The sequence below is a fragment of the Brevundimonas sp. GW821-FHT12E07 genome (assembly GCF_058807035.1).
The window spans coordinates 1-83,525 of sequence record NZ_JBXAQH010000006.1 but is presented as its reverse complement, the minus strand read 5'-3'; the positions used below and the strand labels follow the sequence as shown (position 1 = coordinate 83,525).

Sequence of the window (83,525 nt, the reverse complement as noted above, 5' to 3'; positions counted from 1 at the left end):
GCTGAGCGCCGCCGCCCCCGCCCCGGCTTCTGCCCCGGCCAAGCCCGCCGCTCCCGCCCCGACCCCGGCTCCGGCCGCTCCGGTCGCCGCGGCACCCACGCCGGCTCCGACCCCGGCGCCCGCGCCGCGTCCGGCGCCTCCGGCCCGTCCGGTGGTCAATTTCGGCCAGCGCGTGCCCAAGGCCCAGCCCGCCCGCGCCCCGATCGACCGTCCGGCCTTCGGCGCCCGCTCGGCGCGTGAAGAAGCCATGGGCGGCGGCGAGAAGTCCTATACCGACCGTCCGACGACGTCGGCCCGTCCCGGCGGCGCCCCGGCCAAGCCGGCCGAGCCCGTCCGCTATTCGGCCCTGAACCCGCGTCCGGCTCCCGGCGCCGCCCGTCCCGGCGGTCCGCGCACCGGCCCCGGCGGTCGTCCGGCCCCGAACCAGCCCCCGGCCCAGGCCGAGGTCGCCCGTCCCAGCCGCGCCCCGGGCGTCGGCTTCGGTCGTCCGGCCAAGCCCGAGGACGATCGCGACAAGCGTTTCTCGGACGCCGGCAAGGCCGTCAGCCGTACGCGCGGCGAGCCCAAGCGCCGCGAAGGCCGCCTGACCATCCAGTCGGTCGCCGGCGACGGCGACACGGCCGAGCGGATGCGTTCGCTGGCCTCCGTGCGCCGCGCTCGCGAACGCGAGAAGGAAAAGCGCAAGGGCGGCTCCACCGATGCGCCGAAGACCGCGCGTGAAGTGGTCATCCCCGACGTCATCACCGTGCAGGAACTGTCCAACCGGATGGCCGTGCGCGGCGTCGACATCATCAAATTCCTGATGCGTCAGGGCCTGATGATGAAGATCAACGACGTCATCGATACCGATACCGCCGAACTGGTGGCCGACGAGTTCGGCATGACCGTCAAGCGCGTTTCGGAATCCGACGTCGAAACGGGCTTCCTGTCCGACGCCATCGACGACGAGGCGACCACGCCGCGCGCGCCGGTCGTGGCCATCATGGGCCACGTCGACCACGGCAAGACCTCGCTGCTCGACGCCTTGCGCACCACCGACGTGGCCGCGGGCGAAGCCGGCGGCATCACCCAGCACATCGGCGCCTATCAGGTGCGGACCAAGGACGGCCAGAAGGTCACCTTCCTCGACACCCCGGGCCACGCGGCGTTCAGCGCCATGCGGACCCGCGGCGCCAATGTCACCGACATCGTGGTGCTGGTCGTGGCCGCCGACGACGGCGTCATGCCGCAGACGATCGAAAGCATCCAGCACGCCAAGGCGGCCGGGGCTCCGATCATCGTGGCGGTCAACAAGATCGACAAGCCGGACGCCAACTCGCAGAAGGTCGTCAACGAGCTGCTGCAGTACGAAGTCATCTCGGAAGCCCTGGGCGGCGACACCCAGATCGTCGAGGTCTCGGCCAAGGCCAAGACCAACCTCGACGGCCTGATCGACGCCATCCTGCTGCAGGCCGAGGTCATGGACCTCAAGGCCGATCCGGAACGCTCGGCCGAAGGCGTGGTCATCGAGGCCAAGCTGGACAAGGGTCGCGGCCCGGTCGCCACCGTCCTGGTCAAGCGCGGCACCCTGAAGCGCGGCGACATCGTCGTCGCCGGCTCCGCCTGGGGCAAGGTCCGCGCCCTGCTCGACGAGCGCAACGCCCAGCTGACCGAGGCCGGTCCGTCCGTTCCGGTCGAGATCCTGGGTCTGGACGAGGCCCCGTCGCCCGGCGAACCGCTGGCCGTCGTGGAATCCGAGGCCCGCGCCCGCGAGCTGACCGAGTACCGCGCCCGCGTGAAGCGCGAAAAGGCGACCGGCGGCATCAACCAGGTCTCGCTGGCCGACATGATGTCCAAGCTGGGCTCCAAGAAGATCAACGAGCTGCCGGTCCTCATCAAGTCCGACGTCCAGGGTTCGGGCGAAGCCATCCAGGGCTCGCTCGAGAAGATGGGCAACGACGAGGTCCGCGCCCGCGTGGTCTTCTCCGGCGCCGGCGGTATCACCGAAAGCGACGTCACCCTGGCCAAGTCGGCCGGGGCCCCGATCCTCGGCTTCAACGTCCGCGCCTCGAAACAGGCGCGCGACCTGGCCGACCGTGAGGGCGTCGAGATCCGCTACTATTCGATCATCTACGACCTGCTCGACGATATGAAGGGCGTGCTCTCGGGCATGCTGGCGCCGCTGCAACGGGAAACCTTCCTGGGCAACGCCGCCGTGCTTCAGGTCTTCGACATCTCCAAGACCGGCAAGATCGCCGGTTGCCGGGTGTCCGAAGGCGTGGTCCGCAAGGGCGCCAAGGTCCGGATCATCCGCGACGACGTCGTGGTTCTGGAACTGGGCACCCTGCAGACGCTCAAGCGCTTCAAGGACGAGGTCAACGAGGTCCCGTCGGGCCAGGAGTGCGGCATGCACTTCCAGGGCTTCCAGGACATCAAGGTCGGCGACTACATCGAGTGCTTCACCGTCGAAGAGATCAAGCGGTCTCTCTAAGCGGGGGTCGCCTGGCGCCCGCGCTAACGCTCACGACGCGGTCGTTCGCTGCTTGAGCGCGGCGAAGGTCTGCTAAAAGAATGGCCCGCCGTTCCGAAAGGGGCGGCGGGCTTTTGCCAAGCTTCCGCCGCATAGTCCCGGGATGAAGCCGTCATGTCTCCTCGTCTGACCGCCCACCTGTTCGCAGTGATCGCCGCCGTCCTTGGGGTGTCCGCCTTCGCCGGCCCTGCCGCCGCCGGGACAAGCTATCTGGCCTACAACCCGTCCGATCGGATCACCACGGCCCTGACCCGTGGGGTGACGCTGGAGGTGCATCGCGGCCTGTTCGGCGCGGTGGCCATTCGCCGGATCATCTCGACCACCTCGCGCGGCTCGGCCGATATTCGTCGCGGCGGCCCTGATCAGGCCCGGCGCGCCCTGCCGGAGTATGCGGGCGAGACCACCGTCTACACCATTCCCTCTGACGGCGACGGCCGTCCCCTGGCCCGCGCCCTGTGCCCCGGAGCGGAGGAGACCTATCTGGTCGTCGGCCTGGTCCGGGCGGTGCGGCCGCTGAAGATGCATGCGGTCGGCCGCTGGGCCGACGGCCAGTATCGCCATTGCGTCGAGCTGTCCTACGACTATCGCGGCGAATGGGCCCTGCCGCCGCGCAGCGGCTTCGGCGGGGGCGACAACCCCCTGCCCGAGCGGCCGTAACGCCATGGGGATCCGGGGGGCTCTTCTTGCAGGCGTGATAGGGACGCTCGCCGCCCTGTGGACCTGGACCGCGCCGGGCGATCCGGCGTTGTGGCCGAAAGCGAGCGGGGAGGAGGGCGTGCCCCTCTATCTGCTCGACAACGGCTTCCACACCGACATGGTCGCCCCGCGCGCGGCGCTCATGGCCCGACCGGGGCCTCTTGCCGATGCGATCGCGACGCTCGGTCCCGGCGACTGGATTCTGATCGGCTGGGGCGACGCCAAATTCTATGTCGATCAGAGCCCGATCCAGTCGCGCCTGCCGGACGGCGCCCGCGCCTTCTTCCATCCGGGCAATCCGTCCGTTCTGATGCTGCGGCCCGAGACCGTCGCGCCCGAACAGGCCTTCCTGCCCGAGGGCCGCCGCCGTCTGGTGCTGTCTCAGGCCGGGTTCGAGGCCATGGACCGCCGCATCGAGGCCAGCCTCGACCTCTCGACCGGCCGTCCGCGCGTCGCCGCAACCCGCCCCGGCGACCCGGTCCGCTTCTTCGCCAGCCGCGAGACCTTCTCGATCCTGCACCTGTGCAATCACTGGGCGGGCGAGGTCCTGAACGCCGCCGGCCTGCCGATCCGCCCGGTCCAGACCCTCCTCTCGTCCGAGATCGGGCGTACCGCCGACCGGGCTTCCGGCTCCGCTTTACAGACGACTTCAACCGTCGCCAGATAGGCGGATGAACCGCCTCCTCTCCGTTGTTGTCCTGTCCCTTCTGACCGCGATGGCCGGCTGCAAACGGCCGGAAAAGGCCGTCGAGGCGCTGCCCGCCCCTGCGCCGGTCGCAGCCGCACCGGAGATCACCGAAGATCTGGACGCAAGGACGCTGGAAGGGTTGGCGTTCAAGGCGGCCTGGGGCGCGCCGCCGCCCGTGCGACGCCTCATGCCGGGCGCTTCGCGCAGCGGCGCGGAGGTGATCTATGCTGACGGCAAACTGGTGTCCCTCGGCGGCGACCGGTTCGCCTTCGTATCGCAGGGCAAGCTCAGCGACGCCGCCCATGTCGACGCGGGCGCCCTCTCCATTCACTATCTCAAACGGACAGACACCGGCTTCGAACGCCTCGGCGCATGGCCGGAGTTCAGGGTAGACGGGACCTTCGGCGCACCGCCGGAGTGGACGCTGCGAACCGATCTGACACCGGCGCCGGCCCTGCTCACCGAAGCCGGAGGCGTCTGGCAGGGCTATGCCTGCTCCTGGTCGGGTCTGATCGAACTGACGCCGGACAAGCCTGTTGTGCGTGTCGAGAGCTTCCCTGTCGCCTATGACGACAGCGGCGCCAGGATGGACGAGAAGGACGCCAGGGCCATGCAGGCCACGGTCCTGCCCGGAGACAAGGGCCGCAGTTTCGTCGTCCGCTACGCGGGCGATCGCAAGGCCGACGTAACCTACGCCCTGTCCGGCGACCGCTATGCGCCGACGACCAGGCCCGATCTGCTGACCTGCTGAAAACTGGACTTTGGAGTCCGAGGGGCCTAGACCGCCCGACTTCCCTTTTCGAAGGGCGCTTTCAGGCCGGGTCCGATCCCCGGCGAGCGACGAAGGATCCCCGCCATGAGCAACCGCAAGCCCAAATTCCAGAACGCCGGACCGACCCAGCGTCAGTTGCGCGCGGGCGAACTGGTCCGTCACGCCCTGGTCGAGATCCTGCGCGAGGAGGAGATCCACGACGAGGCGCTCAAGGAGGTGTCGATCACCGTCACCGAGGTGCGGCTGTCGCCGGACCTGAAACACGCGACCTGTTTCGTTGAGCCCTTGGGCGCGGGCGTCGATACGGCGCCGACCGCCGGGCACGAGAGCGAAATCATCAAGGCGCTGAACGCCCACGCCAAATTCCTGCGCGGTCAGCTGGGCCGGCATCTGGACATGAAGTTCACGCCCGACCTACGCTTCCGCCACGACGAAAGCTTCGACGCCGCCAGCCGCATCGACCGGCTGTTCGACGACCCCCGCGTCCGCGCCGACCTGCAGGCCCGTCACGACGAGGACGAGGAAGACTGATGCGGGGCTCAGGCCCCTTTTCAGGCCCGCTTTCAGGCCGTCAGGCCGAACTCGCCGACCAGAAATGCGTACCAGTCAGGCATGGCCGTCCTCAGCCGCTCGCGCGTGGACGGCGGTCGCGCCGCCCGGCCCCAAAGCGCGACCGAGCCGGTCATGGCGAAGAACTCATTGATGTTCGACAGCATATAGGCCTGCGCCGGCCAGTCGCCGCTGCGCTTCGCCTGATCAAAGGCGGCGACCAGATGCGGGTTGTCGCGCGCGCCGGCCAGCCGCCTCGCCTGATACACGTGCAGCAGCTCATGCAGCAGGACCGGGTTCTCGGGCGGCGACACCTCGTCGTTCAGGGTCAGGCCGTTGCGGTCGACGCGGCCGGGCATGTTGAGCGTCGGATCGACGGTCAGGCGCACGGTGCGGAACCAGGCCTTGATATCCTCTCGGATGTTCAGGCTCTCGACCAGATCGATCTGCTGGCGGATCCAGATCGCGACCGCCCCCCGGCGTTCCGGCCCCATGGCGCTCATGTCCACGGTGAAGCCGCGATGCTCGAAGACCTCTTCATCCCGCGCCCCGGTTCGGGCGAAGGCGGGCGCGGCGATCAGGGCCGTCAGGCCGGCGGCCAGCAGGCGGCGGGTCATCATCATCACGCGCGCTCCGGCGTCTCAATCCATTCCTCTTATACGGAGATCGGCTGATGGGCCGTCGCAAGAAGGGCGAGGTCGTCAACGGCTGGGTCTGCCTGGATAAACCCTTCGAGATGGGCTCGACCGACGCCGTGTCGAAGATTCGCCGGCTGTTCAACGCCCAGAAGGCGGGGCACGCCGGGACGCTGGACCCGCTGGCCTCGGGCATACTGCCGATCGCGCTCGGCGAGGCGACCAAGACCGTGCCCTTCATGATGGAGGCGCAGAAGGTCTATCGCTTCACCGTCCACTGGGGGATTTCGACCGACAGTATCGACCGTGAGGGCGAGATCATCGGCCGCTCGGACGTTCGTCCGTCGCTGGAGGCGGTCAAGGCGGCCCTGCCGGCCTTCGTCGGCGAGATCGACCAGACCCCGCCGCGCTTCTCCGCCATCAAGGTCGACGGCCAGCGCGCCTATGATCTGGCCCGCGACGGCGCCGAGTTCGAACTGGCCAGCCGCAAGGTGGTGATCCACGAGGCCGAGGTCACCGACATGCCGGACGGCGATCACACAGAGATCACCATCCGCACCGGCAAGGGCGTCTATGTCCGTTCGCTGGCGCGCGATCTGGCCCAGGCCCTGGGCGCCGAGGGGCATGTCTCGGCCCTGAGGCGCGAGCGTGTGGGGCCGTTTTCGGTCGAGAACGCCGTCACACTGGATTTCCTGACCGATCTGGTGCATAGGGACGCCGCCTTTGAAGGCCTGCTGCCCGTAGCGACCGCCCTGGACGACATCCCGGAGTTGGCCATTACGGAACAGGACGCCTTCTCGCTTCGTCAGGGACGACCGATCGTTCTGCTCCCCCGACAGGTCGAAACGCTCAAGAGCCGCCTTCGGGACGGCGACCGAACCGTTTCAGCCTTTCACGGACAGACCCTCGTCGCTCTCGGTCAGTTGCGGGCCGGCCGGCTAGAACCCGACCGCGTTTTCAATCTCTCCTGAACACGGTTCAGGGGCTCCAACCGGAGAACTCTCGATGTCGATCACTGCTGAACGCAAGAACGAAGTCATCGCCGACAACGCCCGCTCCGCCGGCGACACCGGCTCGGCCGAGGTTCAGGTCGCGATCCTGTCGGAACGCATCGCCAACCTCACCGAACACTTCAAGACCCACAAGAAGGACAACCACTCGCGCCGCGGCCTGCTCAAGATGGTCTCGCAGCGTCGTCGCCTTCTTGACCACCTCGTCAAGGTCGACAAGGCGCGTTACACCGCCCTGATCACCAAGCTGAACCTGCGTCGCTAAGGCGCGGAACACGGATCGAGATTCGAGGCGCGGGCCATGTCCGCGCCTCTTTCCGTAACTAACCACCGGCGCGCCGCCGGACGTACGGCGCAGACGCGAGGGCTAGAGACTAGTCCTCAATTTCCCGGACCCATCGCGATGTCGCGATCGATCCCCTGGACCGAAGGACTGAACACCCGACGCTCCGCCCCACTGATGGGACCCCGGCCGGAATACGCCGCCCGGGATACGAAAGACGAAACATGTTCGATATCAAACGCAAGACGATCGACTGGGCCGGCCGCCCGCTGACCCTGGAAACGGGCCGCATCGCCCGCCAGGCCGACGGCGCCGTTCTGGCCACCTACGGTGAGACCGTCGTCCTCGCCACCGTCGTCTACGGTCGCGCGCCCAAGCCGGGCCTGGACTTCTTCCCGCTGACCGTGAACTACCAGGAAAAGACCTTCGCCGCCGGCAAGATCCCGGGTGGCTACTTCAAGCGTGAAGGCCGTCCGACCGAGAAGGAGACGCTCGTCTCCCGCCTGATCGACCGTCCGATCCGCCCGCTGTTCGTCAAGGGCTTCAAGAACGAGACCCAGGTCGTCGTCACCGTCCTGCAGCACGATCTGGAAAACGATCCCGACGTCCTGGCCATGGTCGCCACCTCGGCCGCCCTGACCATCTCGGGCGTGCCGTTCATGGGTCCGATCGCGGCCGCCCGCGTCGGTTACATCGACGGTGAGCTGGTCCTGAACCCGACCATCGACCAACTGCCCGACTCGCAGCTGGACCTCGTCGTCGCGGGCACCGCCGACGCCCTGATGATGGTGGAATCGGAAGCCAAGGAACTGTCGGAAGACACCTTCCTGGAAGCCCTGATGTTCGCCCAGCGCGGCATGCAGCCGGTCATCGAAGCGATCATCGAACTGGCCGAACACGCCGCCAAGGAGCCCTTCGACTTCCAGGCCGAAGACCACTCGGACGTCGTCACCGCGATCCAGTCGCTGGTCGGCGACGACATCAAGGCCGCCTACACCCACACCGCCAAGCATGACCGCCACAACGCGGTCGGCGCCGCCAAGAAGAAGGCCGCCGAGGCCCTGGTGAAGACCGAAGAGAAGCCGGACGGCGTCGAATCGGCCAAGTTCGCCACCGCCTTCAAGGAATGCGAAGCCCACGTCCTGCGTCGCGACATCATCGACAACGGTCACCGCGTCGACGGCCGCGCCCTCGACAAGGTCCGCTCGATCGTCTCGGAAGTCGGCGTCTTCCCGCGCACCCACGGCTCGGCCCTGTTCACCCGCGGTGAAACCCAGGCCATCGTCGTCGCCACCCTCGGCACCGGCGAAGACGAGCAGTACATCGACGCCCTGACCGGGACGTACAAAGAGAAGTTCCTGCTGCACTACAACTTCCCTCCCTACTCGGTCGGTGAAACCGGTCGTATGGGCGGCGCGGGTCGTCGTGAAATCGGTCACGGCAAGCTGGCCTGGCGGGCGATCCGTCCGATGCTGCCGTCGGCGGAAGACTTCCCCTACACCATCCGTCTGGTCTCCGAGATCACCGAGTCCAACGGCTCGTCCTCGATGGCCACGGTCTGCGGTTCGTCGCTGGCCCTGATGGACGCCGGCGTGCCTCTGAAGAAGCCCGTCTCGGGCATCGCCATGGGCCTGATCCTGGAGCCGTCGGGCGAGTTCGCCATCCTGTCGGACATCCTGGGTGACGAAGATCACCTCGGCGACATGGACTTCAAGGTCGCCGGCACCCGTGACGGCATCACCTCGCTGCAGATGGATATCAAGGTCGCCGGCATCACCGAAGAGATCATGAAGAAGGCCATCGCCCAGGCTTCGGCCGGCCGCCTTCACATCCTCGACGAGATGGACAAGGCCATTGACGGCGCCCGCACCGAGCTCGGTGAGTTCGCGCCCAAGATCGAATCCATCAAGGTCCCGGTCGACAAGATCCGCGACGTCATCGGCACCGGCGGCAAGATCATCCGCGAGATCGTCGAAAAGACCGGCGCCAAGGTCAACATCGAGGACGACGGCACCGTCAAGATCGCCGCCTCGGACCAGGAAAAGATCGACGCCGCCAAGAACTGGATCCAGTCGATCGTGTCGGAACCGGAAGTCGGCACCATCTACTCCGGCAAGGTCGTGAAGGTCGTCGACTTCGGCGCCTTCGTGAACTTCTTCGGCGCCAAGGACGGTCTGGTCCACGTGTCGCAGATCGCCCTGGAACGCGTCGCCAACCCGGCCGACGTCCTGTCCGAGGGCCAGGAGGTCAAGGTCAAGTTCCTGGGCTTCGACGATCGCGGCAAAACCAAGCTGTCGATGAAGGTCGTCGATCAGGAAACCGGTGAAGACATCACCGACAAGATCAACGCCGAACGCGCCGAGCGCGGTGAAGCCCCGCTGACCGAAGACACCGGCGGCGGCAAGAAGCGCGAAGGCGGCGGCGAAGGCCGCGGTCGTCGCCCGCGTCGCGACTAGTCGCACGCAGCACTGCCGAACTGATCGAGGCCCCGCTGGAAACAGCGGGGCCTTTGTCGTTTCGGGAACGGGCGGCTATGGCTGGGCGATGGCCCCCAAAGCGATCCCCGCAGAAAAGCCCGACGAGGCCGACTACAGCCGCAGCATGGGCGGCAAGGCGCTGGGCGCGCGGCTGCGGCGGCTGTCCGAGCGTCTCGACGGCGACGGCACGCGAATCTACGCCGCCCGGGGTCTGGTCTTCGAACAGCGCTGGTTCGGGGTCCTGAACCAGATGGTGCTCAAGGGGGCGACGACCGTGGGCGAGATCGCTGCCACCATGCGCATCACCCATGTCTCGGTCAGCCAGGCCTGCCGCTCGCTGGAGAAGGCCGGGATCATCGCCTCGGCGCCCGATCCGTCCGACGCCCGTCGCCGTCTCCTGTCCCTGACCTCGGAGGGCTCGGCCCTCGTCGAGCGGATGTGGCCCCTGTGGCAGGCCTTCAACGCAGCCGCCGCCGAGATCAATGAAGAGGCCGGCGATGTGGTCGCGGCGCTCGACCGGCTCGACGATGCCCTGGCCCGCAAGTCCCTGTTCGACCGGATCAGCGAACGGATCGGCGACCTTCGTCCCGAGACCGATTGACGAATTAGGTAGCTGCCTACATATCTTCGTCCTCACCACACATGGGAGACGGACCGATGAGCTTCATGACCGACCGCCGGACGGTTCTCACGGGCGCCGTCGCCTTGGCCTGCGCGCCCCGCTTCGCTGCTGCGCAAGCCGTCCAGACCACTGAAGACGCCGTCGCCCGCCTCTATCGCAGCGCGACGGTCATCAACGGCAATCTGGTCGCGCCGTTCGACGACGCCGCGCCGCTGGCCGCCGCCGACGCCGCACAGGTGCGCGCCTCGGGCCTGACGGCGTTCAAGATGACCATCGGCGGCCCCGCTGGCGGCTACGCCGAGGTCAATGAGGACATCGCCGCCTTCGACAAGGCCATCGCCCTGAGCCCCGACGTCTATATGAAGATTGCCCGGGTCGAGGATTTCGCCGAGGCCAAGCGTACCAACCGGGTCGGTGTCATCTTCTCCTTTGAGGCCGCCGACATGCTGGACGGCAAGATCGACAACATCGACCATTTCAGCGGTCTGGGCGTGCGGGTCATGCAGCTCAGCTACAACACTGTCTCTCCCTTCGCCTCGGGCGTGATGGCGGCCCAGCCGTCGGCGGGGCTGACGTCTCTGGGCCGCGAGGCCGTGGCCCGGATGAACGCGGTCGGCGTCACCCTCGACCTCAGCCATGCCGACGAGGCCTCGACCCTCGCCGCGACGGCCGCCTCGACCCGGCCGGTGGCCATCACCCATGCCGGCTGCGCGGCCGTCCACGCCCACCCGCGCAACAAGTCCGACGCCGTGCTGCGCGCCGTCGCGGACAAGGGCGGCGTGGTCGGCATCTATGAGCTCAGCTACCTGTCCGAGGGGCCGGAGCAGCAGTCGCTGGACGTCTATCTGGCCCATATGCTGCACGCGCTCGACGTCTGCGGTGAGGACCATGTCGGCATCGGTTCGGACGCCATCCTGACCCCCTTCGACACCTCACCGGAGAGCATGGAGCAGTGGAACGCCTCCATCGCCGCGCGCAAGGCCGCCGGGGTCGCCGCCCCGGGCGAGGGCCGTCCCCCCTTCGTCGAAGGCCTGAACCGCCCCGATCGGGCCGAGGTCATCGCCCGAGCCCTGCTGCAGCGAGGCCAGCCGGTGCGGGTCGTGGAGAAGATCCTCGGGACCAATTTCCAGCGGGTGTTCGCCGAGACCTGGCGGGTCTGAAAACACAGCAAGGTTTGCACTGGACAGGATGTCGCAGGCCTTCCAGGGTTCGGCCATGACCTCTCCCGAGCCCCAGACCTTCTCGCCGCTGGAAAAGCGGGTGACGCTGATCGCCCTGATGATCGTCTTCCTGCTGTCGGCGCTAGACCAGACCATCGTCTCCACGGCCATGCCCAGGATCGTGGCCCAGCTGTCGGGCCTGGACCTCTATCCCTGGGTGACCACGGCCTATCTGCTGGCGTCCACGGTCATGGTGCCGATCTACGGCAAGCTGTCGGACATCTATGGGCGTAAGCCGATCCTCGTCATCGGCATCAGCCTGTTCATGGCGGGATCGATGCTGTGCGGCCTGTCGGGCGAGTTCGGCGCCCTGCCGCTGCTGGGCGGGGGCATGACCCAGCTGATCGTCTTCCGGGCGATCCAGGGTCTGGGCGGCGCCGCCCTGATCACCTCGGCCTTCGCCGTCATCGCCGACCTCTATCCGCCGCGCGAGCGGGCCAAGCTGGGCGGGCTGTTCGGCTCGACCTTCGGTCTGGCCAGCGTCATCGGCCCGCTGATCGGCGGCTTCTTCACCGACCTGCCGACGGCCCATCTGCTCGGCTATGACATCGCCGGCTGGCGCTGGGTCTTCTACATCAACCTGCCGCTGGCGGGTCTGGCCCTGTTCATGATCCTGGTCGAGATGCCGCGCCTGACGCACCGGACGGGGGGCAAGATCGACTTCGCCGGCGCCGCCCTGCTGCTGACCACCTTCGTGCCCCTGCTGCTGGCCCTGAGCTGGGGCGGAACGGCGGGCTGGAGCGCGCCGCATATCCTGGGCCTCTTCGCCCTGGCGGCCGTGTCCCTGGTGGCCTTCCTGATCGTCGAGAGCCGGGTCACCAATCCGGTCATCTCGCTGAGCCTGTTCCGCAACCGCACCTTCGCCACGGCCAACCTCTCGGCCTTCCTGATGTTCATGGCCTTCATGGGGATGGTGTCCTTCCTGCCCCTCTATATGCAGCTGGGTCTCGGCCTCCCAGCGACGACCAGCGGTCTGGCCATGATGCCCCTGACGGTCGGACTGATCCTGGCGGCGACGGCCTCGGGCTTCCTCGTCAACAAACTGGGTCGCTACAAGCTGGTGATGATCTTCGGCGCCGCCCTGACGTCGCTGGCGGCCTTCCTGCTGTCCCAGACGCCGTCCGACGCGACCCTGTTCGACCTGATGTGGCGGGTGACCCTGCTGGGTCTCGGCCTCGGCCCCGCCCAGAGCGTTTTCAACCTGGCCTCCCAGAACGCCGTGCCGCGCGAGCAGCTCGGCGTGGCGACCAGCGCCGGACAGTTCTTCCGCCAAGTGGGCTCGACCGTCGGGGTGGCCGTGTTCGGCGCGGTCCTGACCCACAATCTGGCGGCGCCCCTGAGCCACCGCACGAACGCCGAGCCGACAGCACAGGTCCGGACGCTGTCGCTGGCCGATCTGGAAAAGCTGGCGCTTTCCTCCCGGGTTCAGGCCCAGCCGGGCGCCCCGACCGCCGCCGCCGTCGATCCGGCGGTGCGCGAGACGGTCACCGGGGCCATCCTCGGCGTCATCTTCGCCGGCTTTGTCGTCTGTCTGCTGGGTCTGATGGCGACTCTGCTGGTGCCTGACCTGCCGCTGGCGGCCCGGCCAAAGCCCGTCGACGGCCACACCTTGGGAGAGGCCCCCGGAGAGCCGCCGGCTGACCCTGCCTAGCTGACCCGGCTCAGGGGATCAGGCCGCGCACTCGGCCGGTTTGGTCTCGCCGGGACCGTACATGGCGCAGGAGCGGTCGATCTCGCCCTGGATGGCGGCGCATTCGTTCTGCGCATTGCACGGCGGATGGGTCGCGGGGCTGACGGCGATGCAGCGCTGGACCAGTTTCTCGGAGGCGGCCGCCCCGATGTCCTCGGCGCAGCTCTTGACCGGCGTCGGCGGGACCGGATCGGTGATCGTGGCCTCGGCTTCTTCCTGGGGCGGGGCATCCTCGGGCATGACGGGCGTCTGGGCCGGGGCCGAGACGGCGTCAGCCGTCTTTTCCGGGGAGGGCTGGCCGCAGGCCGACAGCAGGGGCGTGGCCAGCAGCAGGGCCGCCGACATCATCGCCAGAGAAGCCAGTCCACGCATCGGCACGCCTCCACAGTCATTCGAAGATCAGGGAACGGCGCGGACGATGCATCGATCCGCGCCGCTCGGCTAGCCCCTTCGAAAACCCGTGTTTCGGATTCCGGAATCCCTCGTGGGATCAGGCCTTGAGGGCCGCCTCCAGCGCCGCCTTCTGCTTCACGAACAGCTCGGCGCAGCCGATCTCGGCCAGCTGGAACAGACGGTCGAATTCGGCGCGGGAGAAGCCGCGCTTCTCGCCCGTAGCCTGGATTTCGACGATCGTGCCCGTACCAGTCAGGACGAAGTTTGAATCCGCCTCGGCGTTGGAATCCTCTTCGTAGTCGAGGTCCAGCACCGGCTCGTTCTCGAACACGCCGCACGACACGGCCGCGACCTGATCGAGGATCGGATTGGTCTTCAGCACGCCTTCCGACACCAGATGGCCGAGCGCCGTGGCCATCGCCACCCAGGCGCCGGTGATGGAGGCGGTGCGGGTGCCGCCGTCGGCCTGGATGACGTCGCAGTCGATGACCACCTGACGCTCGCCCAGAGCCTTCAGATCGACCACGGCGCGCAGCGAGCGGCCGATCAGGCGCTGGATTTCCTGGGTGCGGCCCGACTGCTTGCCGGCGGCGGCCTCGCGGCGGCCGCGCGTGTGGGTGGCGCGCGGCAGCATGCCGTATTCGGCCGTGACCCAGCCCTGGCCGGTGTTGCGCATCCAGCCGGGCACCTTGTCCTCGACCGAGGCCAGGCACAGCACCTTGGTATGGCCGAAGGTGACCAGGCAGGAGCCCTCGGCATAGCGGTTGACCCCGGTCTCCAGCGTCACGGCGCGGAGTTGCTCAGGGGTACGGTCGGAAGGGCGCATCGGAGGTCCTAGTCAGTGAAGGCTCGGCTGCTTATCCTGAAACCGTGAGCCTGTATGCCCCCAACCCGCTTCCGTTCGGAACGGCCCCTCTCGGGACCGGCGCCGGGCTGTCTGCGCTGGACCAGCGCGCGCGCGACATCTTCCGCCGCATCGTCGAGACCTATCTGGAGAACGGCGAGCCGGTGGGGTCGCGGACCCTGTCGCAGCGCGGCGTCTCTCTGTCGCCCGCCTCCATCCGCAACACCATGCAGGACCTGACCATGGCGGGGCTGCTGGCGGCGCCCCACACCTCGGCCGGGCGGATCCCGACCCATGCGGGCCTCAGGCTGTTCGTCGACGGCTTCCTCGAAATCGGCGACATCGGTCAGGAGGAGCGGCGCGAGATCGACGCGCGTCTGGCGGGGAAGGGCAGGGGCTTCGAAGAAGCCCTCGACGCGGCCTCGTCCCTGCTGTCCGGCCTCGCGGGCGGGGCAGGCATCGTCGCCTCTCCGGTGTCGGACGCGGGGGTGAAGCATGTGGAGTTCGTCGCCCTGGGCCACGATCAGGCGCTGGCGGTGCTGGTCGGGGACGACGGCACGGTCGAGAACCGGCTGATGCCCCTGTCGGCGGGGGTGACCCCCTCGACGCTGCAGGAGGCGTCCAACTTCCTCAACGCCCGGCTCCGGGGGCGGCCGCTGGCCGAGGCGCGCACCGAGATGCGGACAGAGCTGGACGCGGCCCGGCGTCAGCTGGACGCCACCGCCGCGCGTCTGGTCGAGGACGGTCTGGCGGCCTGGTCGGGCGGTCCGGACCGGGAGCGGTCCCTGATCGTGCGCGGCCGCGCCAACCTGCTGCAGAACCGCGAGACGGCCGCCGATCTGGAGATGGTGCGCGTCCTGTTCGACGATCTGGAGCAGAAGGAACAGCTGATCGGCCTGCTCGACGGGGTCTCGGCGGCGCAGGGCGTGCGCATTTTCATCGGCGCGGAAACGCGGTTGTTTTCACTTTCGGGTTCCGCCGTGATCGCGGCGCCCTATATGAACGGCCGACAGCGGGTTCTGGGCGCCATCGGCGTGATCGGACCCGCGCGACTGAACTACGCCCGCATCATTCCGTTGGTGGACTACACCGCCCGGGTGCTGGGGCGAATGCTGGACGGACAGGACACTTGAGCGACACGAACCAAAACCCCACCCAGGAAGAACTCGACGCCATCGAACGCGAAGAGGACGAAGGCGGCCCGGTCTCCGACGCCAACGACAGCCTGGCTCCGCTGGACCAGATCATCGCCGAGCGCGACGAGTGGAAGGACCGCGCCCTGCGCGCCGCCGCCGAGCAGGACAATCTGCGCCGCCGCACTGAGAACCAGCTGAACGACGCCCGCGCCTTCGCCATCCAGCGCTTCGCCAAGGACCTGCTGGGCGTCGCCGACAATCTGTCGCGCGCCCTCCAGGCAGCTCCGAAGGACGCCGACGGCGCCGCGGCCGGTCTGGTCACGGGTCTGGAGCTGACCGAGAAGTCGCTGCTGGGCGCCTTCGAATCCAACGGCCTGAAGCGCGTCGCGCCCGCCGCGGGTGAAGCCTTCGACCCGCACCTGCATCAGGCGATGATGGAACAGCCGTCGGAAACCGTTCCGGGCGGTTCGGTCATCCAGACCATGCAGGCCGGCTATGAGCTGTTTGGCCGCACCGTGCGCCCGGCCATGGTCGTGGTCGCCGCCAAGGGCTCGGGCCCCAAGGCCGCCGCCTCCGGCGCCTATGGCGAGGCCCCCGCGGCCAATGGCGGCGCCTTCGACGGCAAGGCCTGATTTTTGGGGCGCTATGTTCGCGACGCGGTCGCTCACGACTTGAGCGCCGCCGTATCAGGCGAACCCGCTTACGCTCGTGGTTGAAAAGGTTAAGGTCGGGGCATGTCCCTGACCGAGACCTCGACCGGCCGGCCGCGCGCCTTTTCCGATGTGATCGAGGCCCTGGCTCGTCGCCCGGGCGAGCGGCTGGCGCTCGGCGAACTGGTCGACGCCTTCGGCGACCGGGCCTTCGGGGCGGTGATGCTGTTGTTCGGCGTCCTGAACCTGATGCCCTGGCCGCCCGGCGGCACCACGATCACCGGCGCGCCCCTGCTCTTCCTGTCGATGGAGTTGGCCTGGGGGCGTGAGGCCCTGTGGCTGCCGGGCTGGATGGAGCGGGCGACGGTCAGTCGCGCGACCTTCCGCAAGCTCAGCGACCGCTTCATGCGCGCCATCCGCTTCACCGAACATCTGTCGCGGCCGCGCCTGCGCTTTCTGACCTCGCGCTTCGGTCAGGGCCTGATCGGCCTGGCCTGCGTCTTCCTGTCGGCGGTGCTGGTCCTGCCGATCTTCGGGGGCAACCTGATCCCGGCCGTCGCCATCACCTTCTTCTCGCTGGGGGTGATGCAGCGCGACGGTCTGGCGGTGCTGCTGGGCTGGATCGTGACCGGGATCACGATCGTCGTCCTCTTCCTCGCCTGGAAGATCATCGTCGCCGGCTTCGAGCACAGCTGGGAATGGGTGTCAGGTCTGTTCTGACCTCACTCGGGCCGCTCCAGCCCACGAGGCTTCTCGCTCAAGCAGCGAGGCCTCGCAGGCCGGGCGTTAGCGCTCTCTAGGAAGCGAGAGCCGCCTCGGAAGCCACGATGCGGCTGGCGGCGTGGACGACGGCGGCGATGCGCAGGGCCGTCTGGATCTGGGCGGCGGGAACGGCGTGCTTCTTCAGTTCGCCCTCGTGGGCGTCCAGGCAGGCGCCGCAGCCGTTGATGGCCGAGACGGCGGTCGACCACAGCTCGAAGTCAATCTTGTCCACGCCCGGATTGCCCAGGACGTTCATGCGCAGCCGGGCGGGGATGGTCTGGTACTCGGGGTTATGCATCAGGTGCAGGGCCCGGTAGTAGATGTTGTTCATGCCCATGATGGCGGCGGCCGATTTGGCGGCGTTCATGGCTTCCGGCGACAGGTGTTCGGCGGCCGCGACCTCGATGGCCTTGACGACCGGGGCGACGCCGATGGCGTGGGCCGAGGCGAGGAAGGTCCCCCACTTCTGCTGGTCGTTGAGCACGGTCTCGGAGGCGAGCGAGCCCAGGTTCAGGGAAATGTCCTTGGCGTAGGCGGGGATCAGGTCGCGGACGGCGTCGATCGACATGGTTTTTTCCTTCGGAAAAGGGGCGGCTAACGCTCGCGACGCGGTCGCTCGCTGCTTGAGCCGCAAGGCTTAGGTGGGGGCCGGGGAGCGCGCACTCAAGCCGCGCATGCCAGTCCTCGGGTAAGAAAAAGGCGGCGACGGAGAACCGACGCCGCCTCTTCATTCAGTCAGACCTGTCCGCTTACGCGGCCAGGGTCTCACCGCCGGCAGGGCGGTTGCAGGCGCACAGTTCGTCGGTCTGCAGGGCGTCGACGACGCGCAGGGTGTCGTCCGGCGCACGGCCGACGTTCAGGTTGGTGACATAGACGTGTTGGACGACGTTGTGCGGGTCGACGACGAAGGTCGCGCGCAGGGCCACGCCTTCTTCCTCGTTCAGGACGCCCAAGGCGCGGGCGAACTTGCCGCCGTTGTCGGCGAACTGCCACATCGGCAGCTTGTTCAGGTCGGCGTGCTCACGGCGCCAGCCGAGCTTGGAGTGCTCGTTATCGGTCGAACCGCCCAGGACGACGGTGTCGCGGTCCGCGAAGTCCTTGTTCAGCTTGGCGAAGGCGGTGATTTCGGTCGGGCAGACGAAGGTGAAGTCCTTCGGATAGAAGAAGATGACCTTCCACTTGCCCTCGAACGAGGTCTCGGTGAGGGTTTCGAACGCCGAAACGCCGCCTTCCTCGTGGGCGTTGAAGCCCGGCTTCACGCCGATGATCTTGAAGTTAGGCAGGGTTTCGCCGACGCCGAGCATGAGCAGTCTCCAGTAGGTTTGAAATGGACCGGCGGAGGGGAGGCCTCCGTCGCTGGAGCTCAAATGGTCTTTCGCAGCTGCGAAGTCAAATCGATCATTTCGCGCATGCGAATAAGATGAAGCTATACCGAAATGCCGCTTCCAAAGAAGACGGTTTTATAGATTTCCCAACTACCAATCACAAAGTTTATCGATTTTCCCTGCGTTCAGTGTGGGCATAGGGTCCCGTCCTCACCGACGATGGAGGACGTCATGGACGGCGAAAAGACCCCCACCCCGCTCAATGATCCGAAGAAGGAGCCCGCCGCCCTGCGTTCGCTTCTGGGTCGCACCAACCGCGACTGGTGGCCCAATCAGCTGACGATGGACATCCTGCATCAGCAGGGCAAGTCGGGCGACCCGATGGGCGACGACTTCGACTACGCCAAGGCCTTCAAGTCGCTGGACTATGCGGCGGTGAAGCGTGACCTGACCGCCCTGATGACCGACAGCCAGCCCTGGTGGCCGGCGGACTACGGCCACTACGGCCCCTTCTTCATCCGCATGGCCTGGCACTCGGCCGGCACCTATCGCACGGGCGACGGGCGCGGCGGCGCGGGCGCGGGCCAGCAGCGCTTCGCCCCGCTCAACTCCTGGCCGGACAACGGCAACCTCGACAAGGCGCGTCGCCTGCTCTGGCCGATCAAGCAGAAATACGGCTCGAAGCTCAGCTGGGCCGACCTGATGATCCTGGCCGGCAATGTCGCCATCGAATCCATGGGCGGGCCGGTGTTCGGCTTCGGCGGCGGCCGCGCCGACGTCTGGGAGCCCGAAAAGGACGTCTACTGGGGCACCGAAGAGAACTGGGTCGGCGACGAGGCCAACCAGACCCGCATCCGTCCCGATGACGGCGCGGCGCTCGAGGCGCCCTTGGCCGCCATCCAGATGGGTCTGATCTATGTGAACCCCGAAGGTCCGGGAGGCGTGCCGGAGGCCCTGCAGTCGGCCCGCGACATCCGCGAGACCTTCGCCCGCATGGGGATGAACGACGAGGAGACGGCGGCCCTGACCGCGGGCGGCCACACCTTCGGCAAGGCCCACGGCGCCGGCGACGCCTCCAAGGTCGGGGCCAGCCCCGAGGGCGCCGACATCGCCCAGCAGGGCATGGGCTGGCAGTCGGGCCATGAGAGCGGCATCGGCGACCACACCATCACCTCGGGCATCGAGGGCGCCTGGACCCCTACGCCCATCACATGGGACATGACCTATTTCGACATGCTGCTGGACCACGACTACGAGCTGGTCCGCTCGCCCGCAGGGGCCAAACAGTGGCAACCGGTCGGCAACCCGGAAGAGACCCTGGCTCCGGCCGCCCACACGCCGGGCAAGAAGGTCCCGACGATGATGACCACCGCCGACATGGCCTTCAAGGTCGACCCGGCCTACCGCGTCATCATGGAGAAATTCCGCAGCGACCCCGCCTATTTCGGCGACCAGTTCGCCCGCGCCTGGTTCAAGCTGTGCCATCGCGACATGGGGCCCAAGGCCCGCTACCTCGGCCCGGAAGTCCCCGCCGAGGACCTGATCTGGCAGGATCCGATCCCGGCCGCGACGGGGGCGGCGCTCTCCGCCGCCGACGTCTCGGCCCTGAAGGGCAAGATCGCCGCGTCCGGCCTCTCGGTCGCCGAACTGGTCTCCACCGCCTGGGCCTCGGCCGCGACCTACCGCGGTTCCGATCATCGCGGCGGCGCCAACGGCGGGCGTCTGCGCCTGTCGCCGCAGAAGGACTGGGCGGTCAACGAGCCCGCGAAACTGGCCAAGGTTCTCAAGGTCTATGAGGACATCAAGGCCGGGGCCGGAAACGTCTCCATCGCCGACCTGATTGTGCTTGGCGGCTCCGTCGGCATCGAACAGGCGGCCAGGGCGGCGGGCCATGCAGTGGAGGTCCCCTTCACCCCGGGCCGCACCGACGCGACCCAGGACGAGACCGACGTCGAGGGCTTTGCCGTCCTCGAACCGCGCGCCGACGGCTTCCGCAACTATCTACAGGTGCGGTTCAGCGTCCCGACCGAGGAACTGCTCGTCGACCGGGCCCAGCTGCTGGGTCTGACGGCGCCGCAGATGACCGTCCTCGTCGGCGGCCTGCGCGTGCTCGGCGCCAATGTCGGCGGGTCGAAGGACGGGGTCTTCACCGATCGCCCCGGCCAGCTGACCAACGACTTCTTCGTCAACCTGCTGGACATGAAGACCGGCTGGAAGAAGGTCGACGGCGAGGGCGACGAGACCTTCGTCGGCACCGACCGGATCACCGACGAACAGCTGTGGACGGCGACGCGCACCGATCTGGTGTTCGGCTCCAACTCCCAGCTGCGCGCCCTGTCGGAGGTCTATGCCGCGTCGGATGCGGGCGAGAAGTTCGTCAAGGACTTCATCGCCGCCTGGGTCCAGGTGATGAACGCCGACCGCTTCGACCTGTGGCGCGCCGATCTGGATCGGGCGGCGTAAGGCAGGCTGAGGAAGACACCGGATGTCTCCGCCGTGGCGCAGGTCGCGGCGGAGATTTTCCGCGTCTCTGGAAGTCGCACCATCGGTTACGCCGATTGATTTTGCTTCGGCGATAGGGAGCGCCTATGTCGGCTCCATGCTCCCCACCCTGCGCCAGCTCCAGTATCTGAAACTCTTGGCCGAGCATGCCTCGTTCAGCCGCGCGGCCGAGGCGGCTCACGTCAGTCAGCCGGCCCTGTCGGCGGGAGTGCAGGAGCTCGAGAAGATCCTCGGCGCTCCTGTGGTCGAACGCACCCGCGGCAATGTCCAGCTGACGGCCGTCGGCGCCGAGGCGGTCAGGCGCGCCGAGGATGTGCTGGCCCGCACAGAGGATCTGGTCGAGGCCGCCCGCAGCGCCGGTCGCCCGCTGTCGGGCCGCTTCCGTCTGGGCGTCATTCCGACCGTCGCCCCCTTCCTCCTGCCTGCCACCCTGCCGGGGCTGAAGGCCGCCTATCCGGGCCTGCGCCTTTTCATCCGTGAAGACCTGACCCCGCGCCTGATCGCCGGACTGAAGGCGGGGCAGCTCGACGCCGCCGTCATCGCCCTGCCCTATGACGCTCCAGGCATCGAACACGCTCGCATCGGCGACGACGAAATTCTCGCCGCCGCTCCCGCCGACCACGTTCTGGCCGCGCCGGGCGCCATTCAGTCGGGGGCGCTGAAGGGCGAGGACCTGATCCTGCTGGAAGACGGCCACTGCCTGCGCGACCAGGCGCTGGCCGCCTTCGACATCGAAGCGCCCAAGGGCGACGACGTCTTCGCCGCCACCAGCCTGCATACCCTGGTCCAGATGGTCGGCTCGGGTCTGGGCGTGTCCTTCCTGCCCCAGATGGCCATCAAGGCGGGTCTGGCCGATACGCCGTCGGTGGTGGTGCGCCACATACAGCCCCGCGCCGGCGCCCTGGCCCCCAGTCGCGAGATCGTCGTCGCCTGGCGCGCGGGCTCCAGCCGCGCCGCCGAGGCCCGCCTGCTGGCCGAGGCGATGCAGCAGGACTGATCAGCCGGCCTGAACGGCGACCCAATCGAACACGGCGCCGGGGGCCTGACGCGAAACCCAGCGGTAGCCGGTCTGGTCCCAACGGACGATGCGCGGGTTCAGATTGTCTAGGACGTAGTCGCCGTCGCTGGCGGCCATGACCAGAACGGCGTGGCTTTCGCCGCGCGGAGTCTGGACGATGGCGACCGACAGGGCTTCCGGGGACACGCCCGAGGCGATCAGTTCGCGGCGCTTGGTCAGGACATAGTCCTCGCAGTCGCCGCGAGCGGCGCCGGCCGACGGCGCTTCGCTCCAGTAGTCGTTACGGCCGTACTGGGCCTGGTCGGGGGTGTAGGCGATACGGGTGTTGGCGCGCGCGTTGACGCCGTTGACCTGACGCCAGGCGTCGGCCGTCATGTCCAGACGCTCCGGCGTGCGCGAAGCCATAATCGGCTCGGCGGTGCGGGGGGCGCTGTCATCCAGGCTGTCGCCAGAGACGGATTCGTTGATCGACTGATATTCCAGCTCGGCCTGACTGGCGGCCTGACGGGCCGTCTGGGCGCGCCAGCTGCGAACGGCAGCCTCACCGTCGCCGCCGAAGCCGTTCGACCAGTACAGGTTGGAAGCTTCGCGCTGGATCTGGGCGTCATCGGCTGCGCCCTGACCGGCGGTGCGGCATTCCGACGGTTGGCGACGGCAGAAATCCAGGAAGCCGGCGGGGGCGGCGACCGGGCGGCCGATCGTCTGGACGCGGGGCGTTTCGGCAGCGGCGGCGCCGGCGGCGAAGGACAGTACGGCAGCCAGAACGGGGGCGGCGAAGGCGGCGAAAGCGAAGGTCTTTTGCATGGCGCGGTCCGGGGGGAGAGACGTCAGTGGGCGGCCGCTCGGGCCGTGTTGATCGCGCTCTTAGAAGGGCTCCCGGAGGCCTGTCCGCCTAACTTAAGTGAGCCGAAATTTGCCGCTAAATGCCCGTTGTGACTGGGTTTTTTACAATCCGGGCCGAACTGTAACGGACCGAAAAATCGCACCGACGCCGGCTTCGGCCAAAAGCCCGAAAAATAGGCTTCATCGATATTTTCTGGTGCTTACAAAGGCTCGCCTTATGGCCGTCGGTGTTACATTCCGAGCTGCCGCCGCTGGCTGAAAAATCGCTGAACCGGCGGTTTCTGTGGCGGAGAAGTCACGATTTCTGACCCGCTCCCGAACCGGGCCGATCATCCCGGCCGGATTTCCGGGGCGGGAAACTTTCCCGAAGCGCGGCGTTATCGGCGTTCGATCTCGCGCTTTCGGAGAAGCCCGGATGTCCCGCCTTCCTCTTTCCCTTTCGGTCGCTGTTCTGGCTGGCCTCTCCCTGTCCGCCTGTGTGGGCATGTCCCGATCCGCGCCCGTGACGGCGCTGGATCCGGCGGCGGCCGCAGGCATGCGGGTCTCGGAGATTCGCCTGACCACCGACGACAAGGTCACGGTGCGTCCCGAGTTCGCGGGCATCTTCCGAGACCGGGTGCAGACCAAGCTCGATGGCTGCGCGACCGGAGGCCGGCCTTTGCGTCTTGAAGCCTCGATCAGCCGCCTTGATCGCGCCAATCCGGCTCAGGTCCTTTTGATCGGGGGGGCCAATGTCCTGCGCGGCCATGCGCGTCTGGTCGATCCCGCCAATGGCCGGGTCGTCGCGGAATACGACATCGGCCGCACCATCGTGGGCGGCAGGCTGGGCGTGTTCCAGATGGCCGAGAGCGAGGAGCAGCTGTCCGACGCCTTCGGATCCGAGCTCTGCGATCAGGCCTTCAAGGCCCGCTGAGCCCTCAGCGCAGGATTGAGCCGGGCAGGGCCAGGACCACGATGGCACAAAACAGGCTGGTCATGCCCAGCAGGAAGATGCGGTCGGCCCAGACCTCCAGCCGCGCGCTGAAGCGGCTGACGCCCAGCGAAAGATAGGACAGGAAACAGGCCGTCAGGAAACAGACCGCACCGACCCATGCGATCTCGTCGGCGAACGACTGGGCCGACCGGTCGGTCAGATGCAGGCCGGCGATGATCAGCAGGGTGATGCCCAGCAGATTGGACGAGACGTTCAGGATGTGCGGCGAGCGGTTCATCGCGATCTTCACTGAAACCCGTTTGCGGCGGAGTCCGGGCCGGTTCGTTTCAGCCGGGAATGACGGCGGTCGTATAGGGCGACAGCGTGCGCCAGCCGAGGGTGCGGTACAGGGCCTGACCCTCTTCGGTCGCCACCAGAGCGCCTTTCCCCAGCGACCCGGTCGCCGCCTCCAGGGCCCGCATGATCCGCCCGCCCAGACCGCGCCTCTGGTGCTCCGGCTCGACCATGATCCGGTCATAGACAACCCGATCGTCGACGATCACCGCCCGGCCGCATCCGGCCTCGGCGCCCGAGGGCGCGCGGACGGTGCAGAACACGACCGGGCCGCCTGGCCGGATGTCGGGACCGATCTCGATCCGATAGCCGTCATCGGAGGCGGATGCGCCCGTCATCACCCCGTCCAGCGTCATCAGGAAGCCCGGCGGGCGTAGCGTCCAGCGAGCGGGCAGCAGGGGGCGGACCGTCGCCTCATCGGCGCAGACCTTCAGAAAGACGTCCGGCTCCGTGATCGCCGCCGCGCGCCGGGCCAGGGCCTCGCCCGTCCCGGCGAACACGTATCGTCGCAGCTGGCCCTCGGCCCCGACCTCGATCCGCCAGCCGCCGTCGTCCCACTGGGGCGGCTCGACGCCCCGCGTCAGGGCCCAGCCCCGGGTCCAGAGAGCAAGAAGGTCGGAATCGGCGCTCATTCGGTCACCATCGCGGTTCGCGGGCAGGGCGGCAACGCTTCCGTCCGCGCGGCGTTCTTTGACCTCGCAATCGCGGCCCCGTGATGAACGGGGCTTCATCGGGGCGCCGGAATATGGTCAGGCTTGGGTCATATCGACGTCGCCCGGGATAGCCAGACTGGCGTCCATCGAAAACCATCCCGAACGGGAGGAAGAACTGACCATGACCGTTTCTCGTCGCGCATTTGCTTTCGGAACCGCCGCCCTTGCGGGTCTCGCCGCCCTGCCGGCCGCCGCGCAATCGGGGCTGTCCGCCGAAGATCGCGCCACGCTCCAGACCGCCCAGTCCTATCTGCAGAACCTGACTTCGGCCCAGGGGACCTTCGTCGAGACCGGCCCCAACGGCCAGCAGCGCCGTGGCCGCTTCTATTTGCAGCGGCCGGGCAAGATGCGTTTCGAATACACCGACCCCGCCGGCCTGCTGGTCGTCTCGGACGGCTATAACGTCAAACGCTACGATCCCCGGCTCGAGGTCTTCCGTCAGGTGCCGCTGGGGGCCACGCCCCTGTCGACCTTCCTCGCCCGCAATGTCCGTCTGGATCAGGGCGTGCGCATCGACCGGGTGACCCGGATGCCTTCGGGCGCCTTCGCCATCACCGCTCGCGACGGCTCGCGCCCCAATGACGGATCGGTGATTCTGGCCTTCGCCGGAAGCCCGCTCCGGTTGCAGGAATGGACCATCACCGATGCGCAAGGCGGCCGGACCCGCACCCAGCTGACCACCCTGCAGCCGGCCTCTGGCCTCGCCGCCAGCCTGTTCCAGCTGCGCGACCCCACGCGCCGCCCCGGCCGGAACTAGGCCGCAACTGACACGCGAGCATGACGGTTGAGAGGGTAGGCGGATGATTCGCGGATCGTGGTTCGACCGCAACGGCAAAGCTTCATAGTTTAGTGTTTGACCTTTTTTGTGAGGCGTGACACTTTGAGCACAGAGCGACGGCGGTCGCTCTTCCGCGTCGGACGTCATCCCCTCCCGATAGCGGCGTGTGAGAGAGAAAAACTTCAGCGCCCGGTACGCTCGTACCGGGCGTTTTTTCTTTGTTTCCAAGGGCGCTAACGCTCGCGACGCGGTCGCTCGCTGCTTGAGCGCGACAAGGGGCGGCATCGCGAGAAGAATGGCGCGTCGGGTTTAGCTTGAGTGTGCGCTGCCGCCCGCTAGAAGCGCCCCATGACCCTGCGCATCGCTACCTGGAACATCAACTCCGTCCGCCTCCGCATCGATCAGGTGGCCCGGTTCGTCGCCGAGAGCGGGACCGACGTCCTGTGCCTGCAGGAGATCAAATGTCTGGAGGACCAGTTCCCGCGTAACGCCTTCGCCGAGATGGGCATGCCGTATCTGCGCATCGCGGGTCAGAAGGGCTGGCACGGCGTGGCCATCGCCAGCCGCCGCCCGATCACTGACGCGCCCCAGCTCGATATCTGCCGCAACAAGCACGCCCGCGTCGTCTCGGCGGTGGTCGAGGGCGTCGAGATCCAGAATTTCTACATCCCCGCCGGCGGCGACCTGCCGGACCGCGAGCTGAACGAGAAATTCGATCACAAGATGGATTATTACGAGCGACTGACGGCCGAGATGGCGTCGCGCGATCGCTCCAAACCCCTGCTGTTGGCCGGGGACTTCAACATCGCGCCCAACGAGTTCGACGTCTGGAACCACCGCTATATGTCCAAGGTGGTCAGCCATACGCCGGGCGAGGTCGAGACCCTGTACCGGCTCCAGAATGCGGGAGGGTTCAACGACGTGGTCCGTGACGCCTTCCCCGAGCCGCAGAAGCTGGCCAGCTGGTGGAGCTATCGCGCCCAGGATTTCCGCAAGTCCAACCGCGGCCTGCGCCTCGACCACCTGTGGACCTCGCCCGGCCTGACGCCGAAGGTGATCCCGGGCAGCGCCAAGATCCACGACACCGTCCGTGAGTGGGAGCAGCCTTCCGACCACTGCCCGATCACGGTCGATCTGGACGTCTAGCCGATCGGCCTTACGGCTGCAGCCGGTATCCGCCCGCGTCGGTCAGCAGCAGCCGCGCCGCGCCGGGCTCGGGCTCGATCTTCTGGCGCAGGCGATAGATGTGGGTTTCCAGGGTGTGGGTCGTGACCCCGGCGTTATAGCCCCAGACCTCGGTCAGCAGCTCCTCGCGCGACACCGGCTTGGCTCCGGCGCGATAGAGATACTTGAGGATATTGGTCTCTTTTTCCGTCAGCCGGATCTTCTTGCCCTTGTCGTCGACCAGCATCTTGCCGGCCGGGCGGAAGGAATAGGGGCCGATGGCGAAGACGGCGTCTTCCGACTGTTCGTGGCTGCGCAGGTGGGCGCGGATGCGGGCCAGCAGCACGGCGAAGCGGAAGGGCTTGGTGACATAGTCATTGGCCCCGGCGTCGAGGCCCAGCACCGTGTCGGCGTCGGAATCCTGGGCCGTCAGCATGATGACCGGGGTGGCGACCCCGTCCTTGCGCAGCAGGCGGCAGGCCTCGCGGCCGTCCATGTCGGGCAGGTCGACGTCCAGCAGGATCAGGTCGGCGCGCAGTTCACGGCCCAGCCGGATGCCTTCGGTGGCCGTCGCGGCCTGGACCGTGCGGAACTCTTCATGGAGCGCCAGCTGCTCGGCCAGGGCCTCGCGCAGGTCGTCGTCGTCGTCGATGATCAGCAGGGTCTTGGGCGTGGGCATGTCGATAACAATGGCGAGGCTTGGGTGAATCGCCAAGGGCGACGGGGAAAATGAAGTCGATTCAGGCGATAGAGGGCGTCTCGAAAGAGTTTCGTTCCCCGAAAAGCGCCGTTCCGACCCGCACGTGGGTGGCGCCGAAGCGAATCGCCGTCTCGAAGTCGCCGCTCATTCCCATCGACAGGACCTTCAGGCCGTTGCGTTCGGCGATCTTCGACAGCAGGGCGAAATGCAGGCCGGGCGCTTCGTCGGCGGGCGGGATGGCCATCAGCCCTTCGATCTTCAGCCCATAGGTTTCACGCGCCAGGGCGATGAAGGCGTCAGCCTCCCTCGGCAGGATCCCGGCCTTCTGGGGTTCGGCGCCGGTATTGACCTGGACCAGCGTCCGCGGGCTGCGGCCCTGACGCTGGATCTGGTCGGCCAGGGCCCGGGCCAGCTTCTCGCGGTCCAGGGTCTCGATGACGTCGAAGAAGGCGACGGCGTCGGCGGCCTTGTTCGACTGCAGGGGGCCGATCAGCCGCAGTTCGAGGTCGGGCAGGGACCGGCTGCGCTCGGTCCAGCGGCTTTCGGCCTCCTGCACCCGGTTCTCGCCGAAGACGCGCTGGCTCGTGGCGAGGATGGCGTCGATGGCTTCGGGCGGCTGGGTCTTGGAAACGGCGGTCAGGATGACGGAGGCCGGGCCGCGGCCGACGGATCGGGCGACCTCGGCGATCCGGGCCCGCACCGCCGCGACGCGCTCGGCCACAGTAGACTGGGGCGGCAAAGCGGGGGATGACGACGGCATGGACGGCTCCGGAACCCTGTCGAACGAGGCGCGCATCCTGTGGGATGCAGCCCGGGGTCTAGCCCGGGAGACGGCGTCTGTCAGCGCGCCCCTGCTCTTCTTCACCGATCCGGAGCGGACGCCCGAGCCTTGGCGGACGGCCGAACGGCTCCCGATCGGAGCGGGCGTGGTCTATCGCCATTTCGGCGCGGCCGACGCCGAGCCTGTGGCGCGGCGGTTGAGGGCCATCGCGACCGAACGCGGCCTGATCCTGCTGATCGGTCTGGACGCCGATCTGGCCGAGACGGTCGGCGCCGACGGCGTCCATCTGCCGCAGCGGGCTCTGGGGCAGGCGGAGGTCTTGCGGGCGCGACGGCCCGACTGGTGGTTGACCGGAGCTGTGCATGCCGTGGACGCGGCGATCCCGGGCGCACTGGATGCGGTGGTGCTGTCGCCGATCTTTCCAGCGGGCGGCGCTTCGGCGATCAAGCCGCCGTTGGGCGTCGAGGCGCTGAAGGCCGTGGCGGCGCGGCGGCCGGTCTACGCCCTCGGCGGGATCCATGCGACGACCGTCGGCGCCCTGACAGGCTCGGGCGCGTGCGGCATCGCGGGCGTGGACGCCATTCAGAGCGCCTTCGCGGCCTGAAGCTTTAGAACTTGAAGATGGATTCCAGCCGGATGCGCGGCTGCGAGCGGCTGTCCGACTCGGGAGCGCGGGCGGGGTCCTGCTCGGGGCGGGCCACGCTGGCGGCGGCGCCGACGCTGAGGCGCGGCGTGACGCTGTAATAGGCGCCGGCCTCGACATCACCCCACTGGGTCTCGCGACCGACGGGCTGGTTGAGGTTGAAATTCAGGCCCCAGCGGCCGGTGTCGTACCAGCGCAGGCCACGGCGTGGGGCAGGCGGGTTGCCGCGTTGGGCGGCTTGAGCGGCCTGGGCCTCGGCGAGGGAAACGGCGGGCGCATGGGTCCGCGAACCGGCCGATTGGGCCGACGCCGTACCGGCCAGTCCCATCAGGGCCGCCGCGCTCAGAAGTCCTGCGAAGATCGCGCCGAACCGCATTTCCTACCCTTCAGACCCGGCTGAACCGGATCATCAAACCCTGAACCGGCGTTTTCGCCGTGAACCCGACGATTAGACATCGTGGGTCCGCCCGGTCAACGCAACGTGGTCGCCTCATCCGGGTTCCGCCGACTCTATTTGGCCCCTGTGGCGCTAGCGTCACGGGAATGGGGCGGAAACGGACGGACCTGTTTCACACCGGGACGAGCCGTTGAAACCGGCGGCGCGGGATGTCGGCTTTCGATACTGCAAAGATCACGGCGGTCTTCGCCTTGTCATCGCCCCTTTTGGGCGTGTTATAGAGCGTCGCAGCGGCCTCGACCCCCAATTCAACGGCGGTCAGAGCTGTCGCGCCCGCACGACATCTGTTCGCCCGTGGGTCGACGTCCAATCTGAACGGAGAATTCCTCGATGGCCCCCAATAAAGCGATGGCCAAGTCCATGGCACGCGGCGCCGTATTCGCCGCCATCGCGTCCGGCCTGCTGCTGTCCGCCTGTGGCGGCGTCAAGGTGCCCTTCACGGGCGGCCCCAAGCCCGCCAAGGCCAATACCCAGACCGGGATCGGCGTGAACGCCTATCTGTGGCGCGCGACGCTCGACACCCTCAGCTTCATGCCGCTGCTGACCGCCGATCCGTGGGGCGGCGTGGTCAATTATGACTGGTACATCAATCCGCAGACCCCGAACGAGCGCTTCAAGGCCACGGTCTTCATCCTCGACACCCGTCTGCGCGCCGACGCCCTGAACGTGACCGTGACCAAGGAAGTCAAGGACGCCTCGGGCGGTTGGACTGCCGCCCCCGTCGCCGCCCAGACCGAGACTGACCTGGAAAACGCGATCCTGACCAAGGCGCGCCAGCTCAACCTCGCCAACGCAAACTGATCGCGTAGCGATCAGTTTGCTTATTTAAGGGGCGCTATCGCTCGCGACGCGGTCGCTTGCTGCTTGAGCGCGCTCCGGACTGCTTTCGCCCTTCGCGTCGTTTCGGCGCGGAGGGCGTCTCTATTTTCCTTGGGCGTCGCCGCCCTTCGGGCTAATCCGGCGCGAGGGGCGTTTCACGCCTCGCCGTCTCTTCAGGATGCCCGTGGCCCGTTACGAACCGAAAACCGCCGAACCCCGCCAGCAGCAGCGCTGGTCGGATGCGAACGCCTTCGTCACGAAGGATACGGGGCGGGCGAAATACTATGTGCTCGAGATGTTCCCCTATCCGTCGGGCAACATCCACATGGGCCATGCGCGCAACTATGTGATGGGCGACGTGGTCGCGCGTCACAAGCGGGCGCAAGGCTTCGATGTCCTGCACCCCATGGGCTGGGACGCCTTCGGCATGCCGGCCGAGAACGCCGCCATGGAGCGCGGCATCCATCCCAAGGGCTGGACCTATTCCAACATCGCCACCATGCGCGAGCAGCTGAAGATGCTGGGCCTGTCGCTGGACTGGTCGCGCGAGTTCGCGACCTGCGACCCGGAATACTACGGCAAGCAGCAGGCCTGGTTCCTGGAGCTGTTCAAACGCGGCCTGGTCTATCGCAAGGACGCGGTGGTCAACTGGGACCCGGTCGACAACACTGTTCTGGCCAATGAGCAGGTCATTGATGGCCGCGGCTGGCGCTCGGGCGCCCTGGTCGAGAAGCGCAAGCTGAACCAGTGGTTCCTGCGCATCACCGACTACGCCGACGAGCTGATCGAAGGACTGAAGACGCTGGAAGGCCGCTGGCCCGACAAGGTCCGACTGATGCAGGAGAACTGGATCGGCAAATCCAAGGGCGCGACCCTGTGGTGGCCGATCGTCGAGGCGCCCGCCTTCCTGGAGTCGCAGCCTGAAGGCCAACCCAGCCACGACCGCGATCCGATCGAGGTCTACACCACCCGCCCCGACACCCTGTTCGGCGCCAGCTTCCTGGCCCTGTCGGCCGATCACCCGCTGACGAAGGCCATCGCCGAACATCGTCCGGACGTCGCCGACTTCATCAAGGCCTGCGCCCAGACGGGCACCTCGGAAGCCGATATCGAGAAGGCCGAGAAGCTGGGCGTGGATCTGGGCGTGCGTGTCCGCCATCCCTTCGACCCGGACAAGACCGTGCCCGTCTGGGCCGCCAATTTCGTCCTGTCGACCTATGGCTCGGGCGCCATCTTCGGCTGTCCCGCCCATGATCAGCGCGACCTGGACTTCGCCCGCAAATACGACCTGCCGGTGGTTCCGGTGGTCAAACCGGACGATGTCGAGACGATCGAGATCGGAACCGAGGCCTATGTCGGCCCGGGCCGCATCTTCAACTCGGACTTCCTGAACGGTCTGGACGTCGAGGCCGCCAAGGCCGCCGCCATCGCCCGGGTCGAGGAACAGGATCAGGGCCGGGCCGAGACCATCTATCGCCTGCGCGACTGGGGCGTCAGCCGCCAGCGCTACTGGGGCTGCCCGATCCCGGTCATCCATTGCCCGTCCTGCGGCGTCCAGCCGGTCCCGGCCGACCAGCTGCCGGTGGTCCTGCCCGACGACGTCACCTTCGACGTGCCCGGCAACCCGCTGGCCCGCCACCCGACCTGGAGGCACGTCAAATGCCCGTCCTGCCATCAGGACGCGACGCGCGAGACCGACACCTTGGACACCTTCGTGGACTCCAGCTGGTATTTCGCCCGCTTCACCGATCCGACGGCCGACGCCCCGATCGACAAGGCCGCCGCCGACCGCTGGCTGGCCGTCGACCAGTATATCGGCGGGGTCGAGCATGCGGTGCTGCACCTGCTCTACGCCCGCTTCATCACCCGCGCCCTGTCTGACGTCGGCATGCTGTCGGTGAAGGAGCCGTTCGCCGGCCTGTTCACGCAAGGGATGGTGGTCCACGAGACCTACAAGTCCCAGAACGGCAACTGGCTGGCGCCCGATCAGGTCGAAAAGCGCGACGGCCAGTGGGTTGATCGTGAACTGGGCCAGCCGGTCATCGTCGGCGACGTCGAGAAGATGTCGAAGTCAAAGAAGAACGTCGTCGCTCCGGCCGAGATTCTGGAATCCCACGGCGTCGACGCCGGCCGCCTGTTCGTCCTGTCGGACTCGCCGCCCGAGCGAGATGTGCAATGGACCCCCGGCGGCGTCGAGGGCGCCAGCCGCTTCGTCCAGCGCGTCTGGGCCGAGTTCGACGGCTATGACGCCTCCGTCGCCGGCGACGAGGCCACCAACGCCGCCCTGATCCGTGAGACCCACAAGGCCGTCAAGGCCGTGTCGGACGGGGTCGAGGGCTTCCGCTTCAACTCGGCCATCGCCAAGCTCTACGCCTTCCTGGCCACTGTGCGTGACGCCAGGGGCGCGGGCGGCGAGGCCAAACGTCAGGCCCTGTCGGCCCTGGCCCGCCTGATCGCCCCCTTCACCCCCCACCTGGCCGAGGAGTGCTGGTCGCGGCTGGGTGAAGAGGGAATGGTGCTGGACGCCCCTTGGCCCGTCTACGATCCGGCTCTTGCCGCCGACGACGAGGTGGTGCTGCCGATCCAGATCTCGGGCAAGCGTCGCAGCGAGATCACCGCCCCGCGCGGCGCCGCGAGCGTCGACGTCGAGGCCGCCGCCCTCGCCAACCCCGCCATTCAGGCCTATCTCTCGGCCAACGGGGTTTCGGTGAAGAAGGTGATCGTGGTCCAGGATCGCATCGTCAATCTGGTGGTCGGCTGATGGCGCGCGCCGTCCTTCTGGCCGTGATCGCGCTCGCCGGCGCCGCCCTGTCCGGGTGCGGCTTCACCCCCATGTACGCCTCGGGCGGATCGTCGACGATGAGCCGGATCGCGGTCATGGCCGAGGACAACCGTCTGGGCTACCGGCTGCGCGAGCAGCTGGAAGACGCCCTGGCCTGGGATCGGGGCGCCCAGCCGCCGCTGTATCGCCTGACCACGGTGACCGAACAGGCGCGCCGCCCGCTCGGCCGCCGGATCGACGACACCGCCACCCGTTATGAGCTGACGGTTCGGGTCGCCTGGACCCTGACGCCGACGGCGGGAGGCACGCCCCTGACCGGGTCCGAGACCTCGACCTCGACCTATGCCGCCGCCGACCAGCCCTATGCCGCCATCGCCGCCCAGCAGGACGGCGAGGACCGGGCCGCCGCTGAACTGGCCCGGCTGATCCGGATCGACATCCTGCGGGCCCTGTCGGACCAGTAAGCGGTCATGATCCTCGCCAAACGCCCGGACATCGACCGCTTCCTCGCCAAGCCCGAGCCGGGCATCCGGGCGGTGGTCATCCATGGCAAGGATCGCTCTGGGGTCGCCGAACGGGCCCAGGTCCTGTGCAAGGCCATCACCCCCGACCTGAACGACCCCTTCAACGTCACTGTCCTGACCGACAGCGACATCGACGGCGACGAGGCGCGTCTGGAAGAGGCCCTGACGGCGCTGAGTATGATCGGCGGCCGCCGCCTGATCCGCGTCAAGCTGGGGGGTGAAAAGGCCTCGGTCGACAAGATGCTGGCGGCGGCGCTCAAAACCCACTCCGACGGCGGCTTCAATCCCGACGCCATGCTGGTCGTCGAAGCCGGGGCGCTCGGCCGTGACTCGGCCCTGCGCAAGGCCGCCGAGACGGCCAAGGGCGCGGCGGGCATCACCTGCTACGAGGATGAGACCGGCGACGTGGCCCGGATGACGCGCGAGGCCCTGGCCGCCGACAAGGTCGGCCTGACCTCGGATGCGCTGGACCGGTTCGTCAGCCGCCTGCCGCGCGAACGCGGCCTGATGCGGCAGGAGATCGAGCGGCTGGCTCTCTATATCGGCCCCGGCTCGGGCCGGACCATCGATGTGGACGAGCTGGAAGGCCATCTGGGCGTCGAGCCCGACGCTTCGCTTCAGGACGCCGCGCTTCAGGCCTTCGGCGGCCGTCCCGCCCCGTCGCAGGCCGGTCTCAGACGTGCCCTGGCCGAGGGCGAGAGCGCCGTCATGGCCGTGCGTCAGGCCTCGATCCATCTCGGAAAGCTGCGCCGTATCAATGTGCTGCAGGGCGCGGGCGCCGGGGCCAAGGAGGCCGCCAAGGCCGCCGGGGTCTTCTGGAAACAGGAGGCCGAGATGCTGCGTCAGGCCCGCTCCTGGCGGCTGGAGGACCTCGATCAGGTCCAGGACAGTGTCAATGTCGCCGATGTCGCCACCAAGACCACGGGCATGCCCGAGGGCCTGATCGCCGAGCGGCTGCTGCTGGAAATCGCCGCCCGCGCGAGACGACTGGGTCTTTAGACTCTAGTCGAGCTGACGGGCTTCCTCGGTCAGCATGATCGGCACGCCGTCGCGGATCGGAAACGCCAGCTTCGCCGACTTCGACACCAGCTCATTGGCGTCACGGTCATAGGTCAGGACGCCGCGCGTCACCGGACAGACCAGCACCTCCAGCAGGCGGGGATCGACCGAGGTCGGGGTGTTGAAAGCGTCGGACATGGGCGGGCTCGGTCGGTGGTTGGGGCAGGCGTGCGTGATCTATGCCTTCGGTTTCGCGCCGTCACGCATTGATTTCCACGCGCCGATGAGCGGCTGACGCAGGCGAAACTGCTGGTGAGCCGATCACGTCCGCCCTAAGGCTACCGGTGTCATTTAGGGGCTGAAGCCATGCGTTGTCTCCTGAGCCTGCCGGTCATGATCCTTGTCGGCCTGATGTGGCTGGCTCCGTCCGCGACCCCGTCAGCGGCCAGGGCAGAGGACGCCGGGTCTCCGGCGGCCCAGACTCCGGCCAGACAGCGGCTGTTCGTCCTGACCGATATCGGCGGCGATCCTGACGATCGGGAATCGATGGTCCGGTTGATGACCTACGCCAACCAGTTCGACATTGAGGGTCTTGTCGCGACCAGGAACAGCAGTGGGCTGTTTCCGGACCTGATCACCGGGATCATCGCCGGCTACGGTCGGGTGCGCGACAACCTCCTTCTTCACGAGCCGGGATATCCGACCGCCGCAGCGCTGGACGCGGTGGTCGCGCAGGGGCCGGTGATTGATGGCGAGGCCGGCGTGGGGGGCGGCTTTGATTCGTCCGGCTCCGAGCTGCTGATCAAGGCGGTCGACCGTCAGGACGACCGTCCGCTCTGGGTGACGGTCTGGGGCGGCCCGAGCGTTCTGGCGCAGGCGCTCTGGAAGGTTCGGGCGACGCGTTCCCCCGAGGAACTGGCCCGGTTCGTCAGCAAGCTGCGCGTCTATGCCATATCGGACCAGGACGACAGCGGCCCCTGGATAAGGCGTGAGTTTCCGGATCTCTTCTACATCGTCAGTCCCGGTGCGACCTTTCACAAGTCGACCTGGATCGGGATCAGCGGTGACCGCTTCCACGGCCGTTTCGCCGGTGGCGACTATTCTCTCGTGACCAACGAATGGATCGACCGGAATATTCGGGGCAGAGGGCCGCTGTCGGACCTCTATCCCAACTGGAAGTTCCAGATGGAAGGCGACACCCCGTCCTTTCTGTTCCTGCTGGATAACGGCCTGAACGCGCCCGACCACCCGGACTGGGGTGGCTGGGGCGGACGCTACGAGCTCTACACGCCCCACCGGCAAAAATGGTTTCTGGCGGACGAGACACGGCCCATCTGGACGGATGCGACAGACGAGGTGCTTGGCCGCGACGGCGAATGGCACGACGACCAGTATGCGACCGTCTGGCGCTGGCGTGAGGCGTTCCAGAACGATTTCGCCGCACGGATGGACTGGACGATCAAATCCTATGCGCAGGCGAACCATCCGCCTGTCCCCCGCCTGGGCATGCCCGATCATATTCAGGCCCGACCGGGCGACCGCGTGGCGCTGAGCGCGACGGGATCGTCGGATCCCGATGGCGACGCCTTGTCCTATTCATGGTTCGTCTATGAGGAGCCGGGCACGCGAAGCATGTCAAACAACGTCTCCGGCGTGAAGCAGGAGGTTCAGGATGCAGACCAGCCGCTGGCCTCCCTGCTGGTCAAGACCAGCCGCGTTGTTCCTCCTGGCACGGGCACCATCCACGTCATCCTGGCGGTGACGGATCATGGCGCCCCGCGGCTGACGCGCTATCGGCGGGTCATCATTGACGTGGTGTCCAACGCGACGGCCCGCTGACTTTCGGAACGTCTGTCCCTACTGCATCGAGCTCGGCGTCTCGCCGTCGCCGGGCTCGGCGGCGTCGATCTGCATCAGGGCGGTCAGGGTCAGGCAGCGGTCGTCGAGCGTGGGGGATTCCAGCAGGGCCTGTTTTTCGGCCGGCTCGAAGGGCAGGGCCATGGCCAGGCTGTTGATCAGGGCCTCCTGGGGCGCGGCCTCGGCGGTGTCCCAGTCGATCTCCAGCTCGCGCCGCTCCAGATAGGCCTTGAGCGCGGTCAGGAAGGCGTCGCGGTCGAAGGGCTCGCCTGTCGGCACGGTCAGGTCGCTCTCGAACGGGGCGAAGGCGGCGCGGATCTGGCGATAGGGGGTCTGGCTGGGCAGTTCGGTCGTGACCCGGAAGCGGCAGACCCCGGTCAAGGTGATCAGATAGCGGCCGTCAGAGGTCTCGGCGAAGCTGGTGATGCGGCCTGCGCAGCCGACGGCGGTCAGGCTGGGCAGGCTGGCCGGGCCGCCCGAGGGCTGGATCAGGCCGATGACCCGGTCGCCCGCCATGGCGTCGTCGACCATGTTCAGATAGCGCGGCTCGAAGATGTTGAGCGGCAGCTGCCCGCGCGGCAGCAGGATCGCCCCGGGCAGGGGAAACACCGGGATGACCTGGGGCAGGTCCGCGGCCTTCACATAGCCCTGGGGCATCCGGCGTTCTTTCGGCTTACGCGAACAGGATCGAGGACAGGCGGCGGCGGCCGTCGCGGGCGACTTCGCTGGTCGCCCCGGCGGCTTCGAACACGGTCAGAAGCTGTTTGCGGGCGGCCTGTTCGTTCCACTCGCGGTCGGCGGCGACGATGGCCAGCAGGCTGTCGACCGCGCCCTTCAGATCGCCGGAAGCCGCCTGGGCCAAAGCGAGGTCGAAACGGGCCTGGTGGTCGGCCGGATCGGCGGCGACGGCGGCCTTGAGGGCGTCGGTCTCGCCGGCTGGCGCGCTGGAGGCCAGGGCCAACTGCGCGCGCACCCCGACGACGGCCGGTTCAGTCGAGTTGGCGGGGGCCATGGCGATGGTCTGGGCCGCCTGTTCGGCGTCGCCCTCGCCCAGATACGCCCGCGCCATGCCGGCGATGGCCTTCTGGTTCTCGGGCTCGATGGTCAGGGCGTGGGCGAAGGCCTGGGCCGCGCCGCCGAAGTCCGACAGGGTCAGGGATTCCTCGCCCAGCGACAGCAGCTGTTCGACGTCGGCGTTGACGCCCTCGCCGCCGGTCAGCTTGTCGATGAAGGCCTTGATCTGGCTTTCGGGCACGGCGCCCTGGAAGCCGTCGACCGGCTGGCCGTTGACGAAGGCGTAGACGGTCGGGATCGACTGGACCCGCAGCTGGCCCGCATAGGCCGGGTTCTTGTCGACGTCGATCTTGACCAGTTTCACCGCGCCCCCGGCGGCGCGCACGGCTTTTTCCAGCGCCGGGGTCAGGGTCCGGCACGGACCGCACCAGGTCGCCCAGAAATCGACGATCACCGGCCGCGAGCGCGAGGCCTCGATGACGTCGGTCATGAAGCCGGCGTCGGAGCCCTCGACGATCACATCGCCGTGACCGTTGGTCTCTGAATTCGCTTTCGGGTCGGCGAAGGTCATCAAAAGCCTGCTTTATCTGGAGTCGGGAATAACGCGGGGAGGCGTCAAATGGTCCCCGGAGGCGACAAACTCAAGGATTTCTCCCGCCGGAGGGTGTCACTCTCCTGCAACGCGAAAAATATCCGTGGTTTTCCTCTTATTGGGTGCAAGCCAAACCGCTCTGCTTCATGCTTCATTAAGGTCTGGGTGACTGGGGAGACATCAATCGTGAAATCAGTTCTGATCCTGGCGCTGGGCGCCACCACTCTCGCGGCGGCCGGCTCGGCCTTCGCGGGTGACAAAGAAGCCGCCGGTTATGCCACGGCGTCGGCCAACACGTCCACGATCATCGAGGGCGAACGTTGGGGCGGCGGCGCGAACATGACCGCCGTCAATCCTAACTGCGAATGCTCGGTCCCGACCGTCAGCGTTCCCTTCTACACCGTGCGTCCGCCCGCACCGCCGATCCGCGTCCGCGCGCCCGGCATGCGCATCTCGTCCGCTCCGGTGTTCGCGCCGTCGCCGGCGATCTACATCCAGGGCCCGCCGATCTACGTCGACGCCCCGCCGGTCCAGGTCGCGCCCGCCCAGGTTTACCTGGAAGCGCCCGACGTCCACGTCCGCCCGTCGGAAGTGTCCGTCGCTCCGCCGGAAATCCACTTCACGCCCGCTGGCCCGGATCATCCGGACGAGCACTGCTGCGACGTCGCTTCGCCGCCGTCGGCTTCCAACAACCTGCCGCCGCCCCCGATGGGCGCCGTGGACGGTGGCCCCGCCACCTATCCGGCCGCTCCGGCCCCGACCTCGGGCGGCTATGCCGCTCCGGCCGGTGGTTACCCCGCTCCTGCCGTCGGCAGCAGCTCGGGCTACTCGCAAGAGCCCGGCGAGCGCGGCTGATAAGACCTCGACCTTCGGGTCAGGTTACGAAACTGGAGCGGTCCGTCGAAAGGCGGGCCGCTCTTTTCGTTTTGGGGCGATGTGTCGGCGGAAAGTCCCTGGTCCCTGGTCCCTAGTCCCTCTGACCTCAGATCAGCGCGATGCTTTCCGCGATCGCCAGGGCGGCGGCGCGGGGATCGGCGGCGGCGCTGATCGGGCGGCCGACCACCAGATGGGTGGCGCCGTCCCTCAGGGCGCGGTCCGGAGTGGCGGCGCGGGCCTGGTCGTCCATCGACGCCCCGACCGGGCGGACGCCGGGGGTGACGATCAGGAAGTCGGGGCGACCGGCGGCGACGGCGATTTCGCGCACGCGGGCGGCCTCGTGCGGGCTGGCCACCACCCCTGCGATGCCGCTGTCCAGCGCCTGACGCACCCGATGCTCGACCAGCAGGGCCGGCGACAGGCTGTGGTCGTCGGCGATCAGGTCTTCGGCGTCCAGACTGGTCAGGACGGTGACGCCCAGCACCTTCAGGTCCGACCCGGCGACGCCGCGCGCCGCCGCGGCCATGACCTGCGGCCGGGCGTGGACGGTCAGGAGGTCGCAACCGGCCCCGGCCAGCACCGCAGCGGCCTTCTCCACCGTCGCGCCGATGTCGTGCAGCTTCCAGTCCAGAAACACCTTGCGCCCCTCGGCCTTGAGCTCGCGCGCCAGCCCCATTCCGTCCGAGGCGAACAGCTGCAGCCCGATCTTGTAGAAGCCGACGGCGTCCTCGATCCGGTCGATCAGGGCGCGGGCCTCGGCCGTCGTCGGGGTGTCCAGGGCGCAGATCAGTCGGGGATCGGGCGCGCGGTTGGGGTTCAGCGCGGTTTCCGGTGCGTTCGGGTCAAGCAGGGTCATCGACGGACTCGCGTTTCGCGGCTAGACCGGACGCAGAGGTGCGTCGGGCGGGGCCGGCGGCGGATTTGGGCTGAGAAACAGGCATGGACGCGCTTGATCTGGGGGTCAACCTGTTCGTGGCCCTGTTCGCCCTGGTCGACCCCATCGGCAACATCCCGATTTTCGCGGCGGCGACCGCCGGGGCCAACACCCGTCAGCGTCTGTCGGTCTCGGCCCTGATCTGTGTCTTCATCGCCCTCTTCCTCGCCTTCTTCTTCTTCACGGGCCTCGGGCTGCTGCAGTTCTTCGGCATCTCGCTGGCGGCCTTCCGTATCGCGGGCGGCATCCTGCTGCTGCTGCTGGGTCTCGACATGACCCGCGAGGACTTCCTGACCATGTTCGCCGACAAGGACGCCCTGGCCGACGCCAAGGATGTGCGCGGCTATGCCCGGCGCCGGTTCCAGAGGCTGATCGTGCCCTTCGCCATGCCCCTGCTGATCGGCCCGGGCGCCATCTCGACCATCATCATCCAGGCCGGCGAGGCCCAGAAGCTGGGGCCGACCGGCACGGTCGCCGGTCTCGTCGCCATCGGGGCGGCGGCTCTGGCCACCTTCGTCACCTTCGCCCTGACCGGACCCCTAAGCCGAATTCTCGGCGAGATCGGGATGGCGATCATCGTGCGGGTGCTGGGCCTGATCCTCTGCGCCCTGGCCATCCAGTTCATTCTGGCGGGTCTCGGGGAGGCCATTCCGGGCATGTTCGCGGGCTCTGTGACCTCGCCCTACCCCAGCGGACACTGAAGAAAAACGCCGGTTTCGTCCGGAATCGGACGTTATAACCAAGGTCGGCCTTTATTGTGCGCCGCACATAGGCCTAGCGTGAGTGAAGTACGCAAACAGGCTTTTGGTTCCGGAAATGCTCGGCGAGGTCGTCACCTTTCTTCATCGCAATGCGCGGGTCGTCATTCTGGCGCTCCCGGTGGCGATGATCTGCGCGGGCGCTGCGCTCGCGGAGAGCCTGCACCACATTCACTGATCGGGCGCTGATCGGGCGATCAGATCCGTTTCAGGCGTTTGGCGTGTCCGCCGATGATCTTCAGCGCGAGACCGTCGGGCAGCAGCTTCGGGATCGCCGCCAGAAGATTGTTCCGCCAGCCCGGAACCACGCGCGGCCGGTTGGCCTCCACCGCCGCATAGCCGACCCGGGCGACATGGTCCGCGGTCTGCCACATCCAGGCCGGATAGGCTGAGGACACCTCCTCGCGGCTGCCGTTGACGTCGTGGAACTCGGTCAGGGTATAGCCGGGGCACAGGGCGGTGACGTGCACTCCAGTCCCGGCCAACTCCAGATGCAGTCCGGCAGAAGCCTTGATCAGGAAGCTCTTGATCGGCCCGTACAGGGTGTCTCCGCCCGTCGCCGGCATCAGCCCCGCCAGAGACGCCACGTTCAGCACCCGACCGAACCCACGCTCGACCATGCCGGGCAGCAGCAGCCGGCTCAGGGCGATCGGGGCGGTCAGCATGACGTCGATCATGGCGGCATGCTGATCAGGGCTGGTCGAGAGGAAGCCCGTCGTGCGGCTGAAGCCCGCGTTGTTGATCAGGCCGTCGACGGTCAAGCCGCGCTGTTCCAGGGTCGCGGCCAGCCGGTGCGGGGCGTCCGGATCGGCCAGATCCGCGGTCAGGACGGTGGCCGTCACGCCATGATCGACGGTCAGTTCACGCGCGAGGGCTTCAAGCGGGACCGCGCGCCGGGCCACCAGGATCACGTCCCAGCCCTTTTCCGCATAGACCCGGGCCAGGGCCGCCCCGATGCCGGCCGAGGCGCCGGTGACCAGAACCGTCCGCTTCACGGGCCGCTCAGGCCGCGACGGGGCAGGATGCGTGGGGCGCGAAGGCGGCGAGGGACTCAGGCGCCTCGGCCAGCAGATCGGCGATGGTGATCCGGCTCAGGGCCTCATGGGCGGCGCTGTCGGCGGCGGTCAGGGCGCGGGCGACCTGACGCGGAATATGTTCGCTGACCGGACAGCCCTTGGCCCCCTGAGGCGTCGAGCCCAGATGGGCGCAGCCGTTGACGGCGCGCAGCACCTGATCCAGCCGGATGTCCTCGGGCCGGCGCAACAGCCAGCTGCCGCCGGACGCGCCGGGACGGGTGGCGATCAGCCCGGCCTTGGCCAGAAGGGCGGTCACGCGGCGGATCACCACCGGATTGGTCGGGATCGAGGCGGCCAGGATCGCGCTGGGCATGGCGCGCGCCGCATCATACGCGTCCTTGTGGGCCAGATAGGCCAGGGCGTGGGCGGCGACGGGAAAGCGTTGGCTGTCTGACATTTTGGCTCTGTTCCAGCCCCCAAGGTAAGCGTTCCGGGGCGGATTCACAAATCGGAGGCCTGGATCGGGAGAACACGGTGCAACTGAAACCGGTGTCGCACGATTGAACCGGGCGCGGAATGAGCCTACAGGCGCTCCGCTTTGATGGGCGCGCCGATCGCGCAGCCCGGAGGATATTCATGGCTGGGGATGCTCCCCGAGGCGACGGCGCTCCCCCCGCTCCGCCCACCTCGAACACTGAAATGACCGGCGCGGCCGGTGCGTCCGCCGTGTCTGCGAACGGGGCGCCCGCCGCCCACGGCCACGGCCACGCCGGCTTCTGGGGTCTGACCATCGGCGCCATCGGCGTCGTCTTCGGCGACATCGGCACCAGCCCGCTCTACGCCCTGCGCGAAGCCATCGCCCATGCCCAGTCGGGCGTCGGCGGCGATCTGGCCATCGTCGGCGTGGTCTCGCTGGCCTTCTGGGCCCTGATGATCGTGGTGACGTTCAAATACGTCATCTTCCTGATGCGCGCCGACAACAAGGGCGAGGGCGGGACCCTGGCCCTGATGGCCCTGGCCCAGCACGCCGTCGGACGGCGAAGCGCCTGGATCTTCATCCTCGGCGTCTGCGGCGCGGCCCTGTTCTACGGCGACGGCATCATCACGCCCGCCATCTCGGTGCTTTCGGCCATCGAGGGCGTGAAGGACGCGCCGGGCGTGGGGACCTCGCTCGATCCCTTCATCGTTCCGATCGCCGCCGCCATCCTCGTCGGCCTGTTCCTCGTCCAGTCGCGCGGCACCGCCGGTCTGGCCAAATTCTACGGCCCGATCACCGCCATCTGGTTCCTCAGCCTCGGCGTCATCGGCCTGATTCATATCTTCGACGACCCCAGCATCCTGCGCGCCCTGTCGCCTCACTACGGCGTCATGCTGCTGCTGGACGACGGCTTCCTCGGCTTCATCATCCTGGGCTCGGTCTTCCTGGCCGTGACCGGGGCCGAGGCCCTCTATGCCGACATGGGGCACTTCGGAAAGGCGCCGATCCGCGCCGGCTGGCTCTGCTTCGTCCTGCCCTGCCTGACGCTGAACTATCTGGGGCAGGGCGCGATGATCCTGTCGCACCCGGGCGCCGCCGATAACCCCTTCTGGGCCATGGTGCCCGAGCTGGCCTACTGGCCGATGCTGGGTCTGGCGACCGTCGCCACCGTCATCGCCTCACAGGCCGTGATCACCGGCGCCTTCTCGGTGACCCAGCAGGCCGTCCAGCTGGGCCTTTTGCCGCGCATCGACATCCGCTTCACGTCCGAGACCCAGGCCGGCCAGATCTTCGTGCCCGCCGTGAACACCTTCCTGATGGTCGGGGTCCTGACCCTTCTGGTGGTCTTCCAGAGCTCGCATAACCTGACGGCGGCCTACGGCGTCGCTGTCACCGGCGTCATGCTGATCAACACCCTGATGAGCTTCCCGGTCATCACCAAGAAGTGGGGCTGGTCGATCTGGGCGACGCTCGCCTGCCTGATCCCGTTCGGCTTCATCGACACCGTCTTCCTGACCTCGAACCTGCTCAAGATCCCCGACGGCGCCTGGCTGCCGCTGGTGCTGGGCGCGGTCCTGATCCTGATCATGTGGACCTGGACGCGCGGCTCGCAGATCCTGACCGCCAAGGCCAAGAAGGACAGCCTCCCGCTCACCGACCTGATCGAGATGCTGCGGGCCCGCCCGCCGCACCGTGCTCCCGGCACCGCCATCTTCCTGACCTCTGACCCGGACGTCGCCCCCGTCGCCCTGATGCACAATCTCAAGCACAACAAGGTGCTGCACGAGAAGAACGTCATCCTGACGGTGCGGACCACCGACCGGCCGCGCGTGCCGGATTCGGAGCGAGTCCTGATGGAGCCCATCAACGAGGACTTCAAGAAGATCACCCTGAGCTACGGCTTCATGGAGAGCCCCGTGGTGCCGCGCGCGCTCGGCCTGTGCCGCAAACAGGGGCTGAAGTTCGACATCATGTCGACCAGCTTCTTCCTCGGCCGCCGCTCGGTCATCCCCTCGGCAAGCCAGGGCATGCCCCTGTGGCAGGACAAGCTGTACATCTTCCTGATGCGTAACGCCGCCAACCCGACGGACTTCTTCCACATCCCGCCCGGACGCGTGGTCGAACTCGGCACGCAGGTGTCGGTTTGAGCGGGGGCACTCCCAAGGGGAAAGACTCCGGCGCGCGCGGTCGTCGCCTCGCCGACAAGGCGCGCGGTCCGCGTCGTGAGCCCAAGCCGCAGGTCCAGACCGCGCCCGACGATTCCGTCGACATCGGCGTCGAGGCGCGCGTCGCCGCCGGCGTCCTGCTCAACGCCGCCCTGGTCCGCCGCGGCGGTCTGGACGAGGCCCTGGCCCTGCCCGCCGTCACGGCCCTGCCGGGCCCCGACCGCGCCTTCGCCCGCGCCGTGGCCATGGCCGCCCTGCGCCGTCTGGGCGAGATCGACCAGATTCTCGACCGTCGCCTGCAGAAGCGCCCGCCCGAGGCGGTCCGCACCCTGATGCGCATTTCCCTGGCCCAGACCCTGGTGCTGGAGACCCCGGCCTTTGCGGCAGTCTCGACGGCGGTGAAACTGGCCGAGCGCGATCCCAAGACCCGGCCCTACAAGAACCTCGTCAACGCCGTCCTGCGCGGCATCGACCGCGAAGGTCCCGGCCTGACCACGGCGGAATCCAACCTGCCCGAGTGGATCGCCGCCCGCTGGAAACAGATCTATGGCGAACAGGCCCTGATCGGCCTGGCGCTGGCCGCCCGCGAGGAACCGCCGACCGACCTCAGCCTCAAGCCCGGTCAGGACGCCGCCGCCCTCGCTGAAGCCGTTGAGGGCGAAGTTCTCCCCGGTGGATCGGTCCGCACCGGCAAACGCGGCGACGTCGCCGCCTGGCCCGGCTTCGAGGACGGGAGCTGGTGGGTCCAGGACGCCGCCGCCGCCGTGCCCGTGCGCCTGCTGGCCCCCAAGGCCGGCGAGACCGCGCTCGACATGTGCGCCGCCCCCGGCGGCAAGACCCTGCAGATCGCCGCGACCGGCGCGACCGTTCAGGCGCTGGACCGCTCCGACTCTCGCCTCAACCGCCTGCGCCAGAACCTCGCCCGCACCGGGCTCGAGGCCACCATCGCCGTCATGCCGGCGGAGGACTGGCTGGACAGCCGGACCTTCGACGCCGTCCTGCTGGATGCGCCCTGCACCGCCACCGGCACCTTCCGCCGCAATCCGGAAGTCCTGCGCGCCACCAAGCCGGCGGATGTGGGCAAGCTGGCCGACGTCCAGCACCGGCTGCTCGACGCCGCGGCCGAGCGCGTCGCCCCCGGCGGCCGGATGGTCTACTGCGTCTGCTCGCTGGAGCGCGAAGAGGGCGAGACCCAGATCATCGCCTTCCTGCGCCGCAACCCCGCCTTCCGCACGGTGAAGGCCGATCCGGCCGCCGTCGGCGCCCCGGAGGAAGCCCTGACCCCCGAAGGCTGGCTGCGCATCCTGCCCTCCATGTGGGCCGAAAACGGCGGCCTCGACGGCTTCTTCGCCGCGAAGCTGGAGCGGGTCTGAGCAGGTTCAGCTTCGGGGGAGCCTTGCTCCCCGGCGCGACCCGCCGTATCCCGTGCGCATGACCGCGCCCCTGATCTGTCCGTCGATCCTCGCCAGCGATTTCGCCAAGCTGGGGTCTGAAGTCGCCGCCATCGAGGCGGCAGGCGCCGACTGGGTCCATGTCGACGTCATGGACGGCCATTTCGTGCCCAACATCACCATCGGCCCCGACGTGGTGAAGGCCCTGCGCCCGCACACCAAACTGCCCTTCGACGTCCATCTGATGGTCGCCCCCGTCGATCCCTGGCTCGAGGCCTATCGCAACGCCGGCGCCGACATCCTGACCGTCCATCCCGAGAGCGGGCCGCACCTGCACCGGACCTTGGGCCGGATCCGTCAGCTGGGCGCCAAGGCGGGCGTGGTGCTCAACCCCGGCACCTCCCTGAGCGTGCTCGAGGATGTCATCGAACTGGTCGATCTGGTGCTCATCATGTCGGTCAATCCGGGCTTCGGCGGCCAGTCCTTCATCGATAGCTCGCTGCGCAAGATCGAGCGCGCCCGGGCCCTGCTCGACGCCGCCGGATCGAAGGCCCATCTGCAGGTCGACGGCGGGGTCACCGCCGCCAATGCGTGCGCCTGCGTCTCCGCGGGGGCCGACGCCCTCGTGGCGGGCACGGCGGTCTTCAAGGGCGGCCCCGACGCCTACGCCGCCAATATCGCCGCGCTGAAGGCCGCGTGAATCCGCTGGGCCCCTTCGCTCCCCGGTCCGCCGAGGCCGAGGGTCCCGCGCCCGGCGCCATTCCGGGGCTGAGAGGCGCGCCCGTACGCACCCCGATCCGCTCCGGCGGCCCCCATACCGGCCCGACCATGTGGCCCGCCATCCTCGGCCGGCTGCTGACGCGCCAGATGTGGATCGAGCTCTATGGTCTGCCCGGTTACGGCCTGACCCTCGCCGGCGCCCTGAGCGGGGGCAAGGCGACGGCGCTCGCTGCCACCCCGCGCGACTTCCGCCCCGCCGATGCGGCGCTCGGCAAGTCCGTGCTGGACGGCCGCTTCACCCTGGCCGGTGTCAGCCTCGAGGTCGCGGCGCCCGAGGATCCGTGGGACCGGCCCAGCCCCTCTCGCAGCTTCGCCGTCGACCTGCACGCCTTCGCCTGGATGCCGGCCCTGATGCTTCAGGGCGACCGGGGCGCGCGCGAGGCCCTGCGCCTGACCCTGGCCTGGGCCGATCATTTCACCCGCTGGTCGCCCTTCGCCTGGGACCCGGCCGTCCTCGCCCGTCGCGTGTTCAACCTGTCCTGCGCCGCCCGTCGCATGGGCGCCGTCGCCACCGAGGCCGAGCGGCTGCGGCTGTGCGACATTCTCGCCCGTCAGGGGCGTCAGCTGCTGCGTCCGCCCGGCGGGCTGGCGGGCAAGGCCGAGCGGATGATCGCCGCGGCCCTGGCCGGCTGCGTCCTCGCCGGACCGCCGGGGGTCTCGATCCGCAAGGCGGCGCTGGGGCGCCTGAATGGCGCACTGCGCGTCACGGTCCAGGGCGACGGCGGCCACGCCTCGCGCAATCCCGAGGCCGGGCTCACCCTGCTTCTCGACCTGCTGACCCTCGACGACGCCCTGTCCCAACTGTCGGAGCCCCTGTCCGAGGCCGCCGCCGGGGCCATCCAGCGCCTGACCTCGGCCCTCAGGGTCCAGACCCTGCCCGACGGCCGTCTGACCAGCTTCCAGGGCGGCGGGCCGTCGAAGGCTGATCTCGTCGCCGCCGCCCGCGCCCATGACGACTGGACCCAGACCCCGGCGGCCCAGGCGCCGCTCGCCGGCATCGTCGGCGGCCTGCGCCGCATCCACGGCTCGCTGCTGACCGTCGTCGCCGACACCGGGACCTTGTCGCACGGCGCCTGGGGCGAGGCCGCCTGCGCCCAGCCGCTCGCTCTGGAGGTCTGCTGCGGCAAGGACCGTCTGATCACCGGCTGCGGCTGGACGCCCCGCGCGGGCGACCGTCAGGGCCTGCGCCTGACCCCGGCCCACACCACCCTGACGCTGGGCGAGATCTCGCTCGGCGATCCGCTGGGCGGCTGGAAGGGCGATCTTCTCGGCCCGCGCATGATCGGCCGGCCGATCCATGTCACCAACGAGCACCGCGAGGGCGACGGCGCCGTCTGGCTGGAACTGGAGCATGACGGCTGGGCCGTGCCCTTCGGCCTGCTGCACCAGCGCCGCCTCTATCTGGACCAGCGTCTGGACGAACTGCGCGCCGAGGAACGGCTGCACCCGGCCCCGGGGCATGAGGAGGACGTGCGCGCCATCGCCGCCCCCTATGCCGTCCGCTTCCATCTGGAGCCCGGCGTTCAGGCCTCCCTGGCCCGCGACCGCCGCTCCATCCTGCTGCGCGGCCATTCCGGGCGCGGCTGGTGGTTCCGCACCGACGGCCCCGACGTGGCCATCGAGCCCAGCGTCCATATCGACGACGGCCTGACCCGGCGATCCTTGCAGATCGTCGTGCGCGGCTCGGCCCGCACCGACGCGGAAACGAAAATCCGCTGGAAGCTCAGCCCCGCCGGCGCCGCGGGCGATCCGGTCTAGGACGTCAAAGTCGGGCGATCCGGGCTGTTTCTCCCCCTCGGCGGGTGACGCCCCGGTTCATGAGTGTTAAGGGCGCGCGCAATCGCTCCCCGATTCTCCCGACCCGGACGAAACCCATGCCCGCAGCCCCCGATTTCCCGCCCGCGCCCGACCGGGTGAAGCCCGTCCGCGCCCTGATCTCCCTGTCCGACAAGGCGGGTCTGGAAGAGGCGGCGCGCGCCATGCACGACGCGGGCGTCGAGCTGGTCTCCACCGGCGGCACCCGGGCGGCGATCGCGGGCTTCGGCCTGCCGGTCAAGGACGTCGCCGACCTGACGGGCTTCCCCGAGATGATGGACGGCCGGGTCAAGACCCTGCACCCCGTGGTCCACGGCGGCCTGCTGGGCGTGCGCGACGCGGCCGAGCACAAGGCGGCCATGGATGAACATGCCATCGGCCCGATCGATATCGTCTGGATCGACCTCTATCCGTTTGAGTCGACCGTCGCCTCGGGCGCCGGTTTCGACGCCGTGATCGAGAACATCGACATCGGCGGCCCGGCCATGATCCGCTCGGGCTCCAAGAACCACGGCTATGTCGCCGTCGCCGTCGACGCGGAGTCCATCGCCCTGATCGTCGAGGCCCTGAAGGCCGACGGCTCCACCGATCTGGCCCTGCGCAAGCGCCTCGCCGCCCGCGCCTTCGCCCGCACCGCCGCCTATGACGCCGCCGTCTCGGGCTGGTTCGCGGCTCAGCTGGAAGACGCGGCCCCGGCCCGCAAGTCGATCGCCGGTTCGCTGGCCCAGACCCTGCGCTACGGCGAGAACCCGCACCAGACCGGCGCCTTCTACCGCACCGGCGAGGCTCGCCCCGGCGTCGCCCACGCGACCCAGATCCAGGGCAAGGAACTGGGCTACAACAATATCGCCGACGCCGACGCCGCCTATGAGCTGGTCGCCGAGTTCGAACAGCCGGCCGTGGTCATCGTCAAACACGCCAACCCCTGCGGCGTCGCCGTCGGCAAGGACCTGTCCGAAGCCTATGCCCGCGCCCTGGAATGCGACGCCGTCTCGGCCTTCGGCGGCGTCATCGCCGTCAACCGTCCGCTGAACGGCGCCGACGCCCGCGCCATCACCGACATCTTCACCGAGGTGGTCATCGCCCCCGGCGCGGATGAGGAGGCGAAGGAAATCTTCGCGGCCAAGAAGAACCTTCGTCTGCTGATCACGGACGGTCTTCCGGACCCGCACGGCGCGGGCGAGGTCTTCCGCTCGGTCGCCGGCGGCTTCCTCGTCCAGAGCCGCGACCGCAGCCTGATCAAGCCTTCGGACCTCAAGATCGTGACCCGGCGTCAGCCGACCCCGACCGAGATCCAGGACATGCTGTTCGCCTTCACCGTGGCCAAGCACGTCAAGTCCAACGCCATCGTCTATGCCAAGGACGGCCAGACGGCGGGCATCGGCGCCGGCCAGATGAACCGCCGCGACTCGGCCCGTATCGCCGCCATCCGCGCGCGTGAAGCGGGCGAGGCCAAGGGTCTGGCCCATTCGCTCGCCGAGGGTTCGGCCTGCGCGTCGGAAGCCTTCTTCCCCTTCGCCGACGGTCTGCTGGAAGCGGTCGCGGCCGGCGCCACGGCGGTCATCCAGCCCGGCGGCTCCATGCGCGACGCCGAGGTCATCGCCGCCGCCGACGAAAAGGGCATCGCCATGGCCTTCACCGGCGTGCGGGTGTTCCGGCACTAAGGACCTAAATCCTCCCCCATCGGGGGAGGTGGCTCCGAGCCCTTGCGAGGAGACGGAGGGGGCTCAGGCCAGATGCGGTGTCCGCAGTTGGCCCCCTCCACCCCTTCGGGGTCCCCCTCCCCCGATGGGGGAGGATCCACACAGCAAAACGGCGGCCCGATCGGGCCGCCGTTTTTCGTTTCAGTCTGGAGGAGCGTCTTATCCCTGCGCGGGACGCAGCCCCTGCACGTCGGCCTGCATGGTCGCCGGCTTGCGCTCGCCCCCCTGGGCGATGATGCGGTCGATACGGGCCTTTTCGGCGCGGAAGGCAGTCAGGTCGGCGCCGGCGAGAACGGTGCCCTCGGAGGTGCGGACCGAGGCCGGATTGATCCGTTGACCGCCGCGCCAGATTTCATAGTGCAGGTGCGGGCCGGTCGAGGCGCCGGTCGTGCCGACATAGGCGACGATCTGGCCCTGCGACACGCGCTGGCCGGCGCGGATGCCCGAGCCGTAGCGCGACAGGTGGCCATAGCCGGTTTCGAGACCGTTCGAGTGGCGGATACGCAGCCAGTTGCCGTAGCCGCCCCAGCGGCGGGCCTCGACGACCACGCCGTCGGCGGGGGCCACGACCGGGGTGCCGGTCACGGCCGCATAGTCCATGCCCTGGTGCATCTTGCGGAAGCCCGACAGCGGGTGGACCCGCACGCCGAAGCCCGAGGAGATGCGGCGGAAGGTGGCCAGCGGCGCGCGCATGGCGGTGGTGCGAAGGTTCTTGCCGCTGGCGTCGAAATAGGCGGCCTCACGGACGCCGGCGGGCTTGAAGCGATAGAAGGCCTGGCCCTTGATCTCGGCGTACATCAGGTCGCCGGTCGAGACCGTGCGGCCCTGTTCGGTGACCGAGCGGTCGAACACCAGGGTGAACTCGTCGGCGCCGCGCACGTCGCGGCGCATGTCGACCTTGCCCGAGAAGACCTGGGTGGCGCGACGGATGATGGCCGAGGTGGCCCCGAAGGCGCCGGCCGAGGAGGCCAGCGAGGAGTTCACCGCGCCGTGGGCGACGACGATCTCATGGGTGACCTTCTCGTCGAGGGCGCGCAGGCGAAGGGCGCCGTCGAAGCTGCGCGACACGGTCAGCTGGCTGGCCGGGCCCGTGCGCATGGTCAGGCCGATCAGTCGGGCCTCGCCCATGCCGCCGCGCGGCTTGGAGATGGCGGTCTCGAACTTCAGGCCGGCGCGCAGGTCGGCCAGGTCGAAGGCGTTGGAAATGGTCTCGGCGACGGCGTGGGCGTCGGCCTCGCCGATGCCGGTGCGGCGCACGGCCTGTTCGAAGGTCTCGCCCTTGCGGATCTGGACGTTGACGGCTTCCGGGGCGGTCAGGCCTTCGGGGGCGTTGGCCGAGGCGAAGGCGCGCGCCTCCAGATTGGCCACCTGTTGAGAGGTCAGTTCGGGAACTTCCGCCGCCAGAGCGGGTTGATAGACTCGACCGGCCAGCATGGCGACCGTCAGCGCAGCGGCGGCGGTCAGCAGATGCGGTGCAAAACGCGTCGGTTGGCGGCGTGGATCGAACTGAGCCATCGGTCCCCAGGAAATGACGACGCCCGATGGCGCCACGCAACAGTATGCAAGGATCGCGCCCGGTGTCCCCCGGTGTCGCGAGACAAGCCGTATAGCCTGCTGGTGTCACAATGGGAAGCAGTCCGTTACAAACGGTTAACAGGTGTGAATCCCGCCTGTATTCCCGATATTCCGGGCGTTTTCGCCGAACACGCGATCAGTCTATAACCAAAGACATTCAGCTGAGCCGTTTCGCGCAACTGACAGTAGTTCAGTTAGACTAAAGGTGTTTTCAAGGTCACAGCGCGTGGCCTCAAAGCAACTCAAGTCCCTGCGAGGCGCTCGCAGAAACCACTCAAACAATTTTACGTTCAGGCGCGATTTCGCGGCCCGGCGTACGGGGTTCGGCCCTGTGAGCCGCCTCTACCCTGTGCGAAACTGGATCATGTCCCGCCTCGTCTCACCATTCTGGCCACGGCTCTGGCGCCTTTCGGGGGCCGTCGGTCTGGCCTGCGCGATCGCGGCCGTCTGCACCCTCGGCCTCGCCTGGTTCTGGCGGTTGATCGGCGGCGGCGCCCTGTCGATCCACGGCTGGATCGCCATGGGGTTGGGCATCCTCGGCACGGTGGCGCTCAGCTGGACCCTGATGAGCCTCGCCTTCCGCTCGGACCGCGAGGGCTGGGACGACCGCGTCGACAACAGTCTGGATCCCGGCCGCGACGAGAACCGGTCGAAGGACGACGACGACCTGATCTATTAGGCGACGATCAGGCCGCCATCTGGGGCCTCAGCCCCAGCGCCGGGGCCAGCAGGCCTTCGGCCAGGGCCCGCACCACCGGCACGGCGACCGCGTCCCCCATCAGCTTCAGCGCCGCGCTTTCGCTCGACGGCAGGCGGTAGGTCTCGCCCAGCCCCATCAGCCGGGCCGTCTCGCGTCCGGTCAGGCGCCGCGCCCGGATCGCGCCCGCCTCGCAGACCAGCACATATTGACGCGACGATCCGCCCGACGGGGTGCGCAGACAGCCGGCCAGCCCGTCCAGCCGCAGCTCCAGCCGCTGGACCTTGATCCCGTTCTCGGTGCGCACCCGGCGGAAGGCCGCCGCCACGCGGCGTTCGCCCGAAGCCAGGGCCGCCTCCAGCCGCGCCCGGTGCAGGGGCGCCGCCAGGTCCAGCAGGTCTCTGGTCTGGCCCGCATCGAACCAGTCGACGGCCGCATCCGGCTCCAGCACGGCGGCGAGGTCCAGGTTGCGGCGCGGCGGGGCGGGCAGGGACCACCAGGCCCAGTTCGCCTTCACCGCCTCGGGCAGGCGGTCACGGGCTGCGATCAGGCGCGGCGAGTGGAAGACGCCGGGCCCTCTCGTCTCAAGCACCGCCATCTCGGCGCCCGCGTCCTTCAGCCCCACGATGAACAGCCGCGGCCGCGACTGGGGCAGCCAAAGCCCGGCGTCCATCTCCAGCGCCCCGACCCGATATCCGCCTTCGCCCAGCGCCTGGCAGACGGCGGCGAAATCCTTGCCCCCGGCCGAGGTCAAAAGGCCGACGACATTCTCGATGACGATCGCCCGGGGCGCCCGTCCCTCGTCGGCCAGTCCCTGCATCAGCCGCCAGAAGCCCCAGAAGGCTCCGGACCGCCGCGCCTCCAGCCCCCCGCGCGCGCCGGCCAGACTGACGTCCTGACAGGGGGACGAGGCCCAGCACAGATCGGGCGCGCCCGGCAGGTCGGCGGGGCTCAGGTCCCAGACGTCGCCCACGTGCAGCGGAACCTCGGGGTGATTGGCGCGAAAGGCGCGGGCCTTGGCCGGGTCGATGTCATTGGCCAACAGGGTGTGAAAGCCGGCGCTCGCCAGCCCGATCCCCGCCAGTCCGCCGCCGGCGAAGAACTCCAGCACGCCGCCCTCGATCGGGCCTGCCGTCCCTGTCCTGTCCGCCCGAATCGTCATGAGCGAACTCTAGGCGCCCCCGAGAGTCTTGACCACTTGACCCAAGGGGGCGGGTGGCGCCCATAACCGGGCCTCTGGAAAGGACCCGATCGATGCGCCCCATCCTGTTCGCCGCCCCGCTCGTTCTGATGGCCGTCGCCTGTTCGCAGGGCACGACCGAGAAGACCGAGGCCCCGGCCGACGCCCCGACCCCGGTCAGCCTGGGCGGCGTCGATCTGAACCAGCCGCTGCGCGCGCTGGGGACAGAACCCTTCTGGAGTGTGGAAATCACCAGGGACGCCATGGTCTATACCGGCGTCGACCGCGACGAGCAGCGTGCGGCCAACCCCCAGCCGGTCGTCCAGGGCACCACCGCCGTCTATACCGCCGCCACCGAAGACGGGGCCGAGATGGTCGTGACCCTGATCGCCACCGAATGTTCGGACGGGATGAGCGACCGCCTCTATCCGCTCACCGCAAAGGTCGAGATGGGCGAGGTCAGCCTGACCGGCTGCGCCGCCTCCCAGGCCTTCCTGAACAGCCAGCCCCCCGCCTGAACTGCAAACGGGCCTGACCGCCTTCAGCCTTCGCCAAGGAGGGCGCGGGCCCCGGGCACAGTCTTGAGCGCATCGCCCACCAGATCCTCGCCGGTCGAGGCCCTGACCTGGTCTCGCACGGATCTGAGCGTTCGTTTGACGTCGACGCGTTCCAGGCCCAGCTCTTTCAGGCGGTCCATAAGGCCGACGGCGTCGGCGACGACGGCGCCCGACAGGCCGCCGGCAGCCTTGAGCAGCCCTCCGAAAAGACCGGGTTTGGGCGGACTTGCCTCCGCGGAACGGGCGAGGGCCGCCGCACCAGGCATGGCCGCGAGCGCGGCCTCGACGGCTTCGCTGTCGGCGTGTTTGACGAGAAGACCGAGCGCGCCCGCGACGACCGCCAGCGCCTGGGGCTGGGTGATCTTCGCCCGAACGGCGGCGCGGGCGATGATGAACTGTATTGCGATGAGGGGGCGATCGGGCGCCCCTTTAACGGTTCTCAAAGTTCAACATCCCATACTCATGGCATGACCCAGACGCACAACACCGCCCAGGACCGTCCGGTGGATCAAGATTTCGCCGACCATCTGGTGCAGGCGAACGGGGCTCCGACTGACCTGCGCTCCTTGACGGCCCTGCGCTTCATGGCCGCCATGTGGGTCGCCGTCTACGCCTTGTGGGACAATCTGGCGGTGACCTTCAAGCCGGCGGTGATCGCCAAGGGCTATCTGGGCGTCGAACTCTTCTTCGTCCTGTCGGGCTTCATCCTCTGCCACGTCTATCTGGCCCCCTTCGGAGCTGGCGCGGGGGACAAGCGCTTCAACTACCGTGAATTCCTCTGGGCGCGGATCGCCCGGGTCTATCCGCTGCATATCGCCACCCTGCTGGCCGTCATGGCCCTGGGCTTTGCGGCCCTGTTCGCCGGGATGAGCATCGACGGCAGCGTCATGAGCTGGGCTTCCCTGCCCGCCAACCTCTTCATGGTCCACGCCTGGGGTCTGGCGCCTGAGGCCGGCTGGAACCATCGCTCCTGGTCGATCTCGGCCGAATGGTTCGCCTATCTCGCCTTCCCGGTCTTCGCCTTCGTCGCCTGGCGCCTGCGCCGTCGGCCGGTCATGGCCGTCGCCGGCGCCCTGGTGCTGCTGGCTGGTCTCTATTTCGTCTTTCCGCGCCTGGCGGGCTTTCCCCTGACCGAGGCCACGATCGCCTGGGGCGCCCTCAGGATCGTGCCCTGCTTCGCCTATGGCTGCGCCCTCTACCTGGCCTTCCGCCGCGCGCCGCTCGCCATGCCCGGACTCATTGCCGCCACCGCCGCCGCCTTGATGATCGCCGCCGCCGCGCTTCAGCTGTGGGACGGGATCATCGTCGCCCTCGCCGGCGCCCTGATCCTGGGTCTGGCCAGCCTGCCCAACGCCCGCGCCGGCTGGATGGCGTCGAAGCCCGCCGTCTATCTCGGGGAGATCAGCTATTCGGTCTATATGGTCGTGGTGCCGTGGCAGCTGCTGGCGGTGAACCTGGCGGCCAAGCTCACCAACGCCCCGGACAAGCATCTTCACGTTTTCGTGTGGTTGGCGATCGTTCTGGCCCTGCCGCTGGTCGCGGCCGTGTCCTACCACCTCGTGGAATTCCCCGCCCGGCGGGCATTGAAGGGGTTGGCGGCCGGTCGTCGCACTGCAGCAAAGCTCTCTCGCAGCGCACAATCACTCGCCTGAAAGTCGGGGTTTCCCCTGAGAGGCTAATCGTCTACCCAAGGGTCGGGCGTAACAATCGGACACATAGACGGCATGAAGAAACGGCTCGCCGCCGCTGTGGTTGCAGCGTCTCTCGGATTCTTCGCGGTCGGCGCCACGCCGTCCGCGGCCCGCGCCGACGATCCCTACTGGCAGTGCGTGACGTTCGCCCGGATGTTCTCGGGCATCCAGATCTTCGGCGACGCCTGGACCTGGTGGTCGCAGGCCGTGGACAAGTTCCGCACGGGCCGAGCGCCGGAAACCGGCTCGGTCCTCGTGTTCCGTCCCGAGGGCCGCATGAACAAGGGCCACGTCGCCGTCGTCTCCGACATCCTGACCGATCGCGTGATCCGCGTGACCCACGCCAACTGGGGCGGCAGCCGCGGCAAGGTCGAGGAAAACGTCACCGTCGTCGACGTTTCCAGCCAGAACGATTGGAGCGAGGTCAAGGTGTGGTACAGCCCGGTGCATGACCTCGGCACGACCGTCTATCCGACCTACGGGTTCATCTATAACGGCGCGCGCGACGCCTTCGACGGCGCCCGCCAGATGGCTGCGACGGACGCCCCGGCCGCTTCCGTCGGCGCTCAAAACTAAAGTCCACACAGGCGGCGTGGCGTGATCCGCGTCTGTCACGCCGGCAGCGGGGTCTGCGAGCCCGTTCAGGGCCCGATCGCAGACTGGACCCTGCCCCCCGACGCCCTCTGGATCGACATGGTCGCCCCGACCCCGGACGAGGACCGGGCGGTCGAAAAGGCGCTCGGCCTGTCCGTCCCCACCCGCGATGAAATGGCCGAGCTGGAGGCCTCCAGCCGCCTCTATCGTGAGAACGGCGCCACCTATGTCACCGCCGACATCATCCACAACGGCGACGCCGACACCCCGACCATCGACCCGGTCACCTTCGTCCTGACCAAGGGGCCGCTGGTCACCATCCGCTATTTCGACCCCAAGCCCTTCACCATGCTGGTCGACAAGATGGAGCGCGAGCCCAATCTGTGCTCGAGCGGGGCGGACCTGTTCCTGAACCTGATGGAGGCGATCATCGACCGGGCCTCCGACATCCTGTCGGTCAACGCCAACAAGGTCGACGCGGTCGCCAACCATGTCTTCGCCGAGGGCAAGCCGGTCGGCTTCGAACACCTGATCACCAAACTGGGCCGCGCCCATATCGCCAATGCCCGGATCGAACAGTCCCTGGCCGGCCTGTCGCGCATCTTCGTCTATGTCGCCTCCGACGAACGGATCGACCACGTCCCGGACTCGCGCGAGCACCTCAAGTCGCTCAGCGGCGACGCCGCCAGCCTGATCGCCCACAACCAGGCCGTGGCGGCGGGCATCAATTTCCAGCTCTCGGCGGCGCTGGGGATGATCAACATCCAGCAGTCGTCAATCTTCAAGGTCTTCTCGGTCTTTACCGTGGCCTTCCTGCCCCCGACCCTGATCGGCGCCATCTACGGCATGAATTTCGAGCACATGCCCGAACTGCATGAGACCTGGGGCTATCCGGCCGCCCTGGTCGCCATGGTCGCCGCCGCCGCCTTGCCGCTGCTGTGGTTCAAGCGGAAGGGCTGGCTCTAGGCAGGGACCAGCGAAGAGGGACCAGGGATCAGGAAGCGGGAGACAGACGTGGGCCAAGGTCGCACCCTGGTCCCTATCTCTCCGGGCGGATCGAGAACTGGAAGGCGACCAGGCCTTCGGCGACATCGCGGTCGATGCCGGTGCCGCTGTGGATGCCGTCGGCCTTGAGCTCGCGATAGACGACGCCGAACGAGGTCTGCATGTCACCGCGGCGCATGGCCACCCCGATCGAGGCGTCGCCGAGGAAGGACGAACTGCGTTCCTGGCTCATGCCCGAGCGCAGATAGTCGCCGTCGCGGTTGCGGGCGAAATTATAGCCCACGGCCCGACCCGAGCCTGCCGCATAGAGATACCAGCGCGACCGCTGGCCGAAGGCGCTGGAGCCGCGCGGCACCAGCCGTTCGATGTCGGAGCCGATCTTCAGCGTCGCGCCCGCCTCGGCCGAGCCGCCCTCGTCGCCGACGCCGATCCCGGCGTGGGGCGTCAGGCTGACTTCCAGACCCGAGGCCGTATAGCCCCGCGCCACGGGCCAGCCGCGCGTATAGGTCACGTCATAGCCGTCGACGGCGAAGTCTGAGTCGTCATGCAGGGTCGGGGGCAGGGGGGAGCCGTCGGCACGCCTCAGGGCGCCGTGGGTCGTGACCCGCAGCCTGTCCGTATAGCCCTCGCCCTCGCGCCAGAGGTCCGAACGGCTGGTCGCCGCGAAGGGCGAGACGCGTTCCGCGGCCGGGGCGTAGCGGTTGGTCGGATAGTCGCTCTGGAAATCGATGGAGGGGCCGAAGCCGGAGGCCGGCCCGGTGGGCGCGGCGTAGGATTGCTGGTTCAGCCGCGCCGTCTGCGAGGGCGTTCCGGCTCGGCTGACGGGGGCGCCGCTGACCGGTCCGCTGACGGGAACCAGAGGTGCGGCGGTGCGAATGACGGGGGCGGAAGCGGGCGCGCCTTGCTGATGCAGGGCCTGGACTTCCTGCGACCGGGCCCATTCGGGGGTCAGAGTCGATTGGGCGAACGCCGGGATCGCGGAGACCCCGAAGACTGCCAACCCCACAATGACACTACCGAAACGCTTCAACGGTCCCCTCACAGCCGTTAACGTCTGCCACCCTGACTCGAATCCGGGCCGACGCCAAACGACTTTTTCACGACACAATCCTGACACCCGACCAACGCGGGTGTGGAGCGGTCGGTTCCCGGAGGGAGGGGTCCGGTCGATTGCCGATGCGCCGGAGGTCTGTTCCCCACCCCCGGCTCAGGGCGTCATTCAGGCCTTACTGGCAGGCCAGGCACTCGTCATAGTCGGTGCGGGCGGCCGAGAAGAGGTCGGGCTGGTTCGGATCGACCTCGGTCCCTTCGGCCTCGGCCTTGTCGTCGGCGCCGGCGAAGGCCGCGCGCTGGACCGACTTGGACCGCAGGTAATACAGCGACTTCACGCCGGTCTCCCAAGCGCGCCAGTGCAGCATGTGCAGGTCCCACTTGTTGACGTCGCCCGGGATGAACAGGTTGATCGACTGGGCCTGGCAGATTTCCGGCGAGCGGTCGGCCGACAGTTCCACGACCCAGCGCTGATCCAGTTCAAAGGCGGTCTTGAATATCCCCTTCTCGTCGTCGCTCAGGATATCGAGGTGCTGGACCGAACCCTCATGCTCGAGGATCGAGGACCAGACGCCGGCGGTGTTCTGGCCCTTGGCCTCCAGAACCTCTTCCAGATAGGGGTTCTTGACCGCGAAGGAGCCCGACAGGGTCTTGTGAGTATAGATGTTGGCCGGGATCGGCTCGATGCCGGCGCTCGTGCCGCCGCAGATGATCGAGATCGAGGCGGTCGGGGCGATGGCCAGCTTGTGCGAGAACCGCTCCATGACGCCACGCTCGGCGGCGTCCTCGCAGGCGCCCTTCTCCTCGGCCAGCAGACGGCTGGCCTTGTCGGCCTCGCGACGCAGGTGCTTGAACAGGCGCATGTTCCACGACTTGGCCATGGCGCTTTCGAAGGCCACGCCCTGCTGCTGCAGGAAGGAGTGGAAGCCCATCAGGCCCAGGCCCACCGAACGCTCGCGCTTGGCCGAATAGACGGCCGCCTTCATTTCTGGCGGGGCGCGGCGGATGAAGTCCTCCAGGACATTGTCCAGGAAGCGCATGATGTCCTCGATGAAGCGGGGCTCCTCGCGCCACTCCAGGAATTTCTCGGCGTTGACCGACGACAGGCAGCAGACGGCGGTGCGGTCGATGCCCAGGTGGTCGCGGCCCGTGTGCAGCATGATTTCCGAGCACAGGTTGGACTGTTTGACCTTCAGGCCCAGGTCCTTCTGGTGCTGCGGCATCTGCCGGTTCACCGTGTCGGAGAAGATCAGATAGGGCTCGCCGGTCTGCAGGCGGATCTCGAGGATCTTCTGCCACAGCGAGCGGGCGTCCACGACCTTGAGCACTTCGTCGTTCTTGGGCGAGCGCAGGCCGAACGAGCCGCCGGCCTTCACGGCCTCCATGAACTCGTCGGTGATGTTGATGCCGTGGTGCAGGTTCAGGGACTTGCGGTTGAAGTCGCCCGAGGGCTTCCGGATTTCGAGGAACTCCTCGATCTCGGGGTGGTGCACGTCCAGATAGACGGCGGCCGACCCGCGGCGCAGCGAGCCCTGCGAGATCGCCAGCGTCAGCGAATCCATCACGCGGATGAAGGGGATGATGCCCGAGGTCTGGCCCGCGCCCTTGACCTTCTCGCCGATGGAGCGGACGCCGCCCCAGTAGGTGCCGATGCCGCCGCCGTTCGAGGCCAGGGCGACGTTCTCGTTCCACACGGACTGGATGCCGTCCAGCGAATCGCCGACCGCGTTCAGGAAGCAGGAGATGGGCAGACCGCGGTCCGCGCCGCCGTTCGACAGCACCGGCGTCGAGGGCATGAACCACAGCTTCGACATATAGTCATAGACGCGCTGGGCGTGGTCGGCGTCGTCCGAGAACGCCGTCGAGACCCGGGCGAACATGTCCTGGTAGCTCTCGCCCTTCAGCAGGTAGCGATCCTCCAGCGTCTTCTTGCCGAAATCGGTCAGCAGGTCGTCGCGCGACCGGTCCAGTTCCAGCGACCGAACCACGGACAGCTGCGGACGCGTGGCGTCCGTTTCGCCGGAAAGCGTAGCGAATTCCGTGGTCTTGTAAGCCTCTAGGCCAGCCATGATCGTCAACGTCCTGAACAAATGCGCAAGTGAAGCCGCTCAGCGCCGGGACACATCATCTAGTGGCCAAAGCGCTCCCCGAGCCCACATATAGGGCGCAGATGCCTAACGAGCCGTCAACGTCTTGACGCTCACTTCTCAGGCGAATCAGACGAAAGACAGGGGGCAACGCTGTGGAAAGCGTGCGTGAAGGCCGTGACGCGGGGATGACGGGGGAGGCTTCGCCGGAATCACGAACTCGTGAATCGAATCGGCGCCTGAATCGACAGTGAAAAGTTTCCGGAACGGCGCCCCAGCTTGACCGTTCACGGACCATGCCGACACCAAATGTGATCCCCTTCGCACGCCGCGCCCTGACCCTGGCGCGAACCGAGATCGCGGCCCTCGCCGCATTCGCCATCATCGCCCTGTGCGCCGCGACCTTCGCCGATCTGGCGGAGGATTCGCGCGAGGCCGACAGTCAGGGTTTCGACCTGGCGATCCTGCACGCGCTGCATCCCTATGCGAGCGATCCGGCGCGCCCGCTGGGACCGCCCTGGGCCGGGATCGTGGCGGCCGACATCACCTCCCTGGGCAGTACGGCGCTTCTCGTCCTGTTCGCCCTGATGGCGGTCGGCCTTCTGCTGATGCTGCAAAAGCGGTTGTCGGCCCTGTTGCTGGTCGTCGGCCTGGCGGGCGGGCTGGCGCTGTCCGAAGGGCTGAAGGCGGTGTTCGAGCGGGCGCGACCGCCCGTGGAGTATCAGAGCGTCCACACCCTCAACGCCAGCTTCCCGTCGGGCCACGCCCTCCTGTCGGCGGTCTTCTATCTCAGCCTCGGCGTCATGCTGACGCGCGCCTTTCCGCGCCGACGGCTCAAGGCCTACGTCATGGGCATGGCGATCGTGATGACCTTGCTGGTCGGGCTCAGCCGCATCTACCTGGGCGCCCACTGGGCCACGGACGTCTTCGCCGGCTGGAGTGTCGGCGCCGCTTGGGCCATGGCCCTGTGGCTGGTCTCCTACGCCGTCGCCCGGCGCCAGCAGCGTCACCATGCGGCGCTTCAGGATCAGGCGGCGCCTGCGGTCGAGGCGCCGGCGACTTGAGGCCTGAAAGGAAAAACGGGCTCCGCACGGCCTGACAATCCTCGTGCGGAGCCCATTCCGTCCGGGGTGGGGCCTCCGTGCGGTGACTGAAAGCTCCGCCATTCCGCCCCGCCCGCCAATGGGGTCAGACGTACCACTCCGAATGGAGGGGGGCTGAAGCGGCTCCCGGCCCTCCCTCCCGAACTTGCGAGTCGCTCTCGCTTGCCTCGATGCTGCGCCGCACCGTAAAGGCCGCCCTGTCATTGGGGAGTAGCCGCCCGCATCTCCAGCGGGGCTCGCGTCAACAGACTTCGGTTCGCTTCGGCGCATCGATGGCGCGGACAGGATTCTCTCGACCCTCAAGCAGCGAGGCGCCGCGCGCCGAGCGATAGGGTCAAAGGAATCCCTGGCAAGACCTTTGGCTTTCGCGCTGGCGAACCTCTGCGGGGTCGTCTGGCGTGCGAGCCTTTCGTCTTGTCCACGACCCCGCCCGAGTGACGACCCATGGAACCCATCCTTATTTCGACCGGCCTGGTCGCGATCGCCGAGATCGGCGACAAGACCATGCTGCTGGCCATAGCCCTGGCCGCCACCTGGCGACGGCCCGTCCCCATCATCCTCGGCATTCTGGTCGCGACCCTGTTCAACCATGCGCTGGCGGCCCTCGCCGGCACACTGGCCGCCCACTACCTGTCCGGCCCGTGGATGAAGTGGATCATCGGCTTCGCCTTCCTGGCCTTCGCCGGCTGGGCCCTGATCCCCGACAAACTCGACGAGGACGAAGGGACGGTGAAGCCGCATCGTACCTCTCTGGCCATCTTCTGGGCCACCACCGTCGCCTTCTTCCTCGTGGAGATGGGCGACAAGACCCAGATCGCCACGGCGGGTCTGGCCGCGCGGTTCGAGAACCTGCCTCTCGTGGTCATTGGGTCCACGCTCGGCATGATGCTGGTCAACGGCCCGGCGGTCTTCATGGGCGAGGCGGCCGCCAAACGCCTTCCCTTGAAGTATATCCGCATGGCGGCCGCGGCCGGTTTCGCCCTGACGGGCCTGTGGATCCTGATCGCGGGGTAAGGTGAGCGAACCGCTTCTCTCGATAGACGACGTCTCGGTTACGCGCGGCGACGCGGTCCTGCTGGACCGCGTCAGCCTCTCGGTCGCCGCTGGCGCCCACACCGCCATCCTCGGCCGCAACGGCTCGGGCAAGTCGACCCTCGTCCGGCTGATCGCCCGCGATCTCTATCCGGCCGGGGGCGGAGAGGGGGTGCGCATCTTCGGCGAGAGCCGCTGGGACGTGTTCGAACTGCGCAAGCGCCTCGGCATCGTCTCCCCGGCGCTGCACGCAGACCTCGCGGGAGAAGAGTCTCTGGAGGTGATGGACGCCGTCCTGTCCGGCTTCTTCGCCGCCCGGGGGCTGTGGCGGCATCACAAGGTGTCGCCGGAGATGCGCGCCGCCGCCGTCGAGGCGCTGGAGCGGATGGGCGCCTCAAACCTGATCGGGCGGCGCATGGCCACCCTGTCGACGGGGGAGGCGCGCCGCGTCCTCATCGCCCGCGCCCTGGTCCACCGCCCCCAGGCCCTGTTGCTGGACGAGCCCTGCGCCGGCCTCGATCCGGCCACGCGCCGCCGCTTCCTCGACGCCCTGCGCGGCGTGGCGTCTTCCGGGACCACCCTCATCATGGTCACCCACCACGTCGAGGAGATCCTGCCCGAGATCGACCGGCTGATCCTGCTGCGCGAGGGGCGGGTGCTGGCGACGGGGACGAAGGCGGAGGTGCTGACCGATCCCGTCCTGACCGACCTGTTCGGCTTGGAAACGACGGTCGCGCGGCGCGGCGACTGGTATCGCGCCGATCTGGACTGACCCGTCTCTCTAGGCCGACCCGCTGACCCCGCGCGGCCCGTCGTCCTCCCCCCAGGTCCGCCAGCGCAGCATCCAGTCCTCGCCCTGCCGCAGCAGGGTTTCGCGCGCGGTCAGGCTTTCCTCGCGGATGGCGCGCTCGAAACAGCGGCGGGCGCGTTCGCGGCATTGTGTGGCGGTCAGGGGCGGTTCGTGCATGGCGTCGAAAGGCGGCGGCCTTTTCCTTGTGCGACCCGGCGGCGGAACCCGATCGCCTGCAAAACCCGGTCAATCCGCCCCGGGTTCCACCTGAGCGCGATCCCGGGGTGGTAAACAGCTGTCATCACTCAAGGCTATGGGCGCCTCCATGGAAACCGTGACGGTTCCCCTCCCGGCCGTTTCCGGGCTAGGAACGGCCCGCACGCAGAACGGACTTTCTCGATGACGACCTTCGCCCCCTTCTCCGACTGGCTGGCCGGCCAGGATGCGCCCGAGGCCCTGAAGACGGTGGTCGCGGCGGTGGCGGAAGAGTGCGTGGCCATCTCCCGCGTGGTGTCGCTGGGCGCCCTGGCGGGGGCTCTCGGCGTCGCCGGCAGCGTCAACGTCCAGGACGAGGAGCAGAAGAAGCTCGACGTCATGACCAACGACATGCTGACCGACCGGCTCAAGGCCTGCGATCCCGTCGCCGCCGTCGGTTCCGAGGAGATGGACCTGATCGAGCCCACCGGCCGTCAGGGTGGCTATCTGGTCACCTTCGATCCGCTGGACGGCTCGTCCAACATCGACATTAACGCCCCCGTCGGCACCATCTTCTCCATCCTGCCGGCGCCCGGGGGCCGCGCCCCCGCCGAGGCCGATTTCCTGATCGGCGGCCGTCATCAGGTCTGCGCCGGCTATGCCGTCTACGGCGCCCAGACCATGCTGGTCCTGACCATCAACGAAGGCGTCACGGGCTTCACCCTCGACGATCAGGGCCAGTGGCGCCTGACCCATCCCGACATCCGCGTGCCCGCCGACACGAAGGAATTCGCGATCAATATGTCGAACCGCCGCCACTGGGCCGAGCCGGTGCGGCGCTATATCGACGCCGCCCTCGCCGGCAAGACGGGCCCGCGCGGCAAGGATTTCAACATGCGCTGGGTCGCGGCCATGGTCGCCGACGTCCACCGCATCCTGATGCGCGGCGGCGTCTTCCTCTATCCGTGGGACCAGCGTGAGCCCGACCGCCCCGGCAAGCTGCGCCTGCTCTATGAAGGCGCGCCCATGGCCCTGCTGATCGAGCGGGCCGGCGGCAAGGCCACCACCGACGGCACCACCCCCATCCTCGACGTCGTCCCGACGAAGCTCCACGACCGCGTCGCCGTCGCCCTGGGCTCGGCCAATGAGGTCGACGCCATCGCGGCGGCCTGACCGCCTTTCACGGTCCTGTGTTTCAAAACTGGAACAATGACACCGTTGGCATCTGAAATTTAACTTCTGCGTGCGATCAGTGCCTTAGGTTCGCAGTTGGGAGGGACCGGATGCACGGTCGCTGGCGACTGTTCAGACATGACGCGGGGCAGGCCTCGGGGCCGCCGCCCTGGGCCTATGTGGCGATGTTCGCCGCCTGTGTGCTGGTCGGCATCTGGAGCGCCCGGACCTACAACGCCGTGGTCATCTGGCCCGCCAATGGCGTCATGCTGGCCGCCGCCCTGCAGTTGCACAAACGTCAGGCGATCCGCGTCCTGGCCGCCTGCTTCGTTCTCAACATCATCGGCAACGTCGTGCGCGGCGATCCCCAGCCCTTCCTGTGGCTGAACGCCGTGCTCAATCTGGGCGAGGCCTGCCTGGCCGCCCTGATCGCGCGCCGGGTCTGCGGCGCCGCCCTCGACCTGCGCCGGCCCAAGCGCCTGGCCAATTTCGCCCTGATGGCGGTGGTCCCGGCGGTGCTGATGTCAGCCTTCGCCATCCTCAGCGTCGTCGCCCCGATGCGCGACTACACCCTGCCGATCTTCCTGTTCACCCTGCACCGCTTCTTCGACATGGAGACCCTGGGCCTGCTGCTGGTGGCGCCGGCCCTGCTGCTGATCGCCAAGTCGCACCGTTTCCGCTCCACCGCCCCGGCGGGCCGGATCGAGACGGCGGGCCTCGTCACCCTGCTACTGGCCGTCACCGCCGCCTGCTTCTTCCAGAACACGGCGCCGTCCGCCTTCCTGATCTTCCCCTTCCTGCTGCTGGTCTCGTTCCGCACGGCCCCGACCTGGGTCGCCGTTTCGATGGTCGGGGTCGCGATCATCGCCGCCGCCGCCACCGTCACCGGCCACGGCCCGGTCCTGATGACCCGCCTGCCGCACATCGCGGGGCTCGAGGCCGTCCCGCCCCTGCTGCGCCAGCTGACCGTCTATTACATGTTCCTGCTCGGGGTGATCGTCACCGCCCTGCCGGTCTCGACCGCCATGTCCGAGCGCCGCCGTCTGATCCAGCGTCTGGAGCGCCGCAGCGACATCGCCCAGCAGGCCCGCCGCCGCGCCGAGGAGGCCGACGCCGCCAAGTCCCGCTTCCTGGCCCTGATGAGCCATGAGATGCGCACCCCGCTGAACAGCGTCACCGGCTATGCCGAGGTCCTGATCCGCCGCCCCGACCTCGACCCCGTGGCCGTCGACCAGCTGGGCCATATCCAGCGTTCGGGCGACGCCCTTCTGATGCTGGTCGAGGATGTGCTGGAGATTTCGCGCGGCGACGACGCCCTGTCCCTCGCCCCGCTCTGCCTGTCCGACGTCATCGCCGTCGCCGCCGCGCCCAGCCGGATCGCGGCCGAGGACAAGGGGCTGAGCCTGACCGTCGACATCCGCCCCGATGCCGCCCTGATGTTCACCGGCGACCGCCGCCGCCTGCGGCAGGCCCTGCATCACCTGATCTCCAATGCGGTCAAATTCACCGAGCGCGGGACCGTCTCCATCTTGGCCGACCGGATCGACGGCGAAGTCCTGATCGCCGTCACCGACAGCGGCTGCGGCCTCGACACGGCCGGCGCCGACCGCCTGTTCGAAGCCTTCGTCCAGGGCGACGATTCCATCAGCCGCACCCATATCGGCGCCGGCATCGGCCTGAGCCTGGTCCAGCGTCATGCGGCCCTGATGGGCGGTTCGGTCGTGGTCGACAGCCGCCTCGGCGACGGCGCCACCTTCACCCTGCGCCTGCCGCTGGAACCGGTCGAAGGCGCCGCCGCCCAGACGCAGACGCGCGCTACGCCCGCCCCGGCGGAAATCGCCGAGGACGACGACTATCCCGCCGCCGCCCCCCGCATCCTGGTCGTCGACGATCACCCGGCCAACCGCGAGGTCGCCCGTCTGATGCTGGCCGCCGTCGGCTGCGAGACGGCCGAGGCCTGCGACGGCGACGAGGCCATCGCCATGGCCGCGACCCAGGATTTCGACCTGATCCTGATGGATGTCCGCATGCCGCGCGTCGACGGTCTGGCCGCCACCCGCGCCATCCGCGCCGCTGGCAACACCGTGCCGATCCTGGCCGTCACCGCCGACGCCATGCCCGAGGACGCCGCCCGCTGCCTCGCCGCCGGCATGGACGACCACCTGCCAAAGCCCATCTCCCACCACGCCCTCTATGCGGCGATGGAGCGGCTGCTGTCCGGCGACCGCGCGGAGCCTGCGACGGCTGAGGAAGCCGAAGCGGCCTGATGCTGCGGCTCGAGCGGGCATCGGCGCTGGTCTGGCTCGTCTCGCTTCTCTCCCTGCTGATTCTGGCAGGCTGTTCCTCGCCGCCCGCGCCCGACCCGGCCAATCGTCTCCCCCGTCCGGTGCTCACCACGGTGACCTATCTGGGCGCGTCCGGCGTGCTGCAGGTCCGGACCTACAGGACGGCCATCAGGGATTCGGGCGACTTCCTCGATCCTGAACCTCTCGCGCGACTACGGGCCGTGGCCCGAACCGGCGCCGAGGTCGCCTATCGGGATCATGACGCGCGCTTCGGCGGCGGGGAGGCGTTCCGTCGTTTCGTCCGGCGGTCGGACGGACTGATCGTGCCGGGCGCCCTGACGCCCCTGGGGCCTGTGGCGACGATCGAAACCCAATGGCCGCCATTCGACCCGGGCTTCGGCGGGCCTAGCTTCCTGACCCCGGGGTGCATTCCACATGGGGTCGCGCACCTTCGCCATGGCCGTGCGCGACGAGAGATGCACCGACGGGTGCCTGTTCGAGGATCGTTGGCATGCGGCGGGAACCTCGGCGAGCGTCGCGCGGCCCGAGGTCGTGGCCCCGGCCCTGAAAGGCTGCGTCTTCGTCTTTCGCTACCTTGTCTGCGACGTGCCTCCGGATGTGGTGGCCTTCGCCATCGAGGAACAGCTGGGCGATGCGCGGTCGTTCTTCGTCATCTTCGACCTTGCCGCCATCCCGTCGGAGCAGGACCCGCAACGCTGTCTGAACATGCGGATCACCGACCAGCGGAAGTTCGATCACTATTCAGAGGTGGACGTGAATTCCGGCGCCTGCATGGAGCGCGTCCGCGACCTGGTCTTCCGCAGCCGGTCCGAGCGCCCTCCCGTCGAGGCGCCCGGCTTCAGCCTGACGGACGAGATCTAGCGCTCTTCCCCCTCGGCGAACGGCCAGCGTCCGCTCCAGAAGGCCTCCAGTTCCGGCAGGTCATCCACCCGCCTCACCACCTCGGCCATCCTCGGTGCGACCTCGGCGAAGCGTTTGCGGCGCGGGCTCCAGCGGCTGACGGCGGTGACATAGAGGTCCAGCACGCTCACCCGATCGCCCATGAGGAAGCCGCCCGGTTCAATCGTCGGCGCGATCTGGCTTTCCATCGCGGCCCAGCAGTCGGCGACCCGCTCCGAGGTCCGTTTCAGCATCAGCTTCTGAACGGCCTCATCCTCCCCGACCAGCCGCGAGGGCACGTCGCGCACCCAGTACATCGAATAGATGGCCGCCGGGATGAAGCTCATCCAGCGCAGGAACTGGCCCCGGCGCGCGTCGCCGGGCCCGGGCGCCAGCCCCGGCTCCGGATGGCGTTCGGTCAGCCACAGCAGGATGGCCGCGCTCTCGGTGAGCGTCTCACCGTCCGGGGTCATCAGGGCCGGGATCTGCCGCATGGGATTGACCACCGCGACCTTGTCCCGCTCGGCGTCGCTCTCCCAGGTCACCGCCTCGATGACCCGGAACGGCTGCTTCATCAGCGTCAGCGCCGCCTCGACCGGCATGGAGCCGGATCCGGCCGCGCCATAGACCACATACTCTCCGGTCATCCTCGCCTCCCTGTCTGCGCCCAGTCTAACGCCGTTTCGACGGTTCGGGCGCCGGGCCGATTTGGCCGACGCGCGCAATTCGCCGCGCCAATGCCGGTGAATTCCCGGGTTTGCGCGTTTCGAAGGCCCTTCGGCGCGACCGGGCCGGAGGCGGGGCGATGATCGGATCATGACCCAGTCCGACACTCCCGCCCGACCCGCGTCCCGCACGCCTCCCGAAATCTGGGCGGCCGCCCGCGACGACTATCTCGCCGGCGACAGCGCTCCGGTCGTGACCGAGCGCTACGGCTTGTCCCTGCGCAGCTTCCAGCGTCGCGCCGGAATCGAGGGTTGGCGACGCGCGGACATTTCCGTTCCGTCTCCGCGCGACGCCCCGATCTGGAGCAGGGGCCTGACCAAGGCTCAGCTCATCGAGATTCATCCCGAACTTGGCGATATCGAGGAGGCGCGCGCCGAGGAGGTCTTCCAACTCCTGTTCGAACCGTCAGCCGTCGATCTCCGCCGTTTCGCCTTCCGCCGTGCGGCGGAGCTGGCCGCTACCGATTCGCCGCGTCAGGCGCTGGTTTGGATGCGGCTCGTTCAAATGCTTGACCGCCCTGGCGAACGGATTGATCGGGAGAGTTCGGTCTTCACCCCGGTCGATCATCTCCGATCCGCCTTCCTGCGCCGGATGGAGGCGGACTTCGGGCCGGGCGACGATGCAGTAGAGGTTCCACTCACGGAGTGAAGTGGCGGTGTTTGGCGGTGTGGCGGTGTTTTTCGGACCGCCAAACGGCTCAGCTTCCGGTTCGGACGGTCCCCAAACCATCCCCAGCCCATCGTCTTAACCTTTGGATAAACACGCTAGATATAGCGTCTCGTACGAAAGTGATCGCAACATAGCCGCTTTGGGTCTTGGCGCCGTGGCGATCAAACCGCATGGTGAATCCCAGTCCACGGAATCGTTCGAAAGCCTCCCCGATGAACGCGCACGCCATCATCAAGCCCGGCACGCCCGGCCTGCTGACCTCCTCGGCCGCCTACAAGCCGTTCCGCTATCCGTGGGCCTTCGACATGTGGAAGAAGCAGCAGCAGGTCCACTGGATGCCCGAGGAAGTGCCCCTCGGTGAGGACATGAAGGACTGGGCCGTCAATCTGAACGACAAGGAGCGTAATCTGCTGACGCAGATCTTCCGCTTCTTCACCCAGTCGGACATCGAGGTCGCGGACAACTACATGGAGCGCTACGGCCGGGTGTTCAAACCGACCGAGGTCAAGATGATGCTCTCCTCGTTCGCGAACATGGAGACCATTCACATCGCGGCCTATGCCCTGCTGCTCGAAACCATCGGCATGCCCGAGAGCGAGTTCGGCGCCTTCATGGAATATGAGGCGATGCGGGCCAAGCACGACTACATGGGCCAGTTCGGGGTGGAGACCGAGGCGGACATCGCCCGGACGCTCGCCATGTTCGGCGGCTTCACCGAGGGGCTTCAGCTGTTCGCGTCGTTCGCGATGCTGATGAACTTCCCCCGCCAGAACAAGATGAAAGGCATGGGCCAGATCGTCAGCTGGTCGGTGCGCGACGAAAGCCTGCACTGCGACGGCATCATCAAGCTCTACCACGCCTTCAACAAGGAAACGGGCTGCGTCACCCCGGCCGTCGCCGACGACATCGTCCAGTGCTGCGAGACCGTGGTCGGTCTGGAAGACAAATTCATCGACCTGGCCTTCGAGGCCGGCGAGGTGAACGGCATGACGCCCGAGGACATCAAACAGTACATCCGCTTCATCGCCGACTGGCGCCTGCGCCAGCTGAAGCTGCCCGAGCTCTACGGCATCAAGGAAAACCCCCTGCCCTGGCTGCAGTCCCTGCTGTCGGGCGTGGAGCACGCCAACTTCTTCGAAGCCCGCGCCACCGAATACTCCAAGGCCGCGACGCAAGGCAGCTGGCACGGCGCCGACGGCGTCTGGGGCGAGTTCGACAAGATGATGGCCCGCCGCGACATGAGCCACGTTCCGGGATAGGCTTTACTCACCCTCTCCCTGCGGGAGAGGGCTTGAGCGCACGGCGGCTTTGGCCGTCGTCCTTGCGCGAAAGGGTGAGGGGCTCCAGCGTGAACAGGTGAGGGCATAACCCCTCACCCTCCCGCCGCCCCGCGTCGGGCCCCTCCCTCTCCCTCCGGGAGAGGGGAAAGGACAGCAGATGACCCCTTTGAACACCGCCCTCATCGGCTACGGCTTCGCCGGCAAGACCTTCCACGGCCCGCTGATCTCGGCCTGTCCCGACCTTCGCCTCCACACGGTCGTCTCGACCCGGCCCGAGGCCGTCCATGCCGACTGGCCCGAGGCGCGCGTCGTCCCCGACCTCGCCACGGCCCTCGCCGACCCCGATATCGATCTGGTGGTCATCGCCACCCCCGACGCCCTCCACGCCGAACAGGCGCAGGCCGCGCTGAACGCCGGCAAGGCGGTGGTGGTCGACAAGCCCTTCGCCCTCAGCCTCGACGACGCCCGCCGCGTCGTAGACCTGGCCGAGCGGAAGGGCCTGTTCCTCTCCGTCTTCCAGAACCGCCGCTGGGACGCCGACTTCCTCGCCCTCAAGGCCGGGATCGCCTCGGGCCGCCTCGGCCGCATCGTCACCTATGTGAGCCATTTCGACCGCTATCGCCCCGTGGTCCGCGACCGTTGGCGCGAGGCCCCCGGCGCCGGGGTCTGGCAGGACCTCGGCCCCCATCTGATCGATCAGGCCCTCAATCTGTTCGGCCGCCCTCAGGCGATCAGCTGCGACCTCGCCATCCAGCGCGACGGCGGCCTGTCGCCGGACCGGGCCCATGCGACGCTGCGCTATGACGACGGCCTGCGGGTCGTGCTCAACGCCGCCATGCTGATCGCCGCCCCCGACGTCCGCTTCGCCGTCCACGGGACGAAGGCCAGCTTCCTCACCTCGGGCCTCGACCCGCAGGAGGATCAGCTGAAAGCCGGCATGGCTCCGGGCGCGCCCGGCTGGGGCGTCGATCCCTCTCCCCCGACGATCGTCGAGGGTGAGACGGGCGAACGCACCTCCGCCCCCGGCCCCGCTGGCGACTATCCCGCCTACTACTCGGCCGTGGCGAAGGCCGTGCGCGGCGAAGGCCCCAACCCGGTCCCGCCGTCGGAGGCCCTGATGGTCATGGAGGTGCTGGAGGCCGGCATGATCAGCAGCCGCGAAGGCCGGGAGGTCGCCCTCTAGATCCCGGCGTACCATTCATAGCCGCGGTCGGGCCAGTAACCGCCCTTGCCGCCCTCGATATGGTCGAAGCTCGTGACCGCCTCTATCCGCCTGATGTACTTCGCGTGCTTGTAGCCCAGCTGCCGCTCGACCCTCAGCCTCAGGGGCGCGCCGTGCGGGACGCCCAGGACCTCGCCGTTCATGTCGTAGGCGAGGATGGTCTGGGGGTGGCGGGCGTCGATCAGGTCGATGCTCTCATAGTACCGGGGCCCGTCCTCGGTCTGGGTCAGGGCGTCGAAACAGTGGAAGACGATGTATCTGGCCTCTGGCTTGAGGCCGGCCTCGTCCAGCAGGGCCGACAGCTTCGCCCCCGACCACTGGCCGATCGCCGTCCATCCCTCGACGCAGTCGTGTTTGGTGATCTGGGTGCGGGCGGGGCGGGTCCGGAGCTCGGCCAGCGAGAGGCTCAGGGGCCGCTCGACCAGACCGCCGATCTCCAGCCGGTAGTCGGCGAAGCCGTTGGCCTTGAGCGCCAGATAGTCGGCCGCCGCCGGGTCGATGGAGCCGTTGGGCCGGAAGTCGCGGGAGATCTGGCTGGGTTCGTACTCCGGGGCCAGGGCGTCGCGGGGCAGGATCAGTCGTTGGGCCGCCTTCGTCAGGCTCTCGGCCGAGACCAGCAGCCGGGTCCCCAACTGCGACCCGCGCTCGCAGGCCGACAGGGCCATGACTCCGGCGGTGGCGAGCGCCCGGACCAGCCAGCTGCGGCGGCTGAGATTACTCACGGTCGGCCTCCTCATTGGAAGGCTCGATCACGAACCAGCCGGTGATCATGGCCCGCATGTTGTTGAACAGGCCCGTCCAGATCACCAGCGCCACATGGACCAGAAGGAAGAGGAGGATCAGGCTCGCCGAGATGAAATGCAGGGTCCGCGCCGACTGCCGCCCGCCCATCAACTCCAGCAGGATTCCGCCGATGGCGTTGAAGCCCGGCGACATCGACAGACCCGTGATCAGCATCATCGGCAGGACCACCAGCACCATCGCCGCATAGGTCAGCTTCTGGATGACATTGTAGGCCCGGGCCTCGTCATCCTTGGGGAAGTGCAGGCGGGCGTGTTCCTTCACCGAGGGCCAGAAGCCTTTCAGGTCCTGCCCCGTTGGCCAGAGCCGCGTCTGGAACCGCCGGGTGATGAAGCTGAAGGCCAGCCAGACCAAGCCGTTGATCACGAACAGCCAGGCGAAGAAGAAATGCCAGCGCCGGGCGGTCGCCAGGTCCCGGCCCTGAGGCAGCAGCAGCCAGTCGGGGAAGGTCGGGATGTCCAGCCACGGCTCGGCGAAGGTCGACTTCAGGCCCCAGTAGAGATGCGGATGGGCCAGAAGGATGTTGGCCCCGCTCATCAGCAGGACGATCACCGCCGTCGCATTGATCCAGTGCCCGACGCGGACCCAGATCGGATGCCGGTACGTGTCGGTGCGGCCACCCGGCAGCGGACGGTCTTCATGGGATGTGGAAGCGGGGGCCGGGGCCTCGGCGGGTGCGTCGTCGACAGTCTGATCCGTCATCGAGGCCTCCCTGCCCGTGCGTCTTCGAAGACTACGCCGGGATGCCGAAGGAGGTTACCCCTATTCGTCTTCCCCGAAGCGGGTGGCGACCAGTTCGTTCAGGGCCTCGATGGCCTCGGCGGCGTCGGCGCCCTCGGCCGAGATGTCGATGGTGCAGCCGTTGCCGGCGCCCAGCATCAGCAGGCCCATGATCGACCGGGCGTCCACCGTGGTGCCGTCGCGCGTGACCTGGATCTCGGATTCGAAGCTGGAGGCCAGCTTGACGAACTTGGCCGAGGCCCGGGCGTGCAGCCCCCGGGTGTTGCAGATGTTCGCGGTGGCCGAGGATGTGGGCATGCAGGGATCCCTATTTCTCGCCCGCCAGAACCCAGGAGGCGACCGAGATGTATTTGCGTCCGGCGTCCTGGGCGTGAGCGACGCAAGCTTCCAGCGTCTCGCGCCCGCGCACGCTGGCCAGCTTGATCAGCATTGGCAGGTTCAGTCCGGCGATGACCTCGGCGTGGGTCTGTTCCATCACCGAGATGGCGAGGTTGGACGGGGTGCCGCCGAACATATCGGTCAGCAGGATGACGCCCGAGCCGTCATCGACGGCGGCGGCCGCGTCGACGATGTCGCGCCGGCGGCGCTCCATGTCGTCTTCGGGGCCGATGCAGATGGCCGCGACGCCCCGTTGAGGGCCTACGACATGCTCCATGGCCGCCAGGAATTCGGAGGCGAGCCCTCCGTGGGTGACGATCACCAGCCCGATCATGAAGGCTTCACCAAACTACGCCCCCCGGCCGCAAGTCTCGCGTCTGTCCGCCGGGAAGGGAGCCCCGACCGGACCGCAAGCGGGCCTAGATAGAGGAAACCGGCGCCGGTTTAAAGCGGTGCGACATCAAGCCCCGCGAGTGTGGCCTTCAGGGCCGCCTCCACGGTGTTGGCGGCGGACACCGGGCGGGTGTCCAGAACCAGGCGGGGCAGGGTCAGGCCGCAAACGGTCGTGGTCTCCGGCAGGGGCAGGCGTTCGACCGGCTCGGGCCCGCAGCGGACCACCAGGGCGATCCGGGCGAGGGGGCGTGCGGACGAGGGGACGATGCCCAGCCCCCGGGCCTCGATCCGACCGGCGATGCGCTCGGGCGCCCTGGCCCAGACCGCGCCGCCCGAGGCCCAGACCTCGCAATAATCGTCGGCGACCAGCCGCCAGCCGAGACCGATCAACCGCAGGGCGAGGTCGCTCTTGCCCGAGCCCGAGGGCCCGGTCAGCAGGACCCCGCTCCAGCCCCCACCCGCACCGGAAAGGGGGCCGAAGCGGGCGACGGCCGTGGCGTGGATGGGGCCAGTTTGGGGGGAGGTCATGGAAAGACCTTAGCCGCGCCGGATGACAGCCAGATGGGTGGTCGGCAGATCGACCCGGAAGCGGGCGCCGGCGACCGAGCCGTCGGCGGCGAGGCGGTTCTCGGCGGTGACGCGGCCGCCGTGGGCCTCGACGATCTGGCGCACGATCGACAGGCCCAGGCCGGAGTTCGCCCCGAAGACCGTGCCCTTGGGCCGGGAGGTGTAGAAGCGTTCGAACACGGTCTCGAGGTTGTCGGGCGGGATGCCGGGACCGTCGTCGTCGACGGTCACGCTGAGCGCCCGGGTCGGATCGGCCTCGTTCCTGTGCAGTTCGACGCGGACCTCGCCGCCCGTCGGACTGAACGAGCGGGCGTTGTCGATCAGGTTGCGGAACACCTGCCCCAGCGGCCCGTCGCGGCCCAGCACCCGGGTGTCGCCGGTCCCCGGGGTCAGGACCACGCTCGCCTCGCCAGGCTTGGCGGTGGTCTCGTAGATGCCGACGATGTCGCCGATCAGGACGTTGAGGTCGATCGGCCGCGGACGGTCGCGCGACAGTTCGGCGTCGAGCCGCGAGGCGTTGGAGATGTCGGTGATCAGCCGGTCCAGCCGTTTGACGTCGGCCTGCAGCAGGGCGGTCAGCCGGTCGCGCTGGCTCTGGTCCTTGACCAGATCGAGAGTTTCGAGCGCCGAGCGGATCGAGGTCAGGGGGTTCTTGATCTCGTGCGAGACGTCGGCGGCGAAGGCCTCGATGGCGTCCATCCGGTCCGAAAGGGTCTCGGTCATGCTCTCCAGCGAGCGGGCCAGGTCGCCGATCTCGTCCTTGCGGCCCTCGAGGTCGGGCAGGGAGATGGCGCGGGCGCGGCCCTGTTTGACCTCGTCGGCAGCGGCCGAGAGCCGCATCACCGGCCGGGCCACGAACAGGTGCAGCAACAGCGACGCCAGCAGGTTCACCGCCAGGGCCACCAGGGCGAAGGGCGTCAGGGCCCGGCGCTGGGCCCCCAGAATCTCGTCGACGTCGCCGGCCTCCAGCGTCAGGACGCCCAGAATCTTTTGCACGTGGCGAACAGGGATGGAGACCGAGACGACACGGTCCCCGGTTTCCGACAGGCGCACCTCGGCCTGGGGTTCGCCCTTCAGGGCGCGCTCGACCTCGGCGGTGAGGGCGGCTTCGGCCTTGCGGACCGTGGCGGCGTTGCGCTGATCGGCCTTGGCTGTATCGGGCGCGGGCGTCCCGGCCGGCCGGGCCGGGGGCAGGGGCGCGCCGGGGATGGTCTCGGTCACCGTGTAGCTGTCGAGGAACAGCAGGCCGTCGGCGTCGTAGAGGCGCGCCCTCTGGCCTTCGGGAATGAAGATGTCCCGCAGCAGGCCCGGGGTCTTCTCGATGTTGAACTGGGGGATCGGCTCCCCGACCGTATATTCCTTGTCCGCCAGCACATTGGCCAGAAGCTCGGCCTGGGCGATCAGGGTTTCCTCGCGCGCCTCCACCAGGCCGCGCCGCCATTCGTTGAGCAGCAGGGCGCCGCCGAACAGGATCAGCAGGCTGAGCAGGTTCAGGACGAGAATCAGCCCGCCCAGCCGCGATCCGCCGAAGCGTTTCAGGCGGCGGGGCGCGGCCTCGTCGGGCTCCCGACCGGTTTCAGCTCTCGCGGTATCGATATCCGACGCCATACAGGGTCTCGATGGCGTCGAACTCGTTGTCGACCACGCGGAACTTCTTGCGCATCCGCTTGACGTGGCTGTCGATGGTGCGGTCGTCGACATAGACCTGATCGTCGTAGGCGGCGTCCATCAGGTTGTCGCGGCTCTTCACGAAGCCCGGGCGCTGGGCCAGGGCCTGAAGCAGCAGGAATTCGGTGACCGTCAGCTTGACCGGCTTGCCGTCCCAGGTGCTCTCGTGACGGGCCGGGTCCATGACCAGCTTGCCGCGGCGGATGGCCTTGCCGGAAATCTCGGCCGAGGGCTCGGGCTCGCCGCCGTCGGCGCCGGTGCGGCGCAGCAGGGCCTTGACCCGCTCGATCAGCAGACGCTGGCTGAACGGCTTGTGGATGTAGTCGTCGGCGCCGAGGTTGAAGCCGAGGATCTCGTCGATCTCCTCGTCCTTGGACGTGAGCATGATGACCGGGATCTGCGAGGTCTGTCGCAGGCGACGCAGGACTTCCATCCCGTCCATTCGCGGCATCTTCACATCCAGGATAGCGAGATCGGGCGGGGTGTTTTCCAGGGCCTCAAGGCCGGTAGCCCCGTCGTGATAGGCCGTGATCTTGTGGCCGTGGCTTTCGAGCGCCAGGGACACGGAGGCGACGATGTTCTCGTCGTCATCGACCAGGGTGATATTGGCCAAGCGAGGCCTCCTCAAATCGTGGGCGTTCAATCGGTTCGACCCGATCAACGCACTTCAAGCGTAACCGTTCGACTGTAATCGCGGTGACATTACGGCCACAGGCCATCGGAACCAAGCGTTTAGGGGCGCAACCTCGCCTTAAAGCCTCTGTGCGAGGATGGCGGAATGGCCGGACCTGTCCATTACGAGATCTATATCCGCAAGACGGCGCCCTCGCCCTGGACCCTGTCCATGGCGACCGAGGACCGCAAGAACGCGATCGACACCGCTGAGGATCTGATGCGCGACCGTCAGGCGGTGGCGGTCAAGGTCACCAAGGAGACCCTCGATCCGGACACGATGGAGTTCAACACCGTCGTCCTGATGACCCGGGGCGCGGCCGAGCCGCCCAAGAAGAAGGTCGCGGAAATCGACACCGGTCCGGCCTGCAAACAGCCGGGCGACCTCTATACGCCGCATGCGCGCGAACTGGTCGGGCGGGTGCTGGAGGACTGGCTGACGCGCAACGGGGCTACGCCCTATGAGCTGCTGCACCGGCCGGATCTGGTCGAGAAGCTGGAAGCCTCGGGCGTCGAGGTCCAGCACGCCCTGCAGAAGATCGCCATTCCCGAGGCCCAGGCCAACGGCATGGCCACGCACGACCTGATCCGCCACTACCAGAAGCTCACCGGACAGGCGATGGAGCGGGTCATCACCGCAGGCCGCCGCAATCTGTTCTCCAACCTTGCCGACCATTCCCTGGCCGACATCGCGCACCGGATTTCGGGCGCGCCGGACCGGGCCTTCATCATCGGCGGCGTGATCTGCGGCGCCCTGGTCGGGGTCAAGGGCGCGCGGGCGCGGCTCGGCGCCCTGATGGATCTGGCCGATCGGGCGCCGCCGTCGGGACCGCCGCGCGCCCTGGTTCTGGTCGGCCTTGAACAGATCCTGTGCGAGCTGTTCGCCAGCCGGGCCAACCTCGCCGAAATCCTTGGTCCGTCGCTGGACCAAGGCGGCAGCATGGCCGCCATCGTGCGCATGGTGGCGCCGCGGGAGATCGACGCCCTGGTCCGGGCCGACGCGCGCCTGTCCCTGCTGATGCCCATCGTCGACGGCCCCGCCGCCCGGCTGGGCGAGCATCTGGCGGCCGGCGAATTCCCGATCCTGGCCGCCTCACTGGCGCGGATGGTGTTGCGCGAGCTGATGGGGCCGCGTCGCCTGCGCCCGACCGACCCTGTCGGTGAGATCGACATCCTGCGCACCCTAGCCATGTCCCTGACCGCGACCGCGGGGCGTCTGTTGACGATGGACGAGGTCCAGAACGCTTTCATCGAACGCTCCAAGAGCCTGGTCACCGCCGATTTCGTCGGCGCCTATGTCAGCCTGTGCGAAACCGTGCTGTGCGAGGCCGAGACCCTGACGCGGCTGTGCGAGAACGTCACGGGGGCGGCCAACAAGCGTTCGGCGGCGCGCTGGTTGGTGGCCTGCGTGACCTCGCTGCGGTTCGAGACCGAGATGCGCGCCTCGAGCGTGCGACCGACCCAGAAGCTGCATGTCCTGGCGGGCCTGCAACGCTCGGTGCGGGCCAGCGCCCTGGCCGAACACGACGAGATCCAGATCTGCACCGCCATCGGCGAGGTCGGCGGCGTGGTCGAGGGCGAGACGAAGCTGGCGGCCCAGCTGGCTCGCGCCGCGGCGCCCGCCCCGCAGAAGCTGGCGGCCCTGCTGCGGCTCGCGGCCGGTGAGACGGCGCCCTTCGGCCCCGCCGCCGACCGGGCCAAGGCCGAGGCCATCCGCCTGTTCCGGGCGCCGGACACCCGTGTGGCCCTCGGCGCCGCCCCGGAAGCGCTGGGCGAGCTCAAGGGGCTGATGAAGTCGGCGGGGCTTGCCGCCTAGGACGCGACCTCAGTCGAAGATGTCGAAGATGCTGTCGCGCTTCTTCTTCCTGTAGTGGTCGCGGTCGTCGTGGCGATAGCGGTCGTCGCGTCGGTGATCATCGCGCCTGTGGTCGTCACGATATCCGGATCCGCCGCCACCCCAGGGCTGGGTGGGCTGCTGAGGGGGCGGGGCATAGGCGGGCTGGGCCGGCGCCGCGGCGCGACCGTCCGCGGTCGCGGCCTCCATCAGCTTCTCCAGCTCTCCGCGATCCAGCCACACGCCCCGGCAGCTGGGGCACATGTCGAACTGGACGCCGGAGCGCTCCATGGTCTGCATGGCGGATGAATCATTGGGGCACATCAGCAGGGGCATCGTCGGTCCTCTTGTGAACGGGGTTCGGGACGCCCGGCGAAAGATCAAGCCATGGGGGACAAGCATCCGCCGGGCGCGCCCGATGCGGTCCGACATCGCGTCCGCTTCCGGATCCGCGCAACGCACTGGGGGGACAGCCGTGGGCGTGATCGATCCGGAAGACGACGCCAGAGGGGCCCGTCCCGCATCTGAAAGTTAGGAAGCCGGGATCAGCCCGCCAATCCGGCGAGAGGTCGCGCGGCGGGAGGTCGCAGGCAGGGATTCAGCAGTTCTGGCCCGCGACCCAGCCTGACGACCAGGCCCACTGGAAATTATAGCCGCCCAGCCAGCCGGTGATGTCCACTGCCTCGCCGATGAAGAACAGGCCCGGGACAGTGGTGGCGGCCATGGACTGCTGGTCCAGGGCGGCGGTGTCGATCCCGCCCAAAGTCACCTCGGCGGTGCGATAGCCTTCCGAGCCGACCGGCTTGACGGTCCAGCCGTTCACGGCGGCCCCGAGGGCCTGAAGCCTGGCATTGCCCAACTCGGCCAGCTTGCCCTCCCGGCCCGGCGTTTGCAGGCCTTCGCGCTGCAGGATCGAATCGGCCAGCCGGCGCGGGATGATGTGGCCGAGCGCGGTCGCCAGCGCCTGTTTGCCGTTGGCCTCCTTGGCGGCCTTCAGCGCCTCGAACACCTTGACGCCGGGGGCCATGTCCACCCGGACGGCCTCGCCCTCACGCCAGTAGGAGCTGATCTGCAGGATGGCCGGGCCGCTCAGCCCCCGGTGGGTGAACAGCATGGCCTCGGTAAAGGCGGGCGCGTCCTTCTTCTCCGCCGAGACCACGGCGTCGACCGCGACCCCGGCCAGCGGCAGCAACTGTTCCAGCAGTCCCGTCTCGAAGGTCAGGGGCACGAGGGCGGGGCGGGTCTCGGTGACCCGCAGGCCGAACTGGCGCGCCACATCATAGGCCCAGCCGGTCGCCCCCATCTTGGGGATCGACTTGCCGCCGGTCGCCACGACCAGAGAGGCCGCGCGGATAACGGACCCATCCGACAGCCGGGCCTCGAAGCCGTCGCCGGACCGCGTGACCGCATCGACGCCGGTGTTGAGCTTCAGCGTCGCCCCCGCCGCGCGCAGGTCGTCGACCAGCATGCGGATGATCTGTTTGGCGCTGTCGTCGCAAAACAGCTGCCCGAGCGTCTTCTCATGCCAGGCGATGCCCGCCTGATCGACGCGCTTGATGAAGTCGTGCTGGCTGTAGCGCTTCAGGGCCGAGGCGGCGAAACGCGGGTTCTCGCCGAGGAAGTTGGCGACCGTGGTCCCGGTGTTGGTGAAGTTGCAGCGGCCGCCGCCCGAGATGCGGATCTTTTCGCCCGGCGCCCGGGCGTGATCGACGACCAGAACCCGGCGTCCCCGCCGCCCGGCCTCGATGGCGCACATCAGCCCTGCCGCCCCCGCCCCGACGATCAGGACGTCAACGGTCTCAGCCACCTGCCTTGGCGTCCATGGCCTGACGGATCAGGGCGAAACATTCGGCGGCGATGGCCTCGGGCGTCTTCATGCCGTCGGCGTCGGCGACTTCGACGATGGCCCAGGGGCCGTTCACCTGACGCGTGGCGATGCTGGAATAGGCGTCGGAGACCCGCTGCTGATAGGTGTCGTCGGCCTCGAAGGCGTCACGCGTCGCCGAGGTGTAGGAGCGGGCCGCCTTCTTCGCCACCCACTGGGCCGCGATCTCGGGGTCGATCCGCATCAGGATGTTGAGGTCGGGCTTGGGCACGCCCAGCCGTCCGTACTCATAGTCGAACAGCCAGGTCAGGAAGGCGTCGCGCTCGCCCTCGGGCAGACGCACCATCTGGAAGGCGGCGTTGGACAGGACATAGCGGTCGAACACCACCACATCGACCTCGGGCATGGCCGAGGTCAGGAAGGTCTCGGCCCGATCCAGCGAGAACAGGCTGGCGAGATAATAGGCTGAATCGACCTTCACCTCGCCGTTCAGCACCGCCTGGACCGCATGGGCGGCGGCGGTCTTGCCGTAGTTGGGGAAGCTCTGGGTCGCGACCGTCAGCCCCGCCTCTTCCAGAAGCGCGCAGACAGCCCGCGTCGCGGTCCCCTTGCCGGAACCGTCAATGCCTTCGATCGCAACCATAATCATGCCCGGACGGTTAGCCGCCGGGGCGCGGATCGGCAACCGTGCCATAGGTCAGAGGCTGTGGAGAGGTCGAGACCTCGTCGCTCAAGCAGCAAGGCTCCGCGAGCCTGGCTTTAGCGACACTCAGGTCAGTGAACGGAAACGGGCGCCAGTTCGTGCGCCACGGCGGCGGCGAAGGCGGTCTCGCGGTCCAGCATCACGGCCAGGCGTTCGCCATTGGCGCTATGCACCGCATAGAGGGTCTGTTCGGGATCGATCTCGAGGCCGCGCGCATCCTCGATCTTGGCGTCGCCCATCACGTCGGCGGCGCTGATCTCGCGCACATAGACGAGGTCCGGGGCGCCCAGACCGGCGAAAGCTTCCTTGGTCATAATCATCGTCGGCGTCATCTGACCGCCTCCTTCAAAACTGTAACGCCCGGGGGAGCGGACGGTTCGGCGCTGTTTTCACGCCGGAAAATGCGCGTCTGGACTCAGCCCGCGCGGATGGGAATGCGCTGAACGACCTTGGCGTCGTCGGGGCGGACCAGATCGACGTGCAGCAGGCCGTGCTCCAGTGAGGCGTCCTCGACCTCCAGACCATCGGCCAGGACAAAGCTGCGCACGAAGCCGCGCGCCGCGATGCCGCGATGCAGGAAGGCCTGATCGACCTTGCCCGCGTCCTCGCGCTTGCCGGCGATGGTCAGCTGGCGGCCTTCGAGGGTGATGGTCAGGTCGTCGGGGGTGAAGCCGGCCACCGCCAGGGTGATCCGCACCTCGTTGTCGCCCCGTTGCTCCACATTATAAGGCGGATAGCTCTCGGCCGCGGCCTTGGCGGCGCGGTCGATCAAGGCGCGGGTCTGGTCGAAGCCCAGAAGAAAGGGGCTGTCGAACAGGATGGTACGCGTCGTCATCGGTCAGTCCTCAAACAAGCGACTGTGGAACCGGACCCTCCCGTGAGCGGCGAGGACCGGCGGTCTCTCCGATATGGCGCCGTTTTCGTCCGTATCAAGCGTCAGTCGATGGGTGAGGGCGGCTTCGTTGACGCCCCGGGAGCTGCGCCTCACAACCGGCCGAGGACTCGCCGAGAGGATTCTATGACCGACAGCCCCGCGCCCGCGTCGAAGGCCGGCCCCCTCGCGGGGGTGCGCATTATAGAGTTCGACGCCATCGGCCCCGTGCCTCTGGCCGCGATGATCCTGGCCGACATGGGCGCCGAGGTGGTGCGGCTGGCCCGGCGCTCGGGCGCCGCCTGGGCCGAGGTCGGCGGCGCGGTCCTGAATCGGGGGCGGCCGCACATCAGTGTCGACCTGAAGTCGCCCGAAGATATCGAACAGGTCCTGCAGCTGATCGACCGCGCCGATGCGGTGATCGAGGGCTTCCGGCCGGGGGTGATGGAGCGGCTGGGTCTGGGCCCCGAGATCTGCCGGGCGCGCAATCCGCGTCTGGTCTATGCGCGCATGACCGGCTGGGGTCAGACAGGGCCTCTTGCCGACCGGGCCGGCCACGACATCAACTATATCGCCCTGACCGGAGCGCTTCACGCCATGGGGGGCGCCGATGCGCCGCCGCCCGTGCCGCTCAATCTGGTAGGGGACTATGGCGGCGGGGCCATGTTCGCCGTCGCCGGACTGCTGGCCGCCATTATAGGGGCGCGCACGACGGGCCGGGGTCAGGTCGTCGATGTGGCCATGACCGACGGCGTCGCCGCCCTGACCGCCATGTTCCATGGCCTGGCGGCGCAGGGAATGTGGAGCGAGGCGCGGGGGACGAACCTGCTGGACGGGTCCAAACCCTTCTATCGCTGCTACGCCTGCGCTGACGGACAGTATGTGGCGGTCGGCGCCCTGGAGCCGCAGTTCTTCGCCGCCCTGCTGGCCGGCCTCGGGATCCCGGCGGACCGGTTCAGCCAGTATGACCCCTCCGGCTGGGGAGATATGGAAGCCGTCTTCGCCGCCGCCTTCGCGACCCGGAGCCGTAATGACTGGGAGGCGGTCTTCGTGGGAACCGACGCCTGCGTCTCGCCGGTGTTGAGCTTCACCGAAGCCACGGCCCATCCGCACAACGTCGCCCGGGCCACCTATGTGGAGACGGGGGGCGTGACCCAGCCCGCGCCGGCGCCGCGATTCTCGGACCTTCCGGCCGATATTCGCACCGAAACGGCCGGCGAACGGGCTTTCGACGAATTGCTGGCGCGCTGGAAAGCCTGAGCCTGCGGGCCCGGAGCGGTCTGTCCACAGAGCTGCGCACAGGCGATCTTCTGAAACCTCGAAGATTGCGGTTGACCCGTTCCGGGGGTTTCCCTAGATAGCCCCTCCCGCCCAGCGAACGGCCCCCGACGCCGTTCCCGAGCAAGTCTCGGGACCGGTTGACAGGCTGTTGTTTGAGGGGCGGGATTGAGGAACGAAAGTTTTTCAAGAAAAGGCTTGCAAGGCTGATCTTGAAGGACTAAATCGCCGCCTCCGCCGAGATCGGGCGCTAAACGATTGGGCCGCTTCGGTGGTTCTCGGGTCTTTGACATTGTTGATTTGGAAAGAGAAACGCAGGCGGCGGTGTTCTTGCGGTGGTTAGAGACCACCAC

At 68.2% G+C, this 83,525-nt stretch carries 85 protein-coding genes and 1 riboswitch; of the genes, 49 read left to right on the top strand and 36 right to left on the bottom strand.

Translation table 11 applies throughout. From position 1 onward, the window contains the following. From infB to rbfA, 5 genes are all read left to right on the top strand, one after another. Nucleotides 1-2,470 (top strand): translation initiation factor IF-2 (gene infB / locus AC1ROD_RS18690; protein ID WP_492949762.1); only part of this gene is annotated, 2,470 nt, incomplete at its 5' end. 153 nt (nt 2,471-2,623) lie between these two features. Then, nucleotides 2,624-3,166: a hypothetical protein gene (locus AC1ROD_RS18685; RefSeq protein ID WP_492949761.1), complete on the top strand. Its 543-nt coding sequence runs from the start codon at nt 2,624-2,626 to the stop codon at nt 3,164-3,166. A gap of 34 nt (nt 3,167-3,200) precedes the next feature. Next, nucleotides 3,201-3,872 carry a DUF2459 domain-containing protein gene (locus AC1ROD_RS18680; RefSeq protein WP_492949760.1) on the top strand — a complete coding sequence of 224 codons (672 nt, stop codon included), beginning with the start codon at nt 3,201-3,203 and terminating at the stop codon, nt 3,870-3,872. A gap of 4 nt (nt 3,873-3,876) precedes the next feature. Further along, entirely contained in the window at nt 3,877-4,644 is a 768-nt protein-coding gene (locus AC1ROD_RS18675) for a hypothetical protein (protein WP_492949759.1), read from the top strand. A 105-nt stretch (nt 4,645-4,749) separates the two neighbouring features. Further along, entirely contained in the window at nt 4,750-5,196 is a 447-nt protein-coding gene (gene rbfA, locus AC1ROD_RS18670) for a 30S ribosome-binding factor RbfA (protein ID WP_492949758.1), read from the top strand. A 32-nt stretch (nt 5,197-5,228) separates the two neighbouring features. Here the strand turns inward: rbfA and AC1ROD_RS18665 are convergent, their stop codons facing one another. Beyond that, entirely contained in the window at nt 5,229-5,837 is a 609-nt protein-coding gene (locus AC1ROD_RS18665; RefSeq protein WP_492949757.1) for a hypothetical protein, read from the bottom strand. 50 nt (nt 5,838-5,887) lie between these two features. Between AC1ROD_RS18665 and truB the strand changes: the two genes are divergently transcribed. The 6 genes from truB (at nt 5,888) to AC1ROD_RS18635 (ending at nt 13,112) form a co-directional block, all read left to right on the top strand. Further along, entirely contained in the window at nt 5,888-6,820 is a 933-nt protein-coding gene (gene truB / locus AC1ROD_RS18660; protein ID WP_492949756.1) for a tRNA pseudouridine(55) synthase TruB, read from the top strand. A gap of 34 nt (nt 6,821-6,854) precedes the next feature. Next, nucleotides 6,855-7,124: a 30S ribosomal protein S15 gene (gene rpsO, locus AC1ROD_RS18655; protein WP_492949755.1), complete on the top strand. Its 270-nt coding sequence runs from the start codon at nt 6,855-6,857 to the stop codon at nt 7,122-7,124. 242 nt (nt 7,125-7,366) lie between these two features. Then, nucleotides 7,367-9,598 carry a polyribonucleotide nucleotidyltransferase gene (pnp, locus tag AC1ROD_RS18650; RefSeq protein WP_492949754.1) on the top strand — a complete coding sequence of 744 codons (2,232 nt, stop codon included), beginning with the start codon at nt 7,367-7,369 and terminating at the stop codon, nt 9,596-9,598. Nucleotides 9,599-9,686: 88 nt separating this feature from the next. Further along, nucleotides 9,687-10,220, top strand: a complete 534-nt coding sequence (locus AC1ROD_RS18645; RefSeq protein WP_492949753.1) for a MarR family winged helix-turn-helix transcriptional regulator — start codon at nt 9,687-9,689, stop codon at nt 10,218-10,220. Between the two features lie 56 nt (nt 10,221-10,276). Next, entirely contained in the window at nt 10,277-11,401 is a 1,125-nt protein-coding gene (locus tag AC1ROD_RS18640; protein WP_492949752.1) for a dipeptidase, read from the top strand. Between the two features lie 28 nt (nt 11,402-11,429). Then, entirely contained in the window at nt 11,430-13,112 is a 1,683-nt protein-coding gene (locus AC1ROD_RS18635) for an MDR family MFS transporter (protein WP_492949751.1), read from the top strand. A gap of 18 nt (nt 13,113-13,130) precedes the next feature. Here AC1ROD_RS18635 and AC1ROD_RS18630 read toward each other — a convergent pair whose 3' ends face one another. Together AC1ROD_RS18630 and rph are read right to left on the bottom strand one after the other, a co-directional pair. Further along, nucleotides 13,131-13,523 carry a hypothetical protein gene (locus tag AC1ROD_RS18630; RefSeq protein ID WP_492949750.1) on the bottom strand — a complete coding sequence of 131 codons (393 nt, stop codon included), beginning with the start codon at nt 13,521-13,523 and terminating at the stop codon, nt 13,131-13,133. Nucleotides 13,524-13,641: 118 nt separating this feature from the next. Continuing rightward, a complete protein-coding gene (gene rph, locus AC1ROD_RS18625) occupies nt 13,642-14,370 on the bottom strand; it encodes a ribonuclease PH (protein WP_492949749.1) in 729 nt (242 codons plus the stop codon). 50 nt (nt 14,371-14,420) lie between these two features. Here rph and hrcA point away from each other — a divergent pair, with 50 nt between their 5' ends. From hrcA to AC1ROD_RS18610, 3 genes are all read left to right on the top strand, one after another. Then, nucleotides 14,421-15,521 (top strand): heat-inducible transcriptional repressor HrcA, encoded by a 1,101-nt coding sequence (gene hrcA, locus AC1ROD_RS18620; protein ID WP_492949763.1) that lies wholly within the window; start codon nt 14,421-14,423, stop codon nt 15,519-15,521. After that, the gene (gene grpE, locus AC1ROD_RS18615) at nt 15,518-16,156 is read left to right on the top strand and encodes a nucleotide exchange factor GrpE (RefSeq protein ID WP_492949748.1); all 639 of its coding nucleotides are present in this window, start codon (nt 15,518-15,520) and stop codon (nt 16,154-16,156) included. Before hrcA ends, grpE begins: the two co-directional genes overlap by 4 nt. A gap of 102 nt (nt 16,157-16,258) precedes the next feature. Beyond that, nucleotides 16,259-16,894 carry an exopolysaccharide biosynthesis protein gene (locus tag AC1ROD_RS18610; protein ID WP_492949747.1) on the top strand — a complete coding sequence of 212 codons (636 nt, stop codon included), beginning with the start codon at nt 16,259-16,261 and terminating at the stop codon, nt 16,892-16,894. Between the two features lie 76 nt (nt 16,895-16,970). Here the strand turns inward: AC1ROD_RS18610 and ahpD are convergent, their stop codons facing one another. After that, a complete protein-coding gene (ahpD, locus tag AC1ROD_RS18605) occupies nt 16,971-17,504 on the bottom strand; it encodes an alkylhydroperoxidase, AhpD family (protein WP_492949746.1) in 534 nt (177 codons plus the stop codon). Between the two features lie 181 nt (nt 17,505-17,685). Continuing rightward, nucleotides 17,686-18,240, bottom strand: a complete 555-nt coding sequence (locus tag AC1ROD_RS18600; RefSeq protein WP_492949745.1) for a peroxiredoxin — start codon at nt 18,238-18,240, stop codon at nt 17,686-17,688. A 252-nt stretch (nt 18,241-18,492) separates the two neighbouring features. On the opposite strand from AC1ROD_RS18600, the gene katG reads away from it, so the two are divergent. Continuing rightward, entirely contained in the window at nt 18,493-20,724 is a 2,232-nt protein-coding gene (katG, locus tag AC1ROD_RS18595; RefSeq protein WP_492949744.1) for a catalase/peroxidase HPI, read from the top strand. Nucleotides 20,725-20,860: 136 nt separating this feature from the next. Further along, nucleotides 20,861-21,760 carry a hydrogen peroxide-inducible genes activator gene (locus AC1ROD_RS18590; protein WP_492949743.1) on the top strand — a complete coding sequence of 300 codons (900 nt, stop codon included), beginning with the start codon at nt 20,861-20,863 and terminating at the stop codon, nt 21,758-21,760. On the opposite strand, the gene AC1ROD_RS18585 is transcribed toward AC1ROD_RS18590, so the two are convergent. Next, a complete protein-coding gene (locus AC1ROD_RS18585) occupies nt 21,761-22,585 on the bottom strand; it encodes a transglutaminase-like cysteine peptidase (protein ID WP_492949742.1) in 825 nt (274 codons plus the stop codon). 454 nt (nt 22,586-23,039) lie between these two features. Here AC1ROD_RS18585 and AC1ROD_RS18580 point away from each other — a divergent pair, with 454 nt between their 5' ends. Further along, nucleotides 23,040-23,537 carry a hypothetical protein gene (locus AC1ROD_RS18580; RefSeq protein WP_492949741.1) on the top strand — a complete coding sequence of 166 codons (498 nt, stop codon included), beginning with the start codon at nt 23,040-23,042 and terminating at the stop codon, nt 23,535-23,537. Between the two features lie 4 nt (nt 23,538-23,541). On the opposite strand, the gene AC1ROD_RS18575 is transcribed toward AC1ROD_RS18580, so the two are convergent. Further along, nucleotides 23,542-23,835, bottom strand: coding sequence for a hypothetical protein (locus tag AC1ROD_RS18575; RefSeq protein ID WP_492949740.1), 294 nt, complete (start codon nt 23,833-23,835; stop codon nt 23,542-23,544). A 49-nt stretch (nt 23,836-23,884) separates the two neighbouring features. Continuing rightward, complete coding sequence (locus AC1ROD_RS18570; protein WP_492949739.1) at nt 23,885-24,523, bottom strand: GNAT family N-acetyltransferase; 639 nt, start codon at nt 24,521-24,523, stop codon at nt 23,885-23,887. Nucleotides 24,524-24,725: 202 nt separating this feature from the next. Between AC1ROD_RS18570 and AC1ROD_RS18565 the strand changes: the two genes are divergently transcribed. Continuing rightward, entirely contained in the window at nt 24,726-25,361 is a 636-nt protein-coding gene (locus AC1ROD_RS18565) for a LolA family protein (RefSeq protein ID WP_492949738.1), read from the top strand. A 369-nt stretch (nt 25,362-25,730) separates the two neighbouring features. Continuing rightward, nucleotides 25,731-26,528: an exodeoxyribonuclease III gene (gene xth / locus AC1ROD_RS18560; protein WP_492949737.1), complete on the top strand. Its 798-nt coding sequence runs from the start codon at nt 25,731-25,733 to the stop codon at nt 26,526-26,528. A gap of 10 nt (nt 26,529-26,538) precedes the next feature. Here xth and AC1ROD_RS18555 read toward each other — a convergent pair whose 3' ends face one another. Together AC1ROD_RS18555 and AC1ROD_RS18550 are read right to left on the bottom strand one after the other, a co-directional pair. Continuing rightward, the gene (locus AC1ROD_RS18555) at nt 26,539-27,225 is read right to left on the bottom strand and encodes a response regulator transcription factor (RefSeq protein WP_207869995.1); all 687 of its coding nucleotides are present in this window, start codon (nt 27,223-27,225) and stop codon (nt 26,539-26,541) included. A gap of 61 nt (nt 27,226-27,286) precedes the next feature. Next, nucleotides 27,287-28,006: a YggS family pyridoxal phosphate-dependent enzyme gene (locus AC1ROD_RS18550; RefSeq protein WP_492949736.1), complete on the bottom strand. Its 720-nt coding sequence runs from the start codon at nt 28,004-28,006 to the stop codon at nt 27,287-27,289. On the opposite strand from AC1ROD_RS18550, the gene AC1ROD_RS18545 reads away from it, so the two are divergent. After that, nucleotides 28,005-28,631 (top strand): thiamine phosphate synthase, encoded by a 627-nt coding sequence (locus AC1ROD_RS18545; RefSeq protein ID WP_492949735.1) that lies wholly within the window; start codon nt 28,005-28,007, stop codon nt 28,629-28,631. The genes AC1ROD_RS18550 and AC1ROD_RS18545 overlap by 2 nt on opposite strands. A 4-nt stretch (nt 28,632-28,635) precedes the next feature. Here AC1ROD_RS18545 and AC1ROD_RS18540 read toward each other — a convergent pair whose 3' ends face one another. Beyond that, entirely contained in the window at nt 28,636-29,046 is a 411-nt protein-coding gene (locus tag AC1ROD_RS18540) for an NtrZ family periplasmic regulatory protein (RefSeq protein WP_492949734.1), read from the bottom strand. 411 nt (nt 29,047-29,457) lie between these two features. On the opposite strand from AC1ROD_RS18540, the gene AC1ROD_RS18535 reads away from it, so the two are divergent. The 4 genes from AC1ROD_RS18535 to holA all read left to right on the top strand — a co-directional run bounded on the left by AC1ROD_RS18535 (nt 29,458) and on the right by holA (nt 34,251). After that, complete coding sequence (locus AC1ROD_RS18535; RefSeq protein ID WP_492949733.1) at nt 29,458-29,928, top strand: DUF3576 domain-containing protein; 471 nt, start codon at nt 29,458-29,460, stop codon at nt 29,926-29,928. A 202-nt stretch (nt 29,929-30,130) separates the two neighbouring features. Then, complete coding sequence (leuS, locus tag AC1ROD_RS18530) at nt 30,131-32,707, top strand: leucine--tRNA ligase (protein WP_492949732.1); 2,577 nt, start codon at nt 30,131-30,133, stop codon at nt 32,705-32,707. Next, complete coding sequence (lptE, locus tag AC1ROD_RS18525; RefSeq protein ID WP_492949731.1) at nt 32,707-33,192, top strand: LPS assembly lipoprotein LptE; 486 nt, start codon at nt 32,707-32,709, stop codon at nt 33,190-33,192. Before leuS ends, lptE begins: the two co-directional genes overlap by 1 nt. Before the next feature lie 6 nt (nt 33,193-33,198). Beyond that, complete coding sequence (gene holA / locus AC1ROD_RS18520; protein WP_492949730.1) at nt 33,199-34,251, top strand: DNA polymerase III subunit delta; 1,053 nt, start codon at nt 33,199-33,201, stop codon at nt 34,249-34,251. 3 nt (nt 34,252-34,254) lie between these two features. Here the strand turns inward: holA and AC1ROD_RS18515 are convergent, their stop codons facing one another. After that, on the bottom strand, nt 34,255-34,449 hold the full coding sequence (locus AC1ROD_RS18515) for a Trm112 family protein (RefSeq protein WP_492949729.1): 195 nt from the start codon (nt 34,447-34,449) through the stop codon (nt 34,255-34,257). Between the two features lie 168 nt (nt 34,450-34,617). On the opposite strand from AC1ROD_RS18515, the gene AC1ROD_RS18510 reads away from it, so the two are divergent. Next, complete coding sequence (locus tag AC1ROD_RS18510; RefSeq protein ID WP_492949728.1) at nt 34,618-36,090, top strand: nucleoside hydrolase-like domain-containing protein; 1,473 nt, start codon at nt 34,618-34,620, stop codon at nt 36,088-36,090. A gap of 18 nt (nt 36,091-36,108) precedes the next feature. On the opposite strand, the gene AC1ROD_RS18505 is transcribed toward AC1ROD_RS18510, so the two are convergent. Both AC1ROD_RS18505 and trxA read right to left on the bottom strand, forming a co-directional pair. Continuing rightward, entirely contained in the window at nt 36,109-36,765 is a 657-nt protein-coding gene (locus tag AC1ROD_RS18505) for an LON peptidase substrate-binding domain-containing protein (RefSeq protein WP_492949727.1), read from the bottom strand. A gap of 16 nt (nt 36,766-36,781) precedes the next feature. Then, a complete protein-coding gene (gene trxA / locus AC1ROD_RS18500; RefSeq protein ID WP_492949726.1) occupies nt 36,782-37,693 on the bottom strand; it encodes a thioredoxin in 912 nt (303 codons plus the stop codon). A 207-nt stretch (nt 37,694-37,900) separates the two neighbouring features. On the opposite strand from trxA, the gene AC1ROD_RS18495 reads away from it, so the two are divergent. Next, nucleotides 37,901-38,569 (top strand): hypothetical protein, encoded by a 669-nt coding sequence (locus AC1ROD_RS18495; RefSeq protein WP_492949725.1) that lies wholly within the window; start codon nt 37,901-37,903, stop codon nt 38,567-38,569. A gap of 127 nt (nt 38,570-38,696) precedes the next feature. On the opposite strand, the gene pyrF is transcribed toward AC1ROD_RS18495, so the two are convergent. Further along, on the bottom strand, nt 38,697-39,446 hold the full coding sequence (gene pyrF, locus AC1ROD_RS18490; RefSeq protein ID WP_492949724.1) for an orotidine-5'-phosphate decarboxylase: 750 nt from the start codon (nt 39,444-39,446) through the stop codon (nt 38,697-38,699). Nucleotides 39,447-39,529: 83 nt separating this feature from the next. On the opposite strand from pyrF, the gene AC1ROD_RS18485 reads away from it, so the two are divergent. Next, nucleotides 39,530-40,225 carry a MarC family protein gene (locus tag AC1ROD_RS18485; protein WP_492034354.1) on the top strand — a complete coding sequence of 232 codons (696 nt, stop codon included), beginning with the start codon at nt 39,530-39,532 and terminating at the stop codon, nt 40,223-40,225. A gap of 82 nt (nt 40,226-40,307) precedes the next feature. Continuing rightward, a complete protein-coding gene (locus AC1ROD_RS18480) occupies nt 40,308-40,460 on the top strand; it encodes a hypothetical protein (protein WP_492949723.1) in 153 nt (50 codons plus the stop codon). A gap of 19 nt (nt 40,461-40,479) precedes the next feature. Here AC1ROD_RS18480 and AC1ROD_RS18475 read toward each other — a convergent pair whose 3' ends face one another. Together AC1ROD_RS18475 and AC1ROD_RS18470 are read right to left on the bottom strand one after the other, a co-directional pair. After that, nucleotides 40,480-41,277, bottom strand: a complete 798-nt coding sequence (locus AC1ROD_RS18475) for an SDR family NAD(P)-dependent oxidoreductase (protein ID WP_492949722.1) — start codon at nt 41,275-41,277, stop codon at nt 40,480-40,482. 7 nt (nt 41,278-41,284) lie between these two features. Next, nucleotides 41,285-41,755, bottom strand: coding sequence for an Rrf2 family transcriptional regulator (locus tag AC1ROD_RS18470; protein ID WP_492949721.1), 471 nt, complete (start codon nt 41,753-41,755; stop codon nt 41,285-41,287). Nucleotides 41,756-41,934: 179 nt separating this feature from the next. Between AC1ROD_RS18470 and AC1ROD_RS18465 the strand changes: the two genes are divergently transcribed. From AC1ROD_RS18465 to purH, 5 genes are all read left to right on the top strand, one after another. Next, a complete protein-coding gene (locus AC1ROD_RS18465) occupies nt 41,935-43,923 on the top strand; it encodes a potassium transporter Kup (protein ID WP_492949720.1) in 1,989 nt (662 codons plus the stop codon). Next, a complete protein-coding gene (locus AC1ROD_RS18460; protein ID WP_492949719.1) occupies nt 43,920-45,314 on the top strand; it encodes an RsmB/NOP family class I SAM-dependent RNA methyltransferase in 1,395 nt (464 codons plus the stop codon). Before AC1ROD_RS18465 ends, AC1ROD_RS18460 begins: the two co-directional genes overlap by 4 nt. A gap of 58 nt (nt 45,315-45,372) precedes the next feature. Next, nucleotides 45,373-46,032: a ribulose-phosphate 3-epimerase gene (gene rpe, locus AC1ROD_RS18455; RefSeq protein ID WP_492949718.1), complete on the top strand. Its 660-nt coding sequence runs from the start codon at nt 45,373-45,375 to the stop codon at nt 46,030-46,032. Next, on the top strand, nt 46,029-47,870 hold the full coding sequence (locus AC1ROD_RS18450) for a heparinase II/III family protein (RefSeq protein WP_492949717.1): 1,842 nt from the start codon (nt 46,029-46,031) through the stop codon (nt 47,868-47,870). Before rpe ends, AC1ROD_RS18450 begins: the two co-directional genes overlap by 4 nt. 116 nt (nt 47,871-47,986) lie before the next feature. Continuing rightward, nucleotides 47,987-49,591 (top strand): bifunctional phosphoribosylaminoimidazolecarboxamide formyltransferase/IMP cyclohydrolase, encoded by a 1,605-nt coding sequence (gene purH, locus AC1ROD_RS18445; RefSeq protein WP_492949716.1) that lies wholly within the window; start codon nt 47,987-47,989, stop codon nt 49,589-49,591. Nucleotides 49,592-49,789: 198 nt separating this feature from the next. Here the strand turns inward: purH and AC1ROD_RS18440 are convergent, their stop codons facing one another. Further along, a complete protein-coding gene (locus tag AC1ROD_RS18440) occupies nt 49,790-51,145 on the bottom strand; it encodes a peptidoglycan DD-metalloendopeptidase family protein (protein ID WP_492949715.1) in 1,356 nt (451 codons plus the stop codon). A gap of 424 nt (nt 51,146-51,569) precedes the next feature. On the opposite strand from AC1ROD_RS18440, the gene AC1ROD_RS18435 reads away from it, so the two are divergent. Then, nucleotides 51,570-51,884, top strand: coding sequence for a hypothetical protein (locus AC1ROD_RS18435; protein WP_492949714.1), 315 nt, complete (start codon nt 51,570-51,572; stop codon nt 51,882-51,884). Nucleotides 51,885-51,891: 7 nt separating this feature from the next. Here the strand turns inward: AC1ROD_RS18435 and AC1ROD_RS18430 are convergent, their stop codons facing one another. After that, the gene (locus tag AC1ROD_RS18430; RefSeq protein WP_492949713.1) at nt 51,892-53,064 is read right to left on the bottom strand and encodes a DNA cytosine methyltransferase; all 1,173 of its coding nucleotides are present in this window, start codon (nt 53,062-53,064) and stop codon (nt 51,892-51,894) included. A gap of 92 nt (nt 53,065-53,156) precedes the next feature. Here AC1ROD_RS18430 and AC1ROD_RS18425 point away from each other — a divergent pair, with 92 nt between their 5' ends. Continuing rightward, nucleotides 53,157-53,600, top strand: a complete 444-nt coding sequence (locus AC1ROD_RS18425) for a COG3650 family protein (protein ID WP_492949712.1) — start codon at nt 53,157-53,159, stop codon at nt 53,598-53,600. A gap of 23 nt (nt 53,601-53,623) precedes the next feature. On the opposite strand, the gene AC1ROD_RS18420 is transcribed toward AC1ROD_RS18425, so the two are convergent. Further along, nucleotides 53,624-54,082 carry a hypothetical protein gene (locus AC1ROD_RS18420; RefSeq protein WP_492949711.1) on the bottom strand — a complete coding sequence of 153 codons (459 nt, stop codon included), beginning with the start codon at nt 54,080-54,082 and terminating at the stop codon, nt 53,624-53,626. Nucleotides 54,083-54,106: 24 nt separating this feature from the next. On the opposite strand from AC1ROD_RS18420, the gene AC1ROD_RS18415 reads away from it, so the two are divergent. The 3 genes from AC1ROD_RS18415 to AC1ROD_RS18405 all read left to right on the top strand — a co-directional run bounded on the left by AC1ROD_RS18415 (nt 54,107) and on the right by AC1ROD_RS18405 (nt 56,890). Then, nucleotides 54,107-55,291: an acyltransferase family protein gene (locus tag AC1ROD_RS18415; RefSeq protein ID WP_492949710.1), complete on the top strand. Its 1,185-nt coding sequence runs from the start codon at nt 54,107-54,109 to the stop codon at nt 55,289-55,291. Between the two features lie 72 nt (nt 55,292-55,363). Further along, the gene (locus AC1ROD_RS18410) at nt 55,364-55,906 is read left to right on the top strand and encodes a CHAP domain-containing protein (RefSeq protein WP_492949709.1); all 543 of its coding nucleotides are present in this window, start codon (nt 55,364-55,366) and stop codon (nt 55,904-55,906) included. A 21-nt stretch (nt 55,907-55,927) separates the two neighbouring features. After that, the gene (locus AC1ROD_RS18405; protein WP_492949708.1) at nt 55,928-56,890 is read left to right on the top strand and encodes a magnesium transporter CorA family protein; all 963 of its coding nucleotides are present in this window, start codon (nt 55,928-55,930) and stop codon (nt 56,888-56,890) included. 73 nt (nt 56,891-56,963) lie between these two features. On the opposite strand, the gene AC1ROD_RS18400 is transcribed toward AC1ROD_RS18405, so the two are convergent. Together AC1ROD_RS18400 and AC1ROD_RS18395 are read right to left on the bottom strand one after the other, a co-directional pair. After that, nucleotides 56,964-57,959, bottom strand: coding sequence for a lipid A-modifier LpxR family protein (locus AC1ROD_RS18400; RefSeq protein ID WP_492949707.1), 996 nt, complete (start codon nt 57,957-57,959; stop codon nt 56,964-56,966). A 196-nt stretch (nt 57,960-58,155) separates the two neighbouring features. Further along, a complete protein-coding gene (locus AC1ROD_RS18395; RefSeq protein WP_492949706.1) occupies nt 58,156-60,048 on the bottom strand; it encodes a ribonucleoside-diphosphate reductase subunit alpha in 1,893 nt (630 codons plus the stop codon). Between the two features lie 329 nt (nt 60,049-60,377). Between AC1ROD_RS18395 and AC1ROD_RS18390 the strand changes: the two genes are divergently transcribed. From AC1ROD_RS18390 to AC1ROD_RS18380, 3 genes are all read left to right on the top strand, one after another. Continuing rightward, on the top strand, nt 60,378-61,130 hold the full coding sequence (locus AC1ROD_RS18390; protein WP_492949705.1) for a phosphatase PAP2 family protein: 753 nt from the start codon (nt 60,378-60,380) through the stop codon (nt 61,128-61,130). A 232-nt stretch (nt 61,131-61,362) separates the two neighbouring features. Further along, nucleotides 61,363-61,516, top strand: a riboswitch (yybP-ykoY riboswitch). Nucleotides 61,517-61,613: 97 nt separating this feature from the next. Beyond that, on the top strand, nt 61,614-62,183 hold the full coding sequence (locus tag AC1ROD_RS18385) for a TMEM165/GDT1 family protein (protein WP_492949704.1): 570 nt from the start codon (nt 61,614-61,616) through the stop codon (nt 62,181-62,183). 1 nt (nt 62,184) lies between these two features. Further along, a complete protein-coding gene (locus AC1ROD_RS18380; protein ID WP_492949703.1) occupies nt 62,185-62,973 on the top strand; it encodes an ABC transporter ATP-binding protein in 789 nt (262 codons plus the stop codon). Between the two features lie 9 nt (nt 62,974-62,982). Here the strand turns inward: AC1ROD_RS18380 and AC1ROD_RS18375 are convergent, their stop codons facing one another. Continuing rightward, nucleotides 62,983-63,168 (bottom strand): hypothetical protein, encoded by a 186-nt coding sequence (locus tag AC1ROD_RS18375; protein ID WP_492949702.1) that lies wholly within the window; start codon nt 63,166-63,168, stop codon nt 62,983-62,985. Between the two features lie 222 nt (nt 63,169-63,390). Between AC1ROD_RS18375 and AC1ROD_RS18370 the strand changes: the two genes are divergently transcribed. The 3 genes from AC1ROD_RS18370 (at nt 63,391) to AC1ROD_RS18360 (ending at nt 67,526) form a co-directional block, all read left to right on the top strand. Next, entirely contained in the window at nt 63,391-64,359 is a 969-nt protein-coding gene (locus AC1ROD_RS18370) for a class 1 fructose-bisphosphatase (protein WP_492949701.1), read from the top strand. A 110-nt stretch (nt 64,360-64,469) separates the two neighbouring features. Then, nucleotides 64,470-66,626, top strand: coding sequence for a response regulator (locus AC1ROD_RS18365; protein ID WP_492949700.1), 2,157 nt, complete (start codon nt 64,470-64,472; stop codon nt 66,624-66,626). Nucleotides 66,627-67,079: 453 nt separating this feature from the next. Beyond that, nucleotides 67,080-67,526 (top strand): hypothetical protein, encoded by a 447-nt coding sequence (locus AC1ROD_RS18360; RefSeq protein ID WP_492949699.1) that lies wholly within the window; start codon nt 67,080-67,082, stop codon nt 67,524-67,526. Here the strand turns inward: AC1ROD_RS18360 and AC1ROD_RS18355 are convergent. Then, nucleotides 67,523-68,191, bottom strand: coding sequence for a glutathione S-transferase family protein (locus tag AC1ROD_RS18355; protein WP_492949698.1), 669 nt, complete (start codon nt 68,189-68,191; stop codon nt 67,523-67,525). The genes AC1ROD_RS18360 and AC1ROD_RS18355 overlap by 4 nt on opposite strands. Nucleotides 68,192-68,360: 169 nt before the next feature. On the opposite strand from AC1ROD_RS18355, the gene AC1ROD_RS18350 reads away from it, so the two are divergent. The 3 genes from AC1ROD_RS18350 (at nt 68,361) to AC1ROD_RS18340 (ending at nt 71,402) form a co-directional block, all read left to right on the top strand. Then, complete coding sequence (locus AC1ROD_RS18350) at nt 68,361-68,918, top strand: hypothetical protein (protein ID WP_492949697.1); 558 nt, start codon at nt 68,361-68,363, stop codon at nt 68,916-68,918. 233 nt (nt 68,919-69,151) lie between these two features. Then, nucleotides 69,152-70,198: a ribonucleotide-diphosphate reductase subunit beta gene (locus tag AC1ROD_RS18345; protein ID WP_492949696.1), complete on the top strand. Its 1,047-nt coding sequence runs from the start codon at nt 69,152-69,154 to the stop codon at nt 70,196-70,198. A gap of 178 nt (nt 70,199-70,376) precedes the next feature. Next, on the top strand, nt 70,377-71,402 hold the full coding sequence (locus tag AC1ROD_RS18340; protein ID WP_492949695.1) for an oxidoreductase: 1,026 nt from the start codon (nt 70,377-70,379) through the stop codon (nt 71,400-71,402). Here AC1ROD_RS18340 and AC1ROD_RS18335 read toward each other — a convergent pair. The 7 genes from AC1ROD_RS18335 to chvI all read right to left on the bottom strand — a co-directional run bounded on the left by AC1ROD_RS18335 (nt 71,399) and on the right by chvI (nt 76,602). Next, on the bottom strand, nt 71,399-72,163 hold the full coding sequence (locus AC1ROD_RS18335; RefSeq protein ID WP_492949694.1) for a molybdopterin-dependent oxidoreductase: 765 nt from the start codon (nt 72,161-72,163) through the stop codon (nt 71,399-71,401). The two genes, AC1ROD_RS18340 and AC1ROD_RS18335, sit on opposite strands and share 4 nt — an antisense overlap. Beyond that, the gene (locus AC1ROD_RS18330; RefSeq protein ID WP_492949693.1) at nt 72,156-72,944 is read right to left on the bottom strand and encodes a cytochrome b/b6 domain-containing protein; all 789 of its coding nucleotides are present in this window, start codon (nt 72,942-72,944) and stop codon (nt 72,156-72,158) included. The genes AC1ROD_RS18335 and AC1ROD_RS18330 overlap by 8 nt, the downstream gene beginning before the upstream one ends. 60 nt (nt 72,945-73,004) lie before the next feature. Further along, nucleotides 73,005-73,280, bottom strand: coding sequence for an HPr family phosphocarrier protein (locus AC1ROD_RS18325; protein ID WP_492949692.1), 276 nt, complete (start codon nt 73,278-73,280; stop codon nt 73,005-73,007). 10 nt (nt 73,281-73,290) lie between these two features. Then, nucleotides 73,291-73,695, bottom strand: a complete 405-nt coding sequence (locus AC1ROD_RS18320; protein WP_207870070.1) for a PTS sugar transporter subunit IIA — start codon at nt 73,693-73,695, stop codon at nt 73,291-73,293. A gap of 110 nt (nt 73,696-73,805) precedes the next feature. After that, the gene (locus tag AC1ROD_RS18315) at nt 73,806-74,282 is read right to left on the bottom strand and encodes an HPr kinase/phosphorylase (RefSeq protein WP_492949691.1); all 477 of its coding nucleotides are present in this window, start codon (nt 74,280-74,282) and stop codon (nt 73,806-73,808) included. Nucleotides 74,283-74,291: 9 nt separating this feature from the next. After that, nucleotides 74,292-75,929 (bottom strand): two-component sensor histidine kinase ChvG, encoded by a 1,638-nt coding sequence (chvG, locus tag AC1ROD_RS18310; protein ID WP_492949690.1) that lies wholly within the window; start codon nt 75,927-75,929, stop codon nt 74,292-74,294. Then, nucleotides 75,898-76,602: a two-component response regulator ChvI gene (gene chvI / locus AC1ROD_RS18305; protein ID WP_492949689.1), complete on the bottom strand. Its 705-nt coding sequence runs from the start codon at nt 76,600-76,602 to the stop codon at nt 75,898-75,900. Before chvI ends, chvG begins: the two co-directional genes overlap by 32 nt. Before the next feature lie 165 nt (nt 76,603-76,767). On the opposite strand from chvI, the gene AC1ROD_RS18300 reads away from it, so the two are divergent. Then, a complete protein-coding gene (locus AC1ROD_RS18300; RefSeq protein WP_492949688.1) occupies nt 76,768-78,477 on the top strand; it encodes a hypothetical protein in 1,710 nt (569 codons plus the stop codon). A 9-nt stretch (nt 78,478-78,486) separates the two neighbouring features. Here the strand turns inward: AC1ROD_RS18300 and AC1ROD_RS18295 are convergent, their stop codons facing one another. The 5 genes from AC1ROD_RS18295 to AC1ROD_RS18275 form a co-directional block, all read right to left on the bottom strand. After that, the gene (locus tag AC1ROD_RS18295; protein WP_492949687.1) at nt 78,487-78,831 is read right to left on the bottom strand and encodes a TFIIB-type zinc ribbon-containing protein; all 345 of its coding nucleotides are present in this window, start codon (nt 78,829-78,831) and stop codon (nt 78,487-78,489) included. Between the two features lie 262 nt (nt 78,832-79,093). Next, nucleotides 79,094-80,302 (bottom strand): BaiN/RdsA family NAD(P)/FAD-dependent oxidoreductase, encoded by a 1,209-nt coding sequence (locus AC1ROD_RS18290; protein ID WP_492949686.1) that lies wholly within the window; start codon nt 80,300-80,302, stop codon nt 79,094-79,096. Next, the gene (locus AC1ROD_RS18285) at nt 80,295-80,969 is read right to left on the bottom strand and encodes a nucleoside/nucleotide kinase family protein (protein ID WP_492949685.1); all 675 of its coding nucleotides are present in this window, start codon (nt 80,967-80,969) and stop codon (nt 80,295-80,297) included. Before AC1ROD_RS18285 ends, AC1ROD_RS18290 begins: the two co-directional genes overlap by 8 nt. A 125-nt stretch (nt 80,970-81,094) precedes the next feature. Further along, nucleotides 81,095-81,355, bottom strand: coding sequence for a DUF1150 family protein (locus AC1ROD_RS18280; protein WP_207870084.1), 261 nt, complete (start codon nt 81,353-81,355; stop codon nt 81,095-81,097). A gap of 83 nt (nt 81,356-81,438) precedes the next feature. After that, nucleotides 81,439-81,858 (bottom strand): Hsp20 family protein, encoded by a 420-nt coding sequence (locus AC1ROD_RS18275; RefSeq protein WP_207870085.1) that lies wholly within the window; start codon nt 81,856-81,858, stop codon nt 81,439-81,441. A gap of 183 nt (nt 81,859-82,041) precedes the next feature. Here AC1ROD_RS18275 and AC1ROD_RS18270 point away from each other — a divergent pair, with 183 nt between their 5' ends. Then, the gene (locus AC1ROD_RS18270) at nt 82,042-83,154 is read left to right on the top strand and encodes a CaiB/BaiF CoA transferase family protein (RefSeq protein WP_492949684.1); all 1,113 of its coding nucleotides are present in this window, start codon (nt 82,042-82,044) and stop codon (nt 83,152-83,154) included. The last annotated feature ends 371 nt before the right edge of the window (nt 83,155-83,525 follow it).

Excerpts from the sequence above, each read along its gene's own strand:
- AC1ROD_RS18685 (WP_492949761.1), top strand. The coding sequence starts at position 2,624 with ATGTCTCCTCGTCTGACCGCCCACCTGTTCGCAGTGATCGCCGCCGTC.
- AC1ROD_RS18675 (WP_492949759.1), top strand. The coding sequence starts at position 3,877 with ATGAACCGCCTCCTCTCCGTTGTTGTCCTGTCCCTTCTGACCGCGATG.
- rbfA (WP_492949758.1), top strand. The coding sequence starts at position 4,750 with ATGAGCAACCGCAAGCCCAAATTCCAGAACGCCGGACCGACCCAGCGT.
- AC1ROD_RS18665 (WP_492949757.1), bottom strand. The coding sequence starts at position 5,837 with ATGATGATGACCCGCCGCCTGCTGGCCGCCGGCCTGACGGCCCTGATC.
- truB (WP_492949756.1), top strand. The coding sequence starts at position 5,888 with ATGGGCCGTCGCAAGAAGGGCGAGGTCGTCAACGGCTGGGTCTGCCTG.
- rpsO (WP_492949755.1), top strand. The coding sequence starts at position 6,855 with ATGTCGATCACTGCTGAACGCAAGAACGAAGTCATCGCCGACAACGCC.
- pnp (WP_492949754.1), top strand. The coding sequence starts at position 7,367 with ATGTTCGATATCAAACGCAAGACGATCGACTGGGCCGGCCGCCCGCTG.
- AC1ROD_RS18645 (WP_492949753.1), top strand. The coding sequence starts at position 9,687 with ATGGCCCCCAAAGCGATCCCCGCAGAAAAGCCCGACGAGGCCGACTAC.
- AC1ROD_RS18640 (WP_492949752.1), top strand. The coding sequence starts at position 10,277 with ATGAGCTTCATGACCGACCGCCGGACGGTTCTCACGGGCGCCGTCGCC.
- AC1ROD_RS18635 (WP_492949751.1), top strand. The coding sequence starts at position 11,430 with ATGTCGCAGGCCTTCCAGGGTTCGGCCATGACCTCTCCCGAGCCCCAG.
- AC1ROD_RS18630 (WP_492949750.1), bottom strand. The coding sequence starts at position 13,523 with ATGCGTGGACTGGCTTCTCTGGCGATGATGTCGGCGGCCCTGCTGCTG.
- rph (WP_492949749.1), bottom strand. The coding sequence starts at position 14,370 with ATGCGCCCTTCCGACCGTACCCCTGAGCAACTCCGCGCCGTGACGCTG.
- AC1ROD_RS18610 (WP_492949747.1), top strand. The coding sequence starts at position 16,259 with ATGTCCCTGACCGAGACCTCGACCGGCCGGCCGCGCGCCTTTTCCGAT.
- ahpD (WP_492949746.1), bottom strand. The coding sequence starts at position 17,504 with ATGTCGATCGACGCCGTCCGCGACCTGATCCCCGCCTACGCCAAGGAC.
- AC1ROD_RS18600 (WP_492949745.1), bottom strand. The coding sequence starts at position 18,240 with ATGCTCGGCGTCGGCGAAACCCTGCCTAACTTCAAGATCATCGGCGTG.
- katG (WP_492949744.1), top strand. The coding sequence starts at position 18,493 with ATGGACGGCGAAAAGACCCCCACCCCGCTCAATGATCCGAAGAAGGAG.
- AC1ROD_RS18590 (WP_492949743.1), top strand. The coding sequence starts at position 20,861 with ATGCTCCCCACCCTGCGCCAGCTCCAGTATCTGAAACTCTTGGCCGAG.
- AC1ROD_RS18585 (WP_492949742.1), bottom strand. The coding sequence starts at position 22,585 with ATGCAAAAGACCTTCGCTTTCGCCGCCTTCGCCGCCCCCGTTCTGGCT.
- AC1ROD_RS18580 (WP_492949741.1), top strand. The coding sequence starts at position 23,040 with ATGTCCCGCCTTCCTCTTTCCCTTTCGGTCGCTGTTCTGGCTGGCCTC.
- AC1ROD_RS18575 (WP_492949740.1), bottom strand. The coding sequence starts at position 23,835 with ATGAACCGCTCGCCGCACATCCTGAACGTCTCGTCCAATCTGCTGGGC.
- AC1ROD_RS18570 (WP_492949739.1), bottom strand. The coding sequence starts at position 24,523 with ATGAGCGCCGATTCCGACCTTCTTGCTCTCTGGACCCGGGGCTGGGCC.
- AC1ROD_RS18565 (WP_492949738.1), top strand. The coding sequence starts at position 24,726 with ATGACCGTTTCTCGTCGCGCATTTGCTTTCGGAACCGCCGCCCTTGCG.
- xth (WP_492949737.1), top strand. The coding sequence starts at position 25,731 with ATGACCCTGCGCATCGCTACCTGGAACATCAACTCCGTCCGCCTCCGC.
- AC1ROD_RS18555 (WP_207869995.1), bottom strand. The coding sequence starts at position 27,225 with ATGCCCACGCCCAAGACCCTGCTGATCATCGACGACGACGACGACCTG.
- AC1ROD_RS18545 (WP_492949735.1), top strand. The coding sequence starts at position 28,005 with ATGGACGGCTCCGGAACCCTGTCGAACGAGGCGCGCATCCTGTGGGAT.
- AC1ROD_RS18550 (WP_492949736.1), bottom strand. The coding sequence starts at position 28,006 with ATGCCGTCGTCATCCCCCGCTTTGCCGCCCCAGTCTACTGTGGCCGAG.
- AC1ROD_RS18540 (WP_492949734.1), bottom strand. The coding sequence starts at position 29,046 with ATGCGGTTCGGCGCGATCTTCGCAGGACTTCTGAGCGCGGCGGCCCTG.
- AC1ROD_RS18535 (WP_492949733.1), top strand. The coding sequence starts at position 29,458 with ATGGCCCCCAATAAAGCGATGGCCAAGTCCATGGCACGCGGCGCCGTA.
- lptE (WP_492949731.1), top strand. The coding sequence starts at position 32,707 with ATGGCGCGCGCCGTCCTTCTGGCCGTGATCGCGCTCGCCGGCGCCGCC.
- holA (WP_492949730.1), top strand. The coding sequence starts at position 33,199 with ATGATCCTCGCCAAACGCCCGGACATCGACCGCTTCCTCGCCAAGCCC.
- AC1ROD_RS18515 (WP_492949729.1), bottom strand. The coding sequence starts at position 34,449 with ATGTCCGACGCTTTCAACACCCCGACCTCGGTCGATCCCCGCCTGCTG.
- AC1ROD_RS18510 (WP_492949728.1), top strand. The coding sequence starts at position 34,618 with ATGCGTTGTCTCCTGAGCCTGCCGGTCATGATCCTTGTCGGCCTGATG.
- AC1ROD_RS18505 (WP_492949727.1), bottom strand. The coding sequence starts at position 36,765 with ATGCCCCAGGGCTATGTGAAGGCCGCGGACCTGCCCCAGGTCATCCCG.
- trxA (WP_492949726.1), bottom strand. The coding sequence starts at position 37,693 with ATGACCTTCGCCGACCCGAAAGCGAATTCAGAGACCAACGGTCACGGC.
- pyrF (WP_492949724.1), bottom strand. The coding sequence starts at position 39,446 with ATGACCCTGCTTGACCCGAACGCACCGGAAACCGCGCTGAACCCCAAC.
- AC1ROD_RS18485 (WP_492034354.1), top strand. The coding sequence starts at position 39,530 with ATGGACGCGCTTGATCTGGGGGTCAACCTGTTCGTGGCCCTGTTCGCC.
- AC1ROD_RS18470 (WP_492949721.1), bottom strand. The coding sequence starts at position 41,755 with ATGTCAGACAGCCAACGCTTTCCCGTCGCCGCCCACGCCCTGGCCTAT.
- AC1ROD_RS18465 (WP_492949720.1), top strand. The coding sequence starts at position 41,935 with ATGGCTGGGGATGCTCCCCGAGGCGACGGCGCTCCCCCCGCTCCGCCC.
- rpe (WP_492949718.1), top strand. The coding sequence starts at position 45,373 with ATGACCGCGCCCCTGATCTGTCCGTCGATCCTCGCCAGCGATTTCGCC.
- purH (WP_492949716.1), top strand. The coding sequence starts at position 47,987 with ATGCCCGCAGCCCCCGATTTCCCGCCCGCGCCCGACCGGGTGAAGCCC.
- AC1ROD_RS18440 (WP_492949715.1), bottom strand. The coding sequence starts at position 51,145 with ATGGCTCAGTTCGATCCACGCCGCCAACCGACGCGTTTTGCACCGCAT.
- AC1ROD_RS18435 (WP_492949714.1), top strand. The coding sequence starts at position 51,570 with ATGTCCCGCCTCGTCTCACCATTCTGGCCACGGCTCTGGCGCCTTTCG.
- AC1ROD_RS18430 (WP_492949713.1), bottom strand. The coding sequence starts at position 53,064 with ATGACGATTCGGGCGGACAGGACAGGGACGGCAGGCCCGATCGAGGGC.
- AC1ROD_RS18425 (WP_492949712.1), top strand. The coding sequence starts at position 53,157 with ATGCGCCCCATCCTGTTCGCCGCCCCGCTCGTTCTGATGGCCGTCGCC.
- AC1ROD_RS18415 (WP_492949710.1), top strand. The coding sequence starts at position 54,107 with ATGACCCAGACGCACAACACCGCCCAGGACCGTCCGGTGGATCAAGAT.
- AC1ROD_RS18410 (WP_492949709.1), top strand. The coding sequence starts at position 55,364 with ATGAAGAAACGGCTCGCCGCCGCTGTGGTTGCAGCGTCTCTCGGATTC.
- AC1ROD_RS18395 (WP_492949706.1), bottom strand. The coding sequence starts at position 60,048 with ATGGCTGGCCTAGAGGCTTACAAGACCACGGAATTCGCTACGCTTTCC.
- AC1ROD_RS18385 (WP_492949704.1), top strand. The coding sequence starts at position 61,614 with ATGGAACCCATCCTTATTTCGACCGGCCTGGTCGCGATCGCCGAGATC.
- AC1ROD_RS18375 (WP_492949702.1), bottom strand. The coding sequence starts at position 63,168 with ATGCACGAACCGCCCCTGACCGCCACACAATGCCGCGAACGCGCCCGC.
- AC1ROD_RS18370 (WP_492949701.1), top strand. The coding sequence starts at position 63,391 with ATGACGACCTTCGCCCCCTTCTCCGACTGGCTGGCCGGCCAGGATGCG.
- AC1ROD_RS18365 (WP_492949700.1), top strand. The coding sequence starts at position 64,470 with ATGCACGGTCGCTGGCGACTGTTCAGACATGACGCGGGGCAGGCCTCG.
- AC1ROD_RS18360 (WP_492949699.1), top strand. The coding sequence starts at position 67,080 with ATGGGGTCGCGCACCTTCGCCATGGCCGTGCGCGACGAGAGATGCACC.
- AC1ROD_RS18355 (WP_492949698.1), bottom strand. The coding sequence starts at position 68,191 with ATGACCGGAGAGTATGTGGTCTATGGCGCGGCCGGATCCGGCTCCATG.
- AC1ROD_RS18350 (WP_492949697.1), top strand. The coding sequence starts at position 68,361 with ATGACCCAGTCCGACACTCCCGCCCGACCCGCGTCCCGCACGCCTCCC.
- AC1ROD_RS18345 (WP_492949696.1), top strand. The coding sequence starts at position 69,152 with ATGAACGCGCACGCCATCATCAAGCCCGGCACGCCCGGCCTGCTGACC.
- AC1ROD_RS18340 (WP_492949695.1), top strand. The coding sequence starts at position 70,377 with ATGACCCCTTTGAACACCGCCCTCATCGGCTACGGCTTCGCCGGCAAG.
- AC1ROD_RS18330 (WP_492949693.1), bottom strand. The coding sequence starts at position 72,944 with ATGACGGATCAGACTGTCGACGACGCACCCGCCGAGGCCCCGGCCCCC.
- AC1ROD_RS18325 (WP_492949692.1), bottom strand. The coding sequence starts at position 73,280 with ATGCCCACATCCTCGGCCACCGCGAACATCTGCAACACCCGGGGGCTG.
- AC1ROD_RS18320 (WP_207870070.1), bottom strand. The coding sequence starts at position 73,695 with ATGATCGGGCTGGTGATCGTCACCCACGGAGGGCTCGCCTCCGAATTC.
- AC1ROD_RS18315 (WP_492949691.1), bottom strand. The coding sequence starts at position 74,282 with ATGACCTCCCCCCAAACTGGCCCCATCCACGCCACGGCCGTCGCCCGC.
- chvG (WP_492949690.1), bottom strand. The coding sequence starts at position 75,929 with ATGGCGTCGGATATCGATACCGCGAGAGCTGAAACCGGTCGGGAGCCC.
- AC1ROD_RS18300 (WP_492949688.1), top strand. The coding sequence starts at position 76,768 with ATGGCCGGACCTGTCCATTACGAGATCTATATCCGCAAGACGGCGCCC.
- AC1ROD_RS18295 (WP_492949687.1), bottom strand. The coding sequence starts at position 78,831 with ATGCCCCTGCTGATGTGCCCCAATGATTCATCCGCCATGCAGACCATG.
- AC1ROD_RS18285 (WP_492949685.1), bottom strand. The coding sequence starts at position 80,969 with ATGATTATGGTTGCGATCGAAGGCATTGACGGTTCCGGCAAGGGGACC.
- AC1ROD_RS18280 (WP_207870084.1), bottom strand. The coding sequence starts at position 81,355 with ATGACGCCGACGATGATTATGACCAAGGAAGCTTTCGCCGGTCTGGGC.
- AC1ROD_RS18275 (WP_207870085.1), bottom strand. The coding sequence starts at position 81,858 with ATGACGACGCGTACCATCCTGTTCGACAGCCCCTTTCTTCTGGGCTTC.
- AC1ROD_RS18270 (WP_492949684.1), top strand. The coding sequence starts at position 82,042 with ATGACCGACAGCCCCGCGCCCGCGTCGAAGGCCGGCCCCCTCGCGGGG.